93 protein-coding genes, 1 tRNA gene and 2 pseudogenes (1 of these 96 only partly in view) are annotated in these 115,343 nt (G+C 61.7%); 64 read left to right on the top strand and 32 right to left on the bottom strand.

Translation table 11 applies throughout. The features are described from left to right. Positions 1–76 precede the first annotated feature (76 nt). The 6 genes from ACZ0AV_RS16820 to ACZ0AV_RS16795 all read left to right on the top strand — a co-directional run bounded on the left by ACZ0AV_RS16820 (position 77) and on the right by ACZ0AV_RS16795 (position 4,679). The gene (locus ACZ0AV_RS16820; protein ID WP_499152077.1) at positions 77–850 is read left to right on the top strand and encodes an ABC transporter ATP-binding protein; all 774 of its coding nucleotides are present in this window, start codon (positions 77–79) and stop codon (positions 848–850) included. 18 nt (positions 851–868) lie between these two features. Further along, positions 869–1,621 carry an ABC transporter substrate-binding protein gene (locus tag ACZ0AV_RS16815; protein ID WP_499152076.1) on the top strand — a complete coding sequence of 251 codons (753 nt, stop codon included), beginning with the start codon at positions 869–871 and terminating at the stop codon, positions 1,619–1,621. A 46-nt stretch (positions 1,622–1,667) separates the two neighbouring features. After that, positions 1,668–2,363 carry an ABC transporter permease gene (locus ACZ0AV_RS16810; protein ID WP_499152075.1) on the top strand — a complete coding sequence of 232 codons (696 nt, stop codon included), beginning with the start codon at positions 1,668–1,670 and terminating at the stop codon, positions 2,361–2,363. Further along, a complete protein-coding gene (locus ACZ0AV_RS16805) occupies positions 2,360–3,049 on the top strand; it encodes an ABC transporter permease (RefSeq protein ID WP_070880521.1) in 690 nt (229 codons plus the stop codon). The genes ACZ0AV_RS16810 and ACZ0AV_RS16805 overlap by 4 nt, the downstream gene beginning before the upstream one ends. Positions 3,050–3,082: 33 nt before the next feature. Next, positions 3,083–4,312 (top strand): methyltransferase, encoded by a 1,230-nt coding sequence (locus ACZ0AV_RS16800; RefSeq protein WP_499152074.1) that lies wholly within the window; start codon positions 3,083–3,085, stop codon positions 4,310–4,312. A gap of 291 nt (positions 4,313–4,603) precedes the next feature. Further along, positions 4,604–4,679: transfer RNA gene (locus ACZ0AV_RS16795), tRNA-Thr, on the top strand. A gap of 265 nt (positions 4,680–4,944) precedes the next feature. Here the strand turns inward: ACZ0AV_RS16795 and ACZ0AV_RS16790 are convergent. Continuing rightward, positions 4,945–5,220, bottom strand: a pseudogene (locus ACZ0AV_RS16790) (tyrosine-type recombinase/integrase); the annotation flags it as partial. A gap of 560 nt (positions 5,221–5,780) precedes the next feature. Between ACZ0AV_RS16790 and ACZ0AV_RS16785 the strand changes: the two are divergent. Then, the gene (locus ACZ0AV_RS16785; RefSeq protein ID WP_175552909.1) at positions 5,781–6,758 is read left to right on the top strand and encodes an integrase domain-containing protein; all 978 of its coding nucleotides are present in this window, start codon (positions 5,781–5,783) and stop codon (positions 6,756–6,758) included. A gap of 297 nt (positions 6,759–7,055) precedes the next feature. Here ACZ0AV_RS16785 and ACZ0AV_RS16780 read toward each other — a convergent pair whose 3' ends face one another. The 5 genes from ACZ0AV_RS16780 to ACZ0AV_RS16760 all read right to left on the bottom strand — a co-directional run bounded on the left by ACZ0AV_RS16780 (position 7,056) and on the right by ACZ0AV_RS16760 (position 11,894). Next, entirely contained in the window at positions 7,056–7,721 is a 666-nt protein-coding gene (locus ACZ0AV_RS16780; RefSeq protein ID WP_200583245.1) for a class I SAM-dependent methyltransferase, read from the bottom strand. Positions 7,722–7,724: 3 nt separating this feature from the next. Further along, entirely contained in the window at positions 7,725–8,396 is a 672-nt protein-coding gene (locus ACZ0AV_RS16775; RefSeq protein ID WP_499152073.1) for a hypothetical protein, read from the bottom strand. 86 nt (positions 8,397–8,482) lie between these two features. Then, positions 8,483–10,243 carry an ATP-binding protein gene (locus ACZ0AV_RS16770; protein ID WP_499152072.1) on the bottom strand — a complete coding sequence of 587 codons (1,761 nt, stop codon included), beginning with the start codon at positions 10,241–10,243 and terminating at the stop codon, positions 8,483–8,485. Beyond that, the gene (locus ACZ0AV_RS16765) at positions 10,240–10,719 is read right to left on the bottom strand and encodes a hypothetical protein (RefSeq protein ID WP_175552904.1); all 480 of its coding nucleotides are present in this window, start codon (positions 10,717–10,719) and stop codon (positions 10,240–10,242) included. The genes ACZ0AV_RS16770 and ACZ0AV_RS16765 overlap by 4 nt, the downstream gene beginning before the upstream one ends. Continuing rightward, entirely contained in the window at positions 10,716–11,894 is a 1,179-nt protein-coding gene (locus ACZ0AV_RS16760; protein ID WP_200583242.1) for a dsDNA nuclease domain-containing protein, read from the bottom strand. The genes ACZ0AV_RS16765 and ACZ0AV_RS16760 overlap by 4 nt, the downstream gene beginning before the upstream one ends. Before the next feature lie 925 nt (positions 11,895–12,819). On the opposite strand from ACZ0AV_RS16760, the gene ACZ0AV_RS16755 reads away from it, so the two are divergent. Then, positions 12,820–14,124, top strand: coding sequence for an ATP-binding protein (locus ACZ0AV_RS16755; protein WP_499152071.1), 1,305 nt, complete (start codon positions 12,820–12,822; stop codon positions 14,122–14,124). A gap of 423 nt (positions 14,125–14,547) precedes the next feature. On the opposite strand, the gene ACZ0AV_RS16750 is transcribed toward ACZ0AV_RS16755, so the two are convergent. Then, the gene (locus tag ACZ0AV_RS16750) at positions 14,548–15,189 is read right to left on the bottom strand and encodes a BRCT domain-containing protein (RefSeq protein ID WP_499152070.1); all 642 of its coding nucleotides are present in this window, start codon (positions 15,187–15,189) and stop codon (positions 14,548–14,550) included. Between the two features lie 588 nt (positions 15,190–15,777). On the opposite strand from ACZ0AV_RS16750, the gene ACZ0AV_RS16745 reads away from it, so the two are divergent. From ACZ0AV_RS16745 to ACZ0AV_RS16725, 5 genes are all read left to right on the top strand, one after another. Continuing rightward, complete coding sequence (locus tag ACZ0AV_RS16745) at positions 15,778–19,152, top strand: VPA1262 family protein (protein WP_499152069.1); 3,375 nt, start codon at positions 15,778–15,780, stop codon at positions 19,150–19,152. 1,033 nt (positions 19,153–20,185) lie between these two features. Continuing rightward, positions 20,186–20,926 (top strand): gluconate 2-dehydrogenase subunit 3 family protein, encoded by a 741-nt coding sequence (locus tag ACZ0AV_RS16740; RefSeq protein ID WP_499152068.1) that lies wholly within the window; start codon positions 20,186–20,188, stop codon positions 20,924–20,926. Positions 20,927–20,931: 5 nt separating this feature from the next. Next, the gene (locus ACZ0AV_RS16735; protein ID WP_499152067.1) at positions 20,932–22,695 is read left to right on the top strand and encodes a GMC family oxidoreductase; all 1,764 of its coding nucleotides are present in this window, start codon (positions 20,932–20,934) and stop codon (positions 22,693–22,695) included. After that, positions 22,692–23,918, top strand: coding sequence for a c-type cytochrome (locus ACZ0AV_RS16730; protein ID WP_499152066.1), 1,227 nt, complete (start codon positions 22,692–22,694; stop codon positions 23,916–23,918). The genes ACZ0AV_RS16735 and ACZ0AV_RS16730 overlap by 4 nt, the downstream gene beginning before the upstream one ends. Positions 23,919–24,189: 271 nt before the next feature. Further along, entirely contained in the window at positions 24,190–24,675 is a 486-nt protein-coding gene (locus ACZ0AV_RS16725; RefSeq protein WP_499152065.1) for a hypothetical protein, read from the top strand. 44 nt (positions 24,676–24,719) lie between these two features. Here ACZ0AV_RS16725 and ACZ0AV_RS16720 read toward each other — a convergent pair whose 3' ends face one another. From ACZ0AV_RS16720 to ACZ0AV_RS16710, 3 genes are all read right to left on the bottom strand, one after another. Continuing rightward, positions 24,720–25,370, bottom strand: a complete 651-nt coding sequence (locus ACZ0AV_RS16720; RefSeq protein ID WP_499152064.1) for a DUF2238 domain-containing protein — start codon at positions 25,368–25,370, stop codon at positions 24,720–24,722. Positions 25,371–25,569: 199 nt separating this feature from the next. Beyond that, the gene (locus tag ACZ0AV_RS16715) at positions 25,570–26,577 is read right to left on the bottom strand and encodes an NAD(P)-dependent oxidoreductase (RefSeq protein WP_499152063.1); all 1,008 of its coding nucleotides are present in this window, start codon (positions 26,575–26,577) and stop codon (positions 25,570–25,572) included. Between the two features lie 415 nt (positions 26,578–26,992). Beyond that, positions 26,993–27,751, bottom strand: coding sequence for a type IV pili methyl-accepting chemotaxis transducer N-terminal domain-containing protein (locus tag ACZ0AV_RS16710; protein WP_499152062.1), 759 nt, complete (start codon positions 27,749–27,751; stop codon positions 26,993–26,995). Here ACZ0AV_RS16710 and ACZ0AV_RS16705 point away from each other — a divergent pair. Further along, positions 27,750–27,899 (top strand): hypothetical protein, encoded by a 150-nt coding sequence (locus ACZ0AV_RS16705; RefSeq protein WP_499152061.1) that lies wholly within the window; start codon positions 27,750–27,752, stop codon positions 27,897–27,899. The two genes, ACZ0AV_RS16710 and ACZ0AV_RS16705, sit on opposite strands and share 2 nt — an antisense overlap. A gap of 223 nt (positions 27,900–28,122) precedes the next feature. Here the strand turns inward: ACZ0AV_RS16705 and ACZ0AV_RS16700 are convergent, their stop codons facing one another. From ACZ0AV_RS16700 to ACZ0AV_RS16675, 6 genes are all read right to left on the bottom strand, one after another. Next, positions 28,123–28,887: a TerC family protein gene (locus ACZ0AV_RS16700; protein ID WP_499152060.1), complete on the bottom strand. Its 765-nt coding sequence runs from the start codon at positions 28,885–28,887 to the stop codon at positions 28,123–28,125. A gap of 167 nt (positions 28,888–29,054) precedes the next feature. Beyond that, positions 29,055–30,809, bottom strand: a complete 1,755-nt coding sequence (locus ACZ0AV_RS16695; protein ID WP_499152059.1) for a bifunctional protein-serine/threonine kinase/phosphatase — start codon at positions 30,807–30,809, stop codon at positions 29,055–29,057. A 9-nt stretch (positions 30,810–30,818) separates the two neighbouring features. Next, entirely contained in the window at positions 30,819–31,631 is an 813-nt protein-coding gene (locus tag ACZ0AV_RS16690; protein WP_499152058.1) for a formate/nitrite transporter family protein, read from the bottom strand. Positions 31,632–31,737: 106 nt separating this feature from the next. Further along, positions 31,738–32,118, bottom strand: a complete 381-nt coding sequence (gene nirD, locus ACZ0AV_RS16685) for a nitrite reductase small subunit NirD (RefSeq protein ID WP_465908528.1) — start codon at positions 32,116–32,118, stop codon at positions 31,738–31,740. Further along, positions 32,118–34,676 carry a nitrite reductase large subunit NirB gene (nirB, locus tag ACZ0AV_RS16680; protein WP_499152057.1) on the bottom strand — a complete coding sequence of 853 codons (2,559 nt, stop codon included), beginning with the start codon at positions 34,674–34,676 and terminating at the stop codon, positions 32,118–32,120. The genes nirD and nirB overlap by 1 nt, the downstream gene beginning before the upstream one ends. A 689-nt stretch (positions 34,677–35,365) precedes the next feature. Further along, positions 35,366–36,253, bottom strand: coding sequence for a PA4780 family RIO1-like protein kinase (locus ACZ0AV_RS16675; RefSeq protein ID WP_499152056.1), 888 nt, complete (start codon positions 36,251–36,253; stop codon positions 35,366–35,368). Between the two features lie 172 nt (positions 36,254–36,425). On the opposite strand from ACZ0AV_RS16675, the gene ada reads away from it, so the two are divergent. Next, a complete protein-coding gene (gene ada / locus ACZ0AV_RS16670) occupies positions 36,426–37,487 on the top strand; it encodes a bifunctional DNA-binding transcriptional regulator/O6-methylguanine-DNA methyltransferase Ada (protein WP_499152055.1) in 1,062 nt (353 codons plus the stop codon). An 823-nt stretch (positions 37,488–38,310) separates the two neighbouring features. On the opposite strand, the gene ACZ0AV_RS16665 is transcribed toward ada, so the two are convergent. After that, positions 38,311–39,588 carry an acetyl-CoA C-acetyltransferase gene (locus ACZ0AV_RS16665; protein WP_499152054.1) on the bottom strand — a complete coding sequence of 426 codons (1,278 nt, stop codon included), beginning with the start codon at positions 39,586–39,588 and terminating at the stop codon, positions 38,311–38,313. A 148-nt stretch (positions 39,589–39,736) separates the two neighbouring features. Between ACZ0AV_RS16665 and ACZ0AV_RS16660 the strand changes: the two genes are divergently transcribed. Further along, positions 39,737–41,092, top strand: coding sequence for a 3-oxoacyl-ACP reductase (locus tag ACZ0AV_RS16660; protein WP_499152053.1), 1,356 nt, complete (start codon positions 39,737–39,739; stop codon positions 41,090–41,092). Here ACZ0AV_RS16660 and ACZ0AV_RS16655 read toward each other — a convergent pair. Beyond that, positions 41,093–41,443 (bottom strand): annotated as a pseudogene (locus tag ACZ0AV_RS16655) (helix-turn-helix transcriptional regulator); the annotation flags it as partial. 277 nt (positions 41,444–41,720) lie between these two features. Here ACZ0AV_RS16655 and ACZ0AV_RS16650 point away from each other — a divergent pair. The 5 genes from ACZ0AV_RS16650 (at position 41,721) to ACZ0AV_RS16630 (ending at position 45,018) form a co-directional block, all read left to right on the top strand. Further along, positions 41,721–42,572 carry a MaoC family dehydratase gene (locus ACZ0AV_RS16650; RefSeq protein ID WP_499152052.1) on the top strand — a complete coding sequence of 284 codons (852 nt, stop codon included), beginning with the start codon at positions 41,721–41,723 and terminating at the stop codon, positions 42,570–42,572. Positions 42,573–42,735: 163 nt separating this feature from the next. Beyond that, the gene (locus ACZ0AV_RS16645) at positions 42,736–43,038 is read left to right on the top strand and encodes a MazG-like family protein (protein WP_499152051.1); all 303 of its coding nucleotides are present in this window, start codon (positions 42,736–42,738) and stop codon (positions 43,036–43,038) included. After that, positions 43,038–43,787, top strand: a complete 750-nt coding sequence (locus tag ACZ0AV_RS16640; protein WP_499152050.1) for a methyltransferase domain-containing protein — start codon at positions 43,038–43,040, stop codon at positions 43,785–43,787. Before ACZ0AV_RS16645 ends, ACZ0AV_RS16640 begins: the two co-directional genes overlap by 1 nt. Before the next feature lie 27 nt (positions 43,788–43,814). Then, complete coding sequence (locus ACZ0AV_RS16635) at positions 43,815–44,432, top strand: DUF4136 domain-containing protein (RefSeq protein WP_499152049.1); 618 nt, start codon at positions 43,815–43,817, stop codon at positions 44,430–44,432. Between the two features lie 22 nt (positions 44,433–44,454). Further along, positions 44,455–45,018 (top strand): DUF4136 domain-containing protein, encoded by a 564-nt coding sequence (locus ACZ0AV_RS16630; RefSeq protein ID WP_499152048.1) that lies wholly within the window; start codon positions 44,455–44,457, stop codon positions 45,016–45,018. 93 nt (positions 45,019–45,111) lie between these two features. On the opposite strand, the gene ACZ0AV_RS16625 is transcribed toward ACZ0AV_RS16630, so the two are convergent. Then, entirely contained in the window at positions 45,112–46,047 is a 936-nt protein-coding gene (locus ACZ0AV_RS16625) for an SdiA-regulated domain-containing protein (protein ID WP_499152047.1), read from the bottom strand. 285 nt (positions 46,048–46,332) lie between these two features. On the opposite strand from ACZ0AV_RS16625, the gene ACZ0AV_RS16620 reads away from it, so the two are divergent. The 6 genes from ACZ0AV_RS16620 to ACZ0AV_RS16595 all read left to right on the top strand — a co-directional run bounded on the left by ACZ0AV_RS16620 (position 46,333) and on the right by ACZ0AV_RS16595 (position 55,580). Continuing rightward, the gene (locus tag ACZ0AV_RS16620) at positions 46,333–48,621 is read left to right on the top strand and encodes an ATP-binding protein (RefSeq protein ID WP_499152046.1); all 2,289 of its coding nucleotides are present in this window, start codon (positions 46,333–46,335) and stop codon (positions 48,619–48,621) included. 19 nt (positions 48,622–48,640) lie between these two features. Next, the gene (locus tag ACZ0AV_RS16615) at positions 48,641–49,126 is read left to right on the top strand and encodes a response regulator (protein WP_499152045.1); all 486 of its coding nucleotides are present in this window, start codon (positions 48,641–48,643) and stop codon (positions 49,124–49,126) included. Positions 49,127–49,185: 59 nt separating this feature from the next. Continuing rightward, positions 49,186–51,576, top strand: coding sequence for a hybrid sensor histidine kinase/response regulator (locus ACZ0AV_RS16610; protein WP_499152044.1), 2,391 nt, complete (start codon positions 49,186–49,188; stop codon positions 51,574–51,576). Between the two features lie 96 nt (positions 51,577–51,672). Further along, positions 51,673–53,781: a hybrid sensor histidine kinase/response regulator gene (locus tag ACZ0AV_RS16605; RefSeq protein WP_499152043.1), complete on the top strand. Its 2,109-nt coding sequence runs from the start codon at positions 51,673–51,675 to the stop codon at positions 53,779–53,781. A gap of 122 nt (positions 53,782–53,903) precedes the next feature. Beyond that, positions 53,904–54,197 (top strand): hypothetical protein, encoded by a 294-nt coding sequence (locus ACZ0AV_RS16600; protein ID WP_499152042.1) that lies wholly within the window; start codon positions 53,904–53,906, stop codon positions 54,195–54,197. A 141-nt stretch (positions 54,198–54,338) separates the two neighbouring features. Further along, positions 54,339–55,580 (top strand): MFS transporter, encoded by a 1,242-nt coding sequence (locus tag ACZ0AV_RS16595; RefSeq protein ID WP_499152041.1) that lies wholly within the window; start codon positions 54,339–54,341, stop codon positions 55,578–55,580. Positions 55,581–55,615: 35 nt separating this feature from the next. Here ACZ0AV_RS16595 and ACZ0AV_RS16590 read toward each other — a convergent pair whose 3' ends face one another. The 3 genes from ACZ0AV_RS16590 to ACZ0AV_RS16580 are packed head-to-tail and all read right to left on the bottom strand — an operon-like array spanning position 55,616 to position 60,575. Next, complete coding sequence (locus tag ACZ0AV_RS16590; RefSeq protein ID WP_499152040.1) at positions 55,616–57,346, bottom strand: J domain-containing protein; 1,731 nt, start codon at positions 57,344–57,346, stop codon at positions 55,616–55,618. Continuing rightward, positions 57,343–58,878 carry a J domain-containing protein gene (locus ACZ0AV_RS16585; protein WP_499152039.1) on the bottom strand — a complete coding sequence of 512 codons (1,536 nt, stop codon included), beginning with the start codon at positions 58,876–58,878 and terminating at the stop codon, positions 57,343–57,345. Before ACZ0AV_RS16585 ends, ACZ0AV_RS16590 begins: the two co-directional genes overlap by 4 nt. A gap of 5 nt (positions 58,879–58,883) precedes the next feature. Next, positions 58,884–60,575 carry an Hsp70 family protein gene (locus ACZ0AV_RS16580; protein WP_499152038.1) on the bottom strand — a complete coding sequence of 564 codons (1,692 nt, stop codon included), beginning with the start codon at positions 60,573–60,575 and terminating at the stop codon, positions 58,884–58,886. Between the two features lie 300 nt (positions 60,576–60,875). On the opposite strand from ACZ0AV_RS16580, the gene ACZ0AV_RS16575 reads away from it, so the two are divergent. The 10 genes from ACZ0AV_RS16575 (at position 60,876) to ACZ0AV_RS16530 (ending at position 73,022) form a co-directional block, all read left to right on the top strand. After that, a complete protein-coding gene (locus ACZ0AV_RS16575) occupies positions 60,876–62,165 on the top strand; it encodes an NCS2 family permease (RefSeq protein WP_499152037.1) in 1,290 nt (429 codons plus the stop codon). Between the two features lie 1,318 nt (positions 62,166–63,483). Beyond that, complete coding sequence (trmA, locus tag ACZ0AV_RS16570) at positions 63,484–64,578, top strand: tRNA (uridine(54)-C5)-methyltransferase TrmA (RefSeq protein WP_499152036.1); 1,095 nt, start codon at positions 63,484–63,486, stop codon at positions 64,576–64,578. Between the two features lie 322 nt (positions 64,579–64,900). Further along, positions 64,901–65,335 carry a DUF411 domain-containing protein gene (locus ACZ0AV_RS16565; RefSeq protein ID WP_499152035.1) on the top strand — a complete coding sequence of 145 codons (435 nt, stop codon included), beginning with the start codon at positions 64,901–64,903 and terminating at the stop codon, positions 65,333–65,335. 25 nt (positions 65,336–65,360) lie between these two features. After that, positions 65,361–66,224 (top strand): KPN_02809 family neutral zinc metallopeptidase, encoded by an 864-nt coding sequence (gene ypfJ / locus ACZ0AV_RS16560; protein ID WP_499152034.1) that lies wholly within the window; start codon positions 65,361–65,363, stop codon positions 66,222–66,224. 50 nt (positions 66,225–66,274) lie between these two features. Then, on the top strand, positions 66,275–67,342 hold the full coding sequence (rfbB, locus tag ACZ0AV_RS16555; RefSeq protein ID WP_499152033.1) for a dTDP-glucose 4,6-dehydratase: 1,068 nt from the start codon (positions 66,275–66,277) through the stop codon (positions 67,340–67,342). Then, positions 67,339–68,208, top strand: a complete 870-nt coding sequence (gene rfbA / locus ACZ0AV_RS16550; RefSeq protein ID WP_499152032.1) for a glucose-1-phosphate thymidylyltransferase RfbA — start codon at positions 67,339–67,341, stop codon at positions 68,206–68,208. The genes rfbB and rfbA overlap by 4 nt, the downstream gene beginning before the upstream one ends. Then, complete coding sequence (gene rfbC / locus ACZ0AV_RS16545; protein ID WP_499152031.1) at positions 68,208–68,753, top strand: dTDP-4-dehydrorhamnose 3,5-epimerase; 546 nt, start codon at positions 68,208–68,210, stop codon at positions 68,751–68,753. The genes rfbA and rfbC overlap by 1 nt, the downstream gene beginning before the upstream one ends. Beyond that, positions 68,750–69,745: a dTDP-4-dehydrorhamnose reductase gene (rfbD, locus tag ACZ0AV_RS16540; RefSeq protein ID WP_499152030.1), complete on the top strand. Its 996-nt coding sequence runs from the start codon at positions 68,750–68,752 to the stop codon at positions 69,743–69,745. Before rfbC ends, rfbD begins: the two co-directional genes overlap by 4 nt. 77 nt (positions 69,746–69,822) lie before the next feature. Beyond that, the gene (locus tag ACZ0AV_RS16535; RefSeq protein ID WP_499152029.1) at positions 69,823–71,640 is read left to right on the top strand and encodes a sensor histidine kinase; all 1,818 of its coding nucleotides are present in this window, start codon (positions 69,823–69,825) and stop codon (positions 71,638–71,640) included. Further along, positions 71,637–73,022 carry a sigma-54-dependent transcriptional regulator gene (locus ACZ0AV_RS16530; RefSeq protein ID WP_499152028.1) on the top strand — a complete coding sequence of 462 codons (1,386 nt, stop codon included), beginning with the start codon at positions 71,637–71,639 and terminating at the stop codon, positions 73,020–73,022. The genes ACZ0AV_RS16535 and ACZ0AV_RS16530 overlap by 4 nt, the downstream gene beginning before the upstream one ends. 45 nt (positions 73,023–73,067) lie before the next feature. Here ACZ0AV_RS16530 and ACZ0AV_RS16525 read toward each other — a convergent pair whose 3' ends face one another. Beyond that, positions 73,068–73,337 carry a hypothetical protein gene (locus ACZ0AV_RS16525; protein WP_499152027.1) on the bottom strand — a complete coding sequence of 90 codons (270 nt, stop codon included), beginning with the start codon at positions 73,335–73,337 and terminating at the stop codon, positions 73,068–73,070. 13 nt (positions 73,338–73,350) lie between these two features. On the opposite strand from ACZ0AV_RS16525, the gene dctP reads away from it, so the two are divergent. The 5 genes from dctP to ACZ0AV_RS16500 all read left to right on the top strand — a co-directional run bounded on the left by dctP (position 73,351) and on the right by ACZ0AV_RS16500 (position 80,196). Beyond that, positions 73,351–74,346, top strand: a complete 996-nt coding sequence (dctP, locus tag ACZ0AV_RS16520; protein WP_499152026.1) for a C4-dicarboxylate TRAP substrate-binding protein DctP — start codon at positions 73,351–73,353, stop codon at positions 74,344–74,346. A 164-nt stretch (positions 74,347–74,510) separates the two neighbouring features. Continuing rightward, positions 74,511–75,149 carry a TRAP transporter small permease gene (locus tag ACZ0AV_RS16515; RefSeq protein WP_499152025.1) on the top strand — a complete coding sequence of 213 codons (639 nt, stop codon included), beginning with the start codon at positions 74,511–74,513 and terminating at the stop codon, positions 75,147–75,149. Beyond that, positions 75,146–76,426, top strand: a complete 1,281-nt coding sequence (gene dctM, locus ACZ0AV_RS16510; RefSeq protein WP_499152024.1) for a C4-dicarboxylate TRAP transporter large permease protein DctM — start codon at positions 75,146–75,148, stop codon at positions 76,424–76,426. The genes ACZ0AV_RS16515 and dctM overlap by 4 nt, the downstream gene beginning before the upstream one ends. Positions 76,427–76,554: 128 nt before the next feature. Continuing rightward, complete coding sequence (locus ACZ0AV_RS16505) at positions 76,555–77,886, top strand: IS4 family transposase (protein ID WP_499149135.1); 1,332 nt, start codon at positions 76,555–76,557, stop codon at positions 77,884–77,886. Between the two features lie 408 nt (positions 77,887–78,294). Beyond that, positions 78,295–80,196 carry a beta-ketoacyl synthase gene (locus ACZ0AV_RS16500; RefSeq protein ID WP_499152023.1) on the top strand — a complete coding sequence of 634 codons (1,902 nt, stop codon included), beginning with the start codon at positions 78,295–78,297 and terminating at the stop codon, positions 80,194–80,196. A gap of 1,183 nt (positions 80,197–81,379) precedes the next feature. On the opposite strand, the gene cysQ is transcribed toward ACZ0AV_RS16500, so the two are convergent. Together cysQ and nudE are read right to left on the bottom strand one after the other, a co-directional pair. Beyond that, positions 81,380–82,210 (bottom strand): 3'(2'),5'-bisphosphate nucleotidase CysQ, encoded by an 831-nt coding sequence (gene cysQ / locus ACZ0AV_RS16495; protein ID WP_499152022.1) that lies wholly within the window; start codon positions 82,208–82,210, stop codon positions 81,380–81,382. Then, positions 82,207–82,773 (bottom strand): ADP compounds hydrolase NudE, encoded by a 567-nt coding sequence (nudE, locus tag ACZ0AV_RS16490; protein ID WP_499152021.1) that lies wholly within the window; start codon positions 82,771–82,773, stop codon positions 82,207–82,209. Before nudE ends, cysQ begins: the two co-directional genes overlap by 4 nt. Before the next feature lie 136 nt (positions 82,774–82,909). Between nudE and yrfG the strand changes: the two genes are divergently transcribed. The 9 genes from yrfG to urtE all read left to right on the top strand — a co-directional run bounded on the left by yrfG (position 82,910) and on the right by urtE (position 96,220). Then, positions 82,910–83,569 (top strand): GMP/IMP nucleotidase, encoded by a 660-nt coding sequence (gene yrfG / locus ACZ0AV_RS16485; RefSeq protein ID WP_499152020.1) that lies wholly within the window; start codon positions 82,910–82,912, stop codon positions 83,567–83,569. 398 nt (positions 83,570–83,967) lie between these two features. Further along, the gene (gene atzF, locus ACZ0AV_RS16480; RefSeq protein WP_499152019.1) at positions 83,968–85,773 is read left to right on the top strand and encodes an allophanate hydrolase; all 1,806 of its coding nucleotides are present in this window, start codon (positions 83,968–83,970) and stop codon (positions 85,771–85,773) included. Positions 85,774–85,981: 208 nt separating this feature from the next. After that, positions 85,982–89,608, top strand: a complete 3,627-nt coding sequence (gene uca / locus ACZ0AV_RS16475; protein WP_499152018.1) for an urea carboxylase — start codon at positions 85,982–85,984, stop codon at positions 89,606–89,608. 1 nt (position 89,609) lies between these two features. Further along, on the top strand, positions 89,610–90,332 hold the full coding sequence (locus ACZ0AV_RS16470) for a GntR family transcriptional regulator (RefSeq protein WP_499152017.1): 723 nt from the start codon (positions 89,610–89,612) through the stop codon (positions 90,330–90,332). Positions 90,333–90,393: 61 nt separating this feature from the next. Beyond that, positions 90,394–91,659 (top strand): urea ABC transporter substrate-binding protein, encoded by a 1,266-nt coding sequence (urtA, locus tag ACZ0AV_RS16465; protein WP_499152016.1) that lies wholly within the window; start codon positions 90,394–90,396, stop codon positions 91,657–91,659. A gap of 124 nt (positions 91,660–91,783) precedes the next feature. Further along, the gene (gene urtB / locus ACZ0AV_RS16460) at positions 91,784–93,355 is read left to right on the top strand and encodes an urea ABC transporter permease subunit UrtB (protein ID WP_499152015.1); all 1,572 of its coding nucleotides are present in this window, start codon (positions 91,784–91,786) and stop codon (positions 93,353–93,355) included. 109 nt (positions 93,356–93,464) lie between these two features. Beyond that, on the top strand, positions 93,465–94,553 hold the full coding sequence (gene urtC / locus ACZ0AV_RS16455; protein WP_499152014.1) for an urea ABC transporter permease subunit UrtC: 1,089 nt from the start codon (positions 93,465–93,467) through the stop codon (positions 94,551–94,553). Further along, a complete protein-coding gene (urtD, locus tag ACZ0AV_RS16450; protein WP_499152013.1) occupies positions 94,550–95,389 on the top strand; it encodes an urea ABC transporter ATP-binding protein UrtD in 840 nt (279 codons plus the stop codon). The genes urtC and urtD overlap by 4 nt, the downstream gene beginning before the upstream one ends. Positions 95,390–95,521: 132 nt before the next feature. After that, positions 95,522–96,220 carry an urea ABC transporter ATP-binding subunit UrtE gene (gene urtE, locus ACZ0AV_RS16445; protein WP_499152012.1) on the top strand — a complete coding sequence of 233 codons (699 nt, stop codon included), beginning with the start codon at positions 95,522–95,524 and terminating at the stop codon, positions 96,218–96,220. A 213-nt stretch (positions 96,221–96,433) separates the two neighbouring features. Here the strand turns inward: urtE and ACZ0AV_RS16440 are convergent, their stop codons facing one another. Then, positions 96,434–97,225: an aldolase gene (locus ACZ0AV_RS16440; protein WP_499152011.1), complete on the bottom strand. Its 792-nt coding sequence runs from the start codon at positions 97,223–97,225 to the stop codon at positions 96,434–96,436. Positions 97,226–97,432: 207 nt separating this feature from the next. Here ACZ0AV_RS16440 and ACZ0AV_RS16435 point away from each other — a divergent pair, with 207 nt between their 5' ends. Beyond that, a complete protein-coding gene (locus ACZ0AV_RS16435; protein WP_499152010.1) occupies positions 97,433–98,758 on the top strand; it encodes an aspartate aminotransferase family protein in 1,326 nt (441 codons plus the stop codon). 178 nt (positions 98,759–98,936) lie between these two features. Here ACZ0AV_RS16435 and pdxR read toward each other — a convergent pair whose 3' ends face one another. Then, complete coding sequence (gene pdxR / locus ACZ0AV_RS16430) at positions 98,937–100,424, bottom strand: MocR-like pyridoxine biosynthesis transcription factor PdxR (protein ID WP_499153382.1); 1,488 nt, start codon at positions 100,422–100,424, stop codon at positions 98,937–98,939. A 189-nt stretch (positions 100,425–100,613) separates the two neighbouring features. Here pdxR and ACZ0AV_RS16425 point away from each other — a divergent pair, with 189 nt between their 5' ends. The 5 genes from ACZ0AV_RS16425 (at position 100,614) to ACZ0AV_RS16405 (ending at position 104,497) form a co-directional block, all read left to right on the top strand. Then, positions 100,614–101,519: a transporter substrate-binding domain-containing protein gene (locus tag ACZ0AV_RS16425; protein WP_499152009.1), complete on the top strand. Its 906-nt coding sequence runs from the start codon at positions 100,614–100,616 to the stop codon at positions 101,517–101,519. Between the two features lie 92 nt (positions 101,520–101,611). Continuing rightward, positions 101,612–102,253: an amino acid ABC transporter permease gene (locus ACZ0AV_RS16420; protein WP_499152008.1), complete on the top strand. Its 642-nt coding sequence runs from the start codon at positions 101,612–101,614 to the stop codon at positions 102,251–102,253. An 11-nt stretch (positions 102,254–102,264) separates the two neighbouring features. Beyond that, positions 102,265–102,927: an amino acid ABC transporter permease gene (locus ACZ0AV_RS16415; RefSeq protein WP_499152007.1), complete on the top strand. Its 663-nt coding sequence runs from the start codon at positions 102,265–102,267 to the stop codon at positions 102,925–102,927. Then, the gene (locus ACZ0AV_RS16410) at positions 102,920–103,681 is read left to right on the top strand and encodes an amino acid ABC transporter ATP-binding protein (protein WP_070880826.1); all 762 of its coding nucleotides are present in this window, start codon (positions 102,920–102,922) and stop codon (positions 103,679–103,681) included. Before ACZ0AV_RS16415 ends, ACZ0AV_RS16410 begins: the two co-directional genes overlap by 8 nt. A gap of 54 nt (positions 103,682–103,735) precedes the next feature. Continuing rightward, positions 103,736–104,497 (top strand): SDR family NAD(P)-dependent oxidoreductase, encoded by a 762-nt coding sequence (locus ACZ0AV_RS16405; RefSeq protein ID WP_499152006.1) that lies wholly within the window; start codon positions 103,736–103,738, stop codon positions 104,495–104,497. On the opposite strand, the gene ACZ0AV_RS16400 is transcribed toward ACZ0AV_RS16405, so the two are convergent. Next, complete coding sequence (locus ACZ0AV_RS16400; protein ID WP_499152005.1) at positions 104,398–105,261, bottom strand: sulfite exporter TauE/SafE family protein; 864 nt, start codon at positions 105,259–105,261, stop codon at positions 104,398–104,400. The two genes, ACZ0AV_RS16405 and ACZ0AV_RS16400, sit on opposite strands and share 100 nt — an antisense overlap. A gap of 161 nt (positions 105,262–105,422) precedes the next feature. On the opposite strand from ACZ0AV_RS16400, the gene ACZ0AV_RS16395 reads away from it, so the two are divergent. Continuing rightward, entirely contained in the window at positions 105,423–105,941 is a 519-nt protein-coding gene (locus ACZ0AV_RS16395; protein WP_499152004.1) for a GNAT family N-acetyltransferase, read from the top strand. Continuing rightward, on the top strand, positions 105,938–106,468 hold the full coding sequence (locus ACZ0AV_RS16390; protein ID WP_499152003.1) for a GNAT family N-acetyltransferase: 531 nt from the start codon (positions 105,938–105,940) through the stop codon (positions 106,466–106,468). Before ACZ0AV_RS16395 ends, ACZ0AV_RS16390 begins: the two co-directional genes overlap by 4 nt. On the opposite strand, the gene ACZ0AV_RS16385 is transcribed toward ACZ0AV_RS16390, so the two are convergent. The 3 genes from ACZ0AV_RS16385 to ACZ0AV_RS16375 all read right to left on the bottom strand — a co-directional run bounded on the left by ACZ0AV_RS16385 (position 106,469) and on the right by ACZ0AV_RS16375 (position 108,827). Further along, positions 106,469–106,735: a DksA/TraR family C4-type zinc finger protein gene (locus ACZ0AV_RS16385; protein WP_499152002.1), complete on the bottom strand. Its 267-nt coding sequence runs from the start codon at positions 106,733–106,735 to the stop codon at positions 106,469–106,471. A 271-nt stretch (positions 106,736–107,006) separates the two neighbouring features. Beyond that, the gene (locus ACZ0AV_RS16380) at positions 107,007–107,870 is read right to left on the bottom strand and encodes an isocitrate lyase/PEP mutase family protein (RefSeq protein WP_499153381.1); all 864 of its coding nucleotides are present in this window, start codon (positions 107,868–107,870) and stop codon (positions 107,007–107,009) included. A gap of 201 nt (positions 107,871–108,071) precedes the next feature. Further along, the gene (locus ACZ0AV_RS16375; protein ID WP_499152001.1) at positions 108,072–108,827 is read right to left on the bottom strand and encodes a substrate-binding periplasmic protein; all 756 of its coding nucleotides are present in this window, start codon (positions 108,825–108,827) and stop codon (positions 108,072–108,074) included. A gap of 273 nt (positions 108,828–109,100) precedes the next feature. Here ACZ0AV_RS16375 and ACZ0AV_RS16370 point away from each other — a divergent pair, with 273 nt between their 5' ends. The 5 genes from ACZ0AV_RS16370 (at position 109,101) to ACZ0AV_RS16350 (ending at position 113,591) form a co-directional block, all read left to right on the top strand. After that, positions 109,101–109,829 (top strand): VC0807 family protein, encoded by a 729-nt coding sequence (locus ACZ0AV_RS16370; protein WP_499152000.1) that lies wholly within the window; start codon positions 109,101–109,103, stop codon positions 109,827–109,829. Positions 109,830–109,841: 12 nt separating this feature from the next. Beyond that, complete coding sequence (locus ACZ0AV_RS16365) at positions 109,842–110,282, top strand: YqaA family protein (RefSeq protein ID WP_499151999.1); 441 nt, start codon at positions 109,842–109,844, stop codon at positions 110,280–110,282. 212 nt (positions 110,283–110,494) lie between these two features. Further along, positions 110,495–111,448 carry a lysylphosphatidylglycerol synthase transmembrane domain-containing protein gene (locus tag ACZ0AV_RS16360; protein ID WP_499151998.1) on the top strand — a complete coding sequence of 318 codons (954 nt, stop codon included), beginning with the start codon at positions 110,495–110,497 and terminating at the stop codon, positions 111,446–111,448. A 79-nt stretch (positions 111,449–111,527) separates the two neighbouring features. After that, positions 111,528–112,793 (top strand): Hsp70 family protein, encoded by a 1,266-nt coding sequence (locus ACZ0AV_RS16355; protein WP_499151997.1) that lies wholly within the window; start codon positions 111,528–111,530, stop codon positions 112,791–112,793. A gap of 72 nt (positions 112,794–112,865) precedes the next feature. Beyond that, the gene (locus ACZ0AV_RS16350; protein WP_499151996.1) at positions 112,866–113,591 is read left to right on the top strand and encodes a class I SAM-dependent methyltransferase; all 726 of its coding nucleotides are present in this window, start codon (positions 112,866–112,868) and stop codon (positions 113,589–113,591) included. A gap of 148 nt (positions 113,592–113,739) precedes the next feature. Here the strand turns inward: ACZ0AV_RS16350 and ACZ0AV_RS16345 are convergent, their stop codons facing one another. Continuing rightward, on the bottom strand, positions 113,740–115,343 hold the 3' portion of the coding sequence (locus ACZ0AV_RS16345) for a YgiQ family radical SAM protein (RefSeq protein ID WP_499151995.1). 724 nt of this gene lie beyond the right edge of the window; only the last 1,604 of its 2,328 coding nucleotides appear in the window; its start codon lies off the right edge, out of view; it ends in the stop codon at positions 113,740–113,742.

The following is a 115,343-nucleotide window of genomic DNA, read 5'->3' as shown; positions in this document are numbered from 1 at the left end:
TGCCTATGCTAGGTTTGCAGCCCACAGCCCCGCCATACACGGATTCTATCCGCACAAGAACCAAGAGGACTGCTCGATGGCTGAGGCCACGCCTGCGCTGGAAATCCGCAATCTGCATAAACGCTATGGCAACCTCGACGTGCTCAAGGGCATTTCCCTGACGGCTCGCGATGGCGACGTGATTTCCATTCTGGGCTCTTCCGGCTCGGGCAAGTCGACCTTCCTGCGCTGCATCAACCTGCTGGAGAATCCCCATCAGGGGCAGATCATCGTCGCAGGTGAAGAGCTCAAGCTGAAGAGCCAGAAGAACGGCGAATTGGTCGCCGCCGATAGCCGCCAGATCAATCGGCTGCGCAGTGAAATCGGTTTCGTGTTCCAGAACTTCAACCTGTGGCCGCACATGACGGTGCTGGACAACATCACCGAAGCGCCGCGCCGCGTGCTTGGCAAGAGCAAGGCCGAAGCCATCGAGATTGCCGAAGCGCTGCTTGCCAAGGTCGGCATCGCCGACAAGCGTCACGCCTACCCCAACCAGCTCTCCGGCGGCCAGCAGCAACGTGCGGCCATTGCCCGCACCCTGGCCATGCAGCCAAAGGTGATCCTGTTCGACGAACCGACTTCGGCGCTCGACCCGGAAATGGTACAAGAAGTGCTTACTGTGATCCGCGCGCTCGCCGATGAAGGGCGCACCATGCTCTTGGTGACCCACGAGATGAACTTCGCCCGGCAGGTTTCCAGTGAAGTGGTTTTCCTGCACCAGGGGTTGGTGGAGGAACAGGGGTCGCCGCAGCAGGTATTCGACAACCCCAACTCGGCGCGCTGCAAACAATTCATGTCCAGCAATCGTTAAAAAACGGAGCAATCACGCATGCATAGCTATAAAAAGATTCTGCTGGCAGCTGCCGCCACCCTGGCTTTCGGCACCAGTGCCGTCGCTGCTGACAAACTGAAGATCGGTACCGAAGGCGCCTACCCACCCTTCAACCTCATCGACGCCAGCGGCCAGGTCGGCGGCTTCGACGTGGAGATCGCCCAGGCCCTGTGCGCCAAGATGAAGGCCGAGTGCGAAGTGGTCACCTCTGACTGGGACGGCATCATCCCGGCCCTGAACGCCAAGAAGTTCGACTTCCTGGTCGCCTCCATGTCGATCACCGAAGAGCGCCAGCAGGCGGTCGATTTCACCGACCCCTACTACACCAACAAGCTGCAGTTCATTGCCCCCAAGAGCAGTGACTTCAAAAGCGACAAGGCCAGCCTGAAAGGCAAGGTGATCGGTGCACAGCGCGCGACCATCGCCGGTACCTGGCTGGAAGACAACATGGACGGCGTGGTCGACATCAAGCTCTACGACACCCAGGAAAACGCCTACCTCGATCTGGCCTCGGGCCGCGTCGATGGCGTACTGGCCGACACCTTCGTCAACTGGGAATGGCTGAAGAGCGATGCCGGCAAGGACTTCGAATTCAAGGGTGACCCGGTATTCGACAACGACAAGATCGGCATCGCCGTACGCAAGGGTGATGCCCTGCGCGAGCGCCTGAACAAGGCCCTGGCAGAAGTCGTCGCCGACGGTACCTACAAGAAGATCAACGACAAGTACTTCCCCTTCAGCATCTACTAAGCAGCCTGCCCGCGTCGCCACTGGCGGCGCGGGCGCTTGAGTTTCCATGAATTTCGACCTTTCCGGATTCGGCCCGGCCCTGGCCGCCGGCACCCTGATGACCGTCCAGCTCGCGCTCAGCGCACTGTGCCTCGGTCTGGTGCTCGGCCTGCTCGGCGCCTTCGCCAAGACTTCTCCGTACAAGCCGCTGCAATGGCTTGGCGGTACCTACTCGACCATCGTGCGCGGCGTTCCCGAGCTGCTGTGGGTGATGCTCATCTATTTCAGCACCGTGAACGTGCTGCGCGAACTGGGCGAAAGCCTGGGCGTCGGCAGCCTGGAGCTGAGCCCGTTCGCAGCAGGCGTGATCGCCCTCGGCCTGTGCTTCGGCGCGTACGCCACCGAGGTGTTTCGCGGCGCCATTCTGGCAATCCCCAAAGGCCACCGTGAAGCCGGCCAGGCTCTGGGCATGTCCAAGCCGCGCATTCTCTGGCGGGTCGTCATGCCGCAGATGTGGCGCATCGCGATGCCAGGCCTGGGCAACCTGTTCATGATTCTGATGAAGGACACCGCACTGGTTTCAGTGATCGGCCTGACCGAGATCATGCGTCAGTCGCAGATCGCCGTCACCGCGACCAAACAAGCCATGACCTTCTACCTGGTCGCCGCCATCATCTACCTGAGCCTCACCATCATCTCCATGATCGGCCTGCACTTCCTCGAGAAGAGAGCCTCGCGCGGCTTCGTAAGGAGCACTCAATGAATTGGGAGCTGATCATCAAGCACCTGCCAAAAATGGCTGAAGGTGCGCTGCTGACCCTCGAACTGCTCGCCGTCGCGGTGGTTGCCGGCCTGATTCTCGCGCTGCCGATGGGCATCGCCCGCGCCTCGCGCCTCTGGTACGTGCGCGCCCTGCCCTACGGCTACATCTTCTTCTTCCGCGGCACGCCGATGCTGGTGCAGCTGTTCCTCGTCTACTACGGCCTGGCGCAGTTCGATGCCGTGCGCCAAGGTCCGCTGTGGCCTTACCTGCGTGACCCGTACTGGTGCGCGGTGATCACCATGACGTTGCACACCACCGCTTATATCGCCGAGATTCTGCGCGGCGCGATCCAGGCCGTACCACCGGGCGAGATCGAAGCGGCAAGGGCGCTGGGCATGTCGCGGGCGCAGTCGATGCTGCACATCATCCTGCCGCGCGCCTCGCGCATCGGCCTGCCGGCGTACAGCAACGAAGTGATCCTGATGCTCAAGGCCAGTGCGCTGGCCAGCACCGTCACCCTGCTGGACCTTACCGGCATGGCCCGCACGCTGAACGCGCGCACCTATGTGAACATGGAATTCTTCTTCACCGCCGCGGTGTTCTATCTGGTGATCACCTTCGTGCTGATCAACGCCTTCAAACTGCTGGAACGCTGGCTGCGCGTCGACGCCTGCCAGGGCCGCTGACGTGACGGGGCCAGCGCCCCGTCACCTATCGCCATGACCTCACGCCCCGCGCCCCAGCCACTCAGTGGCGATGCCCTGCTCCAGCGCTTCCAGGCGCTGGACGTGTTTCTCTGCGCCCACCAGGCACTGTGGAAACCGCGCCCGTTCACGCACCATGAACTGCCCTGGGAGCACCAATACGCCGAACTGGGCAACTGGCTGCGCGGCCGTACCCTGGAACAGGCCGAGGCCAGCCACAACCAGCCAACGGCACTGCCGGATGCGCCCGCGCCTTTTGCGGAACTGGCCGCCCAGGCGGCCTTGCTGAATGAAGTGGGCGACCTGCCGCACAACGCGTCGGCGGATTTGCCGCCGCGCTTTTCGGTGGATGTGCCGGGCCGCAAGTGGCAGCAGATAAGCGCCTTCGCCGACAGCCTGCAATTTCACAGCCCGCCTCGGCACTGGCTGGACTGGTGCGCCGGCAAGGGCCACCTTGGCCGCATGCTCGCTCATGACGGCCAGGCGCTGACCTGCCTGGAACACGACCCTGCGCTGGTCGCCAGTGGTAACGAACTGAGCCAGCGCCTGGGGATAACCGCGCAACACATCGAGCAAGACGTACTCGCCAGCAGCGCCGCGGATCGGCTGCTCGCCACACACAGCCCCGTCGCCCTGCACGCCTGCGGCGACCTGCACGTACGCCTGCTGCAGCTGGCCAGTGCAGTGGGCAGCAAACAGCTGGCCGTCGCACCGTGCTGCTACAACCGCACCGCTGCCAGCACCTATCAAGCGCTCTCGACCGCAGCGCACGGCTCAGCACTCAGCCTGTCGCAGGATGACCTGGCATTGCCCATGAGCGAAACAGTCACCGCCGGCAATCGCGTGCGCCAGCAACGCGACCAGTCCATGGCCTGGCGCCTGGCTTTCGATTTGCTGCAGCGTGAGCTGCGCGGGCTGAACGGTTATCTGCCAACCCCATCGCTGCCTGCAAGCTGGCTGAGAAAAAGCCTGGCCGAGTACTGCCACGACCTCGCCGAACTCAAAGGCCTGCCCACACCGGGCGCACGCAACTGGCAGCACCTCGAAGCCGCTGGCTGGCAGCGCCTGGCAGAAGTGCGCAACCTCGAACTGCTGCGTGGCCTGTTTCGTCGCCCACTGGAGCTGTGGCTGGTGCTCGACCGCGCGCTGTACCTGCAAGAACAGGGCTACGATGTGCGCCTTGGCCAGTTCTGCTCGCCCAACCTGACACCCCGCAACCTCCTGCTGCTCGCCGAGCGCCACTGAGTTGCACACACAATCTGTGGATAACTCTGTTAACAGATTCTGGGCAAGACCACGCATGCCTATCCCTATCAGGCCTGAAGACCACCGCTCATTTTTTGATCAAAAATAAAACTCATATAAAACAGTCACTTGCAAAACACAGAAAACGTTGCTTAGCCTTTTCATAAAAACGCTCTGCTCGCTGCCCATTTGTGCATAAGCCGCGCCAGAGCCTCTGAAAACCGCGGCAAAAAACCTGCCAAAACCAGCTTTACTCGTGCAAACGAATGGATATAATGGCGGCCCTCAAATGCCGGTATAGCTCAGCTGGTAGAGCAACTGACTTGTAATCAGTAGGTCCCGGGTTCGACTCCTGGTGCCGGCACCATACAAAACGAAGCCTCCATAGAAATGTGGGGGCTTTGTTGTTTCTGGACACTGGCCACGCTGCGTTGCACAGCGTCTCAGTGTCCACATTGTGTCCACCTAGCGCAGTGCACCAAGCAGTACACCAACCAGTTTCTGCGCTTACTTCTCGTTGATGACAATGCCGACCTTGGCTGCTTCTTGCTGCTGAACGAGATGAATCCACGCACCTGCCCAGTCATGGCCGTTTCCACTCCGAGTGGTTACAGACATGATGTGAGCAGTGTTTAAAAGCCGCGCCTTCCCATCTCGGTCAGTGGTAGTGATGTTACTGGCTTAACGGCTAGCGGGTTGAGATGCACCACCTCAGCCAGGTGCCCCGGGCTGACGTGGGCGTAACGCATGGTCATGATCAGCGAAGCGTGCCCCAGGCGCTGTAGCGTCAGGATATCCCCGCCGTTCATCATGTAGTGGCTTGCGAAGGTATGGCGCAGCACGTGAAGTGCGATTAGCGTCCGGCGGCTCGCACGGTCACAGCGATGTGATGGATGCCTACTTTTACCAGTGTGCCCACTGCGGTAACTCATACCCCTTTATAGCTGCTCTGCAGCAACCTATCCGCGTGGCCATTTCCTTGCGCCAACCTGCGCCCGTCTCTTCCTTCCGGAAAGAGACGGGCACTCCTACCGCTGCTGCAGCCCAACTCGTACAAGGCTTTGCGGCATTCCCCCTCGTGACAATCGGCGTGACAAACACCGAAGTCACCCGCAACAGCGATACAGATGATGGTGCCGCAGCCCACGGAATGGACTGCACCTGACTGACAGTCAGGCATGCCCCGGTCATCGCATCACTGCCTTCACCTGACTCAGGATCTCGCGGCGCCGGTCTCGTCAGCCAGCGTAGCCTTCACCCGCCCACTTCTGCGGAAGTGTTCAGGAGGCCAGATCATGAGATGCCCAAGCTCCCGGAATGCGATTCCCGGTCGGAAGGAGCCGCCAGTCCCGCGTTAGTGGACAACCCTCACTGGTCGCAGGGGCCTTGATCCCTGATAACACTCAACATTCTTGGCGGGATTACGTGGGGAAGGTTTTAAAGGTTTGGCTTCGAGAGGAGTTCGATCATGGCACTGGTGGGCAGGCGAGATGGACGCAATTTTGGCTACGGTCGGCAGTTGAGCTATGCCGGGCCACAGGCATTGAAAGATCTGTTTGGCGGTGGACATTACGGGACCGTCAAAGCACACAGTGATCGCTGGCAGGCGTTTGTGCGCTGGTGTCGCTCGGAGGATGGGCCGGGGTTTAACGATGCCCGGCAAATTAATCGACAGACCCTGCGTGACTATGCCGAACATCTGCGTCACCACGTTGAACAAGGTGAGCTCGCCATCACCACTGCGCAAAATCGATTATCCAGCGTTAACCGGACTATGGCTGCGCTTCGCGGTGATCAGTATGTGAAAGTGCCGCCGAGCAAGGCGCTGGGAATGCGGCGCACCAGTGTTCGCTGCTCGGTGCCGCAAGGCCAAGACCCCGAACACGTGAAGCAGATCGTCGACGCGCTCTGCGAACACAAAATGCTGCGCGCGGCGGCCATCGCTCAGTTAGCGAGAGCCACCGGCATGCGCTTACGCGAGGCCATTTTGGCGGACCTACCGCGTCTAAAACGTGAGGCCGAACACTACGGCAAGATCAACATCCAGAATGGCACCAAAGGTGGCCGCGCAGGTGCGTCGGCACCTCGCTGGATCACGGTGAACGATCACATCCGCGGTGCACTGGCATTCGCCCATCATGTCTCGCCCGACGGTAGCCACAACCTGCTTGCACCAAACGAAAGCTACCTCGATTTCCAACGGGGAATCGTCCGTCCTGCACGGGACATCCTCCATCAGTACAGTCTCAAAGGTTTCCACGAGTTGCGCGCGGCCTATGCATGCGAACGCTATGAACAAATCACCCATCATCCCGCACCTATCAACGGTGGCCGTTGCTGCCAGCTCGACCAACACCTTGATAAGGATGCCCGAGTGAAAATCAGCTATGAGCTGGGACACGGCCGTATCGGCGTGGTGTCGGCTTACATTGGTAGTCGAGCATGAGCAAGCCATTCGATATCGAGCTGTTCTTAATAGGCGTGTTGACCGGTTCAATACCACGCGCCAGCGTCACCTTCGCCAAGCAAAGGTAATGCAGGACGCAATCACTAAGCGCTGGCAGCAAGATAACCCATGGTGCTGGCAGAAAAAGCATTTAGTTTGGTTCCTAACTGCTACAAGAGAAGAACGTTCGGAAGCAACTAATTATTACTATTTGCTAACCACACAGTTAATAGCGAAAAGACTCGGGAAGTCTTGGTTCGTTCATCGCGACCAAATCATAAAATAAAACTCTAGTCATCATGCAATCACTGTATGTGGCCGCCGCACGAGCACAAAGCCTACGTCCTCTTCCGACCAAACGTTTACAACTTCGAAACCTAATGGCACGAGAAGATCCACAACCACATCGTTCGTCATGACGCCATAATAAGTGTAACCCAAGCGCGCTTTATAAATATAGCCATACATATGACGACGCCCGGATTCAAATTTAGAAAACGACGAACACCTAAATTGATTAACAAAAAGAGCTTCGCCTCCTCCCTGTAAGGCAGAATAAATAATGCATAATGCGCTCCGCAAATAGTCAACACAAGGGATTGCGGATAGCACATTTGAACAATTTATAAAATCAAAACAACTATGAACGCCTTGAGCCACTGCACTCTCAAAGGATAAAATCTGCGCATGGGCGTAGTGCGTTGATACGTATTCAGCTACGCTAGTAGATACCCCTCTCACCATCTGACTACGTGAAAGCTGCAAATCAGAATCCAAGAAAACGACTTGTTTACTTATCGAAACAATTTCATCTGAATATCGAAGTTTCCCACAACCAAAATCCATTACTCTATTACTGCTAGGTCGCGCTCTCAGGTAGTTGCTAACGAACTTGGATTTTTGCTTGTACGATTTAGCAGCGTTTTCTGATCTAATTATCTCGCCTTCAATCAAATATCTCATACACTATTTAACCCCGCGAAAATACTGAGACAATTTCAATTTATCTATTTGATCAACCTGAGAATATGATTTTTTAAGCGTAATAAAAAACAGATGGAAAAGCAGAAGCAGCAGCAAGCCTAACAGATAGAAAAAAAGCGCCCCATCAACTTTATCATTATAAAAAATCAACAAATAAACTATAGTCAGCAATACGACAAAGAAATGTTCGAATATCGCCCAAAAAGACAACGTATAGCGCCAAAACAACTGAACATAGTGCTGATTTATTAGAGCCACCTCCTTATAATACATGTCGCGCATGAAGCTTTTCACTAAATCACGCGTGGCTTTTCTTTCTACCTGAGAGTAGCGCAGTGCCTTTTTTGTAATAGCGCGATCCCAATATAATCTTAGACCCAGAATTTTTGCTAAAATATTATGGGCTTCTAAGGAAAAACTTGCCAGGAAAGCAATTGATGCCAATGTGATTGGGACCAGACCAAAAGAAACCATCCACTTCAATAAAACACCTTGGTCTTCCGTTGCAGGAAGCAAGTCAGGACTTATCTTTATAACTGGCAAATATCCAAACAAACTCATAAATACGAAAAAAATAAAACTACTGCAGAATGTTATCTTATTCAACTGCTCCAGAAGATCATTATAACTAGCGGGAGACTTTAAACTTATCATCGTTCACCAATAAAAATTATTGAGGCGACTATTACACGCCATAAACCCACAAAAGCCAACGCTCCCGCAGCGCATAAACAACACTTTTATAATCGGCCTCGCTTCAAGAACATCTTTTGCTTAGGGCCAGGAAATTTAGGCTCCCAATCTTTATCCATAGCATCTCCAATATAATGATATTCAGTTCCGGATATAATAATCTGAACACCTGTCGCGCGTGAAAATACTTTAAGCGCATCAACATAGCGCCCCAGATCGACGCCATGCATCTCATGTTGTTTTGGGGTATCGAATATAATAAACGACACCTTCTTTCTTTTAAAAAACTCAAAGCACTCAAGAAGCGCGGCATGATAAGCAAGAATCACACGGAGCCTAGTACTCCCACCTAACTGAGCTAATCTCTCGCTGCCTAAAATTGGCACGAAATCCCCCTCAAACTTTATTTCGCTAGAAACATTATTTGTATCGAGGATATCCATCCACTTAAGCATATTCTCTCTCAGTACACTTCTAAATCTAATGATGAGAGGATTACCTTGCCCAGTTTTTTCTAGTTCTTCCCTTCGATTAATAGCTTCATCTTGAGCTGATAAAGCTCTAACATAGCGAGCCGAAATATCTTCGATCGAATCTAAAGACTTTTTATCCTGCTCTAGACCAAATATCCTTGATGTAATTTGAGTAATCGCTTCAACCAGAGCTTTAATATCTGAAGTATTAACCAAGGAATTTCGTCGTTCAGTAAGGCTTTGAGTTTGAGCTACCAACTCACCCCGACGAAGACTTAATTGTTCACTCCTCCCACGCCCAATCTCAACATTGCGCTCCAGATCCTTTAACTGGTCCTTTAAATAAAATAAATTCTTACCATAGGAGTCTGAGCTGAATGAAAACAATTGACAGCCTGGAGAGTTACATATCTCCTCAAAAGAAGAAAAAACTCTTTTCGCTTCTTCATTCAGGCTCAATGTATTGATTTCGGTTTGAATCTCTGCATGAATTCTTTGAAAGCTACGGTCGCGCTTTGAGATGTCCCCTAACTCCCGATCTAAAGATCGGATAGTTTCGTTATTCGATCCAATGAGTTCATCAATAGCGTCTGTAGAGGCAGTTTTATCTGCCGTACCACTTTTCAGCTGTTCAAGTCTCTGGTACAAAGACTTGAGTTCCACATCTATCCCTACTGGATCCATAGATCCGTAAACATCTTTGGCTGACTCATATTCTTTTTTTAGTGCATATACTTGCTTATCGCGCTGTTCGAGTTCACGCTTAGCGTCAATCAGTTTCTTTTTCGCATCAAATGCGTTCTTCGGCGCCACGCCCAAAACAATCCGAATCGACTCCGAAAGCTGATCCTTTATAAAGGAAGTGCTAGGGCTATAATACTTACGATACCCTTCCTCTTGATCTAAATAATAGATAGGGAGCAAAGCAGAAAAGTACGCCTGCGCCGCCTTTTTCTCATCGCTAGAGACCAATGTATGTATATCAAGCCCTAACAACTCAAAAAGATATTTCGAGTAGTCAAGCTCATTTGAAAATTCGCGCTTAACTCCTGCAATATCGGTTAGAACAACATCTAACCCCGATTTAAAATTACGACGAGCAACATAATTAACATCATTAACTTCAAATTCCAACTCAGCACACAGGCAGTTCTCGAGAATGTCATCTCGAAATTTACTTGGATAGCCGAGACAAAAAACTATAGACTTGATTAGCGGTGATTTACCACAGCCATTAGGGCCGAAGAGTTGAGTGACATCTTGACCAAATACCAACGGCTCTGAGCTCCATCCATTATCGCCCTTCGGGAAAATTTGAAGTCTGATAAGCCTCATACAAGCTCCAGGTCCATCTGCTTATTCACACAGATATTTCTATAAGATCGTTGAATCAACGAAAGGTTATAGGATAAATCATCATCATTAGACAAAGCTCTATCAATGACCTTTTGTCCTAGGGTTGTGGCTAGCATTCTATTATCGCTTTTTCGGATTTCAATCATACCGGATCGTTCTAGAAAGCTAATGGCTTTTACCGTCCGTATCCTTAAAATTGCAGACCAACCTAAATGATTAGAAGACCCTTTGAACCCGACTAATGAGGCTTCGATGGACTCTCCCACCATCTGCCCAATTTCAGTCACAATTGGCTTACGCCGGTCCTTAGCCAATAGAAGTACGATCATTGAGATGAGAGGCAACTGAAATAATGCCTCATTACTTAGCTGGTAGTTTTTTTGAATATCTTTTTCTAAAACCGCAATTGAAATTTCGCGCCTGGTTACACTTTCAAAGAATTCGTCATAGTTCATGATTTACACCTAACCAGGGCAGAAATAAATCCCCCGAACAAAAGTGGTGGTGTTAAGTCGTATGCCAACCCCAAACTATCCAGATCCACCATCAACTGCTTCAGTTTTGGATGCAGCGCACCTAACCTAAAAGATTTGGTGCCATTAAGTGTATCGGCAAGTAACGTGTCAATTTTCGAAGCTATAGAAAGGAGATCAAAATCGGAAAGCTTATTTCTATTATCTCGAAGCCAAACATCCCACTCAGTTTTACATCTCGACGAATATTCAATCTCCTCGTTGCTAGCCCCAGAAGCAAACATCGTGCGCTGGATTACTGACGCCGATTTAATTGCTCTAGCATCACCTCCTTGAATCAGAGAATGATACGCCTCTCTAGATATACTTAATAAATCAAGCAAGTCATTTATATCAACGCTTGCCTTACTATTAATAGAGGACTCATCAAAAACAGAAATCACCCCTGCAGTTTTTTTCGACATCAACTCCAACAGATTTACAAGTATCTGCCTTGCCTCATTAAACTCCAGATCGATTTCACTAAATTGATATATCTTGGTCCGAGCATCGGACTCGAAGCTATTGTTTTTATCTTTTATAAACGAAACGTCGGACTCAAATCTAAGTTTAGAAAGCTTCTCAAGTATTTGGGTCTCTGAAAGTTTTGGCTCGGTCAACACGAAGCAGTCATTAAAATTATCGACAATAAATTTCAAATATTTATTGGCAACATCATTACGCTCTAGGCTTACAGACATTGCCTCGAGAGTTTCATCCAGGTGAGCATTAGTCATAAATACAATTCTTGCACACACGTCCGGAAAAGTTACCGTATGCTGCAATAATTTTCCGGCGAAACTAGCCTTCACATTTTCTGCGGAGTGGCTCGCATTTTTTTGGGTTTTAAGTCCAAATACTTCGTTAAGCGTCCAGTTCTTACTGGTTTTAGCGCGAGTTTTAACTTGAAAAAACTCGTATTGCTGTTTACCAGAGACCTTCTTTCCAATCACGAAATCGTCATGGTAATCGCAAAAAACTCTATCAACTTCGCCGCCTTCCAAAATCTCCAAGGCGGCTAGTGCGGCAGCTAGTATCTGAGCCCTATACCTTAAGAAGGTATCTCTACCTACTTGTTCGCGGGGCTTTGTTGAGTAAAAATCTTCAGTACTATTCATGAAGTATCTACGAGTCCCTTCTCAGCTGAAATATCTTTCTCAACTTAGCTAGCACATTCCATCGACCAGTTACATATCTTTTGATGACTCCGATATGTGAACAATAATACTGACCAGTAAGCTGAAACTTTTACTAGATGATCTGCACCTTATTCGGCTCCAGCCACAAAGCACCGCCTACTGATTAGCTCACCGGTAGAGCTGAAAAGTTATCATTATGCCATTACACCTGTCTACCGTAAGGGTTCAACTCGGCCCAACAACATGCGCATACCCTGAGCTTGTGAAGCTGCGTTCGAGATAGGAGTCAAGGCCCCCAATCACAAGAAAGGAACTCCCGAGTTCGATTCCGCTTCAGTCCATAACTAGCTGATTCATTTATGGTTACGGATTGGGGTATGCCAAACTTTCCATCGGATTCCAGTCCCGCAGAAAACCTAGCTCCGCCCCTAGATACCGTTCGTCTGGTGTAGATCCATTACGTATTTTCCTTGGGGTGGGTATTAGCTCTACCGAAGCATTAGCAAGCAGGTGTTCAAAGCTAGCACCACTGCGCGCAGACACCCCATTTCGCGCATGAGCAAGCCATTCGATATGGAGCCGTTCCAGGCAGGTGTTTTGACCGGGTCGCATTCCATGCACCAGCGTCACCTACCAGGCAAAGACAATTCCAGCGGTAATCGGTGATCGCTGGAACCGAGATAGCCATGTGGCTGGCAGCGAAAGCATTTTGTATGGTTTCTAAATCACTACGTGCGCCACCACGCTGGATCGACGTGCTATGACTATCTGCTGACCATGCGCTTGCTCACGACTCGCTTAGGAAAATCTTGGCAGCTCAACGACTAGGCGAGAGTCAACAACCGGCCCAAGCTGGGTGAAAACGAACGTCTGCAAGCCGAACTACGAGCTTAAAGGATCAGATATGTATGTAAAACACGTCTCGCTTAGAAACTTTGGTCCATTTTCCAAGGCAGATTTCGAATTTTCGGGGGCTGCCATCAACATCGTAGTGGGGGCCAACGCAACCGGGAAGACTCAGCTTTGTGGTGCCATAATTGCTGCGATCGTGGGGCGGCCTGCTGTCCAGATTCGCGAAGGTGCCACTGGACCGTCAGAGGTATCAGTCACACTGATGGAAAGTTTTTTTACTGAGATGGCGACGCTTTATGTCACAGAGAACTCGCCTGGGACGGTCTCCGTTTCACAGGAGCCATGTCCATTGGCGATTCAAATCTTAGCTACAATGAGCGACCCTTACGGGGCGCGCCTGGTTCTAGCGGAAGGAGGCGAATCGCACGACCTGATAAATGACGATCTGAAAGTAATCGAAAGCGAGTTACCGGAAGGTATCAAGTATCACGAGCGGTGGTTACAGATGCGTAACAACTGGTCATCCAATCAATATATCGGGTCACGAGGTGAGCACGACTTAGCTCTCGTTGTGCGAGAGTTAGCTATACGGAAAAAGACAAAATCAAGTCTGCCGCTTTTGATAGATGGCCTCGGGATGCATTGGGATCAGCCAACTCGGGGCTTTGCAGTTGAGATTCTAAACGAAATAGCAAAACTTTCCCAAGTAATTATTTTCACTAACCGGGAAGACTTTTTCGTAAATGGCACAACCATCGAAATTTTTCAACCTGAGAGGAGGTCAGATGCGTTGGCGGGTTACAACAACCGTCTCTTCGCGCCACAAAGCACTGGGCGCAGACGGAGGCAAACTCCAGCGTGGATAAAAGGGGCTAAATTCCCGGACCAAGAGAGTCGCATTTGCGAACTGAAGGAGATAAAAGGAAATAATCCAATTGGGTCAATAAAATCACTTGTCGATCAATATGCGGTAGCGTTCATGAATGCTGGAGTTTCGCAAAATGGCTCAATATATTGGGGTGTTCGTGACGAAGACTTATCTATTATTGGTGTGTCTTTGTCAGAGCGAGAATGTGATGAGCTTCGGCGAGTCGTCACAGAGAAGCTCCATAAAATTGCGCCAGCGATAGCACCGACTGCTTATCAAATAGAATTGCATCCCGTAAGTGACGGTATGAAAATTATTGACGGCCTATATCTTGTCGAGGTGAGAATCCCAGCAGTTCGCCGTACCCTGCTATTCGCAACCGGGAGTCAAGAAGTTTACGTTAAAACTGACGCAGGAAAACGACGATTGTCCGCAGTAGAAATTCAATGTGAGCTACTGAGACGAGTGGGTGTCGAGCCATCTTTCTAAAATTTCTCTAAATACTATAATATTGGACTTGGTGTCAGCGCAACGCGCTTTAATTTAGCGACACGAATTCAAAAAAAACTTACAAGTCGACAATGCAAGGACACTTTTTAAATGCCGGTTTCGATTCCACTGACCGCCATGACGAGCCGATTTATTTATAGTTACTATTAGGGGTACACCAAATTTTTCCACCGAATTCCAGACCCGCAGAAAACCTAGCCCCGCCTACTACTACCGTTCGTCTGGTGCCGCACCATACAAAACGAAGCCCTCGCAGAAATGCGAGGGCTTTGTTGTTTCTGGGGTGTTCACTTTCCTCCACACCCTGAAAAACCTGTGGGAGCGAGCTTGCTCGCGATGAGGCCATCAAACCCACCGACAATCTTCCAGTCAGGACAATCGGCAGCCTTTTCCTGGACCAGCTCAACCAAACAACATCTTTTGCCAGTGATCCTCACCCACAATGGCAATCGAAGCACCCGCCTCTCGCAGTTCCACTGCCTTCATGATCTTCGTTCCGTAGGTGCTGTGGCGCCACTGCTCATTACCCACGCTGCCGACCACCAGGTAATGCACCTTCTTACTCACCCCACCACCAATCAAACCGCCACGCTCCTCGACCAATGCCTGGCAATCTTTGCGTGGCCCAAAGGCCATGACGCCTGTAAATACAAACATTCGGCCATCCCACACCAAGTCAGGGGCTGGGGAATTGAAGGGAAGGTCCGTTGGAGTAATGGCAACAGCTTCGCCGACCTTCGATCTCTCAATGCCCAGGCCAGAAAAGCTACGCAGGATGTTAAGCAGCTCAAGAGACTCGTCCGGGTCCAGAGCATCTTCCTGAAGCATGGACGCCAGACGCGAATACAACAGATTGATCACCGGGTCATTTAGATGGGCGAGGTTGTTTTCCAACCATTGCTTTAGGAAAACCGCTTCGTTGGTGTTCACGACACCGTCCGCCGTAATCCCCGCGGCCAGTCCCACCAAGGCATCGGCGGCGCGTCGATCGATACGGGCGTGGTGGAAGAATTTGCTGTTTTCGAACTCGTTGTGTAGGTCCATAAGGGGTTCCTTAGGATGGGTATCGGTTCAACACTGAAGCATTACCGGTTGGGGAAATGTTGTGTTCAAACCTAGCACTCCTGCGCACGGCCCCCCATTTTTTGATCGAGGAAATAAATCCGTCCCCTTTTCCCTTTTCCCGATGGGTCGCATGCGACGCGGCAGCGGCATTCGCGGCAGGCGCAGGTTATCCATGCTGCAATCGCAGAGCGGTGCCAGCGGGAGACGCCTTAGGGCGGGAAGCGGAAGCATCTGAAGTGGTTTCTGACGCACCGCCTGAAACAGCGCGTTGAGGGCACACAGCATTACTACGAGCTCACGGCTCGATATGTCACTCGGCGCTTGGAGGTGTGATGGGGGCTCGGTCTTTGAGGCGTTGCTGTCGTGGGACAGCTAACCAGAGATGCCACGACAACCTTGGTTTCCAATTCGCGGCAGACGGGATCATGGATCACATATCTTCAAGTCACCTGATTATCGAATCATAGGCGGAGCCAATGAGGCAAAATGCCATCATAATCGCATAGCGATGTTACTATCTGCCACTATTGAGATTTCTCACTAACACAGCCATCACGGAACTTATAAATGATTCAAGGATACGAGAATCTTCTTACCGACAAACGATTGGATTCCATTATTGGAAATAACGAAGGTGCATGCACCTTACAGATTTGGATTCTTCGAATAAAGACAAAAACCAACATTGATAATCAATTTCTGTATGGAAGAGTTACTTCAGGAACCTTCAAATCAGACAAGTGGGCAGCAGCTAATCTCGACGAATTTAGCCCTATCAATGATGATGTTTCTGTTGGTGTATTACCTGTAAATCTTTACACCTCTGCTTCAAATATGAGAGCACTGCTTGCTGATATCGGTAACGGCATGACTCTGGGAGGCTTGAGTAGCAAGCATGAACTTAAAATGGATGCAAGACTACACAAAAGAATCTCGTCATTTAGTTTTGGTCTAGATTTTATTGTCCGGCCAGTGATGCATCTACCCGGAAGAGATTATTTCCGGAGCTTCGTCAAAAGGTTAAGCCCTACATCACTTGCCAGCGTAAATAGCGCAGCAATATCTTCAAGTCGAAAAAGCAGCTTATTTGACATCAGAGACAAAAACAGTAGATTAATTGCAAAGTTGGCCTGCGAAGCACTGAAATCCGATACAGGGATGGATTTTTCTACATTAGACACATGGCGCCTTGGCGACTTGGAGCTCATAGTCGCTCCTAGTCTGACTCGAAACGAATCAAAAAAATACGTTTTCCAAACAAAGGGCGACATTACTACCTTCACTCTTAGTGAACGCTTAACTTATACCCCATGCAGACTGGTGATTACTATCCGGGCTTGGAGCGATAACTGTCTGCTTAGCACTCATAGCTCAACTATAAAAAAAGAGTGTGAATACCCACATACCGAGAAATTTTACATAAGCGAATTCAAGCATCGAATCGCTACGGCCTACACTCTCGAGGTGCATGCTGAAACTGAAGATTCTTCAGAGATTTATCCGTGCATTAACATTGGAGGCCACTATTTCCGGCAGATGAATTTAACTATGAATGTCGTTGAGAATTTGCGTGTAAAAATCAATACAGACTGGCTCTCTAAGCAGGTTCCCATCCAAGAACTCGGACGGGTTTCCCAAGCTACACAGATCAACCGAAGCAGCGCGAAATCCCATTCGAAAATTGGTGATAGCAATACCGATCTTTGGGTAGATATAAATCATTCTGCTGAGAATACGATCTCTGGATGCATACCCAAGAAGTCGCAAGGTCGCTTTTTTCCAAAATTATCAGATAGAGTTGTTAGTCGACTTGATTTAGCTGAATGGCTACGAAAAATATTTGATCTTTTCCCAAATACGCAAATTGCTTGGATCGACCCCTTTATGGAAGATGTGGGGATAGATCTTCTAAATACGCTCGGTTCCAATGCTGGAGATTACTTAGTCATCACAGGAAATCTTCCGAAACCGCCCCGACCTGCTTTTGCTAAAAGAGCTAAGAATTTGCTGCGTCCTGCCAACAAAGGTAGCGAGGCATTTCTAAGCCAAAGCAAAAGAAAAAAAATCCTTCAAGACAAGACAAGACCAACTCGATTGAAGGTAATGATTCAACAATGTAAGTTATGGTCAGACAATTTCGGAAGTATCAGATTACGAGTACTCAGTCTTCCATCAGAAAAACTGCATGACAGGATGATTTTGATACGTTCACAAACTGGTGAACCTATTGCGGGCTTTCATCTATCCAACTCGATTCAGCGCGCCAACGAAAACCACCCTTTACTTATTACACCCATTCCGCTCGACGTACTACCCGACACATTCAACTACTTGGACAATATCATTCAGAGCTCTCTCCATGTAGATACAAGCCCTGACAAAGCCACTATACTTTATGATTCAACCACTCAGCAGTCAAAACAAGTTAAAACTGCTGAACTGCGGTACTTGACACCCTATGACTCAATTCGTTCCGGAGACGTAATGGCATGGTGGTTCGATCTTCCCGAACTAGCGGGCCTACACGGAGACTACCTACAAGACAAGCTTATAGCCAGAGAATTATTAAACGACGAAGGGTTGGATAAAAAACACTTTTCAAGTCTGCCGTCAAAGTTTTGGACTGATGGTCTACCACTAGAAGACTTTGACTCAGCGTGGAACTCTATCGGATACTTCCTGGCAAACAGCCAAGCCGGTCAAATTTATGAAAATGAACAACCTCCTATCCCTCAAAAAATTTCGGAACAATTAATAGCCTATCTTGACCCAGGACGGAGCGATGCTACTCCGCCTCCACATAGAGGTAGGGCAATCGAGATTGAGCACTATCTCGCAGAAAACTTTTTCAGTTTACTTACTTCTCGCCAAGACCCCAGTAGACTTTTCTTCGATTCCCTCCCTGAAGTCGCGTGGGGCGATTTCTATGCTATAAAAATTCTATGGCTTAGAAACCCTTCCGAATTTATAAAGTGGTTCGACCGCATAGCAAAGCACCCTGAAAAGAACGACACAAGGAGGTTAGCGCTGCTGACATGCGCATTGCGCTGGGCACAATTCACCCTCCAATTTCACCACAACGAAGAGCAACTGCTATCGTTGTTAGGTAGCAAGATCTGCGCAGCAAACTGGATAGGTCTATCCATTTTGGATAGTCATCTGCGTAAGGGTGGCGATATAAATATTATCGAACGCCCACATAACCTCTACGGAGACAAAAAAACTTTCTCATTATACTGGCTACTAAACGAAGGCAATCACTATAGCTCTGAGTTCCAAGAACTCATCATAGAAAAGATAACAGAATCCAGCCCTGACAATATAACAAGTGATTTCTTCAGCAAACTACTGGACCTACTCAGAGATAACTGCGGAGACTTACACCACTCAACAACGTGGATTTTGGAAAGCTTGCTACTGGAAATGATTCAAAAAAACAAAGTATCTATCCAGCAGGTAGCACTCGCTTGGACTAATGAACTAGTAAGAAACTGGAATAACGCACTCGAAGGTCAGCACCTTAGCTTCCGAGTTCCCGCTGAAGGAGCGTTCTCAGACGAATTGGTACTGATGTTTGAGTACCTAGACAGCTCCACGCAAAAGAAAATCAGTGAATACTTGAGGAAAGCATTTGATGCCTGCGCGCGCGTGGTGCGCCAGCCATTTGGACAAGAGATCAACTGTTCAAAATACTTAAAAGCACATCAAACAAATCTATGGATTTACGCCCTCAGCGAGAGGTTAGCACTTATTGATTCCGATTCGAAACATTTATTTGAAGCACTTTCTAATGATAGCAAAGTCATAATAGACCGACGTTCCAAACATGACTGGGAGCTATTTGGTAACGAAACACTAGTTAGATATGCGATGACAGACCCGGCTCAATTACACCGCTCACCTTTAAAATACAAACTCAGTCTTGCATGTGCGGCACAATGATTGAGCTACAAATTTAAACTCTGTTACTGAGTCTGTTAACGAAGTCTAAATCTTCTATGACTCAATCCCAAAGGAGCAAGCTCCCTTCCGCGAAAGAAACTCCTTCCCGCGGAAGGGAACTAACATCTGGTGTCGATTGAAGTTGGTTAAGCCTCACTAACCCATCCACACAGCCCGCCAACCTACGCAAATTAATCGACAGCTGGTATTACTGTAGTTTTGCTTCGGTGAGGCTGCGCGATGGCAGCGACAAGGCGGGCTTTGGGAAATATAGAGCCAGTCGCGAGGTTATCACGGCTATTTTTCGGATTTTGGCCGTTGCCCATGGGAATAATGGGCAGCACTTAAACTCTCGAGTTAAATCATGCTTGGAGCTCCTCCGGACATTTTATGTGCAGACCAAAAATGCGCTACATCTCAACAATCCCCGCTTCGATTCCACCGAACGCCACAACAAGCTGATTTATTTATAGTTACTAGTTGGGGTACATCGAATTTTCCACCGAAATCCAGACGCCCGGAAATCTTGGCTTCACAGGAACATACCGTCTGTCTGGTGCCGCACCACTCAACACAAGGCCTCGCAGACATGCGGGGCTTTGTCGTTTCTGCGCCCTGAACAATCTTTCTGTTGCCGTGCATGCAACGCTCTGGCTCGGCCGGCAAGCAGAGACGCGAAAAACTAAGCGTCTCTCCGCTTTGCCCAGTGTGCGCCGCGATGGCAAACCCCTGCCCAATAAGGCAGTCGCCAGCCTCTTCGGAAAATCCCTCGCAAATCCCTTTGAACATCCCAAGAACGTCTGTTGTCGGACGATTTGAAAGAGTTCCCTCGCCAGCGCGGCATATTTTGTAGCAAGAGATTGCCAATCGCGTACCAGAGAGATCGCTTCCAACAGGGTTGTCGATGGGGCGGATCAACACGTCGCACGATGCCCTGCCCCAGGATGTCCGTGCATCCGCATTCCGCTCTCGGGCGGATACGTTTTGACAGCCTGAGCCGCGCCGCGAAAGCGCTGGCTCATGAGGAACCGATATGTCCACAGAGCCTCCCAGAGGATTGACCCGACGCAAGCTGCTGACCGCCACCGCAACCACTGTGGCCGCTGGTGTTGCGGTAACGGCACAAGCCGCCACCGTCAGCGGCGTACCGCACTGGTTACCCTTCGACCATAACGGCCCACTCCATTACGACGCCAAGGGCTGGCAGTTCTTCACTGCTGAAGAAGCGCGCGAAGTCGAGGCGATCGTCGAGCGCCTTATTCCTGCCGATGATCTCTCGGTGAGCGGCAAGGACGCTGGGTGCGCGGTGTTCATCGACCGCCAGCTCACCGGCCATTACGGTCGCTACGAGCGCCTTTATCAGCACGGCCCATTCGTACCCGGGGTAGAACCGGCCTCTGACCTGGTGCCCGCCGACCGCTATCGGGTCGGCCTGGAGCAGTTGGGCAAGCACTGCCAGGCAACCTTCGGCAAGCGCTTCAGTGAACTCGACGAGGCGCAGCGCGACGAGGTGCTCAAGGCGATGGAAAGTGGCGACATCAAATTCGAGGGGATCGAGTCGAAAATCTTCTTCGAGCAGATTCTGCAGAACGCCATGGAAGGCTTCTTCGCCGACCCGATCTACGGCGGCAACCGCGACATGGTGAGCTGGAAGATGCTCGGTTTCCCCGGCGCGCGTTACGACTATCGCCCCTACATCGACCGGCACAACGAGAAGCTGGACCTGGTACCGCTGTCGATCATCGGCAGCTCCTCGTGGAATCGCAAAGGATGAGCGGCATGGCCAAGAAATTACCCGCAACCGACGTTGTGGTAGTGGGGCTCGGCTGGGCTGGTTCGATCATCGCCAAGGAGCTCGCTGATGAAGGCCTGACCGTCATGGGCTTCGAACGCGGCGCCTGGCGCGATACCGCCTCCGATTTCAACATCGCCTCGGTGACCGACGAGCTGCGCTACGTCATCCGTCAGGAGCTGATGCTGCGCACCCGGCAGAACACCTGCACCATGCGCAACACGCCAAGCGAAACCGCGCTGCCGATGCGCACCTGGGGTTCCTTCCACCCGGGCAACGGCACCGGCGGCGCGGGCAACCATTGGGCGGGCATTACCTTTCGCTTCCAGCCCGAGGAATTCAACCTCAAGAGCCACCTGACCGAGCGTTACGGCAAAGAATCGATCGAAGGGCTGACCCTGCAGGACTGGGGCACCACCTGGGAGGAAATGGAGCCGCACTACGATGCCTTCGAGCGCGTCGCCGGGGTGTCCGGCAAGGCCGGCAACATCGCAGGCAAGCAGGTCGAAGGTGGCAACCCGTTCGAGGGCGCGCGTTCCAGGGAATACCCCAACCCGCCGACCAAGCAGACCTACGCCCCGGTGCTGTTCGCCGAGGCCGCGCGCAACATGGGCTACAAGCCGTTCCCGGTGCCGTCGGCGCTCGCCTCCCAGGGCTATACCAACCAGTACGGCGTGACGATGGGGCCTTGCACCTTCTGCGGCTTCTGCACCAACTACGGCTGCGCCAACTATTCCAAGGCCAGCGCCATCGTCAACGTGTTGCCAGCGCTGGTGCGCATGCCCAACTTCACCGCCAAGACGCACTGCGAAGTGCTCGAAGTGACCAAGGACAACACCGGAAAGCGCGCCACCGGCATCATCTATGTCGACGCCAATGGCGAGAAGTGGGAGCAGCCCGCCGATATCGTCGTGGTCGCCGCCTTCACCTTCGAGAACGTGCGCTTGATGCTGCTCTCCGGTATCGGCCAGCCCTACGACCCGCTCAGCAACACCGGTACCACCGGGCGCAACTACGCCTACCAGACGGCCAACAGCGTGCGGATGTTTTTCGACGACAAGAACTTCAACCCGTTCATCGGTGGCGGCGCCATCGGCATGGGCATCGACGAATTCAACAACGACAACTTCGACCACTCGGGCCTGGGTTTCGTTGGTGGCGGCAGCACCCGGGTAACGCCCATCGGCGCGGCGCCCATCAATTCGCGGCCGGTGCCGCCGGGTACGCCGAAATGGGGCGCCGAGTGGAAGAAGGCGACGGTGCAGTACTACGCGAACAGCATGTCCATCGGCTGCGAAGCGAGCAATTACAGTGCGCGCGGCAACTACCTCTCGCTGGACCCGAACTACACCGACCCACACGGCCGGCCGCTGCTGCGCATCACCTTCGACTTCACCGACAACGACCTGCGCATGGCCCAGTACGTGACCGACAAAACGGCCGAGATCGCCAAGGCGATGAACCCGAAAATGATGTTCGCCAGCCCGCGCAAAGGCCCCTGGTCGAACACCTCGTACCAGTCCTCCCACGTGGTAGGCGGCTTCATCATGGGCGCTGATCCGACCACCAGCTCGGTCAACAAGCACCTGCAGGTCTGGGACGTGCCCAACCTGTTCGTGGTCGGCGCGTCGGCGTTCCCGCAGAACCCCGGCTACAACCCCACGGGCACCGTTGGCGCGCTGGCGTTCAAGGCAGCGCATGCGATCCGAACCTATTACCTCAAGCGCCCCGGGGAGATGATCAGCGTATGAAAACTCTCCTCAACCTTGGCATCGGCCTGCTGGCCGCGACCAGTATCAGCGCCTACGCAGTGATCGGCCCGGACTCCTACGAACTGGTGCAAAAGGGCAAATACATCGCCACCCTCGGTGATTGCACGGCCTGCCACACGGTGCCGGGCAAGCCGCTGTTTTCCGGCGGCGTGGCCATCGAAACACCGTTCGGCGAACTGCTCGGCGCCAACATCACCCCTGACCCGGCGACCGGCATCGGTCGCTGGAATTTCGAGGAGTTCCAGAACACCATGGCGCGCGGCCACGGGCGCGACGGCAAGCAGCTCTACCCTGCCATGCCCTACGCCGCGTACACCAAGGTCACACGCGAAGACAACCTGGCGCTGTGGGCCTACCTGCGCACCATCGAGCCGGTGCACAACGAGGTGGAGACCAACCAGTTGCCGTTTCCCTTCAGCGTGCGCACGAGCATGAGCGTATGGAACTGGCTCAACTTCACCGAGGGCGAATTCAAGCCTGACGCAGGCAAGAGCGCGCAGTGGAACCGCGGCGCCTACCTGGTGCAAGGGCTCGGCCATTGCGGGAGCTGCCACACGCCGAAGAACCTCATCGGCGGTGACAAGAACAGCGAAACCCTCAAAGGCGGTGATCTGCAAGGCTGGATGGCGCCGAACATCACCGGCGTCGCCCATGTCGGCCTGGGGGACTGGAGCGAGGAGGACATCGTGCAGTACCTGAAGACCGGCGCCAACCGCTACGACATCGCCTCCGGGCCGATGGCCGAAGCGGTGGAAAACTCCACGCAGCACTGGCGCGACGAGGACCTGATGGCCGTGGCCGTCTACCTCAAGGACCTCGACCACGAGCACGAAAAACCCGAACCACTGGCGGCCAACGACCCGAGCATGACGGCCGGGCGCGGCATCTACGAGGATCGCTGCTCGGGCTGCCACACGCCAAACGGCGAAGGCATCCCAACGCTGTTCCCCAAGCTGGCCAACGCCCCGCTGGTGAACTCGCGCGATGCGGTCTCGATGATTCGCGTGGTACTCGCCGGCAACCGTGCCGGCACCACTGACGCCGCGCCAACCGGGCCTGCCATGCCGTCGTTCGCCTGGAACCTGTCGGACGAAAACGTCGCGGATGTGCTCACCTACATCCGCAACAGCTGGGGCAACGCCGCGCCTGCTGTCAGCGCCAGTGAGGTGCGCAAGCAGCGCGAAACCCTGCAAGACGAGTAATCCGCGCCACAGCCTGGGCCGCGCTGCAGCCGGCCCAGGCTTTCTTTTCCGGCTCCCTTCTGCCAGCGCGCCGCAACCCTCGATCGTCATAACAAACCCATCAGCCAGCTAATGGGTGACGACCTGGCGCGCCCTCTGAATTGACCGGCGCCCGGCCGCGATCAGTCGGCTCACAGGAATCAGAGCCGCAAAAAGAGGATATTATTCGCCCCTCAGTTTTCACGATGCGCCGCCATGGCTCATACCGGCAGTCGCCTTTCAGGACCTTACGATGAATAACTCACAGCGCGGATCCGGCCACCTGTTCAGCCTGATGGTCATCGCGCTCATCGGTTGGGGCGCTTACGTCACCCTCTATGTGCCCTACGAACACCGCAAGTCGATGGAAGCCTTCCGCAGCCAACCGCCAGCGGTGAGCCCGGCCAAGGTGGCGATCGTCGACGCTTACAAGGCGAAGCCGACTCCGGCCCCGCTGCCGCAAGGGCTCTACCGCGGTACGGTCGAGCAGGACGGCTACCCGATGAGCATCAGCTTCGATTTCGGCGTCAACCAGGTCATCACCAAGCAGGCCCACATCAAGAACTACCAGTTCAACGGCCAGGCGAACTACCGCTTCGAGGGCGCGGTGTTGACCTTCAGCAACGTCAAGGGCGATGCCGTGCTGTTCGCCGGGACGGGAGAGCCGATCGAGGTGATCAGCCCTACCGAGATTCATGTGCCGGGGCCCGGCACGACGTTGGTGCTGAAGCAGGAGTAACGCCTGCCTGCGTGGCGGCTTCAGGTTTCGGGCGCTCCGCGCGTTTATCGGTTGGCGCCTGCCTGGCCACGAAACCAGCCCCTCAGCGAATGGCCCCGGCAAACCAGCACCACAAGCGCCCCGGCGGCCGCAGCGGCCATATCTTTCTGGGCGTCCCAGATGTCGCCCTGGGCGCCGACAAATACGGAGTGGGCGCCGCCGACGTACTGCGCGCCAATCCATTCCATGAGTTCGTACAGCATCGATGTCGACAGCACGAACGACCAGGCGATCAGCGAGGCCCAGGCCCCTTTCAACTGGCATTCACGGGTGATGATTTCGCGGATGGGCAGCACCAGCAGCAGGCCGTACGCCAGGTGAACGAAGCGGTCGTAATGGTTGCGCTGCCAACCGAACAACTGGTCGACATTCAGCCCGGTCAGCCTGTCGATGGCGGGTACGTAGGGCACACCCGGATAGGTGTAGTGCGTGCCGACCTGATGCAGGCAAAGGAAGAGCACGATCAATGCCCATGAGCGCGGCGTCCAGTAGAACCGCCGCCGGGTGCACCACACCGCCAGCGCCCCGACGGCAACGAGTCCGTTCTCGATCATCCAGGTCGTGCGGTCAACGGGGTCCCAACCCAGCCACACAAAGAATCCCAGGAACGCACACTGCAAGCATGCCGTGATCGAAGCTTTTTCACTACTCGGCACCCGGCTCTCCCCATCGCCATGTCCATTCGCTGACCAACGTCAGCCCTGTTGACGTTAGTCCGGGCACGGGAGACAGGATTCCATCAATTTGCCGGCTGCCGGGCTCGGTTAAAGCCGCCCGGATACCACAGGCACCGGGCGGCTATCAGGAGCGTGCGCAGGCCTGCCGAGTCTTCGAGCCGGCCTTTGCGCAGTGCGGTCATGGCACCGGCAACGCTCGCAACGCGCCGCCTTCGTTCTCAAGTCGCCGCAGAAAAACGCTGGCGTCCAGCAACTGATAAGGGAAGTAGAGACCCGGCGATACCGGCGGCCGCCCATCCAGGCCGACCAATCGTTCGAGCAGCATGGCGATGCTCAGGCCAGTCAGCGCAGCGGCACCTGCCGGGTGGATGACGGCGTGACGCGTGCGCAACGGCTCGCCGCTGCGTCCCTCGCCTGCCAGCTCGATGATGATCTCGGTGGACATCGGCTCGCCCTGGCGTCGGGTCGAACTCACGGCGATGGCCATGTTGAACTGGACGTTGGCAGCCCCGGTCGCCGCCGCCAGGCCGGTTACGTCGATGGACGAGAAACCGGTGGCGTCGATCGGCGTGCCATCGGCGGCATGAAAAACAACCCTGGCTTCTTCGCCCTCGCGCCACACGAACGCGCCCTCGCGGCGTGTCAGCGCCGCAGGCAGCATCGAATTCAGGTGTTCGAAGTCGGTGGCAACGGTTGGCCCGCCGGTATCCTGTTCATCGACCAGCGCGTGGATACGGATGTCGTGCACCCGGCCAAACGCCGCGGCGAGGTGCAGCGTCGACACGGTCGTCGCCCCGACCATCCACTCGTAACCGAGCACCACCGGCGCCGCGTCGGGCGTGTGCATGTAAGCGGCGATTTGCGGGGCAATCTCGAACACCCCCGAGGAAATGCTGAGGTGCGGTACACCGCGCTTCTGGGCATAACGCAGACCAGCGAGATCATGGTCCATGTACAGGACCACGACCGCGCTGACCCGCCGCTCTGCAAGGCCCAAATCGTCCGCGGCCGGGTCGATCACCACGCCCTCTGCGCCACCGATCTGCTCGGCGGCCTGCTGAGCCCGGGCGCGGTCACGCCCACCGATCAGCAACGGTACATCGGGATGGGCAGCGCGCAGCGCTCGGGCGGCCTGATGGCCGATGGAACCCGAACCGCCCATGAAAAGAATGGGATCGCGTGACATGGCGTACTCTCCTTCTTGGGGTTTGAAGCTACGATTAGTAGCTAAGCTAGCATCCCCATCAACCCTCGTAACCTACCATTCGTAGGTTTATCTAAGTTGGCCGTCACGCGGTGACGAGCGGGCCCGGTTGCACGCTGAAGGCTGAGCCAAAGAAGCGGCTCCGGGATCTGCATGTGCGCGCCAGGCTTCGCCGAAGTGATTCGAGGCGAATGGCCGCGGACAAGCAATGTGATCGGCAGCCGGCACGCGCGGACGACTGTTCGTGGGGGATGGGTTAGCACACCGCCGTGCTGAACCGCCGATGGCGAACAGGCCGCGGCACGGCAGGCGTAGCGCGTTCCTCGTTGCGAGGAACGCGATCGGTTGCACGCCCCAGGCGCGGGCGCTCATCCCTGTCGGAACGAGCGCCCTGACCTCAGAGCTGGCTGCCTTGCAGGCCGGCGTACAGGCGAGTCATTTCGTTGAGTTGGCGGAACATCGATTCGGCATTTACCGCAACGATGGTCGGCACGAAATCCTTCGAGGCGAACGCCTTGGTCGCGAACTGCCAGCGTGCGTCGGTCTTGCGCAGCGCCGCGGCGATCTCGTCATTCGGGGCTTTTTCCGCCTTGAGCTCCTGCATGATGATGTCGAACTCCTTTACCGAAGCATCGAAATTGGCATCCAGGTTCGGCGCCTGCACGCCCCAGGCACGGGCCATGTAGAACATCGCGGTACGCTGGGTCAGCACGCGGTTCCAGCCACTGCGGTTGATCGAATGCGATGCGGCGTCGCCGTTGTGCTTCTCGAACAGGTCGGTGACGTGCTGGCACTGCTTCACCAGTTCCTCGGCCTTGGCCAGCATGGCGGGTGCCTGGGCCTTGTCCGGCGTTGCGGTGACCATGGCGCGGTAGGCCGTCCAGATCACCTCGACCTTGGCGAGTGCAGCGCGCACTTCGTCGTTGGTCGGGTGCGCCTTGAGCTGGGCGTGGTGATCCTCGAACAGCGCGACACTGGTACTGAGCTGCTTGGCGGCGTCGTCGACCTTCACGTCAGAGCCGATCATCAGGTAGTCCTTGGCCATGATCTGCCCCAGGCTGCGTTGCAGGCCGGCCATGTTCATGGCTTCCAGCGGCTTCATTTCGGCCCAACTGGCGAGGCTGAGGAGGCTAAGCCCCAACAGCAGCGTTTGCATGCAACGTTTAATCAACTCGGTATCCTCGTACGCGATGGGCCACATCAACTGCCGGCAGGCAGCGCAGGCGGTGACGGCTGGCTTGAGTGGCGCTGGCGACCATGACCAGACTGCAGCTGCCGGTATCCCGGCGCCAGCGATTGACTGATTCTAATCCAAATGCCTGTCATTGACCTGTCGCCCATGCGCGTTAGCCTGCCATCCGGCGGGTCGGCATGGAGATTGGTGACGCCCGTCACACTATGTGGCAGACGCACCGCGAGGGCACGCACGGTCATGCACCAGCCGGGCGCTGGTGTGTTGACGAATGCGTCAGGAAAAAGGCGGGAGCAGGCATCCACCGCGGCCATGGCCGAGGTGGATGCAGCATGTCAGGATGCCTGGCCGGCTTTGGCTTCGGCAGCGGCCTTGCGACGGGCACGGCGGGACATCATGTTGAGCCCCTCGATGATGGCGGAGAATGTCATCGCGGCGTAGATGTAGCCCTTCGGCACATGGGCACCGAAGCCCTCGGCGATCAGCGTCATGCCGATCATGATCAAAAAGCCCAGCGCCAGCATGACCACGGTCGGGTTGGCGGCGATGAAACGTGCCAGCGGGTTGGCGGCGATCAGCATCACGGTGACGGCAGCGACCACGGCGATGACCATGATCGGTACGTGCGGGGTCATGCCGACGGCGGTGATGATGCTGTCGACCGAGAACACCAGGTCGAGCAGCAGGATTTGCACGATGGCAGCGCCGAAGCCCAGAGTGGCCGCGTGGCCGACGAACATGTCGCCTTCCGGTTCCGGGTCCATGGAATGATGGATTTCCTTGGTCGCCTTCCAGAGCAGGAACAGGCCACCGGCGATCAGGATGATGTCCTTCCAGGAGAACGCCTGGCCGAACACTTCAATGACCGGTTCGACCAGTTGCACGATCCACGCCACGGTGCCCAGCAGGGCGAGGCGCAGCACCAACGCAGCACCGATGCCCAGGCGCCGCGCTTTTTCACGCTGGTGCTCGGGGAGCTTGTTGGTGAGGATCGAGATGAAGATCAGGTTGTCGATGCCCAGTACCACTTCCATCACCACCAGAGTGGCGAGGGCGACCCAGGCAGTTGGGTCGCTAGTCAGTTGCAGGAGATAGTCCACGGTCACGCACTTTATGGCTGAACAGAGGACACATTCTGTCTTGTTGTCTGCAGAACAAATATGACTAATTGCGACAATTTATTTCACCACGTTACAACATCTCCAACGCCCCAAAACCGTGCAGTGCGGGGCTTTGCGAAATACCTGCCTTGCCACAGGTCTCGCGTTCAACGTGCCAGCAGGGCCACTACCACTACCATCAGCAGCGCGCAGCTCAGTTGCCAGAACAGGAGCGGGTTGCGCTCCATCAACGGCACCTGCCTGCGGCCGAGCAATGCCGGCCCGGGATGGCGCAGGGCGTGGGCGAATTCGTCCGGATCTTCATAGCGTTTCAGCGGGTCCGGGTGGCAGGCCTTGCGCAGCACGTCATCGAGCCACAGCGGCCATTGGCGCTCCGTCTGCCCAAGTGGCGCATAGCGCAGCCGCGCCTGGGCGCGGCGGGTACGTGCCCGGGCCATGCTGGCGCCGTAAGGCAGGCGCCCGCTGAGCATCTGGTAGGCGATCACCGCCAGGGAGAACACGTCCGAGCGCACTGTGCCGGGCTCGCCGAGCCAGTATTCAGGGGCGCTGTATTGCGCGGTGCCGAGTATCGGGTCGTCCGCCTGGCGGCTGTCGATCTCCTGCAGGCCCGCCACGCGGGTGGCGCCAAAATCGATGATTTTCACCGTGCCGGTGGCATCGATCATCAGGTTGGCCGGGCGCAGGTCCTGATGCAGCATTTCCAGGCGATGAAAGGCGCGCAGGCCGCGGGCGATCTGCTCGACGATGCGCCGTACGGTTTCCAGGTCCGGCGTGGGGTGGTCGATCATCCATTGCGCCAGGGTCTGGCCCTCGATGAATTCGCTGACGCCATACAGGAAGTTGCGCTTGCGGGTCGGCGCGCAGGCCTTCAGCACATGGGGGCTGTCGACGCGGCGGGCGATCCACTCCTCCATGAGAAACCGCTCCAGATAGGCGGCGTCGTGCTGCAGGTCCTGAGAGGGGGTCTTGATTACCACCGTGGCGCCGCTGTCTTCATCAATGGCCAGGTACACATGGCTGCGCGCGCTGGCGTGCAGCGGGCGCACGATGCGGTAACCGTCGAACTGCATGCGTGCTTCAAGGATCGGCGGGCACGGCAGCTCGCCAAGCTTGTGCTGCAATTCATCGGCTTCGGCGCGCGGCAGGCTGTCGATGCGCACCAGTTGCAGGGTCAGGTTGTCATCGCTGCCATTGGCCAGGGCCCGGTCGAGGATATGCTGGGCGGCCACCTGCAGGTTGCCTGGGTGCTCGGCGATGCAGGCGATCATGAAGCGCGCATCGACGAATTCGTAGACGCCATCGGTGGCGAGCAGAAACAGGTCGCCGCGCTCGATCGCCAACGCCTGGTAGTCGATTTCCAGTTGCGGCTGGATGCCCAGAGCACGGCTCAGGTAGCTCTTGCCCTCACCGACCCACACGCGGTGGTCGCGGGTCAGCGGCTCCAGGGAGCCGTCGCGCAGGCGGTAGATACGGGTATCACCGACGTGGAACAGGTGCGCGGTGGTGGATTTGAGCACCAGGGCGCTGAAGGTGCACACGTAGCCGCGATCCATGTCATAGCGATGCTGGCCGCGCCGCGTCTGGGCGTGCAGCCAGGCGTTGGTGGCACTGAGCACGCGGGTCACCGAGGTCTTCACCGACCAGGCTTCGCTGGTACTGAAGTAATCGGAGAGAAACGCCGCCACCGCCGTTTCACTGGCGATGTGGCTGACGTCGCTGCTGCTGATGCCGTCCGCCAGGGCGATGGCGATGCCCTTGCTGCCCAGTTGCGGCTCATGGGGCACGCACAGGCCGTGAAAATCCTGGTTGCGCGGCTTGCAGCCCTTGTCCGAACACTGGCCAACGCTGACCTGCAGCTGGCTCGCTCCGCCCTGCCACAGGCTATCGGCGCTAGCGGCCATGGCCGGCACTCAGTTGTAGGTACGCTTGGGTGCGGTCTTCACGTGGGTGGTGTAGAGCGTCAGGCCGGTGAAGGCCAGGCCACCCACCAGGTTACCCAGTGCGGTGGGGATCTCGTTCCAGATCATGTAATCCATCACCGAGAAATCGCCGCCCATGATCATCCCGAAGGGGAACAGAAACATGTTCACCACCGAGTGCTCGAAGCCCATGTAGAAGAACAGCATGACCGGCATCCACATGGCGATGGTCTTGCCGCTGACGGTGGTGGAGATCATCGCGCCGACCACGCCCATGGACACCATCCAGTTGCACAGCATGCCGCGCAGGAAAATGGTCAACCAACCGGCGGTGCCGAACTCGGCGTAGCCCAGCGTACGCGACTCGCCGATGTGCGAAATCTTCTCGCCGATCTCACCCGCGCTGGTCGAGAAGCCATAGGTGAACACGAAAGCCATCATCACGGCGACCGTCAGTGCCCCCGCGAAGTTGCCGATGAACACCAGCCCCCAGTTGCGCAGCACGCCACCGACGGTAACCCCCGGACGTTTGTCGAGCAGCGCCAGCGGCGCGAGGACGAATACCCCGGTGAGCAGGTCGAAGCCCATCAGGTACAGCATGATGAAACCGACCGGGAAGAACGCTGCGCCAAGCAGCGGCGAACCAGTCTGGACCGTGATGGTGATGGCGAACACCGCCGCCAGGGCCAGGATGGCGCCGGCCATGAAGGCGCGGATCAGGGTATCGCGGGTCGACATGAAGATCTTCGACTCGCCGGCATCCACCATCTTGGTGACGAATTCGGCAGGAACCAGGTAGGACATGGAGGGGCTCTCTTTTTCAGGTGAGGCAAACAGGGAGTGAAATCTCGCGACGGCCGGGGCGCCTGGTTGGCACTCTTCTCGACCTGCGAGCGAATGGGTCGAGCGATCAGCCCGCCAGGCCGATTTCCACGGTGTCGCCATTGAGGCGCACCGGCCATACGCGCAGGCGCTGCTCCGGGTATTCCAGGCACGTGCCGTCGGCCAGGCGAAAATGCTGTTTATAGAGCGGCGAGGCGATCACCAGATCGCCCTTGATCTGGCCGATCAGGCCGCGGCCGATGACATTGGCACCGGATTTCGGATCGCGGTTCTCCACCGCAAACAGCTGCTCGCCAGCCTCGCTGTGAGGCAGATGGAACAGCGCGATCTGCGCACCCTCGAGCCAGGCCACCACGCCCGAGTTGGCGACCAGGTCCTGGCTGCTGCACAGCGGTTGCCACTCGGTAGCGGGAAGCGATTGGGCACGCACGGCGTTGGACTGGCTCATCAGAGCACCTCCTCGGTAACGGGAATCAGGTGTAATTCACTGGCGGTCATGGGGCGGCGCTGGCCGCGTTCCTTGACGAAGTGGATGTCCGGGTCGGCGCGCTTGTCGTTGACGAAGGTGCGGAAGCGCTTGAGCTTTTCCGGGTCTTTGAGAGCACCGGCCCATTCGCATTCGTAGCGGTCGACCACCAGTTGCATCTGCGCGTCCAGCTCATTGCCGAGGCCCAGGCTGTCGTCGAGGATCACCGCCTTGAGGTAATCCAGGCCGCCTTCCAACGACTCGCGCCATACCGAGGTGCGCTGCAGCTTGTCGGCGGTGCGCACGTAGAACATCAGCACGCGGTCGATGGTGCGGATCAGCGCTTCGTCATCCAGGTCGGTGGCGAACAGTTCGGCGTGCCGCGGGCGCATGCCGCCGTTGCCGCACACGTAGAGGTTCCAGCCCTTGTCGGTGGCGATCACGCCGATGTCCTTGCTCTGCGCTTCGGCGCACTCACGGGTGCAGCCGCTGACCGCGAACTTGATCTTGTGCGGCGAGCGCAGGCCCTTGTAGCGATCCTCCAGGCGCAGCGCCATGCCGACGCTGTCCTGCACGCCGTAGCGGCACCAGGTGCTGCCCACGCAGGACTTCACGGTACGCAGCGACTTGCCGTAGGCATGCCCGGTCTCGAAGCCGGCGGCGATCAGCTCGCTCCAGATCTCCGGCAGTTCGTGCAACTGCGCGCCGAACAGGTCGATGCGCTGCCCACCGGTGATCTTGGTGTAGAGGTCGTATTTCTTCGCCACAGCGCCGATGGCGATCAGGCCGTCCGGGGTGATCTCGCCGCCGGGAATCCGCGGCACCACCGAGTAGGTGCCGTTCTTCTGCATGTTGGCCATGAAGGTGTCGTTGGTGTCCTGCAGCGGGATCAGCAGCGGATCGGTGATCGGCTGGTTCCAGCATGAGGCGAGGATCGAACCGACCGCCGGTTTGCAGATGTCGCAGCCGGTGTGGCCGCGACCATGCTTGGCCAGCAGCTCCTCGAAACTGAGCACGCCTTCCACGCGGACGATGGCGTACAGCTCCTGACGGGTATGGGCGAAGTGTTCGCAGAGGCTCTTGTCGACGGCCACGCCGCGGGCGCTCAGCTCATGCTCGAAAACCTGCTTGAGCAAGGCGCTACAGCCACCACAACCGCTGCCGGCCTTGGTGATGGCCTTCAGCTCGCCAAGGTCGGTGATGCCGGCGTCGACCTGGCAGCACACCGCGCCCTTGCTGACGTTGTGGCACGAGCAGATGGTCGCGGTATCCGGCAGCGCATCGGCGCCCAGGGTCGGTGCGCCTTCGGAGAGCGGCAGGATCAGGCTCGACGGATCGGCCGGCAGTTTGATGCCGTTCTGGGCGTACTGCAGCAGGGTGTCGTAATAGCTGTTGTCACCGACCAGCACCGCGCCGATCACGTGCTGGCCGTCCGGCGAGACCACCAGGCGGCGGTAGCTGGCATTGGCTTCGTCGATGTAGCGGTAGCTCTTGGCGCCCGGCGTGGCGGCGTGGGCATCGCCGATGGAGCCGACGTCGACGCCCAGCAGCTTGAGCTTGGTCGACATGTCGGCGCCAGTGAACGCTTCATGGGCAGTATTCGCAAGCTGCGCGGCGACGTTGCGGGCCATCGAATAGCCCGGCGCGACCAGGCCGAAGACCATGCCGTTCCAGGACGCACATTCGCCGATGGCATGAATGAACGGGTCGCTGGTGCGGCAATCGTTGTCGACCACCACGCCACCACGCGGCGCGACATCCAGGCCGGCAGCCCGGCCGAGGGCATCCTGCGGACGAATCCCGGCGGAAAACACGATGAGGTCGGTTTCCAAGAACTCACCGTCATTGAATTTCATCCGGTAGGCGTATTCCTCACCGATGACGATCTCCTGGGTGGCACGTGACAGGTGCACGCCAACGCCAAGGGCTTCGATGCGCGCCCGCAATGCGTCGCCACCGTCCACATCCAGCTGCACCGGCATCAACCGTGGTGCGAACTCCACCACGTGGGCTTCCAGGCCAAGGGACTTGAGGGCGTTGGCGGCCTCCAGGCCAAGCAGGCCGCCGCCGACCACCACGCCACGGCGGGCATTGGCCGCTGCCGTGCGGATACCGTCGAGGTCGTCCAGGGTGCGGTAGACGAGGCGCGAATTGCCCTCGGCGCCCGGAATCGGCGGCACGAATGGATAGGACCCGGTGGCCAGCACCAGGCGGTCGTAGCTGCGACGCCCCAGGGTGGTGACGATTTCGCGCTTCTCGCGGTCGATCTCCAGCACCTGCTCGCCCAGGTGCAGCTGCACGCCGTTGCGGGCGTACAGATCAGGCTCGCCGAGGGCCAGAGCCTCCGCGTCCTTGCCGGAGAAATACTCGGACAGGTGCACACGGTCATAGGCGCGCTGACGCTCTTCGCCATACACGTGCACCTGATAGCGATGCAGGGCGCCGCTGGCGATCAGTTGCTCGACGCAATGGTGGCCGACCATGCCGTTGCCGATGACGATCAGGTTCTCGCGCTTGATCGATGTGACGCTGGAATTCATAGCCTGCCCTCTGTCTGCTGCGGTATCACGGTTTCTGCAACGCAAAAAAAAGACGCCTGGAGCTGCGGGGCAGCTTCAGGCGTCTTTGCCTTGGATTCAGTTATGTGGGGTGAGTATCAGGTCGTGGCCTGTTCACCGGCCCCATCGATGATGGGTGCACAGGCTTGATAGCAGGTTGCATGCCAAGGTCTTGAAAAAGCCGGTAAGGCCCGTGGAATCGAGCTTGGCAGACATCGGCAGGTCGACGCGACCGGCGAAGGATACGAACCAAGATGAAGCAGGCGAGCCTGAAACTCACCATTACGGGGCAGGCCAAGCGGATTCACGGGGGCGTTTGGGTACGAACTGTCGTTCGGTGCACTCTCCATGGCAGCGCGCCATGCACGCGAAATCGCGGGAGTGGGCCGCGCCCACAAAAGCGGGCCATGACAACTCAGCGGCTACTTGGCCCGGGTCTCGAAAGCCAGCCGCACGATCACGACCGGCTTTCGGCGCAATGCTCCCAGTGACGTAGGGTGGACAACGCTCTTTTTGTCCACCACAGCGATCGCAGCGTGGTGGACGGGTCGGGCCGCGTAGGTGAAGCGTCAGCTACGCGCCCCGGTCCACTCTGCGAAAAGCCGCTCCCGCCCTTTTGCGGTAGTACATGAAACGTCCGTAAGCGACGCGAGCAGATCGTGAACAGGCTCCTAGCGCTCCCAGGGCGGAGGCGGCTCGCTGTCCTTGGGCTCGTCTTCGGCGTTGAGGGCTGCCTGGCGACGCGCTTCATCGGCCAGGGCGGCCTTGATCTCGCGCATCACCGCATCAACGTCGGCTTCGTCTTCCGGATCATCGAATTCGCCGGTCAGCACACTATCGGGCGTCAGCTTGCCGTCCTCATAGAGCGCCCACATTTCCTTGGCGTACTTGGTGAACTTGAGCTCCGGCGCGAACTGGCCGAAATAAGCGGCCATGTTGCCCACGTCACGTTCGAGCATCTTGAAGGCGTGGTTGTTGCCCGCCGCATCCACTGCCTGGGGCAGGTCGATGATCACCGGGCCTTCCGGGCCGAGCAGCACGTTGAATTCGGAGAGGTCGCCATGCACCAGGCCGGCGCAGAGCATCTTGACGATCTCGTCGATCATGAAGGCGTGGAATTCGCGAGCATCCTCGGGGTGCAGGTCGACATCGTTGAGGCGCGGGGCTACGCCGCCCTCGCCATCGCCGACCAACTCCATGAGCAGCACACCTTCAAGGAAGTCATACGGTTTGGGCACCCGCACGCCAGCACTGGCCAGGCGGAACAGCGCGGCCACTTCAGCGTTCTGCCAGGCGTCCTCCTGCCCCTTGCGGCCGTGCTTGGAACCCTTGGCCATAGCGCGTGCATCGCGGCTGTTACGAACCTTGCGGCCTTCCTGATACTCGGCAGCCTGACGGAAACTACGTTTATTAGCTTCCTTGTAGACCTTGGCGCAGCGCAGCTCGGTTCCGCAACGCACCACATAGACCGCTGCTTCCTTGCCGCTCATCAAAGGGCGAATCACCTCGTCCACCAGGCCATCTTCGACCAGGGGCTCAATGCGTTTTGGCGTCTTCATCAGCTTTTATCAGGGTCCTCGGTGGTCTATGCGGCCCTTTTATACGGCAATCCTGAGGCAGCGCCCAGTCTCTGCGAAAAATGCGCCCGCCCATTAAGTTTGAAAGCGCGATTGGCACTGGCGCGCAATCGGCCAGGTACCGACAATTCAGGGACTGTTACAGGAGATGAACATGACGGACCCAGGCTACTGGCAAGCCGTGTGCGAACGCGACGCCACGCAGGACGGCCAATTCGTCTTCGCCGTGCGCTCGACCGGCATTTACTGCCGCCCCAGCTGCCCGGCGCGCCGGCCGCTGCGCGCCAACGTCAGCTTCTTCAGCGACCGAGCACAGGCCGAAGCGGCTGGTTACCGGCCCTGCAAACGCTGCTCGCCGCACGGCAGCAGCCCGGCCGAGCAGCTCGATGCACTGGTCACCGCGGCGTGCCGTCTGCTCGATGAAGCCGACCAACGCCTGACCCTGGAGCAGCTCGCCACGCGGATCGGCCTGTCACCCTCCCACCTGGCCCGGGCGTTCAAAGCACGCACCGGGCTGACGCCCAAGGCCTGGGCCTGCGCCCGCCAGCGTGAGCGCCTTGAGCGCGCACTTCCCCAGGCCGACTCGGTGCTCGACGCGGCGCTTACCAGCGGCTACACCAGCACCCGCGCGCTGTACGAACCCCCCGATGGGCTGAGCCCGGCCAGTCGCCGCCTGGGGGCTGCAGGCGAGTGCCTGCGCAGCACCCTGGCACCCTGCCCGCTTGGCTATCTGCTCCTGGCGAGCAGCGAAAACGGCTTGTGCGCCCTGCTGTTTGGCGAATCCGAAGCGGTGGTGGAAGCGGAACTGCATCAGCGCTTTCCGGCCGCAACCGTGCAACGCGATGACGCGGCGCTGGGCGAATGGCTGCAGAGGGTGCTGCTGCAGATCGACGAGCCAGCCCGGGCCGCCCACCTGCCACTGGACCTGCGCGGCACGGCCTTCCAGCAACGGGTATGGCAGGCGCTTCGCGCCATTCCCTGTGGCCAGACGCGCACCTACGGGCAACTCGCGGCCGTCCTTGGCAGCCACCCACGCGCCGTGGCCCGAGCCTGCGCCAGCAACCCGCTGGGTCTGCTGGTGCCATGCCATCGGGTGACCGCCGCCGACGGCAGCCTAGGCGGCTACCGCTGGGGCGTGACGCGCAAGGCGGCCCTGCTCGAGGCCGAAGCCGAGGCGAGCAGCGTCGAGACTGAACAGACTGAAGCTCGGCCGTAACCTGCGAGCATAGTCGCCATTCCCCGGGTATCGCTCCGCTCAACCCAGGCTACGACGCTGCATGCCCACAACTCTCGACCCGGGCTCGCCCTCACGAACACCAATCCGTAGCCTGGCGTTGAGCGAAGCGATACCCAGGGCAGCGATTCCCGGGCGTCGATGCGCTCAACCCAGGCTACGACGCTGCATGCCCACAACTCTCGACCCGGGCTCGCCCTCACGAACACCAATCCGTAGCCTGGCGTTGAGCGAAGCGATACCCAGGGCAGCGATTCCCGGGCGTCGATGCGCTCGACCCAGGCTACGACGCTGCATGCCCACAACTCTCGACCCGGGCTCGCCCTCACGAACACCAATCCGTAGCCTGGCGTTGAGCGAAGCGATACCCAGGGCAGCGATTCCCAGGCGTCGATGCGCTCGAACTAGGCTACGACGCTGCATGCCCACAACTCTCGACCCGGGGCTCGCCCTCACGAACACCAATCCGTAGCCGGGCGTTGAGCGAAGCGATACCCAGGGCAGCGATTCCCGGGCGTCGATGCGCTCGAACTAGGCTACGACGCTGCATGCCCACAACTCTCGACCCGGGCTCGCCCTCACGAACACCAATCCGTAGCCTGGCGTTGAGCGAAGCGATACCCAGGGCAGCGATTCCCGGGCGTCGATGCGCTCGAACTAGGCTACGACGCTGCATGCCCACAACTCTCGACCCGGGCTCGCCCTCACGAACACCAATCCGTAGCCGGGCGTTGAGCGAAGCGATACCCAGGGCAGCGATTCCCGGGCGTTCGCGGCGCTCGACCCGGGCTACGTTCTGGCTGGCTCAGGGTTCCAGAATGGCCGTTACACCCTGGCCGCCTGCGGCGCAGATGGAAATGAGGCCACGGCCCTCGCCGGCCACCGACAGCAGCTTGGCGAGGTTGGCGACGATACGCCCGCCGGTCGCGGCGAACGGATGGCCGGCCGCCAGAGAACTGCCCTTGACGTTGAGCCTGGCTCGGTCGATAGCGCCCAAGGGCTGCTCCAGGCCAAGCTTGGTGAGGCAATAATCCGGGTCTTCCCAGGCCTTGAGAGTGCACAGCACCTGGGCGGCGAAGGCTTCGTGGATTTCGTAATAGTCAAAGTCCTGCAGGCTCAGACCATTGCGCGCCAGCAGCCGCGGCACCGCATACGCCGGCGCCATCAGCAGCCCCTCCTTGCCCGTGACGAAATCCACCGCGGCGGCTTCGCCGTCGCGCCAGTAAGCGAGAATCGGCAGGCCGCGGGCCTTGGCCCACTCCTCGCTGGCGAGCAGCACCAACGAGGCGCCATCGGTCAACGGCGTGGAGTTGGCAGCGGTCAGGGTGCCGCGCTGGCCCTTCTCGAACACCGGTTTGAGGGTGGCCAGCCTGGCCAGGTCGATATCCGCGCGCAGGTTCTGGTCACGGGTCAGCCCCAGAAACGGCGTCATCAGGTCGTCCTGCCAGCCCTCGGCATAGGCGGCAGCCAGCTTGCGATGGCTCTCCACGGCCAGTTGATCCTGTTCGTCACGGGGGATGGCCCAGTGTTGCGCCATCAACTCGCAGTGCTGGCCCATCGACAAACCGGTGCGCGGCTCGCCGTTGCGTGGCAGGGAGGGCGCCAGGTGACGCGGACGGATCTGCAAGAGCGTCTTGAGCTTGTCACCGGTGCTCTTGGCCCGATTGGCTTGTAACAGGATCTTGCGCAAGCCCTCGTTCACGCCAATCGGCGCATCCGAGGTGGTGTCGACGCCGCCGGCGATGCCGCAGTCGATCTGCCCGAGGGCGATCTTGTTGGCGACCAGCAGCGCCGCCTCGAGCCCCGTGCCACAGGCTTGCTGCAAGTCATAGGCCGGGGTTTCAGGCGCCAGGCGCGAGCCGAGTACACACTCACGGGTCAGGTTGAAATCGCGCGAGTGCTTGAGCACCGCGCCGGCGACTACCTCGCCGAGGCGCTCACCATGCAGGTTGTAGCGTTCGATCAGGCCATCCAGCGCGCTGGTGAGCATCGCCTGGTTGCTGGCCGTGGCGTAGGCGCTGTTGGAGCGGGCAAAGGGAATACGGTTGCCACCAACGATGGCGACCCGGCGCGGCAGGCTCATGTGAAGCTCCTTGCGGGTAATATTCTGCGGCACTTTAAGGTGCCTGTTTATCGACACGCAGGCCGATGATGGGGCTGCTGTCGATGCATGAAACGAGTGATGGCGTACAGTGGTCAACCTCTTTGAGTTTCAGCCCTGGAGTCTGTTCATGTCCGATCGCTACCTCAACTTCGCCAACACGCCCGCTGGCCGTCGCCTGGTCGGCGCACTCGGCCTGCCCGCGCCGCTGCCCCTGGAACGCTGGGTAGCAGGCCGCAACCGGCCGCTGGAAGGCGCGTTGCTGATTGGCGGCGACGGTGCCCTGGGAGCATCTGTGGCGGCGTTCGCGAACCGCCTGACCGACGAGCATTTCGCCGCGCGTGACGACCAGTACGGCCTGCCGCGCTGGACTGCCGAACATGGCCCGAAACTCAAGGGGCTGGTCTTCGACGCCAGCGGCCTGAGCCGCTTCGAGGAACTCGACGCGCTGCGCCAGTTCTTCCAGCCTGCACTCAAGAACCTCGGCCGCTGCCCTCACGTGGTGGTGCTCGGTCGCGCCCCGCAGACGCTCGACGATCCCCAGGCCAGCAGCGTGCAGCGCGCCCTGGAGGGTTTTACCCGCTCGCTGGCCAAGGAAATCCGCCGCGGCGGCACCGTGCAGCTGCTGCACGTCGACCCGGGCGCCGAGCCGCAGCTCGAAGGCGCCCTGCGCTTCCTGCTCTCGCCCAAGAGCGCCTACGTGTCAGCCCAGGTGCTGCGCCTGCAACCCTGCGCCCAGCAGGTCGGCGACTGGACGAGGCCACTGGCCGGCAAGACGGCGCTGGTCACCGGGGCCAGCCGCGGTATCGGTGCGGCCATCGCCGAAACCCTGGCCCGCGACGGCGCCGAGGTGGTATTGCTCGACGTACCGCCAGCCAGGGAAGCGCTGGAAGCCCTGGCATCGCGCCTTGGCGGCCGCGCGCTGACGCTGGATATCTGCGCCGAGGACGCCGCACCACGTTTGCTCGAAGCGCTGCCGCAGGGTGTGGACATCGTCGTGCACAATGCCGGCATCACCCGCGACAAGACCCTGGCGAAGATGGGCGATGAGCTATGGACGTCGGTGATCGACGTCAACCTGCGCGCGCCCCAGCAACTCACCGCTGCCTTGCTGCAGGCCGGAGCCCTGCGCGACAACGGCCGCGTGGTGCTGATCGCCTCGCTCAGCGGCATCGCCGGCAACGTCGGGCAGACCAACTACGCCACCAGCAAGGCCGGGCTGATCGGCCTTGCCCAGAGCTGGGCGCCGATGCTGGCCGAACGCGGCATCAGCATCAACGCCGTGGCACCGGGCTTCATCGAGACGAGCATGACCGCCGCCATCCCGTTCACCATCCGTGAAGCCGGTCGGCGCATGAACGCCATGAATCAGGGCGGCTTGCCCCAGGATGTCGCCGAGGCCGTGGCCTGGTTCGCTCAGCCGGGCTCCGGCGCGGTCACCGGGCAAGTCTTGCGGGTCTGCGGGCAGAGCCTGCTGGGCGCGTGATCACGGCGTGCTGCGCTCGCCATCGGGCTGGCGGGCGCGGCGGCGGAATTGCACCGGCGTTTCGCCGACCCAGCGCTTGAATGCCCGATAGAAGGTACTCGGTTCGGAGAACCCGGTGCGCTCGGCGATCACCTCGATGCGCTCGTCGCTTTCCAGCAGCAGTCGCTTGGCCAGGCGGCAGCGGCAATCGTTGACCATGTCGTGGAACCGTACATCGGCCTGGGACAGTTGTTGACGCAGCCGCCGCACCGGCATCTGCAGGCGAACGGCAACCTGTTCGAGCGTCGCCCCGGCGACCAGCAACTCATCGATCAGCCCGCGCACCTGTTGCACCAGGTCCAGCCGCACCTTGCCTGCCGAGCGCCGCAACGGCGGGTTGCGCAAGTACCGAAGCTGCCGGACCTCGCTGAGCGGGCGCATCAGCGCCGGGCCTTTCTGGTAGTTGCGTACATGCTGGCTTCGTCCTTGAGTGGCTGGCGGATTGGCTGCGTCACAGTCAGCGTAGGCAGCTTTCGCCAACGGTGCCGAAACCGGCTGCGATCACGTGAAGCGGGCACCAATGCAGGCTGGCTAATGTCTCAGATCTCGACGAGAGTACGCTGAACCACCCCTTGCACCGGAGCGCACGATGGCAACCGAATGGCTCGATCTGCACACACCACCGTCTCTACCCGGTTTGCTCCTGCGTGCGGCGCTGCGCCGCGGCATCACCGGTAAAACGCTGCCCCACCGCGGATTGCGCTGCTCGGTGACGGTGGATGCGGGTCACCTTGCCCGTTACCGCAAGGTGTGTGGTTTCACCGATGACGCCAGGCTGCCGGCGACCTACCCGCACGTACTGGCCTTCGCGCTGCAGATGAAATTGCTCACCGAGCCGGACTTTCCCTTCCCGCTGCTGGGGCTGGTGCACCTGGAAAATCGTATCCGGGTAATTCGCCAACTCGCCGGCCTGGGCCCCTTCAGCCTCAGCGTGGAAACCAGCAACCTGGCGCCGCACGACAAGGGTGCGGTGTTCAGCGTGATCACGCGCCTCGAAGACCAGCTGGGGTTGCTCTGGGAAGGCGACAGCCGTCTGCTGTGCCGAGGCCTGAAGCTGGACGGCCCGACGATTGGCCGCAGCGAGCCGGCGAGCCTGCCGATGGACGAGCTGACCCATTGGCAGGCGCCGGCCAACATCGGCCGCCGCTATGCGCGGATATCCGGTGACTACAATCCCATCCACCTCTCGGCGCTGACTGCCAAGCCCTTTGGCTTTCCGCGCGCCATCGCCCACGGGCTGTGGAACAAGGCCCGCGCCCTGGCGGCGCTGCAGGCCCATCTGCCGGCTTCGGGCTACAGCCTCGAGGTGCGGTTCCAGAAACCCGTGCTGCTACCCGGCACCTTGCGCATGCGTGCCAGCCTGCCCGCCGCCGAGGGCCAGTTCGACCTTCACGGCAAAGAGGACACACCGCACATGGCCGGCTGCTGGCAAGTCATCTAGCCCGCAACCCAACGCCTGGGGCGCCGATGCTCCGTTATCCGGGCGAGCCCGCTGCGCCCTGTCGCTGTTCGCCCGAGCTGGAGCGTTGCTGCGAGCGTTTGGACGGGGCTCGTCGTGCATGAAAGAATGTACGGCTACCGGATAGCGCCCATACGGAAGCCCCATGAACATCGCCGAACTCACCACCCGCCTGCACGCCATTCGTGATCGCAACGACTGGCGCCAATTCCATGCGCCAAAGAACCTGGCCATGGCCGCCAGCGTGGAAATGGCCGAGCTGGTCGAGATATTCCAGTGGCTCAGCGAGGATCAGTCGCGCAGCCTGCCGGCTGACACGCTTGCCCATGTCGGCCAGGAAGTCGGGGACGTGGTGCTCTACCTTCTCCTGCTATGCAGTGAGCTGGGCCTGGACATGGAGCAGGTGGTGCGCGCCAAGCTCGCGGACAGCGAACGGCGGTTCGCCTGATGAGCGATCGGCATTTCGACGAGCTGGCGACCCGCTTCGCCGAAAAGATCTACGGCGGCGCCAAGGGCGCGATTCGCCTCGCGGTGTTGCAGGCGGACCTCGGCGAAGCGCTGCCCGCCCGCCCGCTGCGGGTCCTCGATGTTGGCGCGGGCCTTGGCCACATGGCGCTGTGGCTGGCCGAATGCGGCCACCAGGTAACCCTGGCCGAACCGGCCGAGCCGATGCTGGCCGGCGCCCGCGAGCGGTTTGCCAACGCTGGTGTGGCAGCCACGTTCATTCACGCACCGTGGCAGGAACTGCCAGGGCGCTTCGAGGCGCCCTTCGATCTGGTCATCTGCCACGCCGTGCTCGAATGGCTGGCCGAGCCGGCCGCCATCCTCCCCGCGTTGCATGGCCTGACCGCAGCCGACGGCTGGCTCTCGCTGGCCTTCTACAACAAGGACGCGCTCATCTACCGCAACCTGCTCAAGGGCCACCTGCGCAAATTGCGCAAGGAAGAATTCGCTGGCGAGAAGCAGAGCCTGACGCCGCAACGCCCCCTTGACCCACGCGAATTGAAGTCGCAACTTGCCGCCCACTGGCAGGTCGAAGTGGAGAGCGGCGTACGCGTCTTCCATGACTACATGCCCCGCGACTTTCAGGCCAAGGCAGAACTGGCCGACCTGCTGGAAATGGAACTGGCACACCGTCGTCACCCAGCCTTCGCCGGACTGGGACGCTACCTGCACTGGATCTGTCGGCCACGCTGAATGCCCTGCTCTGCCAGGAGAACCGTCATGAAACGCATCGCGTTGTTGCTGCTCACCACTGCCCTGGCTGCCTGCCAGAGCCACAACCCCTACACCACGGATTCGGTGCCCCTGCCACCGCCTCCACCCGGCGCAGCCACCCATTTCGACCGCAGCGCCTACCCTGCCGCCCCGCGCGACTACGCCGCCTACCGCAGCTGGGCGTGGCAGCAGCGCCCGGCCGGCAGCGCCTGGGCCAGCGCAGACCTGGTGCAGGATGCGCTGAACAACGCCCTCGACCAGCGCGGCCTGCGCCCGGCCCAGGGCAGCACCGCCGCGGACCTCACCGTGCGCACCGACACCCGCCTGGAGCGCCGCGTGCGCCAGGTTGCGGACAGCTATGATCCCTATTACGGCGGCGGCTATGGCAGCTACGGCAATCGTGGCTACTACGGCAACGGCGTCGGGGTCGGTGCCCGCGTGCCGCTGACCCGTTCCTATGAGGAAGAAGTCGTGGTGGTGCGTATCGACTTCTTCGACGGCCGCAGTGGTGAACAGGTGTGGAGCGGCCAGGCGGAATTGCGCAGCAGTGGCAGCCAGGCCGAACGCGCCGAAGCGCTGCGCAAGGCAGTCAGTGACGCACTGGGCGAATACCCGCCTGCTTGAGCGACCTTCCAGGAGAACCCTTATGCGCCGCCTGCCTTTGCTATTGATCCCCATCCTGGTGCTGCTCGGCGCCTGCCAGAGCCAGCAGATCAACCGAGATTTCGACGCCAGCCGTGACTTCGCCGGCTACCGCAGCTGGAGCTGGCAAGAGCCGGCCGTGCAGTACAAGCCGGATGACCCGCGCATTCGCAGCGACCTGACCGAGCAGCGCCTGCGCAGCGCGGTGAGCGAGCAGTTGGATCAGCGCGGCCTGCGCCCCGCCGCGACCGGCACCTCGGCGGATCTGCACGTGCAGGTATGGCTGATCGTCGACCAGCGCCAGCAGCAGGTCAGCAGCGGTTTCGGTGGCGGGTTTGGAGGTTACTGGGGCAATTACTGGGGCGGACCGGCCTACAACGAGACCCGCACCGTCGATTACAAGGTGGCCACTCTGCAGATCGACCTGTTCGACGGCAAGGACGGCAAGCTGGTCTGGCGCGGCAGCGACGAACGTATCATGCGCAACGACGAGGGCAACCCCGCGCAGCGCGAGACGGTGATTCGTGAAACCGTCAGCCGGGTGCTGGGCCAGTATCCGCCGCGCTAGCAATCCACAGGCAGTGTTCGTACCAAGCGAGGGCGCAGGAAAACAGCGTCTTTCACCCTACCGCCAGCAACGCCGCATGGCTGGTGAAGGCTCTCAACCACGGCCGAAGCGGTAGAACAGGTTGGGTTCGCTGACGATGTACAGGTTGCCGCGGTCGTCGAAGGTCATGCCTTCACCCTGCGGGACCGCCTTGCCGAGGCCGGCGAAATCACTATTGAGGTCGCGGTAACCGATCAGTTTGCCGCTGTCGCCATCGAGTTCCATGATCCGTTTCGACTCGTCGCTGAGCAGCGCCAGATGGCCGGTGCGTTCGTCGAAATGAACCGAAGACAGATCGGAGGCAAATACCGAATCGCGGATCCAGTCGTCGTGATCGAGGATTTCCAGGTCGAAATTGCCGCTCATGCTGCCTTTCAGGCCGCGAATCTCGTAGAGCTTCATCGGCGAATGCTCCTTGACCACGAACAGCCGATCCCTCGCGCGGTCGTAGCCGACACCTTCAAAGCCCTGGTTACCGTCGCGCTGGATGCCCAGGGTCAGGGAGCGGTAATCCTCGCGAAACAGCGCACCCGAGCGCTGCGGAACGGGCACCACCACCAGTGCGTGGTTGCGCTCCTCGGCCAGCAGCAGCATGCCATCGCCCAGGTAGGTCACGCCCTCTACATCACTGAAACCGCTGAGCGGGTAACGCGCCAGCACCTCGCCATCCTTGCTCATGGCCAGCAGTTCTTCGGGGTTGTTGAGCACCGCCCAGAGCTGATCGCGCTGCTCGTCATAGCTCAGCGCCGACAGGTTGTTGCCCACGCCGGCCACTACCTTGGCGTCCACCTGTACCTTGTACTGGCGGCCAAGCAGGCTGTCGGGCGCCCATTGCGAGACGGCCGGGGTGGTCAGCCAGTAGTACAGGCGGTCGTCCAGGTGAACGGAACGCACCTGGTAGGTACCGACCAACAGCAGCAACAACAGCAGCCACGCCCACGGGCGCAGGCCGGGCAGACGGGAAAAGGCCCGCTTGGCAGCAGATATCATGGCGATTCTCGCGTTCACAGATGCGGGCAGTGTGCCCGGCGATTGTTGCAGTCTGTCGAGACGACAGGCCGCAGTTGAGAGACCCACCGCCCGGTAAAGTTCCTTGGTGGCCGGCGGCGCGGCTCGTCTGCACAGGCGAATATCCGGGCGCCGCGGTTTACCCGGCCTGCGAGAGCGTGCAGACTGCCCCGCGCAGGGAGAATTTCAGGGAGAGGATCGCGCAAGTCGGTGTCTGAGGCTGTAACGTCCCGGCTCTCTACCGCATCCGCGCCCTTGTGACCGTTCATGCAGATCGGCCTGCAACCGAAGGAGAACATCTTGGCGTCCAGCGAAACCATCACTTCATTGAGCAGTGCGATCGCCAACTGCGCCAAAGAACCCATTCACATTCCGGGGAGCATTCAGCCTCAGGGATTTCTGATGGTGTTCGACGAGCAGGCGCTGACGGTGCTGCAGGTAAGTGAGAACGTCGCCGACTGGCTGGGCCTGGCACCCGATGAAATGCTCGGCCGACACCTCGAACAGCTTCTCGACGACAGCGCCTCGCTCAACGAGCGACTTGCCCAGCTGTCCCATGACGAAACCACGCCGTTCCACATCGGTGACGTGCGTTTCCTCGAAGGCAGCCGCAAAGGCCAGTTGATCGCCATGATGGTGCACCGCTACGACAGCGTGCTGATCGCCGAATTCGAGCCGTCCACCAATGTGATCGCCGCCTACAACAACCTCTATCCGATGGTCCGCACTTTCATCGGCCACCTTCAGGAGGCCGATGAAATCGACGAGCTGTGCCGCCTGTCGGTAGACGAGGTCAAGCGCATCACCGGCTTTGGCCGCGTAAAGGCCTACAGTTTCGATGCCGAGGGCAACGGCCTGGTACTCGCCGAGCGGCTCGATCTCGATTACCCCAGCTACCTGGGCCTGAGTTTCCCGGCGGCGGACATCCCGCCTCAGGCGCGCGCACTGTATGTGGCCAATCGTATCCGTGTGATCGAAGACGCCAACTACCAGCCCTCGGCACTGCGTCCGGCGCTCAACCCGCGTACCGGCAAGCCGCTGGACCTGAGCTACGCGGCGCTGCGCAGCGTATCGCCGGTGCACCTGCAATACATGCGCAACATGCAGACGATCGCCTCGATGTCGATCTCGATCGTCGTCGAAGGGCAGCTCTGGGGGCTGATTTCCTGCCACCATGCCACCGCCCGCCCGGTAGGCTTCCAGACCCGTACGGCCTGCGAACTGCTTGGCCGCATGCTGTCGCTGCAGATCGAGGCGAAGATCGCCCAGGCCCGTACCCAGCACCTTTTGCAACTGCGCCAGCACATCGTGCAGATGCTCTCGGCCATGGCCGACCGCGACAGCGTCAGCGAGGGCCTCCTGGCGCTGCCGGACACCTTCCTGAACTTCGTTCGCGCCAGCGGAGCGGCCATCATCTCCGCCTCGCGCTGCGACCTGATCGGCCAGACACCGCCCCGTGACCAGGTCAATGCCCTGGTGCAGTGGCTGAGCGCGCGCGGTGGCGCAGACCTGTTTCAGACCGACAACGTCAGCCGTGACATCCCCGAGCTGCCGGGCCTGGCCAGGCACGTGGCAGGCGTACTGGCCGTGGCCATCTCCGAGCTGCATTCGCATTACCTGATCTGGTTCAAGCCGGAGCAGGCCCGCACCGTCACCTGGGCCGGCAAACCGGAGAAATCCATCAGCGCCAGCGGTGCGCTCAACCCGCGCAACAGCTTTGCGCGCTGGCAGGAAGAGATCAGCGGCTTTTCCACGCCCTGGCATGCCCAGGAGCCGGAAAGTGCCCTTGAGCTGCGCAACGCGGTGCTCGGCATCGTGCTGCGCAAGGCCGAGGAAATGGCCCAGCTGGCCAGCGACCTGAAGAAATCCAACAAGGAACTGGAAGCCTTCTCCTACAGTGTGTCCCACGACCTGCGCGCGCCGCTGCGGCACATCGCCGGTTACGCCGAGCTGCTCAGCGACTTCGAAGGCGCCAAGCTGTCGGAGCGCGGCCTGCGCTTTCTCGAACACATCGGGGAGTCGGCGCGTTTCGCCGGCACCCTGGTGGACAACCTGCTGAGCTTCTCGCAGATGGGCCGCTCGGCGCTGCGCTTCTCGGACGTCAACCTGCAGGCCCTGGTCGACTCGATTCGCGAGGAGATGAAGCCCGATTATCAGGGACGCAACCTGGAATGGCACGTGCAGCCGCTGCCCACGGTAATCGCCGACGCGGTTTTCCTGCACCTGGCGCTGCGCAACCTGCTGGCCAACGCCATCAAGTACAGCCGCCAACGCAATCCGGCGGTGATCGTCATCGGTGCCCAGGAGCATGAAGAAGAGGTCGTGATCTTCGTGCGCGACAATGGTGTGGGCTTCAACATGGATTACGTGGATAAGTTGTTTGGCGTGTTTCAGCGCCTGCATCGCATGGAAGAATTCGAGGGCACCGGCATAGGCTTGGCCAGCGTACGGCGTATAATCGAACGTCACGATGGGCGAGTCTGGGCAGAAGGCGCCGTCGATCAAGGGGCCACCTTTTATTTCGCGTTGCCGAAACGCTACCACCCCGTTCTCTGATAACGGGACGAGGACTTGAATGCTCAAACCGATTTTATTGGTCGAAGACAATCCCCACGATCTGGAACTGACCCTGATCGCCCTGGAACGTAGTCAACTGGCCAATGACGTGATTGTCATGCGTGATGGCGCCGAAGCGCTGGATTACCTGTTTCGCCGTGGCGAGCATGCCAATCGCCTTCCGGGCAACCCGGCGATCATGATGCTCGATCTCAAGCTGCCCAAGGTGGATGGCCTGCAGGTATTGAAGATCGTGCGCGACACGCCCGAGCTGCGCAGCATTCCAATCGTCATGCTGACCTCGTCGCGCGAGGGCCCGGATCTTCAGCGTGCCTACGAATTGAACGTGAACGCCTACGTGGTCAAACCGGTCGAATTCAAAGCCTTCGTCTCGGCGATCTCCGATCTTGGCGTATTCTGGGCGGTACTCAACGAGCCGCCTCCCGGCTCGCTGCGCCTGCAACGACGCACGTCGGATTCCGAGTCCGAAGCCAATAGCGACTGACGATCCCAAGGTTTCGCTTGAAGCGCAGGCCTATATCAGACAGAACCGACGACCTTTCAATGCCGCCCAAGCCCCTGAAACTGCTATTCATCGAAGACAGTCCGCGCGACGCGGAACTTGCCCTGTTTGCGCTGGAGCGTAATGGACTGTCCGTCGACAGCACGCTGGTCTACGACCACCAGGCCGCTGAACGCGCATTGCAGCAAGACAGCTTCGACCTGATTCTCTCCGATTACCTGTTGCCCGGCTCGTCGGGGGCCCAGGCCCTGGAAGTGGCCCGCCGCCTGGCACCACAAACGCCGTTCATCTTCCTGTCCGGCATGTTCGGCGAAGAACATGCCGTGGAAATGATGCGCCTGGGTGCCGTCGACTACGTGCTCAAGCAGAACCTGCCGTTTTTGCCCAAGGCCATTGACCGCGCCATTGCCGAGGTCAACGAGCGCCAGGAACGGCGCCGCGTCGAGGACACCCTGCAGGCGGTCGAAGCCCGGGCGCGGCTGGCCATTGGCGCAGCACGCATGGGCATGTGGGATTACGTGCCGGCAACCGACACGATGATCTGGGACGAACGCTGCCGGGCCTTGTACGAATTGGATGACGACGCCGACGTCGACATGGCGATGTTCTACGAGCGCTGCCACCCTGACGACCGCCAGCACTTGCAGCAGCGTGTCGACGAGGCCCTGGCGACCGACAGCGGCAACGAGTTCCAGGCCGAGTTTCGCCTGCCGCTGAGCAACGGCAGCGAGCGCTGGATTTCCGCTCGCGGCCAGGCCTTCTTCGAAGAGGGCCAGTGCTCGCGATTTTTGGGTGTATTGCATGACATCACCGAGCAAAAACAGGCCAACGAAGCGCTGCTGCGCCTCAACGACATGCTCGGCGAGCGGGTCGAGAAACGCACCCGCGAACGTGATCGCAACTGGGAGCTGTCCCGCGACCTGCTCGCCGTGTTGCGCTTCGACATGCAGCCCAGCGCGCTCAACCCGGCGTGGGAGCAAACCCTTGGCTGGTCGCGTCAGCAACTGACCAAGGGCCCGCTGTGGGAGCTGATCCACCCGGACGATCTCAGTGCCACGCTGGCGCAGATCGAGCAGGTCACTTCCGAAAACGTCTCGGTGCGCTTCGTCAACCGCATGCGCCACGCCAATGGCGATTACCACTGGCTGTCTTGGATCCTGGTGCCGGACGACAACTTGCTGTACGCAGCCGTGCGTGACATCACCCACGAGCGTAGCGTGGTCGAGGAACTGGCCGCCACCAACCAGCAACTGCGCGAGCAGATTGCCGAACGTGAGCGTGTCGAGGCGACGCTGCAGCAGATGCAGCGCCTGGAAGCGGTTGGCCAGCTCACCGCGGGCGTGGCCCACGACTTCAACAACCTGCTCACCGTGGTGCTGACCAGTACCAGTTTCCTGATCCGCGACCTGGAAAAGGGCAACCTGGACAAGGCCCGCAGCCGCCTGCAGAACATCACCGACGCAGGAGAACGTGGCGCCAAGCTGACCGGCCAATTGCTGGCCTTCTCCCGGCGCCAGCGTCTGGTGCCGGAAGCGGTCAACCTGGGCGAAACGGTGCACGGCATGCTGGAGCTGCTGAAAAGCACCCTGGGCGGCAGCGTGCTGATCGAAACGGCAACCGAGCCAGGCCTGTGGCACGCCCGGGTCGACCCGACGCAGATCGAGCTGATCATTCTCAATCTGGCGATCAATGCCCGCGATGCCATGGCCGTTGGTGGCACGCTGCGCCTGAGCACCAGCAACGAGGTGATCCGCGAAGCACCGCGCCGCCCGGAAGACCCCGAACCCGGCGACTACGTGGTGCTCTCGGTGCAGGATTCCGGCAGCGGCATGAGCGATGCGGTACTGGCCAAGGCCTTCGAGCCGTTCTTCACCACCAAGGAAATCGGCAAGGGCTCGGGCCTCGGCCTGGCGCAGGTGTTCGGTTTCGCCAAACAATCTGGTGGTGGCGCGCGCATCCTCACCGAGATTGGCGTCGGCACCACGGTAAAGGTTTATCTGCCAGGCCTGCGCGACATCGTGCAACCGACCAGCGAGATATCCAGCCAGCCATTGCCGAGCGCCGAGCACGGCGGCCAGCGCACCATCCTGCTGGTCGACGATGATCCGCGGGTGCGCGAAGTCACCGCGCTGACGCTGGACGCGCTGGGCTATCAGGTGCGCGAGGCGGAAAGCGGCGCCGAGGCCCTGGGCAAGCTTGATGCCGGGATTGACCTGCTACTGGCCGACTTCGCCATGCCGGGCATGAATGGCGCCGAACTGGCGCAGATCGCCCGCCAGCGTTACCCGAACCTGCCGGTGGTATTCGTCACCGGCTATGCCGAGCTGGGTGGGCTGGGCGCCGACGAGGCCTTTATCGTCCAGAAGCCCTATCGCAGCGAAGAGCTGGCAGAGAAGCTGCAATACGCGTTCGCCGATGGCAAAAGCCACTGAGCCGAGCGCTGACTGCTCGTCAGCCCGCGCCATGCGCCCCATGCAAGCGGCGCAGCGTTGCGGTAGCCTTGGCAGATCATTGCCGGCCACGTGACCATGCCCTCCGAACCCTGCCTGTTTGCCGGCCAGTCTGGCGAGACCGTCGAGCTCATCCGCCGCTTCGATTGGGCCAGCACGCCCCTTGGCCCCGTCGCGCAGTGGCCGGACGTACTGATCAGCAGCACGCGCCTGATGCTGTCCTCGCCGACGCCCATCGTGCTGCTCTGCGGTGCGGACGGCGTGCTCATTTACAATGATGCCTATGCCACCTTCGCCGGGCTGCGCCACCCGGCTATCTTCGGTATGCCCGCCGAGGACGCCTGGCCGGAAATTGGTGACTGGAACCGCCATGTGATCACCATGGGCCTGGCCGGCAAATCGATGTCCCAGGAAAACCTCTACCTGCCCCTGCGTCGCCGTGGAGTTCAGGAAGACGCCTGGATGAACCTGTATTACAACCCGCTGCTCGATGCCGATGGCCGCTCCCACGGCATGATGTGCATCGTGGTGGAGACCACCAGCCAGATGGTCGCCACCCAGCAGCGCGCCCAGGTCGAAGCCGAGCTGCGCAGCGCCAACGAGCGCATCGAGCTGGCCCTCAATGCCGGCGCAGTGCTGGGCACCTGGGTGTGGGACATTCCCAACGACCGGGTCACCGGTGACGAACGTTTCGCCCGGGCGTTTTCCGCCGACCCACTGGAGGCCGGCAAGGGCATCACGCTTGACCGGGTCACGCCTGCCATCCACCCGGACGACCGCCCGCGCGTTCAGGCGCTGATCGAACAGACCCTGCAAAGCGGCGGCGCTTACCGTGCGGAGTACCGGATTCGCCAGGCCGACGGCAGTTACCGCTGGATCGAGGCCAATGGCCACTGCGAGCTGGCGACCGACGGCACGCCGCTACGGTTTCCTGGCGTACTGATCGACATCGAAGAGCACAAGCAGACCGAGCTGGCCCTGCGCCAGGTAACCCAGACGCTGGAGGAGCGCATTGGCGAAGCGGTGTTGCAGCGCATCCAGGCCGAGGAGCAGTTGCGCCAGGCGCAGAAGATGGAAGCCATCGGCCAGCTCACCGGCGGTATCGCCCATGATTTCAACAACCTGCTGGCCGGCATCCTCGGCAGCCTCGAACTGATCAAGCGCAAGCTGCCGACCGAGAACCCGGCGCTGAGCAGGTTCATCGAGGCCGCCATCGCATCGGCCAACCGCGGCGCCTCCCTGACCCACCGACTGCTCGCCTTTGCCCGACGCCAGTCACTGGATATGCGGCCCATCGAGGTCAATACGCTGGTGCACGCACTCGAGGAGCTGCTGAACCGCACGCTCGGCGAGCAGATCAGCCTGCAGACCCGCCTCGCGAACGACCTCTGGCTGACCCGCAGCGACGCCCACCAGCTGGAAAACGCGCTGATCAACCTGGCCATCAACGCCCGTGACGCGATGCCTCAGGGCGGCACGTTGCACATCGAAACACGTAACACCCAACTCGGCGAAAGCGACGCGCAGCACTACCAGGTGCCAGCCGGTGACTACCTGCTGCTGTCGATCAGCGACACGGGCAGTGGCATGTCCCAGGACGTCATCCGCCATGCCTTCGAACCCTTCTTTACCACCAAACCGATTGGCCAGGGCACCGGGCTGGGACTGTCGATGGTGTATGGCTTCGTGAAGCAGACCGGCGGCTACCTGCAACTGGAAAGCCAGGTCGGCACGGGCACTACGCTCAACCTGTACCTGCCACGTCTGCTGACGCCGCCTGCCGAGCCCGTCCAGGTCACACCGCCGCCAGCCGCGCGCGGCCGGGGTGAGCGGATCCTCGTGGTCGAAGACGACAAGGTGGTGCGCATGCTCATCGTCGAGGTGCTGGAGGAACTGGGCTATCAGTTGCTGCAGGCCGGCGACGCGCAAAGCGCTCTGGGGCTCTTCGAGCAGCACTCACCGCTCGACCTGCTGCTTACCGATGTCGGTCTGCCCGGGATGAACGGCCGTCAGCTTGCCGACGCCGCGCGGCAACGCCAGCCGACACTCAAGGTATTGTTCGCCACCGGTTATGCCGAAGGTGCGCAAATGCGCGATGGCTACCTGGGCAGCGGCATGGAGATGATCGCCAAGCCGTTTGCCTTCGAAGCGCTGGCCAGCAAGATCAAGGCCATGCTCGGCAATTGATCGGCGCCGCCACGGGCCGAGCCCGCGAGCACCGCGTAAACTCCGGGAACTCCGCTGCCGGCTGGCAGCCCAATGGCAGTCACTCCGATTTGTTTGCTTGTGTTTCCCAGGAAATTCTCTCCATGCGCGTAGAAGGCTTTTTCGAATCCCTCGGTGAGGCATTCGGCTCGTTCATCCGCTTCATCGTCGACGCCCTGAGCGGTGTGATCACCCTGCTCGCCGGGGCCGTGGCCGGATTCATCGACGGCATGGCCGGCGCGCTTGGCGTCACCCCCTCGCTGCTCAGCATTGCCGTGCTGCTGATTGGCCTGATCCTGCTGTACAGCGCCGTGCGCTCGTTCATGCGCGGCTCGGTGATCGGCGGCCTTATCTGGCTGTTCCTCGGTTTGTGGCTGCTGACCGGGCTGATTCGCTGAAGCCATGAAGGGCCCAGGTATAGCCGGGGCGGCGGTACTTGCCGGTATCCGCTGCTGATCGTTACCCGAGGCGTGCCGCATCCAAATGTTACAAAAGACGTGCTAGTCTGAGCGGCCGTCGTTAGCCGCCCAAATATTCCAATGTCCGTTCATGGTCAGTTGCTGCTGCGTCATCACGCGCCCTTCATTCGCTTCTGGCTGGCTCGGGTATTCACCGCCAGCGGCTTTCAGATGCTCACCGTGGCCATCGGCTGGCAGATGTACAGCCTCACCGGCAACGTGCTGGACCTGGGCCTCGTCGGCCTCGTCGAGTTCCTGCCGAAGATCCTCTTCATACTGCTCACCGGCCACGTCGCCGACCGTTTCGACCGCCGCAAGGTCGCTGCGCTCTGCCAATGTGGCCAGGCCGTGGTGGCCATCACCCTGTTGGTTGGCAACAGCACGGGCAGCCTGACCCGCGAGATGATCTTCGTGATCGCCTTCATGATGGGCACCGCTCGCGCTTTCGAGATGCCCACAACCCAGGCATTGCTGCCCAATATCGTGCCGCCGGGTCTGTTTCCCGCCGCCGTGGCCGCATCCAGCTCGGCCATGCAGACCGCAACCATCGTCTCCCCTGCCCTCGGCGGCGTGCTGTTCGCCGTGGCGCCAGCCTGGGTATATGGCCCGGCGCTGGTGCTGTACCTGATCGCCATGGCCATGATGCTCAGCCTGCCGTCGCAACAGAAGCCGCTGAAACAGAAGATCTCCGTGGAATCGCTGCTGGCCGGCTTTCGGTTCATCCGTAGCCGCCCGGAAGTATTCGGCGCCATCTCCATGGACATGTTTGCCGTGCTGCTCGGCGGCGCCACCGCACTGCTGCCGGTATTCGCCAAGGACATTCTGCTCACTGGCCCCTGGGGCCTGGGCCTGCTGCGCTCGGCGCCAGCGGTGGGTGCCCTGCTGATGTCGATCTACCTGGCGCGGCACCCCATCGAGCGCCGGGTCGGCCCGGTGATTCTCGGCTCGGTGGCCCTATTCGGGGTGGCGACCATCGGCTTCGGGCTGTCCACCTCGCTGTGGTTCAGCCTGGCAACCCTGGTGCTGCTCGGCGCTGCCGACATGATCAGCATGGTGATCCGCGGCGCCTTCGTACAACTGCAAACACCGGACGAGATGCGCGGCCGGGTGGGCGCGGTGAACAGCCTGTTCATCGGCGCCTCCAACCAGCTCGGCGACTTCCGCGCCGGCGTCAGCGCCGCCTGGTTCGGCACCGTGCCGGCGGTGCTGATGGGCGGCGTGGGCGCCATCGCCGTCAGCGTGCTATGGATCAAGCTGTTCCCGGCGCTGTCGAGCCGTGATCGGATTCATGATCCGTTGGTGGCCGAAACGAAAGCGTCCTAGCAAAACCTGGAACGTTTCTCTTAGCGAGACGCGTGCTACGGAACCCGCGCTTCCGAAGGCGTCTGGTCCGAGTTCCGCCTTGCTTCGCGCTTCTCGCTCATGGCCCCCATACACTCTTCGTGGCTCATATAGCCAAGAATCTTACAGGCAGCCGAAAGTGACGTCGGGTACTTTGCCTGTATCTCCCGCTCCCGCTGTTTCCATTCGATGATCATTTTTGACAGCACGAACGCCGTCACCAAGATCAGCACCCAGATCAGGATCTGTTTGCCCAGCGGGGCCAACAGCCGCCAGGCACGGATCAGCCAGGCAGCCGGCGCTCCGCCGCGAGAGGCGATATCGAGGAACTGCACGCACAGCATGAACGTCGTCACAGCCAGTGCCGTGGAGGCTATAGGCCCCGCTGGCCAGTTAGCCGCCAGTGCGGCAAATGCAGCACTGGGCACGATATGCCTCAGCAGCAGCAGGCCACTCCCGCCACGCACCCACCGTTCAGGCATCAGCCGTTGGCTGATGCCCACATCAATAATCACCCACCACCTGGCCAATCTGCTCCAGACCTTGATGCACACCCGGAACACGAATAACAACGCCGTGCCAACGGCCGCCACGACGCCCACCGATAGGGCCAGGTCACCAGGGCCTTCGGATGCATTGCTACTCAACATGAACATCACCAGGCAAAGGCCCAGCCAAAGCAACAGGTACAACTGCACCCAGCCGCCGCCTGGGTGCCAGTCCCGCCACTGTTGCAGATAGGTCAAACCAAGGTCATCCATCGCATCGTCGTGTTGCTCAACACGCCAACTCAATTCTTCACAGGCCTGCCAGTCGGCATCATTGAAGTCGTCGACCAACCTGCGACGCTCGCCTTGGCGCATGGGTTTTAGCAACAGCCAGGCGGCACGTGACGACGGTGACGCCGGTGGATCTTCGTTCAGCGAATGCCTCAACTCAGCACGTAACGCCATCGCATCGCTGCATGCACAGAGCTGCTCCCAACGTTCGCTGCTACAGGGAATCTGACCGTGCGCCTCATTCCAACCGAACAGCTGGCAAACACCATCGAAGAATGTCAGCGACCAGCCCACGTTACCCTCGAGCAGCCCCAACACCCCTTGCTGCAGATGACTGCTGCGATCAAATGGCTGTACCCAAGGCTGCTTTGTCAACTGTGCGACGGACTCAAGAACCGCGCGCTCTTGGCCAGTCTCAAGTTGCGCATGCCACTTCCAAAGCTCGGCATTCAGCAACCGTTCTGCCAGGTCATTCATCGTTGCCAGCGGCAAATAATCGGCCTGCCAGGGCGTCAGCCAGTCCAATTGCGCCATGGCCCAGCGCACGGTGTCGACGGCCTCGTCGCCAGGCAGCAGGCAGCGGCGTAGCAACTCCAATTCGAGCGTCTGCTCCAGGCCCGCCTCACGCGCCTGGAACAGAGCGTCGTCGAGCGAGCTGCAGCTATCCGGCAAGCGGACCACCCAAGCCCGCTCGTCGCGGTGTTGCCTCTGGGTTTCAGTCAGTGGTGCGCTCATCTGCTGCGCGCAATCGAACGGGGGTGGCGTGACGGGCTCTTCCGCGGCAGGCTGCTCTTTCGCGCCCTGAATGCGCTCAGCCCAGTCCAACGCACATTCATAGGCTTCCCGCAGCCGCTGAAACGCTTCGGGATCCTCGTCGGGCCGGGTCTGTTTGAGCAACTGTGCGTAGCGGCGCTTGATGCTGCGGGTATCGGCGTCGGTTTCCAGGCCGAGCAGGCTCCAGGGGTTCACCACTCGGCCCTCCTGCTGTAATCAACCTTGAACGCCCCGCTGCGCCACATCGACCAGCGCGGCCAAGGGGCTCGCCGGGCGCCGACCAGCGCGAGGAATGCCACCTGAAGGACGAATGCATAGCCAAACGCCGCCCAGCTGGGTCCCAGAGTCGGCCCGAAACCGGCGACCAGTACGGCAAACAAGGCGGCCGGTAGTGCGTGGCGCAGCACCAGCATGCCGGCCGCCCTGTCATGCCAGGCGGCCGGCAACAGCAAACGACTCAGCGGCACATCGAGGCGCGTCAGGTAACGTGCCAGGCGGCCCCAGCCGCTGGCAAGCATCACCATCCAGGCGATCACCCCGGCACTGATGAGCAGGTCCTTGAACGCCAGGCCGACATATCCGCCAGAGCGCTCCAGGTAGAGCGACAGTTGCGCTTCTTGCAGCGAGGTGCCAAACATGGCGGCGAACAGCAGCAACCAGGCGTAGACCGTGGCTGGCACCGTCCATTGGCGCGGCAGCCAGCGCTGCCAGTGAGCGTCGCATTGCAGCCCGAACCGATCCGCCAGCTCGGGATAGCGCTCGGTTAGCAGCTCGTCCAGCGCCTGGCAGGCCTGCCAGTCCTCGTCGTCGAAATGATCGACCAACAGCCGGGCTTCACGCTCCTCCATGGGTTTGAGCAGTAGCCAGGTCGCGCGTTCTTCGGCACGCAACGGCCAATCCAGTTGCAACTGCTGCAGCAGGCGCTGCCCCGCCGCCTGGCGTTCACAACGCCAGCACAGGCCATACCAGCGCTCGCGGGCGCAGGGGAGCTCACCGGTCTCCTCGTTCCAACCGAACAGCTGGCACAGACGCTCGAACAGCGCAGGCGACCAGTGCTCGGTGACTTCGAGCATCCAGACCATGCCGTCGTGCAATTGTCGGCGGCGGTCGAACGAGTGCAGCCAGTCGCTGGTCAGCAGCGCAGCGGCGACGTCTACTACGGCGCGCTCCTCGCCGGCCTGCAAGCGGTGCTGCAAGGTATCCAGCTCCAGCACCAACAGGCGCTCGGCCAGGGCGTCGGAATGGGTGCGCGGCAGGTACTCGGCCTGCCAGGGCGATAGCCACTGCAAGCGCTGCAGGCCCCAGCGCAGAATGCTCAGTCCTTGCTCGTCCAGGTTCGCGCAACGTAACAGCAGATGACGCTGCAGCGGCGCTTCAAGTCCCTGCTCTCGGGCCTGCTGCAACGCGGCGTCCAGCGAATCGCAGGTCTCGAGCAATTGCTCGAGGCGCAGTTGCTGCGATGACTCGGCAGCGGCCATCGACGGCGGCTCTCGCTGCGCCAAGGGCGATGGAAACTCGGCAGGCGCTTGCCAGTGCTTGGCGCAGGCATCCCACGGCTGATCCTGGGCGGCGGCATGGGCCAGGGCTTGCTCGTAGGCCTCACGCAGGCGCTGGAAGGCATCCGCGTCCTCGTCGGGCCGGGTCTGTTTGAGCAACTGCGCGTAGCGGCGCTTGATGCTGCGGGTATCGGCGTCGGCGTCCAGGCCAAGCAGCGTCCAGGGATTCATAACGCTCAGTACCCCTGCTCGATGGCATCCAGTCGCGCAGCCACCTCGCCACGCGCCTCGCGGATTTCGCGCTCGTCCTGGCGTTCGAGAATGCTGGCGAACTGCGCGGCCAGTTGTCCGACGTGCTCACGCAGATCGCCCAGGCACTCCTGGTAGAGGCGCTCCATGCGCGCCATCAGGGCGCTGTTGACCTGCTGGTCGCGCGGGTGAACCTTGAGCGCCTCCAGCGCCGTGAAACGCTCGGCGATTTCTTCGGGGCTAAGCACGCCGGGATTGTTCTCGATCACCAGGCGTCGACTCTCGCCGGTCAGGGGGGTGTCCACCTGGGCTTCGAGCAGGCCGTTGATGTCGTAGGTGAAGCGGATGTCCAGCGACACCTCGCCGGCCGGGCGCGCCGGCACGTCGATGTCCAGTTCGCCAAGGAAGATGTTGTGGGCAACCAGCCGGCTCTCCCCCTGGAAGATTCGCACGCTGACCTGCTTTTGCCCGTCCTGGAGGGTCTGCACGCTTTTTACCCGGCTCACCGGCACCACGCAGTTGCGCTCGATGATCGGCAGGTAGTGTCCGGCCTGGTGCTGTGAACCGACCTGTTTGGAGATCTCTACGCCGAGGCTGTAGGGGCAGACGTCGGTAAGCACCACTTCTTCCAGCGTGGCATCGCGGGCCTTGAGCGCGGCCTGGATGGCGGCGCCCTGGGCGATCACCTCGTCCGGGTTGAGGTGCATGGCCGGAAAGCGCCCGAACAGGCTGGCCACCAGCTTGCGTACCAGCGGCATGCGCGTGGTGCCGCCTACCAGCAGCACTTCATCGAGGCCGGCGACCTTGATGCGCGCATCGCGCAGGGCGCGTTCGATGGGCGCGCGCAGACGCTCGAGTAGCGGTTCGCAGCTACTCAGTAGCTTGTCCTGGCTCAGCGGCAGCGTCCACTCGCGGCCATCCTCGCGCAGCTGGAACACCGCCTCGGACTGTTGCCCCAAGACATGGCGCACCCGCTGGGCCTCGCGGCGCAGGCGCTGATGGATCGCTGGCTGCTGAGGGTCGGGCAGGCCCTGGCCGTTCATGGCATTCAAAAAATGAGCGACCACGGCATCGTCGAAATCCTCACCACCGAGGAAGTTGTCCCCGGCGCTGGCGCGCACTTCCATGACCCCTTCGAACAGCTCCAGCACCGACACGTCGAAAGTGCCGCCGCCCAGGTCGAAGACCAAAAAGGTCGCCTCGCCCTTCTGGTGCAGGCCGTAGGCCAGGGCCGCGGCGGTGGGCTCGTTGATCAGTTTCTCGACCTTCAGGCCGGCCAGTTCGCCAGCGATACGCGTGGCCTTGCGCTGGGCATCGCTGAAATACGCTGGCACGCTGATCACCGCCTCGCTGACCGGCTGACCGTAGGCGCGCTCGACGTCCTCCTTGAGGCTGCGCAGAACCAGAGCGGACAATTCTTCGGGGCGGAACGAGCGCGTACCCAGACGGGTACTCTGGGCGCTACCCATGTTGCGCTTGAACAGCGCAGCGGTGAGCTGCGGGTGGGTCTGCAGGCGCTCACGGGCAATATCGCCCACCACCACCTGCCCATCGTTATCCAGGCCAACCACGCTGGGCGTGAGCAAACGACCCAGCGCATTGGGCACCAGCCGGGCCGCCTCGCCATCCCAGACGCTAACCAGGCTATTGGTGGTGCCGAGGTCTATTCCTATGATCATCGTGGCCGCAGCCTCCCTGTGCGTAGCCGAACCTGGAGCGCTGTGCTCCCTTAAAGGTCGACATTAGAGCGTTCCGACCGGCCGCGGTAAAGCCCGTCGCGTCGACTTTGCGAAGCTGCCGACACTCGGCCGCAGGGACGTCTGCCTGGGCGCACGGCGAGCTGTTATGATGCCGCGCTTTCGCGGATCAGCAGCATGCCAGGGGGCTCCCTGAACTGTCGCCAGCCCTGCTGGCACACGATGTGCTTTGCTTGCCCTCTGCCTCTGTCAACGCGCGTTCGCCGCCCCGGGAGCTCCCGCATGCTGGAAAGACTGTTCCAACTCAAAGCGCACAACACCAACGTACGCACCGAAATACTCGCAGGAGTCACCACCTTCCTGACCATGGCCTACATCCTGTTCGTCAACCCGAGCATCCTCGGCGAGACCGGCATGGACAAGGGCGCGGTGTTCGTCGCCACCTGCCTGGCAGCGGCCTTCGGTTCCGCGGTGATGGGCCTGATCGCCAACTACCCGATCGCCCTGGCGCCGGGCATGGGCCTCAATGCCTTTTTCACTTACACGGTGGTCATGGGCATGGGCCACACCTGGCAGGTCGCGCTGGGTGCGGTGTTCCTGTCGGCGTGCCTGTTCTTCTTGCTGTCGATCTTCAAGATCCGCGAATGGATCATCAACAGCATTCCGCTGGAGCTGCGCTCGGCAATCGCCGCCGGCATCGGCCTGTTCCTGGCGCTTATCGCCCTGCAGAACGCCGGTATCGTCGCCGCCAACCCGGCGACCATGGTCGGCCTCGGTGATCTCGGCTCGCCGGCAGCGTTGCTGGCGATTCTCGGTTTCTTCCTGATCATTGGCCTGGAAGCGCTGCGCATCACCGGCGCGGTGCTGATCAGCATCCTGGTGGTCACCGGGCTGAGCATCCTGCTCGGAATCAGCCAGTTCGGCGGCCTGGTGTCGATGCCGCCGTCGCTGGCTCCTACCTTCATGCAGCTGGATATCGCCGGCGCGCTGGACGTCGGCCTGATCAGCGTGATTTTCGCGTTTCTGTTCGTCGACCTGTTCGACAACTCCGGCACCCTGATCGCCGTGGCCAAGAAGGCCGGACTGATGCGCAAGGACGGCCACTTGCCAAAGATGGGCCGCGCCCTGATCGCCGACAGCACCGCCGCCCTCGGCGGCTCGCTGCTGGGCACCAGCACCACCACCAGCTATATCGAATCCGCAGCTGGCGTCAGCGCCGGCGGGCGCACCGGGCTGACCGCCATCGTGGTCGCCGTGCTGTTCCTGTTCGCGCTGTTCTTCGCGCCGCTGGCCGGCAGCGTGCCGGCCTTCGCCACCGCGCCGGCATTGCTGTTCGTCGCCGTGCTGATGGCCTCGGGCATGGCCGAGATCGAGTGGAGCGACATCACCGTCGCCGCGCCCGTGGTGGTCACCGCCCTGGCGATGCCGCTGACCTACTCGATCGCCACCGGTATCGCTTTTGGCTTCATCACCTGGGTCGCGGCCAAGACCCTGGCCGGGCGCTTCCGCGAGCTGAACGGCATGTTGGTGGCACTGGCGGTGTTCTGCGTAATCAAGCTGGCGCTCTTCTAAGAGCTTCTGCGTGGGAACGCGTTCCCGGACGCGCCCTTCGCCATCGATGATCAACGGTGACGGCACTTCGGCCGCACGTAGGGCGGACTCAGGAGCGAAGCGAACAGTCCGCCGAACCACGTCGATCTGACACAACGGCAACGGCGTACTGCTTCGCGAGTACGCCCTACCGCTCTGCGTGGCAACGTCTCCCCGGACGCTACGCGTCCCGCCCCACCAATAATCGACGACACCGGCACTTCGGCAACGGAATCGCTACAATGGCGCCCCGCTTTCCAGCGCGTAGGGCGGACTCAGGAGCGAAGCGAACAGTCCGCCGAACCACGTCGACCTGACACAACGGCAACGGCGTACTGCTTCGCGAGTACGCCCTACGGCTCTGCGTGGCAACGTCTCCCCGGACGCTACGCGTCCCGCCCCACCAATAATCGACGACACCGGCACTTCGGCAACGGAATCACTACATGGCGCCCCGCTTTCCAGCGCGTAGGGCGGACTCAGGAGCGAAGCGAACAGTCCGCCAAACCACGTCGATCTGACACAACGGCAACGGCGTACTGCTTCGCGAGTACGCCCTACCGCTCTGCGTGGCAACGTCTCCCCGGACGCTACGCGTCCCGCCCCACCAATAATCGACGGCACCGGCACTTCGGCAACGGAATCGCTACAATGGCGCCCCGCTTTCAAGCGCGTAGGGCGGACTCAGGAGCGAAGCGAACAGTCCGCCGAACCACGTCGATCTGACACAACGGCAACGGCGTACTGCTTCGCGAGTACGCCCTACCGCTCTGCGTGGCAACGTCTCCCCGGACGCTACGCGTCCCGCCCCACCAATAATCGACGACACCGGCACTTTGGCAACGGAATCGCTACAATGGCGCCCCGCTTTCAAGCGCGTAGGGCGGACTCGGGAGCGAAGCGAACAGTCCGCCGAACCACGTCGATCTGACACAACGGCAACGGCGTACTGCTTCGCGAGTACGCCCTACCGCTCTGCGTGGCAACGTCTCCCCGGACGCTACGCGTCCCGCCCCACCAATAATCGACGACACCGGCACTTTGGCAACGGAATCGCTACAATGGCGCCCCGCTTTCAAGCGCGTAGGGCGGACTCGGGAGCGAAGCGAACAGTCCGCCAAACCACGTCGATCTGACACAACGGCAACGGCGTACTGCTTCGCGAGTACGCCCTACCGCTCTGCGTGGCAACGTCTCCCCGGACGCTACGCGTCCCGCCCCACCAATAATCGACGGCACCGGCACTTCGGCAACGGAATCGCTACAATGGCGCCCCGCTTTCCAGCCGCCTGAGTGACCGATGAGCCGTCCCGCATTCGACCCCGCCACCTACGACGCCCAACTCGCCGAGAAGAAGGCCCGCCTGGTCGAGCTGCTCGCGCCGTTCGCTGCGCCAGAGCCCGAGGTGTTCGAGTCGCCGCGCGAGTACTACCGCCTGCGCACCGAGTTCCGCCTGTGGCGCGAGGCTGGCAGCGAAAACCGCCATTACGCGATGTTCGAGGCCGGCGACAAGCACAGCCCGATCTTCTTCGAAGACTTCCCCATCGCCAGTTTGCGCATCAATGCGCTGATGCCGCGCCTCAAGGCCGCGTGGCAGGCCAGCCACACGCTGGGCTTCAAGCTGTTCCAGGTCGAGTTCCTCACCACCCTGAGCGGCGATGCGCTGATCACCCTTTGCTATCACCGCCCCCTGGACGACGCCTGGGAGGCCGCAGCCAAGGTGCTTGCCGAGGAACTGGAGGTGAGCATTGTCGGGCGCTCGCGGGGCAAGCGCATCGTGGTCGGCCGTCCTTACGTGGAAGAGCAGCTGCAGGTCGCCGGCCGCACCTTCCGCTACCGTCAGCCGGAGGGCGCCTTCACCCAGCCCAACGGCGAGGTCTGCCAGAAGATGCTCGGCTGGGCCTACGACGTGCTCGGCGATCGCGACGACGACCTGCTGGAGCTGTACTGCGGCAACGGCAACTTCACCCTGCCGCTGGCCACCCGTGTGCGCCAGGTGCTGGCCACCGAAATCAGCAAGACCTCGGTCAATGCGGCCCTGGCCAACCTGGCCGACAACGGCATCGACAACGTGACGCTGGTGCGCCTGTCCGCCGAAGAGCTGACCGAGGCGCTCAACGACGTGCGCCCGTTCCGTCGCCTGGCTGAAATCGACTTGAAAAGCTACGACTTCGGCAGCGTGTTCGTCGACCCGCCACGTGCCGGCATGGACACCGACACCTGCGAACTCACCCGGCGTTTCGAGCGCATTCTGTACATCTCCTGCAACCCGGAAACCCTGGCGCAGAACATCGCCCAACTGCACGACACCCACCGCATCGAGCGCTGCGCCCTGTTCGACCAGTTTCCCTATACCCATCACATGGAGTCCGGGGTATTGCTGGTTCGCCGCTGAGATCAGGCACCAGCGGACGGCTCCATAGCGAAAGGCTTACACGACGGCGCGCAGGTTCGCTCTCGCCGCTACCGTGAATACCCCGTAATCTGACCTCATTCTGCAGCACAGGACGTGCTCAGGTCAGGGATGACGTGACCATAGCCAGGATGGCGGCCGACAGGATGTTGGCATTGGTCAGTATAAAACCCGCTTCGGCGGGTTTTTTATTGCCTGTAGAAACGTACTGCCAGCACCTTCGTGCCAACGGGCAACCGGTTCGAGCAAATCGTCCGGCACGGCGCTATGCTCGCTCGACATTCATCGCCTCGAGGATCCCTGCGTGCGCCCACTGCTCCTGATCGCCGGCTTGTTCGCCGGTATCGCACAGGCTGCCGAGCCGCTCACCATCGACGTGCACCGCGATGCCAACTGCGGCTGCTGCAAGGGCTGGATCAGCCACCTGCAGGCCAATGGCTTCCAGGTCAACGACCATATCGAAACCGATATGCACGCGGTCAAGGAGCGCCTGGGTGTTCCCGAGCGACTGGGCTCTTGCCACACCGGCGTGATCGACGGCAAATTCGTCGAGGGTCACGTGCCGGCGGCGGACATTCTCAAATTGCGCGAACGCCCCGACCTCCTTGGCATCGCCGCACCCGGCATGCCCACCGGTTCGCCTGGCATGGAGCGTGGCAACATCCGCGATGCCTATCAGGTGATTGGATTAGACGCACAAGGCGCCGAAAGCGTGGTCAGTAGTTATCCGGGTAACTGACCCGCCCTCTTGAAAGGATATCGCCATGCGCTGGAAACGAGCACGCCGCAGTGACAACGTCGTGGACGCGCGGGGCGGTGGAGGCTCACGGTTCGGCGGGGGCCGCGGTCTGGGTCTTGGCGGCATCGCCATCGTCGTGGTCGTCGGCCTGCTGATGGGCCAGGATCCGTTGCAGATCCTCGGTCAGTTGGCTGGCCAATCCGGTGGCTACCCGACGAGCCAGACGGAACAACCCGCAGAAAACGATGAACAGTCGCAGTTCGTGCGCGCAGTACTCGGCGACACCGAGGACACCTGGCGCGAGCTCTTCCAGTCCGCCAATCGGCAGTATCAGGACCCGACCCTGGTGCTGTTCGACGGCGGCGTGAATTCCGCCTGTGGCTTCGCCAACTCGGCGGTCGGCCCCTTTTACTGCCCCGGTGACAGACAGGTCTATCTGGACCTGAGTTTCTTCCGTGATCTGGAACAGCGCTATGGCGCCGCGGGCGATTTCGCCCAGGCCTACGTGATCGCCCATGAAGTTGGCCACCACGTGCAGACCCTGCTAGGCGTGTCCGCCAAGGTCGATGCGGCGCGCCAGCGCGGCGAGAACCTCGAAGGCGCCAATGGCCTGCTGGTGCGCCAGGAGCTCCAGGCCGATTGCCTGGCCGGCATCTGGGCACACCATGCCCAGCGGCGCCTGGACTGGCTCGAACCGGGCGATCTGGAGGAGGCGTTGAACGCTGCCAATGCCATCGGCGATGATCGCCTGCAGGAGCAGGCACGTGGCCGGGTGGTGCCGGATTCGTTCACCCACGGCACCTCGGCGCAGCGCGTGCGCTGGTTCACCACCGGTTTCGAAGGCGGCCAGGTCAGCGCCTGCGACACCTTTTCAACCGCTCGTTTATGACCCGCCGAGCAGGCATACTTCACCTTTTTTAATGGTTGGGCACTTTTCACATGCGCATTCTCGTTACCGGCGGCGCCGGCTTCATCGGTTCAGCCCTGATACGTCACCTGATCGACGATACCGATCATGAGGTGCTCAACCTCGACAAGCTGACCTACGCCGGCAACCTGGAATCGCTGCGCGACGTCGAGAACAGCCCACGCTACCGCTTCCTGCAGGCGGACATCGGTGACCAGCCGGCAGTGACCGAGGCGCTGCAGGCGTTTCAGCCGGAAGCCATCATGCACCTGGCGGCCGAGTCCCATGTCGACCGCTCCATCGACGGCCCCGCGGCATTTATTCAGACCAACATCGTCGGCACCTACGCGCTGCTAGAAGCCACTCGCGCCTACTGGTCGAAGCTGGACGAGCCCCGCCGCCAGGCGTTCCGCTTCCACCATATTTCCACCGACGAGGTGTACGGCGACCTGCACGGCGTCGACGACCTGTTCACCGAAACCACGCCCTACGCCCCCAGCTCGCCCTACTCGGCCAGCAAGGCTGCATCGGATCATCTGGTACGCGCCTGGCAGCGCACCTACGGCCTGCCAGTGCTGTTGACCAACTGCTCGAACAACTATGGCCCGTACCACTTCCCCGAGAAGCTGATCCCGCTGGTGATCCTCAATGCCCTGGATGGCAAAGCGCTGCCGGTGTATGGCAACGGCCAGCAGGTACGCGACTGGCTGTTCGTCGAGGATCACGCCCGCGCCCTGCTGCAGGTGGTCAGCCGCGGTACGGTTGGCGAGACCTACAACATCGGCGGCCACAACGAGCAGAAGAACCTCGACGTGGTGCAGGCCATCTGCGACCTGCTCGACGAGCTGCAACCGCGCGCCGCAGGCAGCTACCGCGAGCAGATCACCTTCGTCACCGATCGCCCCGGCCATGACCTGCGCTACGCCATCGACGCCAGCAAGATCGAGCGCGAGCTCGGCTGGACGCCAGAGGAAACATTCCCCAGCGGCCTGCGCAAGACCGTGCGCTGGTACCTCGACAACCTCGACTGGTGCCGCCGCGTCCAGGACGGCAGTTATCAACGTGAGCGGCTCGGCGCCCCCAAGGAGCACGCACAGTGAAAGGCATCATCCTCGCCGGCGGCTCCGGCACCCGTCTGCACCCGATTACCCTCGGTGTGTCCAAGCAGCTATTGCCGATCTACGACAAGCCGATGATCTACTACCCGCTGTCGGTGCTGATGCTGGCCGGCATCCGGGAGATTCTGATCATCTCCACGCCCCATGACCTGCCGCAGTTCCGGAAGATGCTCGGCGACGGCAGCCAGTTCGGCCTGCAGCTGAGCTACGCCGAACAGCCCGAGCCGGATGGCCTGGCGCGCGCCTTCATCATTGGCGAGCAGTTCATCGGCAACGATTCGGTGTGCCTGATCCTTGGCGACAACATCTTTCACGGCCAGCACTTCACCGAAAAACTGCTGCGCGCTGCCGCTGCGGACCAGGGCGCCACGGTGTTCGGTTATTGGGTCCGCGATCCCGAGCGCTTCGGCGTGGTCGAGTTCGATGCTCAGGGCCAGGCCATTTCCATCGAAGAGAAGCCTGCCCAGCCGCGCTCGCAATACGCAGTGACCGGCCTGTACTTCTACGACAACGACGTGATCGAGATCGCCAAGGCGGTCAAACCCTCGCCGCGCGGCGAGCTGGAAATCACCGACGTCAACAACGCCTACCTGCAGCGCGGCGACCTGCGCGTAGAGCGCTTCGGCCGTGGTTTCGCCTGGCTCGACACCGGCACCCACGACAGCTTGCTGGAAGCCTCGCAGTACGTGCAAACCATCGAACATCGCCAGGGTCTGAAAGTCGCCTGCCTGGAGGAAATCGCCTACGGGCAGGGATGGATCGACCGCGACCGCCTGCTGGCCCAGGCCAAGGCCTTCGGCAAGACCGGTTATGGCCAGTACCTGTTCAGCCTTGCCGAGGACAACTGATGCACGTCATTCAAACCAGCATTCCCGATGTACTCATTCTGCAACCCAGGGTCTTTGGCGACGAGCGCGGCTTTTTCTTCGAAAGTTTCAACGCCCGCGCTTTCAGCGAAGCGACCGGCCTGAATCCGGACTTCGTACAGGACAACCACTCGCGCTCGCAACGCGGCGTATTGCGTGGCCTGCACTACCAGGTTCAGCAGGCCCAGGGCAAGCTGGTACGAGTCACGGCGGGTGAGGTGTATGACGTGGCCGTTGACCTGCGCCGCCAGTCACCGACCTTCGGCCAGTGGGTTGGCGCCCACCTTTCCGCTGACAACAAGCGGCAGATGTGGGTACCCGAAGGCTTCGCCCACGGTTTCGTGGTGCTCAGCGAGTTCGCCGAATTCCTCTACAAGACCACCGATTACTACGCGCCCGAGCATGAGCGCTGCATCCGCTGGGACGACCCGAAGCTGGCCATCGACTGGCAGCTGCAAAGCGAGCCGAAGCTGTCGGCCAAGGACCAACAGGGCCTGGCGTTCGACCAAGCCGAGCTGTTTCCATGAAGATCCTTCTGCTCGGCCAGCATGGCCAGGTCAGCCGTGAACTGCAATTGCTGCTCAACAAGCCGTTGAGAAACGTAGGCGAGGCAGCCGATGCGAGGCAAGAACAGGAGAAAAAGCGGAGTGTACGAGTAGTACATGAGCATTTTGAGCCTGCTTTTAACGAAGCAGCGGCAACGCAGGTAGTTTCTGAGCACGAATTGATCGTACTGGGCCGCGAGCAACTGGACCTTGCCGATACCGGGCTGCTGCGCGACGCGGTCCGCCATCTGCGCCCGGACCTGATCATCAACGCCGCCGCGCACACCGCGGTCGACGCCGCGCAAAGCGAGCCGGAGGCGGCCTTCGCCATCAACGCCATCGCCCCTGGCGTGCTCGCCGAAGAAGCGGCCAGGCTCGACGTGCCGTTGATCCACTACTCCACCGATTACGTGTTCGACGGCAGCAAGCCCGCCGCCTACGACGAGGACGACCCGCCCCACCCGCTGGGCGTCTACGGCGAAAGCAAACTGGCCGGCGAACAGGCCATCGCCGCGGTCGGCGGCAAATACCTGATCCTGCGTACCAGCTGGGTGTACTCGCTGCATGGGCGCAACTTCCTGCTCACCATGCAGCGCCTGCTGCAGGAGCGCGAGCAACTCAGCGTGGTCGCTGACCAGATCGGCGCACCGACCTGGGCAGGCAGCATTGCCACGGCCACCGCGCAACTGATCGAGCGCTGGCAGAACGGGCAAGGCTCGGCCTGGGGCCTTTATCACTTTACCGCGCGGGGCGAGACCTCCTGGTTCGGCTTTGCCGAAGCTATCGCCACGCAACTGCTTGCGCAAGGCAAGGCCGTTGCACGACTGACGCCGATTGCCACCACGGAGTACCCAACCCCTGCCCGGCGCCCGCTCAACTCGCGGCTCGACTGCAGCCGCCTGGAGCGCGACTGGGGCGTGCACCTGCCGGACTGGCAAGATGGCCTGGCCGAGTGCCTGAACCGCCCTCGCTAGCCGCGCCACGCGATGGCCCGGGCGCCAGCAACGACGACTTGCGTGCATAATGCACAGGTCTCTCTGGCGCCGACTTCATGACCACGATTCCCACGCCCATCCCCAAACGCCCTCGTTGGCGCAGCCTGGCCCTGCTGGCACTGCTTCTCGCGCCGCTGCTGTGGCCGCTGCAGCACCTTGCCGAACGCTATTACCGCACCGAGCTGACCGAGCAGAACCGGCAGACCCTCGACCTCTACGTCGCCAACCTGCTCGGCACCCTGCGCCGCTACGAAGTGCTGCCGCCGATTCTCGGCGACCTGCCCGGCCTGCGCACGGTATTGACGACCCCGGCCAATGCAGACGCCCAGGCCGCGGCCAATCAGTTGCTCAAACGCGTGCGCCAGCAGACCGGCGCCGACGTGATCTACCTGATGAACCTGGCCGGTGACACCCTGGCGGCCTCCAACTGGGATCAGCAGGACACCTTCGTGCGCGGCAACTTCGCCTTCCGCCCTTACTTTCAGGAAGCCCTCGCGGGCCGCCTGGGCCGCTTCTTCGGCCTTGGCACCACGTCTGGCAAGCGCGGCTACTACTTCGCTTCCGCCGTTTACGACGGTGATCAAAAGATCGGCGTGATGGTCATCAAGGTCGATCTCGACCACACCGAGAGCCTGTGGGGCAACACACCGGAACAATTGCTGGTGACCGACGGCAATGGCGTGGTGATCCTGACCTCGCGACCGGACTGGCGGTTTCACGCCAGCCGCCCACTGGACAAGGCCGAGCGCGCCTCCATCGCGGCGATCCAGCCGTACCCGACGCAGGCGCCACCGCCCCTGCAGCTGGACCCCGACGTCTGGCTGACGCAAAGCCGGGTGCTCGACGAGACCGGCTGGAGCGTCTCCATCCTGGCGCCCCGTGCAGTGCTCGATCGTTCGGTACGCACCGTGGTGGCCATCGGCGGCGGCACCCTGCTGGTGTTGATCCTGCTGCTCGGCCTGATGATGCAGCGCCGCCGGCATTATATGGACCGCATCGCCCTCAGCACCCGCGCCCGTCAGGAGCTGGAACAACGCGTACAGGAGCGCACCCAGGACCTCGAGCGCCTCAACAGCCACCTCAAGCAGGAAGTGCTGGAGCGCGAGCAGGCCCAGCAGAAGCTGGTACAGGCCCAGGACGAACTGGTGCAGGCCAGCAAGCTGACGGCCCTGGGCACCATGAGCGCCAGCATCAGCCACGAACTCAACCAGCCACTGGCGGCCATTCGCAGCTATGCCGAGAACGCTGGCGTACTGCTCGACCACCAACGCACCGAGGATGCCCGCGGCAACCTCAAGCTGATCAGCCAGCTCACCGAGCGCATGGCCTCGATCATCGCTCACTTGCGCGCGTTCGCCCGACGCGACCGGCACGCCCCGGAAAGCGTGGCCCTGCAACCGGCCATCGACGACGCCCTGGCGCTGCTGGCCAAGCGCCGCCGGGCGATGGACGTGGAGCTGATCCGCGACCTGCCCGACGCCACCTTATGGGTGCAGGCCGGTGAAACCCGCCTGCGCCAGGTGCTCAGCAACCTGCTGGCCAATGCCCTCGATGCCCTGCGTGAACGAGCGCAGCCACGGCGCATCTGGATCAGCACCGAGCTGCACGACAACCTGGTCGACCTGCACCTGCGCGACAATGGCCCGGGCTTTTCCGAGACGGCGCTGGCTCATGCCCGCGAGCCCTTCTTCACCACCAAGACCAGTGCCCAGGGCCTCGGCCTCGGCCTGGCGATCTGCGATACCCTGATGCGCGCCCTGGGTGGCGAGTTGTTGTTCAGCAACCACCCCAATGGCGGCGCTCACCTGATCCTACGCCTGCGCACCGCCGAAAATGGCGTGAACATCCAGCCGCCCGAGGACTTCGCCGTATGACCACCATCGACGCCCGTACCCAGGTTCTGCTGATCGACGATGATCCGCACCTGCGCCAGGCGCTCAGCCAGACCCTCGACCTGGCGGGCCTCAAGGTCAGCACCCTGGCCGACGCCCAGGGGCTCGCCGAGCGCATCGATCGCGACTGGCCCGGCGTAGTAGTCAGCGATATCCGCATGCCCGGCGTCGATGGCCTGCAGTTGCTCCAACAACTGCACGAACAGGACCCCGAATTACCGGTGCTGCTGATCACCGGCCACGGCGACGTGCCCCTGGCCGTGCAGGCGATGCGCGCCGGCGCCTACGACTTCCTGGAAAAACCGTTCGCCAGCGAAGACCTGCTGGAAAGTGTGCGCCGCGCCCTGGCTCTGCGCCGCCTGGTGCTGGATAACCGCAGCCTGCGCCTGGCCCTGGCCGACCGCCAGCAGCTGTCCGGGCGACTGGTCGGCCACTCGCCGGCGATCCAGCGTCTGCGCGAGCAGATCGGCTCGCTCGCCGGGATCAGCACGGACGTGCTGATCCTCGGTGAAACCGGCGCCGGCAAGGAAGTGGTAGCCCGCGCCCTGCATGACCTGTCGAACCGCCGTGATGGACCGTTCGTGGCGATCAACGCCGGTGCGCTGGCCGAGTCGGTCGTGGAAAGCGAACTCTTCGGCCATGAACCCGGCGCGTTCACTGGCGCGCAAAAACGGCGCATCGGCAAGTTCGAATTCGCCAACGGGGGCACGCTGTTTCTCGACGAAATCGAGAGCATGAGCCTGGATGTGCAGGTCAAGATGCTGCGCCTGCTGCAGGAGCGCGTGGTCGAGCGGCTGGGTGGCAATCAGCTGATTCCCCTGGATATCCGCGTGATCGCCGCCACCAAGGAAGACCTGCGCACCGCAGCCGATCAGGGTCGCTTCCGCGCCGACCTGTACTACCGTCTCAACGTCGCGCCGCTGCGCATCCCGCCCTTGCGCGAGCGCGGCGAAGACATCCTGGTGCTGTTCCAGCATTTCGCCAACAGCGCCAGTGCTCGTCACGGCCTGCCGCAGCGTGAGCTGCAGCCCGGCCAACGCGCCCTGCTGCTGCGCCACCCCTGGCCGGGCAACGTGCGCGAACTGCAGAATGCTGGCGAGCGCTTCGCCCTCGGGCTCGACCTGGGCCTGGAGCTATCAACTGACAGCCAGCTGCACAGCCCGGCGCAGACCGGCAGCCTCAGTGAACAGGTCGAAGCCTTCGAGCGCGCCCTGATCGCCGCCGAGCTGACCCGCAACCATGGCTCCCTGCGCAGCCTCGCTGGTGCGCTGGGCGTGCCACGCAAGACCCTGCACGACAAGCTGCGCAAGCACGGACTCAATTTTGCCGATGCTGGCGGAAGCTCGCCAGAGGACCTCGAGTAAACAGGCGGATTTCTGCCGATTACGTGAGCGGTGGTCTCTCTCTCCTCAAGATCGCAGCGGCTGCATGAGCAGCCGCCTTGTCCGATACAATTCAACAACCCATGACAAACAAGGCTTTGCGTGCTGCGCATAGCTGTCCTGCGCGTTTTTGTTGCCTGCTGGCATACTGCTTGCTTTACTGCTATCAGCGAAAAACAAGTACAAGTCCAGGCCAAAATCGCTGCCAACCGATTCTGCCGCTTCAGCGGCAATCCTCGACTTGCTCTTGTTTACTCGTTTCAGCGCCTCGGCGCCCAGCACGATATCCAACAACAAGAGGAAGCACCGCATGTTCAAATTCACCGCTAAGGCACTGGTTTGCGCTCTGTCGCTGAGCATCGCCGGCATGGCTCAGGCCGCCGATCCGATCTCCATCAAGTTTGCCCACGTCGTGGCCGAGCACACCCCGAAAGGCCAAGGTGCACTGCTGTTCAAGAAGCTCGTCGACGAACGTATGGCCGGCAAGGTCACCGTACAGGTCTACCCGAACTCCTCGCTGTTTGGCGATGGCAAGGAAATGGAAGCACTGCTGCTTGGTGACGTACAGCTTATCGCCCCATCGCTGGCCAAGTTCGAGCACTACACCAAGCAAATCCAGGTTTTCGACCTGCCGTTCCTGTTCAACGACATCGAGGCGGTTGACCGCTTCCAGCAAAGCCCAGAAGGCAAGGCCCTGCTGACCAGCATGGAAAGCAAGGGCATCACCGGCCTGGGCTACTGGCACAACGGCATGAAACAGCTGTCGGCCAACAAGAAGCTGGTCGAGCCGAAAGACGCGCGCGGCCTGAAATTCCGCGTACAGGCATCCGCCGTGCTGGATGAGCAGTTCAAGGCGCTGCGCGCCGCGCCACGCAAGATGAGCTTCGCCGAGGTCTATCAGGGCCTGCAGACCGGTGTGGTCAACGGCGCCGAGAACCCCTACTCGAACATCTACAGCCAGAAGATGCACGAAGTGCAGAAGTTCATTACCGAGACCGACCACGGTGTCCTCGATTACATGGTGATCACCAACACCAAGTTCTGGGAAGGCCTGCCGGAAGACATCCGTACCGAGCTGACCGCGATCCTGGCTGAAGTTTCCGTCGAGGTGAACAAGCAGGCCGCAGAGCTGAACCAGAACGACAAGCAGCGCATCATCGATGCCGGCACCACCGAAATCGTCACCCTGACACCCGAGCAGCGTGAAGAGTGGCGCGAAGCCATGCGTCCGGTATGGAAGAAGTTCGAAGCCGAGATCGGTGCCGATCTGATCAAGGCCGCGGAAGCTGCCAACCAGGCCAACTAAGGCTGCCGGCCCCGCACACGGGGCTATCCGGCGGTGACTCCTAGGCGGAGTCGCCGCCCGCTTTACCGACATTGACACTTCAGGGCTGCAGCCTAGCTGTTGAGCCATGGGCGTTGCTGTCTCTTGGGTCGCTTCGCGACCGCTCTACTGACGGAGAGATTCCCATGCACGCTGTCGCTCGTGTCTGGAACAACCTGGAAGAGTTTCTGGTGGCATTCCTGCTCGCAGGCATGACCCTGGTCACCTTCTCGTATGTGGTGTTCAACAACCTTTACGGCGTTTTCTACAGCCTGGGAGATTCCCTGCCGTTCGCCAACGATGCGATGTTCAGCATCGGCGACGGCATTCTCTATGTCGCTCAGGAAATGACCTGGAGCGTGGCCCTGACCAAGGCCATGTTCGGCTGGCTGATCTTTGTCGGCCTGGCCTGGGGTGTGCGCATCGGCGCGCACATCGGTGTCGACCTGCTGGTGCGCCAGTTCAACCCCGCCAACCAGCGCCTGATGGCCATCGTCGCCCTGATCATCTGCCTCGGCTACTGCGTGCTGATGGCCTATTCCAGCGAGCAGTGGGTGGCCGTGCTGTACAGCGTGGGCACCGGTGCCGAGGACCTGGACCGTTTCGGCATCCAGCAGTGGCACATCGTGATGATCGTGCCGATCGGCTTTTCCCTGATGTTCCTGCGATTCCTGGAAATCTTCATTCGCGTGCTGCAAGGCAAGCAACAAGGCCTGGGCCTGCACAGCGAAGTGGACGACGCCGTGAAGCTGGCTGAAACCGACAAGGCGGAGACCACCAAATGACTATTGTCTTCCTGTTCGTTGCGCTGTTCGTGCTGATGTTCATCGGCATTCCGGTGGCCATTTCCCTGGGGTTGTCCGGGGCCATGACCATCCTGTTCTTCAGCAACGACTCGGTGCGTTCGCTGGCGATCAAACTGTTCGAAACCAGCGAGCACTACACCCTGCTGGCGATTCCGTTCTTCCTGCTGTCCGGTGCGTTCATGACCAGCGGCGGCGTGGCTCGTCGTCTGATCGACTTCGCCAACGCCTGCGTCGGTCACATCAAGGGTGGCCTGGCCATCGCCGCGATCATGGCGTGCATGCTCTTCGCCGCCCTCAGCGGCTCGTCGCCGGCCACGGTGGCAGCGGTCGGTTCGATCGTCATCGCCGGCATGGTGCGCTCGGGCTACAAGCAGGACTTTGCCGCCGGTATCGTGTGTAACGCCGGTACCCTGGGCATCCTGATCCCGCCGTCGATCGTCATGGTGGTGTACGCCACCGCGACCGAAACCTCGGTGGGCAAGCTGTTCATGGCCGGTGTGGTGCCAGGCCTGCTGCTCGGCTTGGTGCTGATGGTGGTCATCTACATCATGGCCCGCGTGCAGAACATGCCGTCGCTGCCGCGCGCCTCGATGAAAGAGATCCTGGTGGCCGGACGCAAAGCCGGCTGGGGCCTGCTGCTGATCGTGATCATCCTTGGTGGCATCTACTCGGGCGCCTTCACACCGACCGAAGCCGCTGCGGTAGCCGCGGTGTACGCCGCGTTCGTGGCGATCTTCGTCTACAAGGACATGACCGTCCGCGAGTGCCCGAAGGTGATCATCGAGGCCGGCAAGCTGAGCGTGGTGCTGATGTTCATCATCGCCAACGCCATGCTGTTCGCCCACGTGCTGACCACCGAGCAGATCCCGCAGTCGATCACCGCCTGGGTAGTCGAGCAGGGCTTCAGCCCGATCGAGTTCCTGATCGTGGTGAACATCGTGCTGCTGATCGCCGGTACCTTCATGGAGCCGTCGGCGATCATCCTGATCCTGGCACCGATCCTCTTCCCGATCGCCATGCAGCTGGGCATCGACCCGATCCACCTGGGCATCATCATGGTGGTGAACATGGAAATCGGTTTGATCACCCCGCCGACCGGCCTCAACCTGTTCGTCACCTCGGCGGTCACCGGCATGCCACTGACCCGCGTGGTGCGCGCGGTGTCGCCGTGGCTGCTGGTGATGCTGGCGTTCCTGATGCTGGTGACCTACGTGCCGTTCATCTCGCTTGGCCTGCCAAACTTGCTGGGCATGTAACCTGCCTGCACAGTAAGTCAGAACGACAAAGCCCGGCCTCGCGCCGTAATGCTGTTCACTTAAGCATTTGAGCCTAAGCCGGGACTTCTAGAAAATCCGATACCAGCTCCCTGGTATCGGATTTTTTTATGCCTATTCAGCAGCAATTGCTCGACCTCGGCGACCTCTTCAATTTCTCAGACCTCAGCACCTTCACCCAGAATATCCCTGTTGAATGGGTTGCCAGTGCGTTGGACCTATCTGCACAAGCCACTATCCGGCGGCGGCGTCTGCCAAGCGACCAAGTGCTTTGGTTGGTGCTGGGCATGGCCTTGTTTCGCGACGAGCCTGTGCACGAAGTGGCCAGACGCCTGAATATCTGCGCCCAAGGCTTGGCCTCCGATCAGCTACTGGCACGTAGCGGCGTAACTGAAGCACGGAAGCGACTGGGAGCCGATCCAGTCGAGTCTTTGTTTCGCCAGACAGGTAAACAATGGGGCTGCGAGCGATACGAGGGGGATGACTGGGGCGGTTTGCAGGTGTTCGCGGTGGATGGTGCGTTGCTGAGAACACCCGATTCACCTGAGTTGCGAGAGCATTTCGGCTCGGGCAACACGGGTACCGAGCGCCAGACACCGTTTCCCATGTTACGCCTGGTTGCGCTGATGAATGTGCGTTCCCACGTGATCCTCGATGCCCAACTCAGCCCGTACCGTGGTAGTGAGATGCGCTTGGCCGAGACCCTCCTTGAGCAGATTCCGGACAACTCGATAACGCTGTTCGATAAAGGCTTTTGGGGCGCGGATCTGTTGTTGAGCGTCGCTGAGGGTGGCGACAATCGTCACTGGTTAACGCCGGCTCGCAAGAAGCTGGTCATGGAGGAAGTCGAGCGTTATGGCGAGCACGATCGTCGTATTCGGATGAAGGTTTCGCCCCAGGCGCGCAAGCGAAACCCGAACTTGCCTACACACTGGGAGGCGCGGGAAGTCAGCTATGAAAGCATGGGGCAGATCAGGTCGCTGCTCACATCGCTACCTGCCGAGAACTACAGCGCAGAAGCTGTAGCCCAGCTGTACCTGGAGCGCTGGGAGATTGAATTGGGGTTTCGAGATATCAAAAGCTCGATGCAGCAGAACGCCGTGACACTGCGCAGCAAGAAGGTCGAGCTGATTTATCAGGAGGTCTGGGGTCTGTTGCTGGCTTACAACGTCATACGACGAGAGGCCAGCCAAGCCGCAGTAGCCTTCGGCCGAACGCCTTCGGACATACGGTTCAAGCCGGCCTGCCAGTACATCGCTGTGCAATTGATCGTCATGGCGGCCGCCAATCCGGTATCGGCAACAGGTAGGCGGTTGGTAGAGTTGCGCGGAGGTATCGGGGGACTGTTTCTGGATCACCGTCCGAGGCCACCAAGACCGCGGACGGTGAAGATTTCCAAAACCCGTTATCCGGTGGATCGTAAGGCTGCTCCGCTTAAGTGAACAGCATTACGGCCTCGCGCCGGGCTTTTTCATGCCCGCATGTCTGACATGCTCCCCGCACGGAGCCGCCTTGGCCCGCTCACTGGACCAGTCGCCAAGCGGCATGCGAGTTTCTGGCGGGGGTGTCAGACAGCGATTGGTGACACGCACCACTAGCCTTTCCGGCGGCGGCTGGTCATTATTACCGATTATGTCTACCCAGCAGATCGCCACGGCCAATGCAGCCGGTACGGGGAAACCTTACCTGGCGTTCGGCAGTGACTCACGAGTCACAGATCGCGTCAGCATAGGCATGCAAACAGTCGACCCGCCGCCCGTTTCAACGAACTTAGCGCGATTGCATCGACTTGATGACCCGGCCCGAGCGTCTCAGCGCCGTGCCGGTGTACTTATTTGAAGGAGTTTCGCGTGAAGTCTCGTCTACCTGTGATCGTTGGATTCGGTGGCTACAATGCCGCCGGCCGCAGCTCGTTCCACCACGGTTTCCGCCGTACGGTGATCGAATCGCTGGACGAACAGGCGCGCCGCGAAACCCTCGTCGGCCTGGCGGTGATGACCAAGCAGGTACGTGTGATCGATGGCGCTTACCAAAGCCTGGACGGCGAACCGTTGTCCGCCGCCGCCATCGAGCAGCGCTACGGCGAGCAGGTCCTGGCCTCGACCCTGGTGCGCCGCATCGAAAAACAGCACCTCGATCCCGACGCGGCTCACTGGCACAAATGCATCGCCCTGAACGGCGAAGGCGGCAAGCTGACCTTCGTCAGTAACCGCAAACAGCTGCCCGAGCCACTGCCGGCCAACTGGTCGGTCGAGGAGCTCAATGGCAACGACGTGCGCGTCACCCTGCACGACAGCTGCGAATTCAAGGTCGACAGCTACCGTGCCTTGCCGGTCAAGTCCGCCGGCCAGTTGCCGACCGGCTTCGAACCCGGCGAACTCTACAACTCGCGCTTCCACCCACGCGGCCTGCAGATGGCCGTGGTCGGCGTGACCGACGCCCTGCGCGCCACGGGCGTGCCGTGGCAGACCATCGTCGACAACGTGGCACCGGACGAAATCGCCGTGTTCGCCGGCAGCATCATGAGCCAGCTCGACGAAAACGGTTTCGGCGGCCTGATGCAGTCACGTCTCAAGGGCCACCGTGTCAGCTCCAAGCAGTTGGCCTTGGGCCTCAATACCATGCCGGCCGACTTCATCAACGCCTACGTGCTGGGCAGCGTCGGCACCACGGGCAGTGTCACCGGCGCCTGCGCGACCTTCCTGTACAACTTGCAGAAGGGCATCGAACAGATCAATGCCGGCAAGGCGCGCGTGGTGATCGTCGGCAACAGCGAGGCACCGATCAACGCCGAATGCATCGAAGGCTACGGTGCCATGGGTGCCCTGGCCACCGAGGACGGCCTGCGCCTGATCGAAGGTCGCGACGATGTCGACTTCCGCCGTGCCAGCCGCCCATTCGGCGAGAACTGTGGCTTCACCCTGTCCGAAGCCTGCCAGTTCGTGGTGCTGATGGACGACGAACTGGCCCTGCAGCTGGGCGCCGATATCCACGGCGCGGCCACTGATGTATTCATCAACGCCGACGGCTTCAAGAAATCGATTTCCGCGCCAGGGCCAGGCAACTACCTGACCGTCGCCAAGGCCGTGGCCAGCGCCGTGCAGTTGCTGGGTGTCGACGCGGTGCGCCAGCGCAGCTTCGTGCATGCCCACGGCTCCAGCACGCCAGCCAACCGGGTCACCGAATCCGAGTTGCTGGACCGCGTCGCGGCGGCGTTCGCCATCGACAGTTGGCCGGTGGCCGCGGTCAAGGCCTTCGTCGGCCACTCCCTGGCCACCGCCAGTGGCGATCAGGTGATCTCCGCGCTGGGCACCTTCAAGTACGGCATCATTCCCGGCATCAAGACCATCGATGCAGTAGCGGCGGATGTGCATCAGCAGCACCTGAGCATCAGCAACACCGATCGCCACGACCAGTGCATGGACGTGTGCTTCATCAACTCCAAGGGCTTTGGCGGCAACAACGCCAGCGCCGTAGTGCTCGCCCCCCACGTGGTCGAGCGCATGCTGCGCAAGCGCCATGGCGAAGCGGCATTCAGCGCCTACCAGCAGCGCCGCGAGCAGACTCGTGCCACCGCCCGCGCCTACGACGAGCAGGCGCTCAAGGGCCAGCTGGATATCATCTACAACTTCGGCAACGACCTGATCGACGACAGCGAAATCGATATCGGCAGCGAGCAGATCAAGGTGCCCGGTTTCGCCCAGCCGCTGATCTACAAGCAGGATGATCGTTACCGCGACATGCTCGACTGATTCAAGCCTGCCCTCCCGCAGTACGCGCCTGGGCAATGATTAGCTGCGTTCTGCAGGAGCGTCGCCCTCGGCGCGAACGATTGTGGCCATACCGGGATTTTCGCGTTGCCAGACGATTCGCCGCGGGGTCGCGGCTCCTACAAAAAGCGCATCGCACAATCCCGCAGGAGCGTCGCCCTCGGCGCGAACCATTGTGGCCATACCGCGATTTTCGCGTTGGCCAGACAGTTCGCCGCGGGGTCGCGGCTCCTACAGAAAGCGCATCGCACAACCCCGCAGGAGCGTCGCCCTCGGCGCGAACCATTGTGGCCATACCGGGATTTTCACGTTGGCCAGGCGATTCGCCGCGGGGTCGCGGCTCCTACAAAAAGTGCATCGCCACAACCCCGCCGGAGCGTCGAACTCGGCGCGAAAGATTGCTGCCATACCGCGATTTTCGCGTTGGCCAGACGATTCGCCGCGGGGTCGCGGCTCCTACAGAAAGCGTATCGCCGCACCCCGTAGGAGCGTCGCCCTCGGCGCGAAAAATTGCGGCCATACCGCGATTTTCGCGTCGGCCAGGCGATTCGCCGCGGGGTCGCGGCTCCTACAGAAAGCGTATCGCCGCACCCCGTAGGAGCGTCGCCCTCGGCGCGAAAAATTGCTGCCATACCGCGATTTTCGCGTTGCCCAGACAGTTCGCCGCGGGGGCGCGGCTCCTACAGAAAACGTATCGCCGCACCCCGTAGGAGCGTCGCCCCCCGGGCGAAAAATTGCGGCCATACCGCGACTTTCGCGTCGGCCAGGCGATTCGCCGCGGGGTCGCGGCTCCTACAGAAAGCGTATCGCCGCACCCCGTAGGAGCGTCGCCCTCCGCGCGAACGATTGCGGCCATACCGCGATTTTCGCGTTGGCCAGACGATTCGCCGCGGGGTCGCGGCTCCTACAAAAAGCGCATCGCACAATCCCGTAGGAGCGTCGCCCTCGGCGCGAAAAATTGCTGCCATACCGCGATTTTCGCGTTGGCCAGACGATTCGCCGCGGGGTCGCGGCTCCTAAAGAAAGCGTATCGCCGCACCCCGTAGGAGCGTCGCCCTCCGCGCGAACGATTGCGGCCATACCGCGATTTTCGCGTTGGCCAGACGATTCGCCGCGGGGTCGCGGCTCCTACGATGCTCAGCAAATGGCAGTTGAGGGGGAGGCGCTAATTAGCTGGCGTTAGCCGCTTTGCTTCATCGACCAGAAGCTCACGCCATTCGGCATTTGCCGGCAGCGCCAGAAAGAAAGGATTGAGCAGCGACTCGCGGGCCGCGTAGCGCAGCGGCTCGCCCTGCAGGGTCAGCACCACGCCGCCGGCACCCTCGAGTACGCCCTGGGCGGCGGCGGTATCCCACTGCGACGTCGGCGCCAGGCGCGGATAGAAGTCTGCACTGCCCTCGGCGAGCTGACAGAACTTCAGCGAACTGCCCACACTGATTCGTTCCATTTCGCCAAAGCGCTCAACCAGGGCGGCCAGCAACTGTTCCTGCTCGGCGCTACCATGGCGGCGGCTGGCAACCACCGTGAGGCCGCCAGCCGGGGTTTCTCGCACGGTAATCGCCTGCGGCTCGCCACCCACGTCAGCGCGCCAGGCGCCCAGGCCGCTGCCGCCGTAATAAACAACGCCCGAGGCAGGGATGCCGACCACCCCGAACACCACCTGCCCGCCCTCGATCAACGCCACGTTGACGGTGAACTCCTCACTGTCAGCGATGAATTCCTTGGTGCCATCGAGCGGATCGACCAGCCACCAGCGATCCCAGCCCGCCCGTTCGCTCAGGGCGATATCGGCATCCTCTTCAGACAAAACCGGAATATTTGCGGCCAGCGCCTGCAGGCCCTCAGCCAGGATGCGGTGTGCGGCCAGATCAGCGGCGGTCACCGGGGAGGCATCAGCCTTCTCGGTGACGCGCACACCCGTGCGCCAGTAGGGCAGGATCGCCACGCCGGCTTGCTGAACCAACGCCAGCACGGCTGGCAGCAACGGATGGTTCATCGGCTCAGCTCCCCACGCTGCTCAAGCAGATCGCGCACCAGATACAGCGCGGCCAGGGCGCGACCCTCGCTGAACTGCGGATGCTGAATCAAGGCAGACAACTCGCGCAGGCTGACTTTATCCACACGTAGCGGCTCCGGCTCGTCGCCAGGCAGCGTTTGTGGATACAAATCACGGGCCAGCACCACCTGGATCTTCTGACTCATATAACCGGGCGACAGGCTCAGCTCGGTCAGATGCTCCAGCCTGCGCGCACCAAAGCCGGCTTCCTCCTGCAGTTCACGGTTGGCCGCGTCGAGCACATCCTCATCGGGCTCGATCAATCCTTTTGGCAGCGAAACCTCGTACTCGCCCGTGCCGCCGCAATATTCCTCGACCAGCAGCACATGCTCGTCATCGGCCATGGCCACGATCATCACCGCGCCATGGCCAGTGCCCCGCCCCACCAGGCGTTCATAGGTGCGCTCGGCGCCGTTGCTGAAGCGCAACTGGATTTCCTCGACGCGGAACAGGCGGCTGCTGGCGACGATCTCTCGGGCGATGACGGTGGGTTTCTGACGCATGGGTGAGTCCTGCTGCTGGGCTGACCGGAAGAGTTATCATACCGCGGCTGCCTGGATTGTCTGCGCCCTAAAAGCGCGCAGTGGACGACCAGCAGGCATCAGCCGCCCCACTTTCACCTCAGAGAGCCGCCCCGTCATGAACCTGCCCTGGTCCGAGATCGACACCGTATTGCTGGATATGGATGGCACCCTGCTCGACCTGCATTTCGACAACCACTTCTGGCTCGAACACCTGCCGCAACGCTATGCCGAGCATCATGGTGTCAGCCGCGCACTGGCCGACGCCGAACTCCAGCCACTTTTCACACAGCACGCCGGACAGTTGAACTGGTACTGCACGGACTTCTGGAGCAGCGAGCTGAACCTGTCGATCCGCGACCTCAAGCGCGAGGTCGCCGACCTGATCGCCCTGCGCCCAGACGCCGACACCTTTCTCGCCGCCATCCGCCAGGCCGGCAAGCAGGTGGTGATGATCACCAATGCCCACCGCGACTCGCTGTCCCTGAAGTTGGAGCGCATCGAACTGGCGCCCTACTTCGACCGTATGATCAGCTCCCACGATTACGGCTTCCCCAAGGAGGACGCGCAGTTCTGGTCGGCCCTGCAGCAGGACCTGACGTTCGACCCGGCACGCAGCCTGTTCATCGACGATAACGTACCCATCCTGCGCAGCGCCCGGCAGTTTGGCGTCCAGCATTTGCTGGCGGTCCATGAACCGGATAGCCGCAAAGGCGTGAAAGACACCGAAGAGTTCGAGGCCGTCAGGGATTATCGCGCGCTATTAGACGGCCTGTAGGTGGCAGGAAAGGCTGTTGAAAGGCAGAAGCAGACGTTCGGTGATTCATCGTGGGAACGGGCCATGCCCGTGATTATTCGCGGGCACGGCCCGCTCCCACAGTCGTAGGGTGGACGACGCCTCACCTACGCGGCTCTACCCGTCCAACGATCGCAATGGTGGATGAAAAGAGCGTCATCCACCCTACGGCTGCTTGCGCTACTTTTCTGCCGCTTATCTCATCTCGCATCATCGAATTCTCTGCGCACCAAAAGGCTTCACTCCGGCCCTGACTCGGTGCAGAAACACGCTTAAAACCTATCAGCATTAAAATAAAATAATATAAATCAAATACTTAAAAACTGGCACCGCTCTTGCTCTAGAGATTTCAACTTGGATACAAGATGGAATCTCAGAGCATGTCCAGCGCCTCTTTCGCCTTTACCCTCGCCGACTGGCAACAGGCTTACCGCGATGCTGCGCAGCCAGCCGAGTTGCTGCACGCCCTGCTCGCGCAACTGAGCCGTGACGACAACGCCTGGATCTGCCTGGCCAGCACGGCCCAGCTCGACACCCAGTTGAGTAATCTGCAGGCCCTGCTCGACAAGGCCGACGGCCAGCAGGACAAGCTGCCGCTGTACGGCGTGCCGTTCGCCATCAAGGACAACATCGACGCCGCCGGCTGGGCCACCACCGCCGCCTGCCCCGAATTCGCCTATGAGGCTCAGGCTGACGCCACGGTGGTAGCGCGCCTGCGCGCCGCCGGGGCCATCCTCATCGGCAAGACCAATCTGGACCAGTTCGCCACCGGCCTGGTCGGCACCCGCTCGCCCCACGGCGCAGTCGTCAACAGCTTCGACCCGGCCTACGTCAGCGGTGGTTCCAGCTCAGGCTCGGCCAGCGTGGTTGCACGCGGCCTGGTGCCGTTTTCCCTGGGCACCGATACGGCCGGCTCGGGGCGAGTGCCAGCGGGCTTCAACAATATCGTCGGGCTCAAGCCGACCAAGGGCTGGCTACCGAACAGCGGCCTGGTGCCAGCTTGCCGCACGGTCGATTGCATCTCGGTATTCGCCCTCACGGTCGGCGACGCCGAAACCGTCGCGCGCCTCGCCAGCGGTTACGATGCCGAGGACGCCTACTCGCGCAGCAATCCCAACAGCGCCCCTGTCGGCATGAAGTCCGCACCGACTTTTGCCGTGCCCGACAGCCTGGAGTTCTTTGGCGATACCCAGACCCAGGCCGTGTTCGAGCAGGCGCTGGAGAAACTGCGCGAGCTGGGCGTCACCCTGCAGCCCATCGATTTCAGCCCGTTCCGCGCGCTCGCCGAGCAGTTGTATTACGGGCCCTGGGTCGCCGAGCGCACCGTTGCGGTCGAGGGCGTTGCCCCTGAGCACATCGACCCGGTGGTGCGCGGCATCGTCGACAGCGGTCACCAGTACAGTGCCTGCGACGCCTACAAGGCCGAGTACCTGCGCGCCGAGCTGAGCCGGCAGATCAACGATGCGCTGGCAGGTTTCGACGCGCTGGTGGTGCCGACTTCACCGACCATTCGCAGCCTCGACGAAATGCGCCAGGAGCCGGTGCTGTTCAACAGCCAGTTCGGCACTTACACCAACTTCACCAACCTCGCCGACCTCTCTGCGCTGGCCGTACCCGCCGGCCTGCGCGACGACGGCCTGCCCGCCGGCATCACCCTGCTCGCCCCCGCCTGGCACGACCTGGCCCTGGCGGCCTTCGGCAAGCGCTGGCAGTCCAGCCTGGAGCTGCCGCTCGGCGCCACCGGCCGTGCGCTGCCGTCACAAACCCTGGCCACGGCGGTGCCTGCCGGCAGCGTGCGCGTCGCCGTGGTCGGTGCCCACCTGACCGGCATGCCGCTGAACTTCCAGCTGACCACCCGCAACGCGGTGCTGGTCGAGCAGACCCTGACCTCGCCGGACTATCGCCTCTACGCCCTGGCCGGCACCGTGCCGCCCAAACCGGGCCTGGCGCGCAGCACGGACGGCACCTCGATCATCGTCGAGCTGTGGGACATCCCCCTGGCGCGCTTTGGCGAATTCGTCGCCGAAATCCCCGCGCCGCTGGGTATCGGCAACCTGACCCTGGCGGACGGGCGCAGCGTGAAGGGTTTCATCTGCGAGCCCTGGGCGCTGAGTGATGCACGAGACATCACCAGTTTCGGTGGCTGGCGCGCCTTTATTGCCAGCCAGCAAGCAGCCAAGCACTGAAACCGTAGGGTGGATGGCCGACGCCATCCACCAACGAACAGCTGGTGGAAAACGCTTCGCGGTTTTCCACCCTACGTTGAGGACACGAACATGTTCCATACCGTACTGATCGCCAACCGTGGTGACCAGCTGCGCAGCAGCGCAGCGACGACGTCAAAGTGCCGGGCGGGCGTAGCCCGTCACGGCGATCTCGCCACGGAGAATTGCCATGTTTGAAACAGTACTGATCGCCAACCGTGGCGAGATCGCCGTCCGCGCCATCCGCACCCTCAAGCGCCTCGGCGTGAAGAGCGTGGCGGTTTACTCCGACGCCGACCGCAACGCCCAGCATGTACGTGATGCCGACGTCGCCGTGGCGCTGGGCGGCGATAAGGCCGCCGACAGCTACCTGCGTATCGACAAGATTCTCGCCGCCGCCAAGGAGACCGGCGCCCAGGCGATCTATCCCGGTTATGGCTTCCTCTCGGAGAGCGCCGAATTCGCCGAGGCCTGCGAAAACGCGGGTATCGCCTTCGTTGGCCCGACGCCGACGCAGATCCGCGAGTTCGGCCTCAAGCACCGGGCTCGCGAACTGGCCGCCGAAGCACAGGTGCCGATGGCGCCCGGCACCGGCCTGCTGCAAAGCCTCGAAGAAGCCTTGGCGGCCGCCGAAGGCATCGGCTACCCGATCATGCTCAAGACCACCGCCGGCGGTGGCGGTATCGGCCTCACCCGCTGCGCCGACGCCGTTGCCCTGGCCAGCGCCTATGACGGCGTGAAACGCATGGGTGAGCAGTTCTTCAGCGACGCCGGCGTTTTCATCGAGCGCTTCGTCGATCAGGCGCGGCATGTCGAAGTACAGATCTTCGGCGACGGCAAAGGCCGCGTGGCCGCCCTGGGAGAACGCGACTGCTCGCTGCAGCGGCGCAACCAGAAAGTGATCGAGGAAACCCCGGCACCGAACCTGCCGCAAGCCACCCGCGAGCGTTTGCATGCCGCCGCTGTCGAGCTGGGCGAGTCGGTGAGCTACCGCAGTGCCGGCACCGTGGAATTCATCTACGACGCCGCTCGCGACGACTTCTACTTTCTCGAAGTGAACACCCGCCTGCAGGTCGAGCACCCGGTGACCGAGATGGTCACCGGCCTGGACCTGATCGAATGCATGCTGCGCGTGGCCGCAGGCGACGAGCTGGACTGGGTCGCCCTGAACCGCGCGCCGCAGGGCGCCGCCATCGAGGTGCGCATCTATGCCGAAGACCCGCTGAAGAACTTCCAGCCCAGCCCGGGCGTGCTGACCGACGTGCACTTCCCGGATGACGTACGCGTCGACGGCTGGGTAAGCACCGGCAGCGAAGTGTCGGCTTTCTATGATCCGATGATCGCCAAGCTGATCGTCCACGCTGCCACCCGCGACGAGGCCATCGCCAAGCTGAGCAAAGCGCTCGGTGAAACCCGCCTGCACGGCATCGCCAGCAACCTCGATTACCTGCGCCAGGTGGTCGCGGAGCCGCGCTTCCACGCCGCGCAGATCTGGACCCGCCTGCTCGACACCTTCAGCTACGCCGCCCAGGTGTTCGAAGTGCTGGAACCTGGCACCTACAGCAGCGTGCAGGATTTCCCTGGTCGTCTCGGCTACTGGGACATCGGCGTGCCGCCGTCCGGGCCGATGGACGATTACGCCTTCCGCCTGGCCAACCGCATCGTCGGCAACCACGAGAGCGCCGCCGGCCTGGAGTTCACCCTGCAAGGCCCGAGCCTGCGCTTCCACAGCGATGCACTGGTGGCCCTCGCCGGCGCCGACTGCCCGGCCGAGCTGGACGGTGAAAGCGTGCCCTACTGGGCGCCAATCGCCATCAAGGCCGGCCAGGTGCTCAAGCTCGGCCGCGCCACCAGCGGCTGCCGTACCTACCTGGCGGTGCGCGGCGGCTTCGATGTGCCGGTGTACCTGGGCAGCCGCTCGACCTTCGCCCTTGGCCAGTTCGGCGGCCATGCGGGGCGCACCCTGCGCACCGCCGACATGCTGGCGATCTCCCAGGATCTGCCCGCCTGCACCACGCCGGCGCCGGTCAGCGCGCCGCAAGCGCTGGATGCCAGCCTAATTCCCGAATATGGCACCACCTGGCACATCGGCGTGCTCTATGGCCCCCACGGTGCGCCGGATTTCTTCACACCCGAGGCCATCGAGCAGTTCTTCGCCGCCGACTGGCAGGTGCACTACAACTCCAACCGCCTGGGCGTGCGCCTCTCCGGGCCGAAGCCGAGCTGGACCCGCGCCGACGGCGGCGAGGCCGGCCTGCATCCGTCCAACGTGCATGACTGCGAATACGCCATCGGCGCCATCAATTTCACCGGCGACTTCCCGGTGATCCTCACCAAGGACGGCCCCAGCCTGGGCGGTTTCGTCTGCCCGGTGACCATCGCCAAGGCCGAGCTGTGGAAGGTCGGCCAGGTCAAGCCGGGCGATACCCTGCGCTTTCACCCGATCAGCTTCGAACAGGCCCAGGCGCTGGAGCAGGCGCAACTGGCCAGCCTGGAGAGCCTCAGCGCGGTCAGCACCGTGCAGTTGCCAGCGCCGAGCCTGCAGCCGGGCGAAACGCTATCGGCCACCATCCTCGCCGAGCTGCCGGCCGATGGCAGCCGCCCGCGCGCGGTGTACCGCCAGGCGGGCGATGCCTACATCCTGCTCGAATACGGCGACAACGTGCTCGACCTGGCACTGCGCCTGCGTGTGCACCTGTTGATGGAAGCGCTCAAGGCATCGCCGCTCGCCGGCCTGGAAGAGCTGGCACCGGGCGTCCGTTCCCTGCAGCTGCGTTACGACAGCCGCGTACTGCACCAGCAGGCGCTGCTCGACCACCTGCTGCGCCTCGAACGCGAGCTGGGCGACGTGGCCAACCTCAAGGTGCCGACCCGCATCGTCCACCTGCCCATGGCCTTCGAGGACAGCGCCACCCTGGCCGCCGTCACCCGCTACAGCGAGACGGTGCGCAGCCAGGCGCCGTGGCTGCCGAACAACGTCGACTTCATCCAGCGCGCCAATGGCCTGGCCACCCGCGAGCAAGTGCGCGACATCCTCTTCGAGGCCAGTTACCTGATTCTCGGCCTTGGCGACGTCTACCTCGACGCGCCCTGCGCCGTACCGCTCGACCCGCGCCACCGCCTGCTCAGCTCCAAGTACAACCCGGCACGTACCTACACCGCCGAAGGCACCGTGGGTATCGGCGGCATGTACATGTGCATCTACGGCATGGACTCACCCGGCGGCTATCAGCTGGTCGGCCGCACCCTGCCGATCTGGAACAAGTTCGTGAAGAACGCCCAGTTCGCCAATGGCCAACCGTGGCTGCTGCACTTCTTCGATCAGGTGCGTTTCTACCCGGTCAGCGAAGCCGAGCTCGACGAATTCCGCGACGCCTTCCGTGAAGGCCGCGCGCACATCAAGATCGAGCAGAGCACCTTCGATTTCGCCGAATACCAGCGCTTCCTGGCGGACAACGCCAGCAGCATCGCCAGCTTCCAGCAGATGCAGAAGCACGCCTTCGATGCCGAAGTGCAGCTGTGGCGCGACGACGACGCCGAGAGCCACACCGCGCCAGTGGCCAACAGCGAGGAAGATGAAGCGGTCGAGGGCCAGGTGGTCAGCGCCGACATGTGCGGCAGCGTCTGGAAGGTGCTGGTCGAGCCGGGCCAGTACGTCGAAGCCGGAGCGCCGTTGCTGGTGGTCGAGGCGATGAAGATGGAGCTGGCCGTGCTCGCGCCAGTAGCGGGAACGGTCAAGGCCGTGCGCTGCCAGCCAGGCAAGCCGGTCACCCCGGGCGACGTGCTGCTGATCCTCGACCCGAGCGAGGCGGCCTGACATGCAACTGGTCGACCCGATCAAGCGCGGCAAGGAACGCCCGGAGAACCTCGCCGAGCGTATCTACGGGCAGCTCAAGGACGACATTTCCGAGTTCCGCCTGCTGCCGGGCGACCGTTTCAGCGAAGGTGAGGTGGCGGAGCGCATGGCCGCCAGCCGCACACCGGTGCGCCAGGCGCTCTATCGCCTGGAGCGCGAGGGTTACCTGGAGGTGTATTTCCGCAGCGGCTGGCAGGTCAAGCCGTTCGACTTCCACCATTTCGAAGAGCTCTACGACGTGCGCATCGTGCTCGAACTGGCAGCGGTTCGGCGCCTGTGCGATCGCCCGGCGGGTGAAACGCCAGCGCAGTTGGAAGAACTGCGCCAGACCTGGACGGCACCGCCCGAACAACGCCCGCCAGAAGGCCGCGAAGTGTCGCTGCTCGACGAACGCTTCCACTGCCAGCTGGTGGAGGCCACCGGCAACCGCGAGATGGCTCGCCTGCACCGCGAAATCAGCGAAAAGATTCGTATCGTCCGTCGTCTGGACTTCACCAAAACGCCTCGGGTGGAAGCCACCTACGAAGAGCACGCACGCATCCTCGGCGCGATCCTGTCGCGTCGTTGCGAAGAAGCACAGCTGTTGCTGAAGACCCACATAGAGGTCAGCAAGGCGGAAGTGCGCAAGATCACCCTGCACATGCTGCACAACGCCCGCGAGCGGGCCGTACAGGCGCAGGGCTGATGTGGTGTCCCTTGATCCACTGCCAACAACATAAAACTCGTCAGTCAATGGAGATCGTCCTATGCAACGTCGCAGCCTGATCAAGGCCTTCACCCTTTCCGCGTCCATCGTCGCCATGGGCCTGAGCTGGAGCATCCACGCCGCCGAGACCATCAAGGTCGGCGTCCTGCACTCGCTGTCCGGCACCATGGCCATTTCGGAAACCTCGCTCAAAGACATGGCGCTGATGACCATCGACGAGATCAACGCCAAGGGCGGGGTACTCGGCAAGCAGCTCGAAGCGGTGGTGGTCGACCCGGCCTCCAACTGGCCGCTGTTCGCCGAGCGTGGCCGTCAGTTGCTGACCCAGGACAAGGTCGCAGTGACCTTCGGCTGCTGGACGTCGGTGTCGCGTAAATCGGTACTGCCGGTCTACGAAGAGCTCAACGGCCTGCTGTTCTACCCCGTGCAGTACGAAGGCGAGGAAATGTCGCCGAACGTGTTCTACACCGGCGCCGCGCCGAACCAGCAGGCGATCCCGGCGGTGGAGTACCTGCTCAGTGAAGACGGCGGCGGCGCCAAGCGCTTCTTCCTGCTCGGCACCGATTACGTCTACCCGCGCACCACCAACAAGATCCTGCGCGCCTTCCTGCATAGCAAGGGCGTTCAGGACAAGGACATCGAAGAGGTCTACACGCCGTTCGGCCACAGCGATTACCAGACCATCGTCGCCAACATCAAGAAGTTCTCCGCCGGCGGCAAGACCGCGGTGGTGTCCACCGTCAACGGCGACTCCAACGTGCCGTTCTACAAGGAACTGGCCAACCAGGGCATCGAAGCCACCGACGTGCCGGTGGTGGCCTTCTCGGTAGGTGAAGAAGAGCTGCGCGGTATCGACACCAAGCCGCTGGTCGGTCACCTGGCCGCGTGGAACTACTTCCAGTCCGTGGAGAACCCGGTCAACGAGAAATTCGTCGCCGACTGGAAAGCCTACGCCAAGGCCAAGAAGCTGCCGAACGCCGACACCGTGGTCACCAACGACCCGATGGAAGCCACCTACGTGGGCCTCCACATGTGGGCCCAGGCCGTCGAGAAAGCCGGTACCACCGACGTCGACAAGGTACGCGCGGCCATGGCCGGCCAGGAGTTCGCCGCACCGAGCGGCTTCACCCTGAAGATGGACGAGAAGAATCACCACCTGCACAAGCCGGTGATGATCGGTGAAGTCCAGGACGACGGTCAGTTCGACGTGGTCTGGGAAACCGACGGCCCGGTTCGCGCCCAGCCGTGGAGCCCGTACATCGAAGGCAACGACAAGAAGGCCGACACCCCGGCAAAGTCGAACTGAGCCACCGGGCTCGCCCGTCGTAGGGTGGACCGGGACGCGCAGTCAACGCGACGCGTGTCCACCTTAACCAGCGCCACCTCTGGCATCAGGGGTGGCCATTCAACAGACGCCCGAGGCCTCGTGCATGCCGACCATCCTGTACCGATTCATTCTCGGCACCTTGCTCCTGCTGCCCTTCACGGCGAACGCCGGCGACGCCAACACCTTCGTCGCCGCCAGCTCGGCACAGCAGGCGAAGCTGCTGGAAAGCTGGGCGGCACTGCCAGACCTGGCGCGCCAGCCGCTTCTCGACGCTCTGCAACAGGGGCGTGTGGCCGCGGACAGCGAAAAGACCGCATTCATCGAAACCGACGACGGCTACCAGGCTGTCGAAGGTCAAGCATCCCCTGTGGATAACCCGCGCAAATTGCGCCTGAACAATCGCCTGCGAGGCCTGATCGCCAACGCCCAGGCCAGCCATCAACTGCTGGCCGAGGCACCCGCGCAGCGCCTCGCCGCCGCCGTGCAGCTGCAGAAGAGTGCCCAACCGGCGCAATTGCCGCTGCTCGCCCAGAGCCTCGACCGGGAAGACGACGACGCCGTTCGCGACGCCCTGACCCTGGCCCTGGCCAACCTGCAATTAGTCGACCCCAACCCGGCGATACGCATGGCCGCCGTGCGCCTGCTCGGCGAGACCGGCGAGCCACTGGCGCGCACGCGCCTGGAAAACCTGCTGGACCCGAGCGTGGAAAGTGACGCTGCGGTACGCACTGCAGCGCAAACCAGCCTGGCCCAGGTCAAGCGCAAGTTGCTGATCGGCGAGCTGCTCGGTCAGGCGTTCAGTGGCATGAGCCTCGGTTCGATCCTGCTGCTCGCCGCCCTTGGCCTGGCCATCACCTTCGGCCTGCTCGGGGTGATCAACATGGCCCACGGCGAGATGCTGATGCTCGGCGCCTATTCCACCTACATGGTGCAGATCCTCTTCCAACGCTTCGCCCCCGAAGCCCTGGCGCTTTACCCGCTGGTGGCGCTGCCGGTGGCCTTCTGCGTGACCGCGGTCATCGGCATGGCCCTGGAGCGCACGGTGATCCGCCACCTCTACGGCCGCCCGCTGGAAACCCTGCTCGCCACCTGGGGCATCAGCCTGATCCTGATCCAGTTGGTGCGCGTGCTGTTCGGTGCGCAGAACGTCGAAGTGGCCAACCCCTACTGGCTGTCCGGCGGAATCCAGGTGCTACCCAACCTGGTGCTGCCATACAACCGCATCGTGATCATCGGCTTCGCCCTGGCCGTGGTGTTGCTGACCTGGCTGCTGCTGAACAAGACCCGCCTGGGCCTCAACGTGCGCGCCGTCACCCAGAACCGCAACATGGCCGCTTGCTGCGGCGTGCCCACCGGCCGTGTGGACATGATGGCCTTCGGGCTCGGCTCCGGCATCGCCGGCCTCGGCGGCGTGGCGCTCAGCCAGATCGGCAACGTCGGCCCGGACCTCGGCCAGAGCTACATCATCGATTCCTTCCTGGTGGTGGTACTCGGCGGTGTCGGCCAACTGGCCGGTAGCGTCATGGCGGCCTTCGGCCTGGGCATCGCCAACAAGATCCTCGAACCACAGATCGGCGCCGTGCTCGGCAAGATCCTCATCCTCGCGCTGATCATTCTGTTCATTCAGAAACGTCCGCAAGGCCTGTTCGCCCTGAAAGGGAGGGTGATCGATTGAGCACCATGACCTTCTGCACCGCGGGAGCTGGCCATGCCAGCGACTGTATCCCCACCATCGTTCGCGCGCATGGCGCGCTCCCACAGGTCGGCTTACAGGGGATTCACCGATGAACGCCGCCAACCAAACGCTGCTGGCGCGAGCCAGCGCAAAACTCGGCCCGCAGGTCTCCATCGTCATCGGCCTGCTGGTGCTCGTCGTGCTGCTCGCCATGCCGCTGCTGCACCTGCTGCCCGCCGATCATGCCCTGCACGTATCGGCCTACACGCTGACCCTGGTCGGCAAGATCCTCTGCTACTGCATCGTCGCCCTGGCGCTCGACCTGGTGTGGGGTTACGCCGGCCTGCTGTCCCTCGGCCACGGCCTGTTCTTCGCCCTCGGCGGCTACGCCATGGGCATGTACCTGATGCGTGAGGCCGCCGGCGACGGTTTGCCCGCGTTCATGAGCTTCCTGGCCTGGACCGAGCTGCCCTGGTACTGGTACGGCACCGACAATTTCCTCTGGGCCATGTGCCTGGTGGTACTGGCGCCAGGCTTGCTGGCTCTGGTGTTCGGCTTCTTCGCCTTCCGTTCGCGGATCAAGGGCGTGTATTTCTCGATCATGACCCAGGCCCTGACCTTCGCCGGCATGCTGCTGTTCTTTCGTAACGAGACCGGCTTCGGCGGCAACAACGGCTTCACCAATTTTCGCAGCATCCTCGGCTTCGAGATCACCGCGGCAAATACCCGCGCCACGTTGTTCTTTCTCACCGTGCTGTTGCTGGTCAGCAGCCTTTACCTGGGCTGGCGTCTGGCGCGCAGCAAGTTCGGCCGGGTGCTCACCGCCCTGCGCGACGCCGAGAACCGCCTGATGTTCTGCGGCTACGATCCGCGCGGCTACAAGCTGTTCATCTGGGTGCTGAGCGCCGTGCTGTGCGGTCTGGCCGGCGCGCTGTACGTGCCCCAGGTGGGCATCATCAACCCCAGCGAAATGGCCCCGACCCAATCCATCGAAGCCGCCGTGTGGGTGGCCCTTGGCGGGCGCGGCACGCTGATCGGCCCGCTGCTCGGCGCCGGCCTGGTCAACGGCATGAAGAGCTGGTTCACCGTGGCGTTCCCGGAGTATTGGCTGTTCGCCCTCGGCGCGCTGTTCATCGTGGTCACCCTGTTCCTGCCCAAGGGCGTCATTGGCCTCATCAAGCGAGGGGATAAATCATGAGAAGTGCACCCATCCCCGAAGCGATGATCGACCCGGCCGGCAGCAGCCGGGATGCCATCGGCCTCGGCCAGAGCGCCGGCAGCGGCCTGAACGTGCGCCATGGCACCATCCTGACCCTGGAAGACATCAACGTCGCGTTCGACGGCTTCAAGGCACTGACCGACCTGACGCTGTACATCGGTGTCGGCGAGCTGCGCTGCATCATCGGCCCCAACGGCGCCGGCAAGACCACGCTGATGGACGTCATCACCGGCAAGACCCGCCCGGGCAGCGGCGTCGCCTACTTCGGCGAGACCTTCGACCTGACGCAGATGAGCGAAGTCGAGATCGCCCAGGCCGGCATCGGTCGCAAATTCCAGAAGCCCACGGTGTTCGAGGCGCTGAGCGTGTTCGAGAACCTCGAACTGGCGCAGAAGACCGACAAGTCCGTGTGGGCCAGCCTGCGCGCCCGACTCAGCGGCGAGCAGCGCGATCGCATCGACGAGGTACTGGCCACCATCCGCCTCGACGCCTCGCGCCAGCGCCCGGCCGGGCTGTTGTCCCACGGCCAGAAACAGTTCCTGGAGATCGGCATGCTGCTGGTGCAGGACCCGCAGTTGCTGCTGCTCGACGAGCCGGTGGCCGGCATGACCGACGCGGAAACCGAATTCACCGCCGAACTGTTCAAGTCGCTGGCGCGCAAGCATTCGCTGATGGTGGTCGAGCACGACATGGGCTTCGTCGGCAGCATCGCCGACCACGTCACCGTGCTGCACCAGGGCCGCGTACTGGCCGAAGGCTCCCTGGACGCCGTGCAGGCCAATGAGCGGGTGATCGAGGTTTATCTCGGTCGGTAATGCATACCGTGGGAGGGGCTTCGGTCAGTAGGGTGGATGACGCTTTTTTCATCCACCAGGCATCCGCACGATGGATGGGTAAAGCGTCATCCACCCTACCCCCATCCCACCATCTGAATGAAGGACATCGACATGCTGCAAGTCCAACAGCTACATCAGTACTACGGCGGCAGCCATATCCTGCGCGGCCTGTCGTTCGAGGTGAAGGTCGGCGAGGTCACCTGCCTGCTCGGCCGCAACGGTGTGGGCAAGACCACCCTGCTCAAATGCCTGATGGGCCTGCTGCCGGCCAAAGAGGGCAAGGTCAGTTGGGAGGGCAAGCCGATCACCACTTTCAAGCCGCACCAGCGGGTGCACGCCGGTATCGCCTACGTGCCCCAGGGCCGCGAGATATTCGGCCGCCTGACGGTCGAGGAAAACCTGCTGATGGGCCTGTCGCGATTTCCGGGTAGCCAGGCCAAGGAGGTCCCCGCGTTCATCTACGAACTGTTCCCGGTGCTGCTGGAAATGAAACACCGCCGCGGCGGTGACCTGTCCGGCGGTCAGCAGCAACAGCTGGCTATCGGCCGTGCCCTGGCCAGCCAGCCGCGCCTGCTGATCCTCGACGAACCCACGGAAGGCATCCAGCCCTCGGTGATCAAGGAAATCGGCGTGGTCATCAAGAAGCTCGCCGCCCGCGGCGACATGGCCATCCTGCTGGTCGAGCAGTTCTACGACTTCGCTGCCGAACTGGCCGACCAGTATCTGGTGATGAGCCGCGGCGAAATCGTCCAGCAGGGCCGTGGCGAGACCATGGACGCGGATGGGGTACGCGGGTTGGTGGCGATCTAGCCTGCGCCGTCATGGCCGCGTAAGGCGAGAGCAGACGTAGGGTGGATGACGCTCTTTTCATCCACCATTGCGATCGGTGGACGGGTCGGCCGCGTAGGTGAGGCGTCGTCCACCCTACGACTGTGGGAGCGGGCCGTGCCCGCGAATAATCACGGGCATGGCCCGTTCCCACAATGAATCACCGAAAGGCTGCTTTTGCCTTACAACTACCCCTCACTCGGAAAATTCCGGCTCCAGCCGGGCGATCTGCCGCTTGACGCTTTCCAGGTGCAGCCGTGCGCTCTCGGCATTGCCATCGAGCATGACCCGGCAGGCCTTGCGCGCCACCTCGTGAGGGACCGGTTTCAGCGGTCGGCCGCAGGCCATTGCCTTGAGCTGCACCTCAGCGGCACGCTCCAGGTAGTAAAGGTCGTCCCAGGCTTCGGCAATCGAGGCGCCCAGCACCAGCGGGCCATGGTTCTTCAACATCAGTACATCCGCCCCGCCCACAGCCCCGGCAATGCGTTCGCCCTCGGCGTCGCTCAGCGCCAGGCCGTTGTAGTGTTCATCCACGGCCAGGCGGTCATAGAACTTCAAAGCCGTCTGCCCGGCCCAGATGAACGGGTCGCCTTCGAGCATGCACAACGCCGTAACGTTGGGCATATGCGTATGGAACGCCGCCTTGGCCCGTGGATGCAGGCGATGCAGCTGCGCATGGATGAAGAACGCGGTGGCTTCCGGCGTGCCCTCACCGGCCACCACACGGCCATGGAAATCGCAGATCAACAGCGACGAAGCGGTCACTTCGGCAAACGCCAGGCCGTAGGGATTGACCAGAAAAAGCTCGTCATGGCCAGGCACCACGAAGGAGAAGTGATTGCAGATTCCCTCGCCCATACCGAGCCGCGCGGCCATGCGAAAGCAGGCCGCCAGGTCGACACGGGCCTGGCTGATCGCCGGACTGTCGAATGATCCGCCCATGCCGTGCTCGACCGGCGTGACGTTGCCTGCAAATGCATGTGCCATGGTGATGATCCTTGCAGTAAGGCGAATACGCTCACCGTAGCAGTCCACCACGTGGGCGCCAGGGACAGTTGGCGCAGGCCGATGGGCCAGTTGGCTGACCCGTAGACTCCAGGTATCTGGCCCTACGGCGCCAGCGCGCTTTATTCCTATGGTGAGCCACTGCCAACCGCACGGCAGGCCCTACTTCTTCGCACCCACGAGGTGGCCATGAGCAGCCCAACGCCGATCAGCAACGACTATGTCCACGCACTGGATCGCCAGTACGTTTTCCACTCCTGGTCGACCCAGGGCGCGCTCAATCCGCTGGTGATCGCTGGCGGCGCGGGCTGCACGCTGTGGGACTACGACGGTCGCGAATACCTGGATTTCAGCAGCCAACTGGTCAACACCAACATCGGCCACCAGCACCCCAAGGTGATCGCCGCGATCAAGGCCCAGGCCGAGCAACTGGTGACCATCGCGCCGGCCACCGCCAACCTGATGCGTGGCGAGGCGGCCAAGCGCATTCTGTCCCACGCGCCAGCCAACTTCAGCAAGGTGTTCTTTACCAACGCCGGTGCCGACGCCAACGAAAACGCCATGCGCATGGCGCGTACCTACACCGGCCGCGACAAGATCCTCTCGGCCTATCGCTCGTACCACGGCAGCACCGGCTCGGCGATCGTCGCCACCGGCGATCCGCGCCGGGTGCCCAATGAGTTCGCCCGCGGCCATGTGCATTTCTTCAATCCGTACCTGTACCGCAGCGAATTCAATGCCACCAGCGAGGAAGAAGAATGTGCCCGCGCGCTGCAGCACCTGCGCCGGGTCATCGAATGCGAGGGGCCGGCGTCGATCGCCGCGATTCTGCTGGAAACCATTCCCGGCACTGCCGGCATTCTGGTGCCGCCGAAAGGCTACCTGCAGGGCGTACGCGCCCTGGCCGACGAGTTCGGCATTCTGGTGATTCTCGATGAAGTGATGGCCGGTTTCGGCCGCACCGGCAGTTGGCTCGCGCTGGACAATTTCGACGTGGCGCCGGATCTGATCGTCTTTGCCAAGGGCGTCAATTCGGGCTACGTGCCGGCCGGTGGGGTGATGATTTCCCAGCCCATTTGCGAGTATTTCGACAGCCACTTTTTCCCGGGTGGCCTGACCTACTCCGGTCACCCGCTGGCCATGGCGGCCATCGTCGCCACCCTCGACACCATGGCCGAGGAAGGCATGGTCGACAATGCCCGGCAGATCGGCCAGGAACTGCTCGGGCCGGGCCTTAAGACGCTCGCCAGCAAATACCCATTGATCGGGGAAGCGCGCGGTATCGGCCTGTTCCAGGCGCTGGAGTTCGTCGCCGACCCGCTGAAGAAAACGCCACTGGCCGCGCCGATCATGGCGCAGATGAAAGCCGCGCTGCTGGAGCGTGGGCTGCTGGCCTTCGTGGTGGAGAACCGCATCCACGTGGTACCGCCATGCATGGTCAATGCGGCCCAGGTGCAGCAGGCCCTGGCAATACTCGACGAGGTGATCGGCGAGTTCAGCGCCAAGCACCTGTAACAGACGCGAACCGGATGAGCCGGGCCGCGCAGGTTACCGGCGCCGGGAACATCCTGTAGGGTGGGTTAGCGGCGCTGGCCTCTGTACGCTCAGTCGACACGGTGATGGAGCACCGCGTAACCCACCGAGCGATATCCGTGGCGGTGCAGATCGCGGGTTATCACAGATTGCAGCGGCATCACTGCCCCTGCAGCACCTCATTGAGAATCCGGATGCCCGGTTCGATCAGTGGCACGTCGAGGGCATGGAAGCCCATGCGGAAATAACGCTGCGGCGGGTCTTCATTGAAGAAGAACTGTGCGCCCGGCTCGATCAACACACTCTGCTGCGCCGCCGCCCAGGCCAGGCGCTGGCTGTCGACACTGGCCGGCGCCGTGAGCCAGAAGGCGCCAGCACCGGCGCTGCTGATATGGCGACACCCCTGCAGCACGCCATCCAGCGCACCCTCCAGCGCTTCACGGCGGCGCCAGTGCTCTTCACGAAAACGCCGCAAGTGCGCATCGTAGTGCCCCTGAGCGAGGAATTCGGCGAGCATGCGCTGGTTGTTGAGCGGCGGGTGGCGGTACATCAGGCGGCGCAGGGCCCGTAGTTCCTCGATCAATTCGGCATCGGCGACCAGATACCCCAGGCGCAACCCCGGCGAAAACGCCTTGGAGAGGCTGCTCATGTACACCACACGCCCGCTGCTGTCGCTGGCCTTGAGGGCCGGTTGCGCATGGTTGTCGAAGTTCAGCTCGGCGTCGTAGTCATCCTCGATGACGACCTGGTCGTGCTGGCGAATCTGTTTGAGTAACTGGCTGCGGCGGGCCGCGCTCATGCTCACCCCGGTCGGCACCTGATGGCCAGGCGTGACGTACAGGTACTCGCAGCTGTTGAGGCGCTCATCGACGCACATGCCCTGTTCGTCGACATCCTGCAGGTGAATCGCGGCGCCCTGCAGATCGAAGACGTTCCAGGCATCGCCGAACCCTGGATTCTCCAGGGCCACGCGCGTGCCCTTGCTCATCAGCAGCGTCGCCAACAGATACAGGGCATTCTGCGAGCCGAGGGTGATCAGGATTTCATCGGCGCCCGCCCAGATGCCCCGCTTGGGCAGCACGCGGGTGCGTAACTGCTCGATCAGCATGGCGTCATCCTGGTCGTGGCTGTCACCCAGCCATTGCGGGTTGCGCTGGCTACGCATGCTGTTGCGCGACACTTCGCGCCAGCGCTCCAGGGGAAACAGGTCGTCGATCGGCTGGCCGTAGATGAAGGGGTAGGTGAACCGCTGCCAGTTACTGGGGCGCAGCACGCCGTGCCTCAAACTCGGCTGGATCTTGAAGCGGCCGCTCCATGCTGGTGCGCCAGTGGCCTGCGGATTGGCATCGCTATGGGCCGGCGCCAGGCGTGCCAGGGCGCGCTCACGCTGACCGCCACAGTAATCAGGGTGCAGGTAATAGCCACTGCGCGGCCGGCTGATCAGGTAGCCGTTGTCGAGCAGGCTCTCGTAGACCAGGGCCACGGTATTGCGCGATATCGACAACTGCTGCGACAGACGCCGGCAGGAAGGCAGCGCCTCGTCCTGCGGGAAACCACCGGCCAGGATGGCCGATACCAGCGACTCGCGCAGCTGCTCTTGCAACCCGCGCTGATGGTCGAAATTCAGGTGGAAGAAGTGGTCGATCATGGTCACTCCCGCTCCATGTGCAGTGGTTCTGCATAGCAATTACTGCGCCATGGCCCTCCCCTTGGGCTGGCCAGGCGAATGCCGCGAACTGCACCTATGGTCCCGGGCACAGCGCTCTCTATGGTGAAAAACAGCCACCTGGCACGCCCATCGCAAGCCAATCGTCCTGTCGACTCCGGAGCTCTGACCATGACCCCAACAGGCATCGCAACTGCAACGCCCATGAACGGATTCGCCCAGCTGCGCAAAGCGGCTCTTGCCGGCCTGGCCGGCTGCCTGCTGGCCGCGGCCACGAGTGCCCAGGCGGATATCGCCGAGGTGAAGGAGCGCGGCTACCTGAGCGTCGCCACCGAGGACGACTACGCGCCCTTCAACTACATCGTCGATGGCAAGCCTGAAGGCTTTCACAAGGAGTTGCTGGAGGACCTCAAGGCCTACGCCAAGGACAAGGGCTTCGATGTACGCCAGGAAATCCTGCCGTGGACGGGGCTGCTCGCCTCGGTGTCTTCCGGGCAGTACGACATGGCCTTCACCGGCGCCCTGGTCACCGACGACCGCCTGAGGGTGTTCAACTTCGCGCCGCCTTTCGCTTCGGCCCAGCACTTCTACGTCAAGCGTGCTGGCGATGACAGCCTCAGCGATATCGCCAGCCTGTGCGGCAAGACCGCTGGCCTGCAGGCCGGCAGTGCCCTGCTCGCGCGCCTGCCGGAACTCAAGAAAATGATGGCCGATGCCGGCTGCGAGATTGGCAACGTGGTCGAGTACCAGTCCTACCCGGAGGCTTACGCGGATCTCGCCAACGGCCGCCTGGACTACGTGATCAACGCGCTGATCTCGGTCAACGACCTGGTCAAGACCCGTGGCGATACCTTCGCCAAGGGCATCGCGGTCTCCGGTGACGGTTTCGCGGCCTGGCCGATCCCGAAGAAGAGCCCGGAACTGCTCGAGCTGATCACCGGTTTCATGAACCAGATCCGCGACAACGGTCGGCTGGCCGCGCTACAGACCAAATGGTTCGGCGAGGCCTTCCCGTCGATGCCCAAAGAGCCGATTACGGCTGTCGATCAGTTCCACGAACTGGCCGGGATGAAGTGATCTTCCACTGACGCCACACCCGAGCGGGTGCAGGGTTTGCCAGCCTTGTGCCTGCCTCGCCCGTTTTTCCATTGCCCATCCAAGGATCCACCATGAACGGACAAGCCTGGCTACTGCTGCTCGAGGGCGCTTGGACGACCCTGTGGATATCCGGCATCGCCATTGCCATCGGTGTGTTCTGCGGGCTCGGCGTCGCCCTGTTGCGCATGGCGCGCATCCCCTTTCTGGAACAGTTCCTGATTCTCTACACCAGCCTGGCACGCGCCACGCCGCTGGTGACCCTGGTGCTGTTCATCTTTCTCTCGGCGCCGATGTTCGGCATCAACCTCGACCGCAACACCGCCGCCATCCTCGCCCTGACGCTCAACACCACGGCCTTCAACGCGGAAATCTGGCGCGCCGCATTCATCAGCTTTTCCCGCGAGCAGAAGGAAGCCGCCCTGGCCTGCGGCATGACCCAGGGCGTGTTCTTTCGCCGCATCATGCTGCCGCAGATGCTGATCAGCAGCCTGCCCGGCCTGGTCAATGAAATGTCCTTCCTGATCAAGGGCAGCCCGGCCATCGCCATCATCGGCATCGTCGACCTGACCCGGGTGACCAACCGGATCGCGGCAGTTACCTACGACCCGCTCCCACCGATTCTCGCTGCCGCGCTGCTGTACATGCTGATCATCGGCGTGCTGCTCAAGCTGCAAGCGATTGCAGAAAAGAAAGCCAACCGACTGGCCATGTAAGGAATTTAGGCATGACCGAATGGAGCATTATCTGGGACGCCCGCGATGCGTTCTTCAACGGCTTCCTCACCACCCTGGCGCTGTTCGGGCTGTCCATCGTCTGCGCCTTCGTGCTCGGCTGCGCGATGCTTTACAGCCTGGAAGAACGCACGCCGCTGTCGATCGTGGTGCGCTGGCTGGTCAACGGCATGCGCATGCTGCCGTTCCTGATCCTTGCCTACCTGCTGTACTACGGCCTGCCGCGCCTGGGGTTGCGCCTGGACGCCTGGACGGCCGGGCTGGTCGCGCTGATCGTCTATCACGGCGCCTACTTCACCGAGATTCTGCGCGGCAGCCGCCTGGTGCTGCCGGCGGGCTATGTCGAAGCGGCCAAGGCACACGGCTTCACGCCGTTGCGGCTGTTCATGCGCATCATCCTGCCGCAGCTGGTAATCAAGACCCGGCCGCTGCTGGGCAATCAACTGATCATCGCCCTCAAGGACACCGCCTTTCTAACCATCATCACGGTGCGGGAGCTGACCGCCGCGGCCAACTCGGTGCAGGCCACCTACTTCATTCCCACCGAAGCCTTCGTGGTGGTCATCGTTCTGTACTGGCTCATCAGCATCTGCCTGGAACTGGCGCTCAAATGGGCGGCGCGCTTCGGAGCGAAACGAGGATTCGAACATGGCTGACATCCCGGCAGTACGCATTCAGAACCTGTCCAAGAGCTTCTCCGACATCGAGGTGCTGCGCGACATCGAACTGACCGTGAACAAGGGCGAGGTGGTCAGCGTGCTGGGCTCCTCCGGTTCGGGCAAGTCGACCATGCTGCGCTGCATCAACTGGCTGGAGGAACCGGACCGTGGCAGCATCCATATTGCCGGGCAACGCATCGGGATCAACGAAGAAGCCGGCCGCAAGATGACCAACCGCGAGCTGGCGGCGATCCGCGCCAAGACCGGCATGGTGTTCCAGGGATTCAACCTGTGGCCCCATCTCAGCGTGCTGCAGAACGTCATGGAGGCGCCGGTGCAGGTCAAGGGCATGCCGAAGGAGCAAGCCCGGGCGATCGCCATCGAACTGCTGGAAAAAGTCGGCATGGGCGAGAAGCAGGACAGTTATCCTTACACCCTCTCCGGCGGCCAGAAGCAGCGCGTGGCGATAGCCCGTGTGCTGGCGATGAGCCCGGAGGTGATCCTGTTCGACGAGCCGACTTCGGCACTCGACCCGGAGCGCGTCGGCGAAGTGCTGACCGTGATGAAGAACCTATCCGCCGAGGGCTACACCATGATCGTGGTCACCCATGAAATGGAATTCGCCCGCGCGGTGTCGGATCAGGTGGTGTTCCTGGAAAAAGGTAAGATCATCGAAAAGTCCGCCCCGGAAAAATTCTTCAGCAACCCGGAGACCGAGCGGGTACGCAAGTTCCTCGAACTCTCCGCCTGACGGATAGGCCAGCCACCCGCTGGCTGCCATTGAACCCCTGACAAGAGGCAGAACATGACCAAGGTAGTCTTCATCACCGGTGCCACCTCCGGTTTCGGCCGCGCCACCGCCCGCCGCTTCGCCGAAGCAGGCTGGGGCCTGGTGCTCAGCGGCCGTCGCCAGGAACGCCTGGACGAACTCAAGGCCGAGCTGCAAGGCAAGGTACCGGTGCACATCGCCACTCTCGACGTGCGTGACGCCACTGCCGTGCAGGCACTGGTCGATTCGCTGCCCGCACCGTTCGACAAGATTCGCGCGCTGATCAACAACGCTGGCCTGGCGCTGGCCCCTGAGGCTGCGCAGAAGGTGGCCCTGCAAGACTGGCACACGATGATCGACACCAACATCACCGGCCTGGTCAACGTCACCCACGCGGTGCTGCCCAAACTGCTGGAAACCGGCAAGGGCGCCAGCATCGTCAACATCGGCTCGGTGGCCGGCGAATGGCCGTACCCGGGTGGGCACGTGTATGGCGCCAGCAAGGCCTTCGTCAAACAGTTCAGCTTCAACCTGCGTTGCGACCTGGTGTCCACTGGCGTGCGGGTCACCGACATCGCCCCGGGCATGGCGGAAACCGAGTTCACCCTGGTGCGCACCAAGGGCAACCAGGCGGCCTCCGACGCGCTGTACAGCACCACCACGCCGCTGAGCGCGGAAGATATCGCCGAGCAGATTTTCTACGTCGCCACCCTGCCCGACCATATCAACATCAACCGTCTGGAAATCATGCCCAGCCGCCAGGCCTGGGGCCCGTTCGCGGTTGACCGCGACAAGTAACGACCACGCCGGGCGCGCCCTGCGCCCGGCTTCCAGCAGTCATGGCTTGGCCAGGCTGCTCCACAGCGAAACCCCTGATAAAAGCACCAGCAGCCCGCCGACCAGGCGGTGTAGCGAGCATGGCTGCCAGCGTGGCTGCAACCATTGTCCAGCAGGTTACCGGCCAGTGCAGGCCCCAGCAGCCCTGCGGCCAGTTGCAGATGAAGCGTACCAACCAGACCGACCAGCAGCATGCCCAGCAGGGCCACGCCACTGCTGGTTGCAAAGAACAGGATCGCCGTGGCGCGCAAGGCCAGTGGCGACAAGCCACAACGCAGCAGGTAGAGCATCAACGGCGGCCCGCCGGCGGAGGCAAGCGTGGTGGCCAGGCCTGCACCGAGGCCAACCCATAACGCGGGCCTCACAGGTACGCCACGCGCCGCAGACGTGCCTTGCGGCAGCACCAGCGTCAGCACGCCGCCCACCAGGCACAGCAGTGCAATCAACGGCCCCAGCCAACCGCCAGGCAACCAGGAAAAAGCCAGCACGCCCAGTGGCACGGCCACCACCATGCCAGCTATCAGGCGCGCCGCCAGAGCGCCATGTCCATCGCGCAGCGCACGCCGCCACAGGCTTGCGCTGCATAGCAGATCAAGCAGCAACACCACTGGAATCACCTCGGCAGGCGGCCGCACGGCGAGCAGGCCAAGGGCGAGGATCATGGCGAAACCGAAGCCGCTGTAACCTCGAATCAAACCGGCGAATGCGGCCAGAAGCATCAGCATGTCGGTTACCCGGAAAGGAAACCGCCACTCTATTGAGCGGCAACCGAGCCGGGCAGAGCCAGATCTCACTGGTGAGCAAGCCAGCATATGGCTGCAGGCGCGGCGATTGCGCTAGAGTAGTGCGGTTGCGAATACTGAACCGCCAGCCCTCTGGAAATGCCATGACGCCAACAATCCGTGATGCCACCGCCGAGGATCTGCCCGCCCTCCTGGCCATCTACAACGACGCCGTGCTCAACACCACGGCGATCTGGAATGAGCGTCCCGTGGACCTAGCCAACCGCCGGGCGTGGCTCGAGGCCCGGGCTACGCAGGGCTATCCCATCCTGGTCGCGGTCAGCGACACGCAGGAGGTGCTGGGTTACGCCTCCTTTGGTGACTGGCGGCCCTTCGAGGGCTTCTGCAATACGGTCGAACACTCCGTCTATGTGCGCAACGACACCCGCGGCCAGGGCCTCGGCCCGCTGTTGATGCGGGAACTGATCGAGCGCGCACGGCAGGTCGGCAAGCATGTCATGGTCGCCGCCATCGAAAGCGGCAATATGGCGTCGATTCGCCTGCACGAGCGCCAGGGCTTCAGCATCACCGGCGAGATGCCCCAGGTCGGCTGCAAGTTCGGGCAATGGCTGGACCTGACCTTCATGCAGTTGATCCTGACGCCACAGCGCAGTAAGCCATGAGTCTGCAGATCCGCCGACTCGACACGGTCGACTTCGAAGCCTGTCGCCAAGGCTTGATTGCCTTGCTGATCGACTCGGTGGCCAATGGGGCATCCGTCGGGTTTCTAGCCGAGATCGACCGGCAACAAGCGGATGCCTACTTCGACGAGGTGCACCGCGCGCTGGCCAGCGGAGCGCTGGCGATCTGGGTCGCGCAGGAGGATGAAAACCTGCTGGGCTCGGTGCAGCTCAGCCTGTGCCTGAAGCCCAATGGCTTGAATCGCGGCGAAGTACAGAAGTTGCTGGTGCTGAGCCATGCCCGGCGCCGAGGCATCGCGCGCCTGCTGATGGAGCAGCTCGAAGCCCATGCACGGTACCTGCGTCGCGGCCTGCTTTACCTGGACACCGAGGCCGGCAGCGCTGCCGAGGGTCTGTACCGCAACCTCGGCTATACCTGCATCGGCGGCTTGCCCGACTACGCCTGCGGGCCAGACGGCCAATACCGCGCCAACGCCATCTACTACAAGACCCTGCCACAACCTGCCTGATTAGCGCAGTTGACTGTCCTTGCTGCCGCGCCGGTTGAAACCACCGGCCTTGGCCTGCTCATGGTCTTCCTGCGCCTGGCAGCTCACGCACAGTCGCACGCCGGGGACGGCCTGGCGCCGCGCCTCGGGAATCGGCGTATCGCATTCTTCGCAGTGGGTCAGGCTCTCGCCCTTGGGCAATTGACTGCGTGCACGCTGCACGGCGTCTTCAATGGTGCTGTCGATCTGTTCCTGCACGGCGCCGTCTTGCGCCCAACCGGTGGCCATATCGTTCTCCCAAGTGAGCGGGCTATTGAAAACCGATGCAATGCCGAGGGCAGCTCCGCAGAAAGGCGGAAAAGCGCGACTTATGAGCGGCAAAGGGCGTTTTTCTCGGGGCTCGTATTCGAGCCTGTTCAACGCAGCCAGTTTTCAACGGCCTGATAGTGGTGCTGATTTGAAGATAGGAGCGCGAGGGCTGGCTTGGCAAGCAGCAGCCGACGACGGACGAATCGGCACGCGTTGCGCGGCCGCTGTCCGGCGTGGCGGGTGGGGCGGGTTATTCCTTGACGTTCATGAACTCCTCTGCCCAGGCCACGTAGTCCTCGGGCTGGGTGTATTTCTGCGACAGCTCCGATGCGCTGAGGTCGCTGGCAATCGCGCTGCGCTGTTCACGCAGGCAATCGTAGGTGGCCTTGATCGCCGCGAAATAGGCGGCATGGCCATTGACCACGATGCGCACACCCAGCTTGGCCAGGCGCACGTTATCGCGCAGCTTGGGATTGCCGTAGGTCACCAGCATCAAGGGTACGCTGAGGTGCTCGGCGATCTTCTCCAGGTGCTCGAAGTCCTCGACGCCGACCATGCAGATGCCATCTGCACCGGCCTTCTGGTAGGCCACGGTGCGCTTGATCACCTCATCAACGCTGAGCACCCCGGCGTTGGTACGGGCAATGATCGCCAGCGCCGGATCGACCCGCGCCTCAAGGGCCGCGCGCACCTTGCCAACGCCTTCGGCGACGCTGATCAAGTCGGTCGACTTGCGGTTGAATTGGGCCGGTAGCAGGGTGTCTTCGATGGTCAGCGCGGAAATACCGGCGCGCTCCAGCTCGACCACGGTGCGCATCACGTTCAGGGCATTGCCATAGCCATGGTCGGCATCGGCAATTACCGGCAGGTTGGAAACCCGGCCGATACGGGTGGCCTGCTCGACGAATTCGCTGAGGGTGATCAGCGCAAAATCAGGCGCGGCAAGTACCTGCAGGGAGGCCACAGAGCCACCCAGGATCCCGACCTCGAAGCCCAGGTCACCGGCGATTCGCGCGGACATGGGGTCGAAGACCGAGGCAGTGTGGTAGCAGGAGCCCGAGGCCAGCAGGGCGCGGAAAGCGCGCCGCAGGTCATGGTGAGAAGCACGGTGCATGTTCGACATAAGGCATTGTCCAAAACGTCAGATGAATCGGGTGCCCAGCGGTCTTGTGCCGACCGCATTGAGCGAATCTCGTGTCCTGCCGCTACCAGGCCGTAACGCGCGGCGCCGGCATCGGCTGCCTGCCCGTGCTGCGGGTGCGCAGCCGCTGCCCATCGGCGGATCATGGCATCGAGCAGCAATTATCTCGCCAACTCAACGGGGCGCAGCGGGCAGCTCTACGTCGGGGAGCCACTGGCGGAAAATCGCCGAAAAACTGCCGTCGCGGCGCATTTCCGCCAACTCCTTCTGCCAGGCCGCAACCAGCGCGGGGTCTGTGTCCAGGGAAAAAGCGATGTAATACGAAGACTGCATGAACACCATCTGCGGCTGCACGTCGGCTGGCGTGAGCCCGGCTGGCGCGAGCATGTCGCGTAGCAGGATGTCTTCGAGCAGGATCAGGCTGACGCGCCCATGGGCAAATATGGTCACCATGGTTTCGGGCGTCGGCACCCCGTACAGGTTCTGCAGGCCCTGGTTCTTCAACACTTCGTAGCTGTACCACTGTTTGGGTACCGCCAGCGGGCCGCTGGCCGCAACGTCTTCCAGGCTGTCGACCTGCAGCTTTCTTGCCTTCAGGGAGTAGAAACGCACCTTGCCATGCAGAAGCGGCCCGACCCACTGGAAGCGCGACTCCCGCTCGGGCGTGCGCATCATGGCGAACAGCGCGACGTCAGGCTGGCGCTGGGCAATGGTGTAGGCACGGGTCCAGGGCATCATCTCGATCTGCGCATCCGCGCCCGTGCGGGTGATCAGCTCACGCACCACGTCGACACCGAAACCGTGCAGTTCTCCATCCTGCATGAACGCGGTCGGCGGCCCAGGTTCGGTGAGGATGCGCAGTCCGGCGTCCGCCCGCGCGCAGCTCAGCAACGCGAGAAGCAGCACACCGCTGTGACGCAACAGGCCCATTGGCCATCCCCATGAACAGGTGAAACGAAAACCTGAGCCGTGCTCCGGCAGGCCCGTCATTGACGCAAACCTGGCGTCAATGAACGTCAATTTTACCGCAGTGCCGGGGTAATTTCAGCAAGCACGGCGCCAGCGCTGCGAAAAACCGGCAAAAGGCCATCCATTGCCTCAGGCTCGCTCGGAACAACTTTGTGGCGATTGCTGCGACAATCGGGCTGGCGCCTGAGCGCCAGGCAGGCGATCATCGGCGCTCGTCCCCCCATGCTGAATGACATGACCGACACCACGCAGACGCCTCCCGCAACACACAAACCGCGCCCCCTCATCGACCTGCTGATCAGCATCGTGATCCCGTCGCTGATCCTCATGAAGCTCAGCGGTGAAGCGCGCCTGGGCCCGGACGGTGCGCTGGTGCTGGCCCTTGCCTTCCCGCTGGGCTGGGGCGCGTTCGAACTGCTCAAATACCGCAAATTCAACTTTGTCGCCCTGCTCGGCCTGGTCAGCGTGATGCTGACCGGCGGCATCGGTCTGCTGCACCTGGACAACCAGTGGCTGGCGATCAAGGAAGCGGCCATTCCCGGCCTGATCGGCATTGCCGTACTGGTGTCGACGCGCACCCGCTACCCGCTGATCCGTACGTTGCTGTTCAACAAGACCGTGCTCAACGTCGACAAGATTCATGATCGCCTGGAACAGGGTGGGCACACCGCGCGCTTCGAGTCGCGCCTGATGCTCGCCACCTACTGGCTCAGCGGTACCTTCTTTTTTTCCTCGGCGATGAACTACATCCTCGCCAAGTGGATCGTCACCAGCCCGGCGGGCAGCGAAGCCTTCAACGATGAACTGGGCCGCATGACGCTGCTCAGCTACCCGATGATCGCCATTCCCTCGATGATCATGTTGATGGCCATCTTCTATTACCTGTGGCGCACCATCCATGGTCTTACCGGCCTCAAGCTGGAAGAGATCATGGCCAATGCCGAGCCGGGCAAGAAGCCCTGACGCCGCCCGGCCTTGCCTGACCTCTACGCCTATCTCGGACTGTTCGCCGCCGCGTTCGGCGCGGCGACCTTGCTGCCGCTCCAGTCCGAGGCGCTGCTGGTTGCGCTGCTGCTCGGCACCGACCAGCCGGTCCTGGCCCTGCTGTTGGTAGCCAGTACCGGCAACGTGCTTGGTTCGCTGGTCAATTGGTGGCTTGGCCGCTATCTGCAACGCTTCCGCGAACGCCGCTGGTTTCCGGTCAGCGAGCAACGCCTGCAGCAGGCACAGGGCTGGTATGCCCACTACGGCCGCTGGACGCTGCTGCTCAGCTGGCTGCCTGTGATCGGTGACCCGCTGACGCTGGTAGCGGGTATCATGCGCGAACCACTGTGGCGATTCGTGCTGATCGTCACGCTGGCCAAAACGGCTCGTTACAGCGTGCTGGCCGCGCTGACATTGGGCCTGAGCACCTGACAGGACACAATCGGTAACGGGCTGCAAAACGGTGCCAGTTGAGCAACCGGCCCGCCTCCGGGATACTGCGCAGCCCGTATTGCTACATCCCGGTGACGCGAGCCCCCGGGAGATGATATGAACGATGGGTGCCACAGCCCATCGAATACAAAAGTCGACTGTCCGAAGAGACGAGAAACAGGGGATCGCAGTTGCAAGGTACCAAACCCGCGATGAAACGCAGTGACCTGATCTGGACGGTGATCGGGTTGTGTGCCGTGGTGGCGTCCTGTTTCCTGCTCTATCGCGAAGTGCGCAACATCTCCCTCGACGAGATCGCCGAAAGCCTCAAGGCCATTCCGCACCTCAACTGGCTGCTCGCCGGTGCCGCGACCTTCGGAGCCTACTGCGCCCTGGCGTGGTATGACCGCATCGCCATTGCCCACCTGGGCAAGAAGATTTCCTGGCGCTTCATCACCCTGTGCTCCTTCACCACCTACGCGCTGGCCCACAACATCGGTGCGTCGGTGTTTTCCGGTGCGGTGGTGCGCTACCGCGCCTACCGTACCAAGGGGCTGACGCCTCATGAAATCGGTATTCTGATCGTTTTCTGCTCCTTCACCTTCGCCCTCGGCACCCTGCTGGCCAGCGGCTGTGTGCTGGTGTTCCAGCCGGAGCTGATTCACCGCGTGCTGGACGTGACCCCACTGGTCTCCATCGCCATCGGCTCCTTCCTGTTGCTGCTGGTCGGCCTTTACGTGCTGGGTTCATGGCTGCAGTTCAAACCCTGGAACTTCGGCAAGCTGCACGTCGAGTACCCACGCCTGCGCATCGTCGCACGCCAGCTACTGGCCGGCCCGCTGGAGCTGGCCTGTGCGGCAGCGATCATCTACTTCGCCCTGCCGGAGGCCTACAACCCCGGCTATCCGGTGGTGCTGGGGGTTTTTCTGGCGTCCTTCTCGCTGGCGCTGCTGTCTCACGCGCCGGGTGGCCTGGGCGTGCTCGAAGTCAGCTTTCTCGCCGCGCTGCCGGAAATTCCCGCCTCGGACGTGCTCGCCGCACTGATCGTATTCCGGGTCTTCTACCTGCTCCTGCCCTTCGCCCTGTCGCTGATCGTGGTGCTTGGCTTCGAATGGGGCCAATGGCGCCTCAAACGCACCGAAGGACACAATCCTCCCCTGCCGTGACGGTCATCTGACGAATCGGTCTGCACTGCCCCTCCATTTCGCCTAGAATGCGCGGCCGTTTTTCAGGAGCCGCGTGTCCATGTCTTTCTCTACACCTGCCCGCGCCTGCGGTATCGACTTCGGCACCTCCAACTCCACCGTTGGCTGGTTGCGGCCGGGCGGCGAAACGCTGATCCCGCTGGAAGACGGCAAGATCACCCTGCCCTCCGTGGTGTTCTTCAACCTCGAAGAACGCCGCCCGGTCTATGGTCGCCTGGCCCTGCACGAATACCTGGAAGGCTACGAAGGCCGCCTGATGCGCTCGCTGAAAAGCCTGCTCGGCTCCAAGCTGCTGAAAAGCGAAACCGCAGTGATGGGCAGTGCGCTACCGTTCAAGGACTTGCTGGGCTTTTTCATCGGTGAGCTGAAGGCGCGCGCCGAAGCGGTGGCCGAACGGCCGTTCGATGCTGTGGTGCTGGGCCGCCCGGTGTTCTTCGTCGACGACGACCCGCAGGCCGACCAGGAAGCCGAAAACACCTTGATTGCCGTGGCGCAGAAGCTCGGTTTCAAGGACGTGTCCTTTCAGTACGAACCGATTGCAGCGGCCTTCGATTACGAGTCCACCATCGAACGCGAAGAGCTGGTGCTGATCGTCGACATAGGCGGCGGTACCTCGGACTTCTCCCTGGTGCGCCTGGCACCGGAACGCCGCGAGCAGGCCGAGCGCCAGGACGACATCCTGGCCACCGGCGGCGTGCACATCGGCGGTACCGACTTCGACAAGCAGCTCAGCCTGCAGGGCGTAATGCCACTGTTCGGCTACGGCAGCCGGATGAAGAGCGAGGCATTGATGCCGACCAGCTTCCACCTCAACCTGGCGACCTGGCACACCATCAACGTGGTGTATTCCGCCGCCTCGCAGCGGGCGTTGCAGAACATGCGCTATGACATCGTCGATCCGACCGGCATCGACCGCTTGTTCCGCCTGATCGAGCAGCGCGCCGGTCACTGGCTGGCGATGCAGGTGGAAGAAAGCAAGATAGCCCTCACCGAACACCACCAGCACCCCATCGACCTGCAGCGCATCGAGGCCGGCCTGGTCGCCGAGCTGACCCGCGAGCTATTCGAGGAGAGCATCGCGCCGCTACTCGAGCGAATTCGCGGCAGCGTTACCGGGCTGCTGGCCGACGCTGGCGTGGGGCTGGAACAGGTCGATACGGTGTTCTTCACGGGCGGCTCCAGTGGCGTGCCGGCGCTGCGCCAGAGCGTCGCCGCCTTGCTGCCGAATGCGCGCCACGTCGAAGGCAACACGTTCGGCAGTATCGGCAGCGGACTGGCCATCGAGGCGAAGAAACGTTACGGCTAATGTCGACTGCGCCAGGACAAGCGCTCGCGACTGCTTTATATTTTCGCGACCTCACTCCATGGAAGGCCAGCCGTGCACACCCTCGAACGTATCTACCCGTTGAAGATGGATGACAGGCTGGCGGCCGACCAGGCGACCCTGGAGTTGCACATGCAGCGCTACGCGTTCGCCAGCCGCTCGCTGCAAGGCCAGCGCGTGCTCGACATGGCCTGCGGCTGCGGCTACGGCAGTGCGCTGCTGGCCGAACAGCATCCGGACAAGCAGATCACCGGCATCGACATCGACCCCGAGGCGATCGCCTATGCCCAGGCCAACTACCCGTTCGCCAACCTGCGCTACCTGTGTGCCAACGCGGAAACCTTCACCGATGCCGAGGGCTTCGACAGCATCGTCAGCCTGGAAACCATCGAGCACCTGCCCGACCCGGTGCGCCTGATCGACAATTACGCCAGCCTGCTGGCGGAGGGCGGGCGCATCATCGCCTCGGTACCGACCACGCCGACGCTGGATGGCAACCCCCATCACCTGCACGATTTCAGCCCACGCAGCTTCTTCGCACTGTTCCGCCACCACGGCCTGAAGCCGCGCGAGCGTTTCGAACAGATCCAGCGCTGGGAATTTTCCGGGTTGTTCAAGCGCCCCGAGAAAGCCGCCCGTCAGCATCGCTCGGAAGGCGTCGGCAATGCGGTGCTGGCCTACTACCGCCAGCACCCGCTGTATCTGTTCAAGCGACTGGCTTCGATCCTGCGCTATGGCCCGAGCAATCGCTATCTGACCTGCCGTTTCAGCGTCGACTGAGCCTGCGCGACCGCAAAAAAAGCGGCAACAGCCTTTCGTAGGGTGGACGACGCTTCACCCGTCCACCGCTCTGCGATCGCAATGGTGGATGAAAAAGCGTCATCCACCCTACGGGGTGAGCGTCCGCTTGCGCCTTTAAGCCAACCGTTTAACGCGGCACAGCGGGCTTTTTCACCGGTTTTTTGCCCTTGCCCGCACCTGCGCGCTCACGAGCGGCTTGCTGGTTGCGCGCTTCGGCGGCGGCCTTGGCCTGCTCGCGCTTGTCCCAGGGCTTGCTGCCGTCACTGCCGCGCGGCGGCAGGCCGGTGTGCTGGGTGAGAATGCGTCCGGCAGCCGGCTTGCCCCCCCCATTGCCAGCGACCTTCTTGCTGCCGGCTGGCGTGGAGTTCTTGCGGCGCGCGCTCTGGTACTCGTCGGTCTTCGGCTGGTAGGCGGGAATCAGCTGTTGCTTGCCATCACCGATCAGATCGCCACGGCCCATGCGCAGCAAGGCTTCACGCAGCATCGGCCAGCCCTTGGGGTCGTGATAACGCAGGAACGCCTTGTGCAGACGGCGCTGCTCCTCGCTCTTGACGATGGTCACGCCGTCGCTCTTGTAGGTGACCTTGCGCAGCGGGTTCTTGCCCGAGTGGTACATGGCCGTGGCGGTGGCCATCGGCGACGGGTAGAACGCCTGCACCTGGTCGGCGCGAAAGCCGTTGCCCTTGAGCCACAGGGCCAGGTTCATCATGTCTTCATCGGTGGTGCCCGGGTGGGCGGCAATGAAGTACGGAATCAGGTACTGCTCCTTGCCCGCTTCCTTGGAGTACTTCTCGAACATGCGCTTGAACTTGTCATAGCTGCCAATGCCCGGTTTCATCATCTGGTTGAGCGGCCCTTCCTCGGTATGCTCCGGGGCGATCTTCAGGTAGCCACCGACATGGTGGGTGACCAGCTCCTTGACGTACTCCGGCGACTCGACCGCCAGGTCGTAACGCAGGCCGGAGGCGATGAGGATCTTCTTCACGCCGGGCAAGGCGCGGGCGCTGCGGTACAGCTGGATCAGCGAGGAGTGATCGGTGTTCAGGTTCGGGCAGATGCCGGGAAACACGCAGGACGGCTTGCGGCACGCGGACTCGATCTCCGGGCTCTTGCAGGCAATGCGGTACATGTTCGCGGTCGGCCCGCCGAGATCGGAAATCACCCCGGTGAAACCCGGCACCTTGTCACGGATCTCTTCGATCTCGCGAATGATCGACTCTTCCGAACGGTTCTGGATGATGCGGCCTTCGTGCTCGGTGATCGAGCAGAAGGTACAGCCGCCAAAACAGCCGCGCATGATGTTCACCGAGAAACGAATCATGTCGTAAGCCGGGATCTTTTCCTTGCCGTACGCCGGATGCGGGACGCGGGCATACGGCATGCCGAACACGTAGTCCATCTCTTCGGTGGTCATCGGGATGGGTGGCGGGTTGAACCACACGTCGATCTCGCCATGCTTCTGCACCAGCGCACGGGCGTTGCCCGGGTTGGTTTCCAGGTGCAGCACGCGGTTGGCGTGGGCGTACAGAACCGGGTCGTTGCGCACCTTTTCCATCGAAGGCAGACGGATCACCGTCTTGTCGCGGGTCATCCTCGGGCTGGCGAGGATCTGCACGACCTTGGCTTCGTTGGGGTCCTCGACGTTGCCTGAGCCGGCCGCACCCTTTTCCTGCTCGATGGCGCAGGCCTGGGTGTCCTGGGTATTCACGTACGGGTTGATGATCTTGTCGA

It is taken from the genome of Pseudomonas sp. AC532, assembly GCF_979258965.1.
Note: the sequence above shows the minus strand (reverse complement) of the source record. Positions and strands in the feature narration are given on the sequence as shown.

What these genes read in the sequence shown, in the direction of transcription:
- ACZ0AV_RS16695 (WP_499152059.1), bottom strand. Translation starts at nt 30,809, where the DNA reads ATGGCCGCTAGCGCCGATAGCCTGTGGCAGGGCGGAGCGAGCCAGCTG.
- atzF (WP_499152019.1), top strand. Translation starts at nt 83,968, where the DNA reads ATGTCCAGCGCCTCTTTCGCCTTTACCCTCGCCGACTGGCAACAGGCT.
- ACZ0AV_RS16630 (WP_499152048.1), top strand. Translation starts at nt 44,455, where the DNA reads ATGCGCCGCCTGCCTTTGCTATTGATCCCCATCCTGGTGCTGCTCGGC.
- ACZ0AV_RS16435 (WP_499152010.1), top strand. Translation starts at nt 97,433, where the DNA reads ATGAGCAGCCCAACGCCGATCAGCAACGACTATGTCCACGCACTGGAT.
- urtD (WP_499152013.1), top strand. Translation starts at nt 94,550, where the DNA reads ATGAGAAGTGCACCCATCCCCGAAGCGATGATCGACCCGGCCGGCAGC.
- ACZ0AV_RS16780 (WP_200583245.1), bottom strand. Translation starts at nt 7,721, where the DNA reads ATGAGATATTTGATTGAAGGCGAGATAATTAGATCAGAAAACGCTGCT.
- ACZ0AV_RS16750 (WP_499152070.1), bottom strand. Translation starts at nt 15,189, where the DNA reads ATGGACCTACACAACGAGTTCGAAAACAGCAAATTCTTCCACCACGCC.
- ACZ0AV_RS16415 (WP_499152007.1), top strand. Translation starts at nt 102,265, where the DNA reads ATGACCGAATGGAGCATTATCTGGGACGCCCGCGATGCGTTCTTCAAC.
- ACZ0AV_RS16425 (WP_499152009.1), top strand. Translation starts at nt 100,614, where the DNA reads ATGACCCCAACAGGCATCGCAACTGCAACGCCCATGAACGGATTCGCC.
- ACZ0AV_RS16375 (WP_499152001.1), bottom strand. Translation starts at nt 108,827, where the DNA reads ATGGGCCTGTTGCGTCACAGCGGTGTGCTGCTTCTCGCGTTGCTGAGC.
- ACZ0AV_RS16800 (WP_499152074.1), top strand. Translation starts at nt 3,083, where the DNA reads ATGACCTCACGCCCCGCGCCCCAGCCACTCAGTGGCGATGCCCTGCTC.
- ACZ0AV_RS16715 (WP_499152063.1), bottom strand. Translation starts at nt 26,577, where the DNA reads ATGTCACGCGATCCCATTCTTTTCATGGGCGGTTCGGGTTCCATCGGC.
- ACZ0AV_RS16390 (WP_499152003.1), top strand. Translation starts at nt 105,938, where the DNA reads ATGAGTCTGCAGATCCGCCGACTCGACACGGTCGACTTCGAAGCCTGT.
- urtA (WP_499152016.1), top strand. Translation starts at nt 90,394, where the DNA reads ATGCAACGTCGCAGCCTGATCAAGGCCTTCACCCTTTCCGCGTCCATC.
- ACZ0AV_RS16410 (WP_070880826.1), top strand. Translation starts at nt 102,920, where the DNA reads ATGGCTGACATCCCGGCAGTACGCATTCAGAACCTGTCCAAGAGCTTC.
- ACZ0AV_RS16420 (WP_499152008.1), top strand. Translation starts at nt 101,612, where the DNA reads ATGAACGGACAAGCCTGGCTACTGCTGCTCGAGGGCGCTTGGACGACC.
- ACZ0AV_RS16515 (WP_499152025.1), top strand. Translation starts at nt 74,511, where the DNA reads ATGCACGCTGTCGCTCGTGTCTGGAACAACCTGGAAGAGTTTCTGGTG.
- ACZ0AV_RS16385 (WP_499152002.1), bottom strand. Translation starts at nt 106,735, where the DNA reads ATGGCCACCGGTTGGGCGCAAGACGGCGCCGTGCAGGAACAGATCGAC.
- nirD (WP_465908528.1), bottom strand. Translation starts at nt 32,118, where the DNA reads ATGAGCCAGTCCAACGCCGTGCGTGCCCAATCGCTTCCCGCTACCGAG.
- ACZ0AV_RS16725 (WP_499152065.1), top strand. Translation starts at nt 24,190, where the DNA reads ATGAATAACTCACAGCGCGGATCCGGCCACCTGTTCAGCCTGATGGTC.
- ACZ0AV_RS16775 (WP_499152073.1), bottom strand. Translation starts at nt 8,396, where the DNA reads ATGATAAGTTTAAAGTCTCCCGCTAGTTATAATGATCTTCTGGAGCAG.
- ACZ0AV_RS16355 (WP_499151997.1), top strand. Translation starts at nt 111,528, where the DNA reads ATGTCTTTCTCTACACCTGCCCGCGCCTGCGGTATCGACTTCGGCACC.
- ACZ0AV_RS16395 (WP_499152004.1), top strand. Translation starts at nt 105,423, where the DNA reads ATGACGCCAACAATCCGTGATGCCACCGCCGAGGATCTGCCCGCCCTC.
- ACZ0AV_RS16760 (WP_200583242.1), bottom strand. Translation starts at nt 11,894, where the DNA reads ATGAATAGTACTGAAGATTTTTACTCAACAAAGCCCCGCGAACAAGTA.
- ACZ0AV_RS16580 (WP_499152038.1), bottom strand. Translation starts at nt 60,575, where the DNA reads ATGATCATAGGAATAGACCTCGGCACCACCAATAGCCTGGTTAGCGTC.
- dctP (WP_499152026.1), top strand. Translation starts at nt 73,351, where the DNA reads ATGTTCAAATTCACCGCTAAGGCACTGGTTTGCGCTCTGTCGCTGAGC.
- ACZ0AV_RS16645 (WP_499152051.1), top strand. Translation starts at nt 42,736, where the DNA reads ATGAACATCGCCGAACTCACCACCCGCCTGCACGCCATTCGTGATCGC.
- yrfG (WP_499152020.1), top strand. Translation starts at nt 82,910, where the DNA reads ATGAACCTGCCCTGGTCCGAGATCGACACCGTATTGCTGGATATGGAT.
- urtC (WP_499152014.1), top strand. Translation starts at nt 93,465, where the DNA reads ATGAACGCCGCCAACCAAACGCTGCTGGCGCGAGCCAGCGCAAAACTC.
- trmA (WP_499152036.1), top strand. Translation starts at nt 63,484, where the DNA reads ATGAGCCGTCCCGCATTCGACCCCGCCACCTACGACGCCCAACTCGCC.
- ada (WP_499152055.1), top strand. Translation starts at nt 36,426, where the DNA reads ATGACGGACCCAGGCTACTGGCAAGCCGTGTGCGAACGCGACGCCACG.
- ACZ0AV_RS16805 (WP_070880521.1), top strand. Translation starts at nt 2,360, where the DNA reads ATGAATTGGGAGCTGATCATCAAGCACCTGCCAAAAATGGCTGAAGGT.
- ACZ0AV_RS16635 (WP_499152049.1), top strand. Translation starts at nt 43,815, where the DNA reads ATGAAACGCATCGCGTTGTTGCTGCTCACCACTGCCCTGGCTGCCTGC.
- ACZ0AV_RS16595 (WP_499152041.1), top strand. Translation starts at nt 54,339, where the DNA reads ATGTCCGTTCATGGTCAGTTGCTGCTGCGTCATCACGCGCCCTTCATT.
- cysQ (WP_499152022.1), bottom strand. Translation starts at nt 82,210, where the DNA reads ATGAACCATCCGTTGCTGCCAGCCGTGCTGGCGTTGGTTCAGCAAGCC.
- ACZ0AV_RS16665 (WP_499152054.1), bottom strand. Translation starts at nt 39,588, where the DNA reads ATGAGCCTGCCGCGCCGGGTCGCCATCGTTGGTGGCAACCGTATTCCC.
- ACZ0AV_RS16740 (WP_499152068.1), top strand. Translation starts at nt 20,186, where the DNA reads ATGTCCACAGAGCCTCCCAGAGGATTGACCCGACGCAAGCTGCTGACC.
- ACZ0AV_RS16585 (WP_499152039.1), bottom strand. Translation starts at nt 58,878, where the DNA reads ATGAATCCCTGGACGCTGCTTGGCCTGGACGCCGACGCCGATACCCGC.
- ACZ0AV_RS16745 (WP_499152069.1), top strand. Translation starts at nt 15,778, where the DNA reads ATGATTCAAGGATACGAGAATCTTCTTACCGACAAACGATTGGATTCC.
- ACZ0AV_RS16810 (WP_499152075.1), top strand. Translation starts at nt 1,668, where the DNA reads ATGAATTTCGACCTTTCCGGATTCGGCCCGGCCCTGGCCGCCGGCACC.
- ACZ0AV_RS16600 (WP_499152042.1), top strand. Translation starts at nt 53,904, where the DNA reads ATGCGCGTAGAAGGCTTTTTCGAATCCCTCGGTGAGGCATTCGGCTCG.
- ACZ0AV_RS16400 (WP_499152005.1), bottom strand. Translation starts at nt 105,261, where the DNA reads ATGCTGATGCTTCTGGCCGCATTCGCCGGTTTGATTCGAGGTTACAGC.
- nirB (WP_499152057.1), bottom strand. Translation starts at nt 34,676, where the DNA reads ATGAATTCCAGCGTCACATCGATCAAGCGCGAGAACCTGATCGTCATC.
- ACZ0AV_RS16380 (WP_499153381.1), bottom strand. Translation starts at nt 107,870, where the DNA reads ATGCACCGTGCTTCTCACCATGACCTGCGGCGCGCTTTCCGCGCCCTG.
- ACZ0AV_RS16575 (WP_499152037.1), top strand. Translation starts at nt 60,876, where the DNA reads ATGCTGGAAAGACTGTTCCAACTCAAAGCGCACAACACCAACGTACGC.
- ACZ0AV_RS16770 (WP_499152072.1), bottom strand. Translation starts at nt 10,243, where the DNA reads ATGAGGCTTATCAGACTTCAAATTTTCCCGAAGGGCGATAATGGATGG.
- ACZ0AV_RS16710 (WP_499152062.1), bottom strand. Translation starts at nt 27,751, where the DNA reads ATGCAAACGCTGCTGTTGGGGCTTAGCCTCCTCAGCCTCGCCAGTTGG.
- ACZ0AV_RS16820 (WP_499152077.1), top strand. Translation starts at nt 77, where the DNA reads ATGGCTGAGGCCACGCCTGCGCTGGAAATCCGCAATCTGCATAAACGC.
- ACZ0AV_RS16620 (WP_499152046.1), top strand. Translation starts at nt 46,333, where the DNA reads ATGCAGATCGGCCTGCAACCGAAGGAGAACATCTTGGCGTCCAGCGAA.
- rfbC (WP_499152031.1), top strand. Translation starts at nt 68,208, where the DNA reads ATGCACGTCATTCAAACCAGCATTCCCGATGTACTCATTCTGCAACCC.
- ACZ0AV_RS16730 (WP_499152066.1), top strand. Translation starts at nt 22,692, where the DNA reads ATGAAAACTCTCCTCAACCTTGGCATCGGCCTGCTGGCCGCGACCAGT.
- ACZ0AV_RS16705 (WP_499152061.1), top strand. Translation starts at nt 27,750, where the DNA reads ATGCAACGTTTAATCAACTCGGTATCCTCGTACGCGATGGGCCACATC.
- ACZ0AV_RS16650 (WP_499152052.1), top strand. Translation starts at nt 41,721, where the DNA reads ATGGCAACCGAATGGCTCGATCTGCACACACCACCGTCTCTACCCGGT.
- ACZ0AV_RS16470 (WP_499152017.1), top strand. Translation starts at nt 89,610, where the DNA reads ATGCAACTGGTCGACCCGATCAAGCGCGGCAAGGAACGCCCGGAGAAC.
- ypfJ (WP_499152034.1), top strand. Translation starts at nt 65,361, where the DNA reads ATGCGCTGGAAACGAGCACGCCGCAGTGACAACGTCGTGGACGCGCGG.
- ACZ0AV_RS16440 (WP_499152011.1), bottom strand. Translation starts at nt 97,225, where the DNA reads ATGGCACATGCATTTGCAGGCAACGTCACGCCGGTCGAGCACGGCATG.
- ACZ0AV_RS16615 (WP_499152045.1), top strand. Translation starts at nt 48,641, where the DNA reads ATGCTCAAACCGATTTTATTGGTCGAAGACAATCCCCACGATCTGGAA.
- ACZ0AV_RS16785 (WP_175552909.1), top strand. Translation starts at nt 5,781, where the DNA reads ATGGCACTGGTGGGCAGGCGAGATGGACGCAATTTTGGCTACGGTCGG.
- ACZ0AV_RS16755 (WP_499152071.1), top strand. Translation starts at nt 12,820, where the DNA reads ATGTATGTAAAACACGTCTCGCTTAGAAACTTTGGTCCATTTTCCAAG.
- ACZ0AV_RS16640 (WP_499152050.1), top strand. Translation starts at nt 43,038, where the DNA reads ATGAGCGATCGGCATTTCGACGAGCTGGCGACCCGCTTCGCCGAAAAG.
- ACZ0AV_RS16660 (WP_499152053.1), top strand. Translation starts at nt 39,737, where the DNA reads ATGTCCGATCGCTACCTCAACTTCGCCAACACGCCCGCTGGCCGTCGC.
- ACZ0AV_RS16505 (WP_499149135.1), top strand. Translation starts at nt 76,555, where the DNA reads ATGCCTATTCAGCAGCAATTGCTCGACCTCGGCGACCTCTTCAATTTC.
- rfbD (WP_499152030.1), top strand. Translation starts at nt 68,750, where the DNA reads ATGAAGATCCTTCTGCTCGGCCAGCATGGCCAGGTCAGCCGTGAACTG.
- ACZ0AV_RS16530 (WP_499152028.1), top strand. Translation starts at nt 71,637, where the DNA reads ATGACCACCATCGACGCCCGTACCCAGGTTCTGCTGATCGACGATGAT.
- dctM (WP_499152024.1), top strand. Translation starts at nt 75,146, where the DNA reads ATGACTATTGTCTTCCTGTTCGTTGCGCTGTTCGTGCTGATGTTCATC.
- ACZ0AV_RS16370 (WP_499152000.1), top strand. Translation starts at nt 109,101, where the DNA reads ATGACCGACACCACGCAGACGCCTCCCGCAACACACAAACCGCGCCCC.
- rfbB (WP_499152033.1), top strand. Translation starts at nt 66,275, where the DNA reads ATGCGCATTCTCGTTACCGGCGGCGCCGGCTTCATCGGTTCAGCCCTG.
- ACZ0AV_RS16765 (WP_175552904.1), bottom strand. Translation starts at nt 10,719, where the DNA reads ATGAACTATGACGAATTCTTTGAAAGTGTAACCAGGCGCGAAATTTCA.
- uca (WP_499152018.1), top strand. Translation starts at nt 85,982, where the DNA reads ATGTTTGAAACAGTACTGATCGCCAACCGTGGCGAGATCGCCGTCCGC.
- ACZ0AV_RS16360 (WP_499151998.1), top strand. Translation starts at nt 110,495, where the DNA reads ATGAAACGCAGTGACCTGATCTGGACGGTGATCGGGTTGTGTGCCGTG.
- ACZ0AV_RS16690 (WP_499152058.1), bottom strand. Translation starts at nt 31,631, where the DNA reads ATGTCCTACCTGGTTCCTGCCGAATTCGTCACCAAGATGGTGGATGCC.
- urtE (WP_499152012.1), top strand. Translation starts at nt 95,522, where the DNA reads ATGCTGCAAGTCCAACAGCTACATCAGTACTACGGCGGCAGCCATATC.
- ACZ0AV_RS16625 (WP_499152047.1), bottom strand. Translation starts at nt 46,047, where the DNA reads ATGATATCTGCTGCCAAGCGGGCCTTTTCCCGTCTGCCCGGCCTGCGC.
- urtB (WP_499152015.1), top strand. Translation starts at nt 91,784, where the DNA reads ATGCCGACCATCCTGTACCGATTCATTCTCGGCACCTTGCTCCTGCTG.
- ACZ0AV_RS16735 (WP_499152067.1), top strand. Translation starts at nt 20,932, where the DNA reads ATGGCCAAGAAATTACCCGCAACCGACGTTGTGGTAGTGGGGCTCGGC.
- ACZ0AV_RS16605 (WP_499152043.1), top strand. Translation starts at nt 51,673, where the DNA reads ATGCCCTCCGAACCCTGCCTGTTTGCCGGCCAGTCTGGCGAGACCGTC.
- ACZ0AV_RS16675 (WP_499152056.1), bottom strand. Translation starts at nt 36,253, where the DNA reads ATGAAGACGCCAAAACGCATTGAGCCCCTGGTCGAAGATGGCCTGGTG.
- pdxR (WP_499153382.1), bottom strand. Translation starts at nt 100,424, where the DNA reads ATGATCGACCACTTCTTCCACCTGAATTTCGACCATCAGCGCGGGTTG.
- nudE (WP_499152021.1), bottom strand. Translation starts at nt 82,773, where the DNA reads ATGCGTCAGAAACCCACCGTCATCGCCCGAGAGATCGTCGCCAGCAGC.
- ACZ0AV_RS16610 (WP_499152044.1), top strand. Translation starts at nt 49,186, where the DNA reads ATGCCGCCCAAGCCCCTGAAACTGCTATTCATCGAAGACAGTCCGCGC.
- ACZ0AV_RS16405 (WP_499152006.1), top strand. Translation starts at nt 103,736, where the DNA reads ATGACCAAGGTAGTCTTCATCACCGGTGCCACCTCCGGTTTCGGCCGC.
- ACZ0AV_RS16815 (WP_499152076.1), top strand. Translation starts at nt 869, where the DNA reads ATGCATAGCTATAAAAAGATTCTGCTGGCAGCTGCCGCCACCCTGGCT.
- ACZ0AV_RS16535 (WP_499152029.1), top strand. Translation starts at nt 69,823, where the DNA reads ATGACCACGATTCCCACGCCCATCCCCAAACGCCCTCGTTGGCGCAGC.